The organism is Candidatus Uhrbacteria bacterium CG10_big_fil_rev_8_21_14_0_10_50_16 (assembly GCA_002774875.1).
GTDB lineage: Bacteria > Patescibacteriota > Patescibacteriia > UBA9934 > UBA11717 > UBA11717.
In genome coordinates this window covers 190278-305620 of sequence record PCYM01000001.1, presented here as the reverse complement: position 1 = coordinate 305620, position 115343 = coordinate 190278, and the positions used below count along the sequence as shown (strand labels likewise).

Here is a 115343-nt window from a genome sequence, read left to right as displayed (position 1 = left end):
CCGTTGTTTTGCACACCGATAAGGGAGATGTGACGATTGCGTTGTATGGAGATGAGGCCCCGGCGGCCGTGAGTAACTTTCTTATCCTTGCAAATACAGGGTTTTACGATGGGGTACGATTTCATCGCATTATCAAGGATTTTATGATTCAAACAGGAGATCCACAGTCAAAGGATGTCAACCTGAGCTCGCGATGGGGTATGGGTGGCCCGGGATACCAATTCCCAGATGAACTTGGACGTGGACATAATACGTACCAACCAGGAACACTGGCTATGGCAAACTCCGGATCTAACACCAACGGTAGTCAGTTCTTTATTATGCATGGCAACACGCCGCTTCCAAATCTCTACACGATTTTTGGACAGGTGACGGATGGCATGGATGTGGTAAACATGCTTGCAACGGTGGAGACGAGTGGTCCGCCATCAGACAAGCCGTTAACTCCACCGGTTATTAAGTCGATCGAGATTTTGCCCGTTGAGTAAGGTTGTAAAAAAAATTGAGCCCCGGCCTCCAGTGGAGGTCGGGTGCTTTTATTCGTGGGCCGTTGGCATGGGCGCAGTAGCTACGCGCCGCGTCGGGGTTGACGAGGGGAGCGTCCATCCTGTGAGTGCGGGTCGGACAACAGCCAGGTTGTTGATACTCTGGTAGGTGCGTCGCGCTTGCCACAGGGCTCGCGCCAGCCACCGCATGTTGGGGTAGCGCATCTTCGGGTTGTTCTGCCAGCATCGCCGCAGAATGGGCACCACCTGCGGGCATCGCTGCTCGATGAGGTCGAGGGGCGGCGACTTCTCAGGATTGACAACGTCGTACAGGATATTCTGCGCACAGCCTTCGTAGGCGTAGCGTCCGGCGATGAGCTGGTAGAGCATCGTCGCGAGCCCGTACTGGTCAGTCATATGGGTAATGTCTACTAGCCCAAGCGCTTGTTCTGGAGACATGTAATGGCAGCTGCCGTAGACCTGATTGGGCAGGTCCTGTAACTTCATTCCCGTGAAGTGACAGATTCCGTAGTCAAAGAGCACAACACGACCATCTCGCGTCAGGAATGCGTTGTGCGGCTTGACGTCCCGATGCACAGGGAACACGGGCTTGCCGTCTATCTCCAGCGTGTGCAAGGAGTGTAGTCCTAGCGCCACCTGATAGATAATCTCGAGCGCAAGCGGCGGCATGAGGGGAACGAGGTGCCGTCCGTCGGTAGTGAGTCTGTCCAGTGTCACGCCGTCCAAGAGCTCCATAACCAGGTGTGGACCACGGTCGGTCTCGATCACCTCCTGCACACGCAGAAGATTGGGGTGGTCTACCGCCGTACCGATGGTTGCCTCGTCTCTCAACGATTCCCACGTTGGCTGATTGGGAGATACATTGTCCCTGTAGCGCTTGATGGCCACGTACTTCCTTCCCCACGTACCAGTTTTCAACTGAACGGGCTTCCACGCCTCGTGTACGGTGCACAGCCATCCTTGCCCCAACTCCTCTTCCTCCATGTAATACGAACCAACGCGTGTAAGTGTCACGGTTCCTCCCTCTAGGTTGTGGTTGGTGACAGGGGAATATAGTCGATCGTAGGGCGTTTGTCAATCCCTGGGTGATCTTATAAAAAATGAGCCCCGGCCTGGATGGTCGGGGATTTACGGAGTGTGATTGCCAAGGAGTGGAAGGAGACTCACGGGTCCAATGGGGAGATGCTTGTGCTTTTGCTCCTGTAAGATGAACCCCTCCATGGCAAAAGCTACGGTCATGGCGCTTTTCGGTCGTTTTCCCGGGTCCCTTTCCCAGCAGGATGCAAGAACGCGAGAAAGATCCGGAAGGTGATGATAATGCCTATTTACCTCATTGATCTGCCCTTTGAAGCTGCCGTTTGCGATGTACGTCATTGTCTCGAACGTGTTTGCTCGATCAAACGGTCGCCAATGAAAGAGGAGCTCAAACAGCAGGGTCCCAAGAGTGAAGAGGTCCGACCGGAAGTCGATGGCGCGTGCCAGCGCCAGCTCCGGGGACATGTAGACAGGGGTTCCTTGGGTGGTCTCAGTTTCGATTTGTCGGTTACGGATCAAATGGTCTGCGATGCTGTAGTCAAAGACCCGAATAGTCCCCTCATTGGTGAGAAAGATGTTGTCAGGCTTGACATCACTATGTACGGCTCGGAGCCATGTGCTCCCGTCGCACCTTGTGTGGAACCAATCAAGCCCCAGGGCGACCTGACGGATGATCTCCAGAGCCTCCAGCGTGCGGATGTTGTCCACGAGTGATCCCAAGAGTTGCCCGTGAACAAACTCCATCACCAAGCATGGCGTGTGATCTTCGAGAAGGATGAGATCCTGGATCCACACGAGATGCTGGTAGCGCATGTGCCGCCCGATGGCGTATTCGTGATGGAAGAATTCGGCTAATCGTGGCAAGCGAGAACGGGGCAACTTGATCGCTACGGTTTCCAGGAACACGGCCCCGTCTCCTGTAATTTCCCGTTCAGCTTCGTACACCTCCCCCATGAAGCCAGTACCAACGCGGCAAACAACCCTGTAGGGTCCAATGTAATCCGGAATCTGCATGATCCCCTCCTTCCGTTACGGGCGGAATGTAGAAAAAATACGCGGATCTGTCAAGCGGTTACCTCAAGCATGTTATACTGTGTCTATCATGGAACTTACAGAAAAAACCTTTTTTTACTACGCAAAGTGCCCAAAGTGGGTGCGACGATCCGTTGTACATGGGGCAAATTTAGACGCATTGCAAGCGCGATTGATTGATGATGGGCTGTTGCCGGAAGTTATGGAGAAACTTTTGACCATCCGCGGACAGTACAGCGTGGTGGAGGATGAAGATCAAAATGACGCGTTTAGTCGCACGATGGAATTGATGAAGAGTGGCGTGCAGACTATTTATAGAGGGGTGTTTGTGGACGGGCATTGGGTCGCGCGTCCGGATGTATTGGAGCGTGTGGAGGGCAAAAGTGCACTGGGCGCCTATTATTACGTGGCGGTGGATATAAAACGGATGAGCGATCCACGTTCCATCCGTGACGAGCACAAAATGCAGGGCGCGTTTTATGCGGAGCTCCTTGAGCGTGTGCAAGATGTCAAACCAACGAGCGGATATATTATGTCCTCCTCGGGCGTTATTATGCGCTATGATTTGGAGCGGTTTGAAGCCAATTATCGGCTGACGTTGGATGCGATTGAGCGTATTCTCGCCGGAGAAGATCCGGCACATATCCTTACGAGTGGATGCAAGACCTCTCCGTTTTTCAACGTTTGCATGGATGAGACGGAGGATTGCGATGACCTGTCATTGTTGAATCGTATTCAGGCGAGTGAGGTGGAAGAGCTGCAGGGTGCCGGTGTTACAACGGTTTTGGAACTCGCCGCCGCCGATGTTGCTCCATTGGCAGACAAACTGTTAGACATGAAGGAAGACCGATTACGTTTTTTGCATCGCCAAGCCGTGAGTTTAAAAGAGCGTGTGCATGACGTAGTGGAGGTCATTACATTCCCACAATCCAACATTGAACTCTACTTTGATATTGAGTCAGACCCCGTGCGTGATTTGGATTATTTGTTTGGTGTGCTAACGGTTGTCTCTAAAGAAGACGGCACTACGGAAGAGTCCTACCAGGCATTTTTGGCAAAATCGGAGGAAGAAGAACAACGTGCGTGGGAGGAATTTGCGCAGTTTTTGCACGAGCATAAACACGCGCCGGTGTATCACTATGGTTGGTATGAGATCAGCGTGTGTCATAAAATGATCGATCGCTATGGCGCACCTGACGGGGTGTTGGAGAGTTTGGAAAAGAATTTCATTGATCTCAATGCGCAGCTGCGGTCAGCAGTTATTTTTCCACTTCCATTTTATTCGCTTAAAGATCTTGCTAGATATATTGGGTTTTCTTGGCGTGCGGAAGATGCGAGTGGGGTTAATTCCATCCGTTGGTATCACGAATGGTTGGAGCGAGGAGACAAAAGTTTATTGGAGCGCATCGTGCAATACAACGAAGACGATGTGCGTGCGACGTATCTGCTAAAGACCTGGTTAAAAAAACAACGACCCTCCGTATGAAGAATAACATCATTGTTGCATTGATCATTGTTCTTTTGTTGGGAGGTGGTTATGCGTTGTATCGACAGCGATTTATTGTGTCGCAAACGGTGCAGTCGCTTACGATTCCTAAGGCTGTAGAGTACGATCTCGTGGTTGCGCCAGTTGTCAACGATCAAGATCAACCTGTTGAGTCAGACAAAGGATTAGACGAGACAGAGACACCGCAAGATTTACAGACAGGCACGATTGACCCAACGGAGCCCGTGCCTCCACCACAGAGTATCAACCTGGCGATTCCGTTCACTTCACAAGCACCGCAAACTGATTGGGGGCTGCCGTACCAAGAAGCATGTGAGGAGGCGAGTGTGCTCATGGCGGCCGCATTTTTGAATGCAGAGGTTGATCTATCAACACCCGTACTGGCTGAGCAAGAGATCTTATCGTTTGTCGCGTTGGAGGAAACACAATTGGGGGCCTATTTAGACACAACGGTGGAAGAAACGATACGAGTTGCCAATGCGCGTTTCCCGAGCTTGGTGTTTACGTCCGTCAATAACCCGACGATTGATGAAATAAAGACGCTATTGGCAAACGGTGTCCCGGTGATTGTGCCGGCGGCGGGTCGGAAATTGCAGAATCCCTTTTATTCGGGAGTAGGTCCTTTGTACCACATGCTTGTTTTGCGGGGCTATACATCCACAAGTTTTATTACCAACGATCCCGGAACCCGCCGAGGTGAGCAGTATTTGTACACATTTGATACGATCATGGAGGCGATGGGAGATTGGAATGGCGGAAACCCGGCGCAGGGGGCAAAAATGATTATCGTTGTTCATAAACGCTAACGGTATGATAAATGATATTGCATTGGGAGGTGGAATTGGCGCGCTCTTGGCGCTTGTGTTAAGTATTCCGGCGCTTGTGCATGAGATGCGGCGTCGACACCACGGACATCCGTTGTTGATTGATATTCAAGATTTTGCGGGCAAGAAATTATCTGATCGCGAGTCGTTTGCACTAGGGTTGTTGTTTCATCTCGTGCTGGGACTAGCGTTTGGCGCGCTGTATCCGTTTAATCCTGGTGTGTGGTCGTGGATGGGTGGAGCGTATGGACTTGTGAGTGTCATGACCTATGGTGCGGCCCTGTATTTGATTGCCAATCTGATTGTATTTCCGTTCATGGGACTTGGAGCGTTTGGTACCAAGGAAGACACGTGGGTCTGGTTAGAGACAGCCGTGACAATGATCTTGCTTGTCATTGGCTATGTGTGGGTGGTGCAATGGTTCCAGCCAAGTTGGTTTATGTAAACACATGATAGATCCATTCCAAGATAACCTTTTTGAATCTGCACAGACGCTAGGGAAGCCCGTGGCGCTTTCTGTGTCTGCAGCCGTGGAGCTGATCAATCAACAGCTCTTTTCTATCGCGGGCCCAAATATGCTTATTGAGGGCGAGGTGAGCGAGTTTTCTGTCTCGCAAGGAAAGTGGGTGCGGTTTACGCTCAAGGATTTAGAGGACGGCGCCCTGCTCAAGTGTTTTTTGACGGTGTATCAATTGCAGGTTGAGATTGAGAATGGCGACAAAATTATTGTTGGCGCAACGCCTAAAGTGTATCCACGTTACGGTCAGTTGACGTTGAATGTGAATACCATTGAGATTGTGGGTGCAGGTGCCTTAGCGCAGCAGCTCGAGCGTTTGCGAAAAAAATTGGAGGCAGAAGGGTTATTTGCGGTGGATCGGAAACGTGCGCTTCCGTTGTACCCGGAGAAGATTGGACTTATTGCGAGTCGAGAATCGGCCGCATACTCAGATTTTTTGCGGATTCTGCAGAATCGATGGGGTGGGGTCGAGGTGCAATCGCTGCACGTGGCGGTACAGGGTGAACGTGCGGTGCCCGATATTGTGGGTGCGCTTGGATATGTGAATCAACTACCGGTGGAGGACCGACCAGACGTCCTTGTCCTTACGCGTGGCGGTGGAAGTCTGGAGGACCTCGCGGCGTTTAATGACGAACAGGTGGTACGCTCCGTATTTGCGAGTGTTGTGCCAATTGTGGTGGGAATTGGGCATGAACGAGACGAATCACTTGCCGAATACGCGGCTGACGTGCGTGCCTCAACACCCTCAAATGCCGCCGAGCGCGTCGTGCCAGACAAAGACTCGGTGCTGAATCAAATTGAGATGACAGAACGTCGACTCGTGGATCGTGTGCAAGATGCGGTACAGACTCGGATGTACGGCGTCGAGTCGGCTGTCGCAAAACTGACGCGCGTCATGCAGTCGTTAGCGTTTGAGGTGAATCGTGTGATGACAACCGTGCAGAATGTGGGAGATGTTTTGTTACACGAGCTGACAAGGTATAAAGAACGCGTGGAGGGGATGGGACGTTACTTAAAAGAGATGGATCCAGTACGTGTTTTGAGCCGAGGCTATGCGATTGTGCATGCGGGAGATGCTGTGTTGAAGGATGCATCAAAGGTTGGTCAAGGAGACACAATCCAGGTACAATTGGCCCACGGAACGATTCGCGCAGACGTACAGGAAGCAAATTAATGACTATGCCCACAAAAAAACAACCAACGTTTAAACAAGCGTTTGAGGAATTAGAGAAGATCGCCGAGACGTTTGAACGCGATGATGTGGATTTAGAATCTGGTCTCAAAGACTTTGAGCGTGGCTTGGAGCTTGCGCAGATCTGCAAACAACACATCCAGACGTTGGAAGTCCGTGTTAAAGAAATTCGAGAAAAATTTAACGTGTAATCAACCTATGAAACTTCTCTTTCGTTGGATGGTCAACGCCGCAGCACTTTTGGGGATTGCCTATGTGCTCCCAGGATTTCAATTAGATGGAATCTTATTGGCGATTTTGGCAGCGCTCGTGTTGGGACTTGTCAATGCGCTCGTTCGACCGTTGCTCGTGGTCCTGACATTGCCAATCACGGTCATGACGCTCGGATTGTTTCTGCTTGTGGTCAATGGTCTCGTGATTTGGTTGGCTTCGAGCTTGGTTCCTGGGTTCTCGATCGATTCATTTTTTACGGCGATGCTCGCGGCGATCTTTATGTGGGTCGTTGGGTGGATCACCAGTTGGTTATTGAAAACCGAGTAATCCTCGGTTTTTTTGCTAGCACCTATTTAGATACACCAAACCCATTCTCTTCAAACGTTCTTATGCCTACCTATGTCCTCTCTGTTGGCGGATCGATGATTGTTCCAGGAACCGATATTGATACCAAATTTCTTAAGGGGTTTCGAACGTTGATTGAAAAACGGATTATCCAGGGCGATAAATTTGTGATTATTGCGGGGGGTGGAGGAACATCTCGTGGGTATCAACGCGCGGCCGAGAAGGTGACAACGCTCACGCGGGACGACGTGGACTGGCTCGGGATTCATGCGACACGCTTAAATGCGCACTTATTGCGAACCATCTTTCGAGACGTTGCACGTCCGACGATTCAAAAAAATCCCAACACAATCCATTTGGGAAAGCATAAATTAGTGATTGCCGCCGGCTGGAAACCGGGACGATCTACGGATGATGGTGCCGTGCGGATTGCAAAACAGCTCAACGCAAAAATGGTGATCAATGTTTCTAATATTGATTACGTGTATGACAAAGACCCGCGCACACACAAGGATGCGGTGAAGATCAAGGAAATGCGTTGGGAGGAATTTAGGAAATTGGTAGGAAGCACCTGGGATCCGGGGATGAATGTACCGTTTGATCCCGTGGCGTCTAAGCTCGCGCATGCGTCGAGAATTCCGGTGGTCATTGCAAATGGAGGCAAGCTCAAAAACCTCGAAAAGATTTTTGATGGAAAGCCATTTGTTGGAACGACAATAAACTAGTATACTGCACGTATTCATAAAAGGAGGTATGCCAACAACAAAAAAGAAACCCACAAAGCGCGCAGCAAAATCGCCTGCGCCGTCCATTGCTTCATTAGAAGCTCGTATCGCTGCATTGGAACATCACAATCAAAGTAGCTGGCTCTTGGGAGATCATTTTTGGAAGCGCGCATTCGCCGTGATCGGGCATCATTTTTCTGCAATGTTTGCCCTCTGGGTCGGGATGCTCATGCTTTTACTTGCGTCTGTTGTACTTGCAGGTGTATTGACGTTCCTCGTCTCCTTGTTTAACTAGCAACAGGAATTAAAAAACCCACTCTTTTGAGTGGGTTTTTGTTGGGGCAATTACTTAAGGGTAACGGCACCACCTGCTTCTGTAATCTTCGCTTTGATTGCTTCTGCTTCATCCTTGGCAACACCGGCCTTAAGGATTGCAGGTGCTCCATCTACGAGATCCTTGGCTTCCTTCAAACCAAGTCCGAGGAGTTCTTTTACAACCTTGATCACGTTGATCTTGCTCTCGCCAATTGCGGACAACTCAACATCGAATGAAGTCTTTTCCTCAGCACCACCAGCTTCTCCTCCGGCTGGCATCATGCCACCCATCATCATAGGAGCTGCGGCGCTCACACCAAACTTGTCCTCCAAAACTTTTACTAACTCAGCAAGGTCCAAAACGGACAACTGCTCAATTGTCTCAACAAGAGACGCGAACTTTGCAGGTACAGCAGCTTTTTCTTCTGCTACAACCTCTGTTACTTCATCTGCCATATGTAGGGGCTTAGAATAGTCGAATAAATTGAGGGCGGTAGATAGCCAACCCTGGTTATGCCTTTTGTTCCTGGATCGCGTTCAATGTGTAGAGCAGGCCACGAATGTTGCCTGCCAATACATTGACGAAACCAGAGACGGGGGCATTGATCGAACCAACGAGCTTTGCGTACAACTCCTGCTTTCCAGGAAGCTGTGACAAGGCAATCATTTGGTCGGCGGAAGCATAGGCTCCCTCGAGCACGCCACCGACAATCTGGACACCGGCCTGTCCCTTTGCAAAAGCTGCGACCAACTTTGCTGGAAGTACCTCGTCCTCGTACCCCATAAGGGTGACCACGCTATTTGGCAGTTGAGCCGTATCCACACCGGTCCAACCAGCCTGTTGCGCTGCAATGTTCATGAGGGTCTTTTTGGAGACCGACACAGCAATGTTTTCATTGCGTGCCTGTGTACGGAGACGGTCCATTGCTTGGACGGGAACTCCGGAAAACTCAGCGAACACCACGGATTTGGTCTTTGAGAACGTGTCCGTCAGGTCGGCAATCATTTGCTCTTTCTGAGCACGTGTTTTTGCCATACCATCTGTAGAATTGAGGAATAGGGGAGAAGAACACCGTCCCGGATCCCACTTCTAATTAAAAAAACCTGTGGCCCTAAACCACAGACATCGGAAGAAACGCGTGTAAATCCTAGGATTTTATACGATTCTCTACCTCGACGGCCAATTAAGCCTTTTCAGGCAGCCGTTGTCTACGGTTAAGGTTATGAGGAGTATATAGGGCTTAATGAGGGCTGTCAAGTGGGAGGTAGAATCCGTTCATAACAAAAATGTCGTAGGTACGACAAATCTGTTACGTTCTGTAGGAGCAAAAAAGAAGGGAAAGAGAAAGGATCATGTAAAGAAAAGTGGGGCGTGACGCGTTCTTAATAGGGTGATTGATAAGGTTTCAAAACACCGACGATCGTCGGTGTTTTGAAACCGGGCGTTTTGATAATTAGCACAATCTCTCATATAATCGCTATTATCACAAAATTAACAAGGTGACGATCGTCGGTGTTTTGAAAGAGTGATTGATTGACGGTCACCCACTTTGTTGACACCTTGCCGATAAAGGAGGTGTACCCCAGTTTGTGCAGAACGGCAACAAGCGAGTCTACATGAACTTCACGTACGACGAGGAGGCGGTCTTTACGAGGGATGTGGAACTGCACCAAGATCGAGCGGAAAAGTGCTTGTTTTTGATCGTGTTGGCCATGCAGGCGGAGCTTCGGCGGCAGATCGAGGCTACGGCCGTAGGTGGGCTCGTGTGCACCCAGCGGTTTTTGGAGGTCGGTTTTCTGCCGGAAACAAAAAAACATCGAGTTTCGGCTCTACGCGACGGAAGCCGATGTGCGAGGGCTCAGGCACTATCTCGGGACCAACTGAACACAGTTCAACAACGTCAAACCCGCGGCACACTTGCCGCGGGTGAATATTTTATAAAAGTCTTTTGGGTTTTTGACCACGATTATTCGATCCCCCTCATTACGTCCTCAAGGTCCAGAGTACGTACACCTTGTGCGTTATCCACTCGTGCCTGGTCGAGCGTTTTGCAATAGTCCGGATCCATTTCCGAGAGTCTGACGAGCTGATGATCTACCAACACATCCGGATCAATGTGACGGAATTTTTTGTGTGTTGGTACGGTAAAGGCGAATTGTTCAAAGAGCGAAGGCGTTTTGAGCACGGAGAGAAGATGTTGAATCTGCGCGGAAGAGGCGTACTCTAATTTTGTGAGAACCTGCTCATCTGTTGTCCAAAAATCTTGCTTTGTTATTACGCCTTCCTTCAACCCAATTTTAAACAACAGTCCTGCGAGTTTATAACGGGAGACGCTGTCTGCGCTCCCCCAATGCACACGCTGTCTCTCCGCGTAAGCATGGGCAAGTGTTTGTGCCGCGGCAAGATCAGAAAAAACGATCCGATGCTCGTGGACCATCAGGTATGGAAGACACGCTTGCGTTACGGATGTGTCACATTCTCGCAACGTATAATCCACACGATCCGCACAGAGCGCGGGTGCGTCTTGTTCTAAGAGAGAAAAAAGATGATGATCCGCTATGCGTGTAACGGTCATCCCGTGCGTCTCTAAGATAGTGGGGAGATCGGATGTGCACAAAAAATGTGCATGAATAGAATCTTGACCATCTTCTGTGATAGATTCTTGATAAATCCAGTCTGTGGCGTGAGAAAAGGCGGTGTGGGACACATCGTGCAGAAGCCCGGCAACTTGTTCCTCGAGCGAGGCGCCGAGGTGTGCGAGCAGGAGAAGGACACCAACGGAATGATCAAAACGAGAAAACCCATGCAGGTGACAATAGGCGTCTGGCAAGCCAAATTGTGCAATGTGTTTGAGACGCTGAACAGAAGGCGCGTTTATCACGTCTAAAAGAACAGGTTCCAGAATCTCTGTTGGACCGTAAACCGCATCGTGAATAAGCATACTCCTAAAGGGTATCTGAGAGAGGGAAGGTGTAGACCGTTGTGGGAGCGTAGAGAATAATTGTTTTGTTTGCGATATCTACACGCATGCCAAAGGCGCTCCCGATGGCGTCGTCCACGTATTGGTTCACGAGAGTCTGCGTTTCCTTATTGTAGACAATCACGCGTTTGTTGGCAGGGTCTAAGATAAAGAGAAACGGCGTCTCCGCGTTGGTCCACAAATCACGCACAGCTCCAAGTGGTGGATCGATGGAACTCATGTCTGCTCCAACTTCGCGTCCTTGCTCTAATCGTCGTACAGAACCATTGTCGGCCAGCCAGACATTGCCATCGATCGCAATCGCCTGCACCTGACTCAAATCAACGGGATCTTGGAGCCAGGAAGTGCCGGGGCCGTATTCGCCGTTTTCTACACGTTGATGCCTGTAGAGATTGCTGGACGTGAGAACATAGAGTCGTTCCCCGTAATGGAAAAGATCTACGGCGTCGGTAAATTCACCTTCTACCGAGTTAATTCCAACACGACTCCATGATTGCGTATCAGAGTGATAGGCAAGAAACGTATTGTGTTCATCAAGCCCCACGACCGTGTCGTTATAGGTGGTGACAAGTCTCAAATAGCCCGTTTCCTCGCCCGTACGTTCAGCGGGCTCCAGAGTTGATCCGTTGAGGTTCGCCTGGGATCCGTCACGGAAATAGACCGTTGATTTCTCGCCGGAAGCAATGACCTGGTTTACGACGGGAATCGTTGTAATCGTTGGCTGCAAGAGGTGTCGAATGACATTAAGATCCTCCAGGATACCCGCACGAACTTGTTCAACTTGGTCTTTCTGTGTCTGCTTCTTGGTATCAATTGTGTCGAGTAGCGAGAGTGCCTCTTGGAGTTGTTGTCGTGCAGCGGCTTCGTCTTGATAGAGATTGCTTGCGTGTGCACGATCGCGTTTACTTTGAATCTCATCAAACGTTGCAGTGATCACTTCGCGTTCTGTTTGGGAGGTTGTCTGGAATCGTGTGTAGGCGGTAATACTGGAGAAAAGGACGACAAACACGATACCACTTATGAGCAAAAGCCGGCTTCCCCAGCCCGCATGATGAAATTGTGCCTTAATAGAGTTGATTGTGCGTCCCCAGGTACTCTTCATATTTTTAATCGATCGCTCACGTCTTGACCCTCGCGTTACGATCGCGGAGAGAAGAGAAACAACCGAAACGGCAATACTCGTGAGAATATGAAACGCTTGTGAGCCGAGTATTTTTATCCAATGCAAGAGACGCTCGCCAATACGTCGCAAGGTCTCCTTGCGTTCAATGGCATTGCCGGATCGCACCAGACGAACAAATTGGCTAAATGTTTGTTGCACGTGCGGTTTTTCTAATTCCAACATGGATGTTGTTTTACGCTCTGACTCCAGAAGAGCGTTCATACTCGATTTGCCGGTTGTGTGCTTTCCAAACCCTGTGAGGATGTCCTTTTCCACACGCACCTGAAAGAGCACAATTGAGAGATGTGTTTTAACGGGGAGATATTGCTCAATAGCCTCAAGCGCGCTCGCTGGCGGGAGGGTAGAAAGGAGGGGGTGAATCTCCTCTACCGTGAGAACATTTTGTAATTCGCGTGATGCAAGAAAGAGTACGTCGTCTGCCTGTAGATCTCCATCAAGGACAACACTAAATAATTTTCGTTCCTCAATTTTACCGGCCTCTGATTGTAAATTTTGTGAAAGATCAAAAACACGGAACCGTTGCTTTGCTGTTTTGCGCAAAAAAAGGGCATTAAGTTCTCCTGTGGCCGAAAGAATGAATGCGCCATCACGCAAGACGCCAAGCGCAATATGAAGACTCTCTGTCGGACACACACCCTTTTCTATCAACTCAGAAAGATCTTCATTCACTGATTGCAATACTTGTTCGAATCTATGTTGTAGGTGACTTTCGGCGCTTAACGTACGACCAAGGCGTTCTACGGATTCTCTTAATAGTGCAATCACGTTGGGCGCCACCTTACACGTAGCGTCTAAGTCTAATAAAAGGAACACGTGGCCGTTATTGTGTTCAAGCGGCTGTGTGAATGTTAAAAACGTCCCACGAGGTTTCCCTCGGAGCATTTCTCGACTCGCTGCTTTGATTTCTAACCTACTGGATTCCATATATTGCGGAAAAGAGCTATCTCACGTAGGATACTACCATAGCAAAAAGAGGAGGACGAGCTTATTGATAACCTCTCATATCCTATGAAGAAGGGAAGCGACAACGAACGATTCGGTATTGAACAGCTTTTTGGTTCAAAGACCCGATCTCGACTTTTACAGTTGTTCCTGAAAAATCAGGATACACGTTTTTTTGTGCGTGAATTGACGCGGAAAATCAACGCCCAGTTGAATTCCGTGCGACGCGAGCTCAATAACCTGGTGGAATTAGGCGTTGTTGTAGAGATGGAAGATACGGAGGACGAGGGGAAAAAGGATCGAAAAAAGTACTATCAGGTGAACAAGAATTTTGGTCTCTATGAAGAATTGCAATCGTTGTTTGCAAAAGCCTCGGTATTAATCCAGCAGGACCTGGTTCGTACGCTTGTTGATGAGCAACCCATTCAGGTGTTGATTTTGACGGGGATGTTTACAGGAGGCACGGAGAATGAAACGGATATGTTGATTGTTGGATCTCCAGAACAAAAAAATCTCAAAGAACGTATTGAGGGGTTTGAACAGGAACTTGGCTGTGAGATTAACTACACAGTGATGCCAACGGATGAATATTTGTATCGACGAGATATTTCGGATCGGTTCCTGATGTCAATTCTAGACGGTGAATTCATTGAGATTCATAACACGCTTCCTTAACATGGTTTTGATCACTCGGCTTGTAAAAGCGGGAATCCAGGTAGGCGTTACAGAAAATGTAGCGTCTTTTGACGTTCTATCGGCAACGGCTCAGATGATCCCCTCGGAACACTATTTACGCGAAATAGAGTTAGAGGTTCAAAAAAGTGGTGGTTGGGAAAAAATCACGGTATGGTTTGTTTCGGCACATGTGGAATCTTATACGTCGGTTAGAGGGCTGATCACGCTTGTTAATGCATTGGCACCTCTCCATAGTAAAGAGGTACAGCTATTTGAAGATAACCTTTCTAAGGCAACACTCGCCATAATACCTTTGGAACCAGACTATTTTTCTGAGCCAAATATCTCATTGGCCAAAAAGGTTTCTTGAACACAAATTTATCCACAGATGCCCATGTATCTGTGACCCAGAGTGTTATACTAGAGTCAGATAAACCTTTCATGCGGACGTTGATAGAATCGCGTACAAGGATATCGTTCTCTTATCTTAAACAGCCTTCGGGCCTAACAACTCTCCTATGCAACAAGATGCTATTGGTGTATTGCAGTTGACGTTTCAGTCGCTGCTCGCCCAGATGTTCTCTTTTCTTCCCGAGCTCCTTGGAGCTATTATTATTCTCATTATTGGGTTGATTGTTGCTTGGGCGTTGCGTGTGGTTGTAGAAAAAATCGTGTCCGCAATTAGAGTAGACATGTTGTTGAAGCGCACGGGTGTCACCGACATGGCAAAGAAGGTTGGCTTTAACTTGCATGTGGGAATGTTGTTTGGATGGATCGTAAAATGGTTCGTGATTATTCTCGCATTGATCGCTGCTGCGGACGTTCTCGGTTGGTCACAGATCACACAGTTCTTAAACGATGTGGTTCTCTATATCCCAAGCGCGTTTATTGCAGCCGTGATTTTGTTGATGGGTGTCGTGTTGGGATCGTTCGTCTATGACATCGTGATGACCGCGGTGAAAGCTTCTAAACTTGGTGGTGCACACCTGTTGGCAGGAATTTCTAAGTGGGCCGTGTTTGTATTCGCCTTCATTGCAGCGATGGAACAATTGGGAATCGCTCCAGCATTGTTGCAGACGTTGACCATGGGATTAGTCGGTATGCTCGCGATTGCGGGTGGTCTCGCCTTTGGGCTCGGAGGACAGGAGCACGCAAAAGCATTCCTTAAGAAACTCGGAGAAGATATTGGTCACAAATAAAAAATGGAACACCTCGCGGTCAGATGACGCGGGGTGTTTTTATTTCGTCCTCAGCCACTTGGAATGTCAACAAATAGGCTTGGAAGAAGATAATGCTATACTAGAGCTATGCAATACGGAAAACATCGTGGACTGGAGATGATCCCAGCTTCTCTCGTGTGGGGAACGTTTGTTGTGGCAATTGCGTTGTCGTTTTTTGCCCCTATCCTTGCAATCGAGGTCATTATCGTGTTTGATCTTTATTGGATGTATCGCGTCCTGTATTTTATTGTGTTTGTTATTCACGCCTGGCGACAACATCGGATTGCAGAGGCTACCAATTGGATGGAACGACTGCAAACGGAGGTGGATCACTGGGAAGAGTATTGGCATGTGGTTTTTTTGCCGATGGTGAAGGAGCCGGTGGAGATTGTGGATGAAACCTTACGCACTATTAAGCAGTCGACGTTTCCAAACGAGCGGATTTTGATCGTGCTGGCAGGCGAAGAACGGGCGCACGAGCATTTTGCAAGCGTGTGTTCTCTGATGCAAAAAAAATATGGAAAGGAGTTTGGCGGACTGTTTGTCACAGAACATCCGGCGAATTTGCCGGATGAGATTCCAGGAAAAGGATCCAACCTTAATTGGTCCGGACACCAGGTACAAAAGGAACTTGATCGTCGCGGTATCCCTTATGAGCGAGCCATCGCCTCGTCTTTTGACGTGGATACGGTGGTGCATTTGCAGTATTTTGCTCACCTTACGCATTCTTTTGCCACAACGGCCAAGCCACAGCGCACGAGCTATCAACCCGTGATTGTGTTTAACAATAATATTTGGGAATCACCTGCGCCAATTCGTATCTCGGCATTTGGAACGACGTTTTGGCTGTTTGGAGAACTCGCACGCCCGCACCGTATGTGGACGTTCTCTTCTCACTCCATGCCGTTTAAGATGTTGGTAGATGTGGGATTTTGGGAAAAAGACATGGTGTCGGAGGATTCACGCATTTTTTTGCAGGGCGTGAAGCGATACAAGGGGGACTACCGTGCTGAACCATTATATTTGCCAGTGAGTATGGATGCTGTTGCTGGGACGGGATATGCGAATAGTTTGCGTGCATTGTATAAACAACAACGTCGATGGGCGTGGGGGGTAGAGCATTTTCCTTACATTATTAGACAGATTTGGGAGGACAAGGAAATTCCGTTTACTATACGCTGGCGATTGTTGTGGAACCATTTGGAAGGTATGTTTACATGGGCCACAGCGCCGATTGTGATCTTTATCATGGGTTGGTTACCGCTAGAGCTTGCAAAAAATAGCTCGGATGCGATTGCGCACAACGCACCGTTTACGTTGGAATGGATTATGCGTGTGGCGGCTATGGGAATCCTCTTCTCAGGTGCGCTTTCATTCTCCTTACTTCCTCGCCGCCCAAAACAAGTTAAATCTTGGACATGGCTGATCTTAATTGCACAGTGGGTGCTTTTGCCGGTGACGTTTATCTTGTTTGGTGCTATTCCTGCGATCGACGCACAAACACGCTTTGCCCTTGGTAAATATCTCGGATTCAATGTGACAAAAAAGCGGCGTTAGTATGATCCCACGCGTGAGTGTGCATCTTGTTACGTGTAATAACATGACGACATTGCCAGAAGTGCTTAAGGCGTTGTCTGAGCAAACATTAGAGACATTTAGATTGCGGGTGATTGACAATGCGTCTGTCGATGGACTTGCAGAGATGCTTCGTCATCAATCTCCCTCGACGGTGCTTGTACGTAACCCAAACAATAAAGGCGTGGCAGTGGCGCAAAATCAAGGCGTACGTCTCGCCCTGCAGGCAACGGGTGATCAACCCACGACACAGGCCTATGTGCTTTGCTTGGGGATTGATACTGTTTTAGACGCAGGGTGTTTAGATGCCCTTGTTGACCAACTCGATAAAGATCCAACATTAGCGGCTGTTGGTCCGTTGATCCTAAAACTTTTTGAAGAAAATCGGTCGGACGAGGCATTGCGCGAGCGTGTGGAGTCGGATCATTTGGCTTCGGCAGGTCGCTTTCTGACGCGCGGGCTTGCGGTGGAGGATCGAGGGAAGGACGAAGTTAATCAAAATCAGTATGAGGGGCTTACACACGTGTTTGCTCTGTCTGACGCATGCGTATTGCTTAGACTTTCTGCGCTCGAGAGCATTCAACACACGGGTAAACAATTTTTTGATACAGATTTTAAAACAGAAGAATGTTTTGTCGATCTCGCGTGGCGATTACAACGCGCAGGCTGGGGAATAGCCGTTACGTCGGATGCGCACGCCTATACATTTAGCGGGGTTTATGGGGAACAGGTAGACACGCGCAAACATCGACTTCGGGGACTACGACAGCGTGATCGATTGCTCTGTCTTGCAAAACACGTGTCGTTGGGTCAGGTGCTCAGACGCTCTGCTTCGTTTTTTATTGGAGATGTTCTACCGACGGTTAAGATGGTGGTAGGGGATCGATATGGATTGTCGTATCTACGATCAATCGGAACCACGTTGCCATCCATACGCAAAAAACGTCAAGAAATGAAGATGCAACAGCGTGAACCCGTTTCTGTTATTAACGGGTACATTGTTTAGCGTGCTATACTCTCCCTATATGTCACACACGGACGCATTCTTTCATCGACGTCACCGTCAAAAAAAAGTTGCCTTGTTTGTTGCGATCGCGGCAGGCATTGTTGTGCTTGTTCTTGGCCTGAGTTCGCTGGCCGTTGTGGACGGTTTGCAGCGCGCAAGCGTGATTCGTGAACGTGTTGGTGATGCGCAGACGGCGTTGGTCAATAGAGATATTGCGGGTGCAAGTTTGGCGATTACAGACGCAACCACAGAGCTTGAGACGATTGAGTCGCGAGTACGTTTGTTTGGATTTTTAAGGCCTGTTCCGTATTTGGGGAATCAGGTGTCGTCCTTAATCGAACTTGTGAATGACGGTCGTGTGTCGTTGGAGGTAATTCGAACCTTGTTAGATATTGGTGTTGACATTGAATCTGATTTGCAATCCGTGGGGTTAGTGGAAGGATTGGCGAGCGTGGAGCATTTTACGGAGCTAACGCCTGAAATGCGGAAAGAGCTTGTGTTTGCACTGAGTCGAAAAGTGCCAGATTTGGAGCGCGCGAAGGCACGATTAAATCAACAACGACTTGGACTGGAGACGCTTGATGGAGATGAACTATTTTTTGGTCTTAGGATTGTCCGAACAGAACTCCTCGATCAAATCCGTCGCTTGGACGACACGTTGAACGTACTTATACCGGTGTTGAGCGTTTTACCGGATATGGGTGGCTTTAATGGGGCACAGCATTACCTTCTTTTGCTACAAAACGATGGTGAGTTGCGGCCAACGGGCGGTTTTTGGGGAACCTATGGCGTGCTACGAGTAGAAAATGGAGAGATCGCAGAGATTTTTACAGACGATGTGTATGCGGTTGATTTTCCCTCCGAGGGAGTGATTACCGCAGAGCCCCCTCTTCCCATGAAACGCTATCTTGGAATCGACAAATGGTATTTACGTGACATCAATTGGTCACCAGATGTGCCTGCATCCGCACAGCGCGCGTTGGAGGCCTATGCCAACGAAACGCGTTTACCGGATCAACAATACGTTACCGCTCCGCGTGTCAATTTTCAGGGCGTGATCTTGGTAAATCCGCAGCTTGGTGTGGAGTTGCTCAAGTTGTTTGGAGATGTAGATACGGGGTCTGTAACGTTCACACCGGAGAATTTTTATGACGTATTAGAGTTTGAGGTAGAACAGGCGTTTGTGAATAAGGGAATTGAGACTCTGGATCGTAAAGATGTGATTGGAGAGATGATCAATGCGTTGTTTGCACGGTTAAAGGACGCGAATACGGAGCAGTTGGGAGACTTGGCGCGCATGACGCTGCAATTGCTCGATAACAACGACATTATGCTCTATGGCGTGAAGCCCGAGGTACAACGTATTTTTGAGCGCGAGCATTGGTCGGGGGATCTGCGCATTAATGCCGAGCACGATCATATGATGATTGTGGATACAAATCTAGCGGCGCTCAAGACGGATAAAGCGATTACGCGTGCGTATACCTACTCGGTGCACACAAACCCTGCAGGCGAGTTGATTGCAACCGCGCAGATTAACTACGATCATTTGGGGGGATTTGATTACCGAACCACGCGCTACCGTACTTATACCCGGGTCTATGCGCCGTTGGGAAGCGAGTTGATTCGTGTAGAGGGGTCGTTACTTAATGATCGAACCAAGAATCCTTCGGGTGCTGCAGGTGCGGTGGACGTGGGCCAGGAGTTTGGCGCTACGGTGTTTGGGGCGTTTACCGCGGTGGAGCCGGGTGCAAATGGACAACTTTCATTTACCTATAAATTGCCAGACTACGTTAAGGAGATGGTGGATCGCGGGGAGTATGTGCTGGATATTCAGCGGCAACCTGGTGTGGGAGGCGTGGCGTTGAATCTGGACCTGGATCTAGGGAAGCCAATTATGTCGGCGACTCCGCCAGAGGTTTCCGAGTTCTGGTTTAACGACAGTTACACCTACACCACTCAGGCAGGACCGTTCCAAACCTTCAATATTCAATTAGAAATAAAACCCACCGCCCAATAAGCGGTGGTGGTTTTTGGTTTGTTTGAGAAAAAAATTGCGACCCGCGCACCAGACGATAGGGTCGTGGATGAACGGGTCATGAGGTGCTAGTGGAGCGTCGGGCTGCGCTGCTTGGCGTGTTCTGCTTGGGCGGCCTCGTGGAGGGCGTCCAGGAGCAGAGCGAGTGCCGTCCCGGTGGTCTCGGGCGCCTGATCAACCACGCGTTGAACAGCGTTGTCGCCGTAGGTCGCAGCCAGAACGATGCGTCCGTCCATGTCGTGATGAGCGAAGTTCCATTGCACCGAGTGATTCCCTGGTTGCCCAGTGAACCACTTGAGACCGATGTTGATCGCCGTTGGGCTTGTGGCCGTCTCACTCACCTCGACACTCACCTCGTGCTCGGCAATGCGGAGCGTGGCGATAGAGCCTCTTGCATAGCTGCCGCGATTGAACCGCTCCAGACGGCATGCGTACCCATGTTCTTGCGCGAATGCCTGCATTTCGCATACGAGCTTCAGAACGATACCCCGAACTTTGTGATTCTCCAGCAAGTCGTTAAACGGGTCGTGCATGGTGTCTCCGGGTGGGTGTGTCGCCTAAGCGACGGGGGTGTTCTTGTGCTTGTCCATGAGCGCGAGCAAAGAGCGGAGTTTGCAGTTCAGCGACCTCTTCTCTATGCCTTCGCACGCAATCAACACGGGGTCGTAGCAGCCGATCACACCAGTGGTGTAGGCCTCGCCATTCAACCCTCTGCACCAGGCGATCGACGGACGTTCCTGGTTGCCAAGCAGCAACGCGACCTCGACCTCGGGCCTGCCAGTGTCCTGACCTTCTTGCCGGTAGGTGACGCGCGCGTGGCGTCCACCCACCGTGACCGTCATGGAGAGATCCTGGTCAGTCCTGCCCTGGTTGGATTGCGGTTGTCCTTCGTCGCCATCGACAGAAGTAGTGAGTTCTGCCAGAAGTTCGTTGAGGAGCAAAGCCTGCTCGCTGAGTCGTTCTGCAAAAATACTGATGCTCATGGGACCTCCAGGATCCAAGGTTAGGAGAACTGCCTCTTGTTTACGTGGATTTGTTGATTTTGTCAATGGTTTCCTGGCAGCAAAGGACCCGTAAACCTGTCAACGGGGGATCGGTGTGTATAAGTTTAAAAAAGTGGACTCCGAGCAAGGCTCGGAGCGTGTAGGGAGAGCGTTGTGGCCTCAGGCGAGATTGGCCGGCGCTGGCTGCCGGGAGCGAACCTCGTGACGTCGCGTGAGCTCTGCCAGCAGGCGATTCCAGCACGTCCTCCATGGGGGAACCGGATTCGCCAATGATCTGTTGCACACCATTGTCCATGGATGAAGTGTGACATATGCCGAACCAATCGATCTCGAAGATTGATCCGGGAACTTCCTCGAGCTCACCAAAAGACAAGGTACATCTACCGTTATGGTTGTTGAGCACCATCCGGATGGTGTAGCTCAAGACATTCACCACGCAGATATATTGGTGGCTTGCTGACGCCGGAATTACGTAAAAGGTAAAACTCAGGTTCAAACTCTTCGCAAAGTCCAGAAGCTTCCCCATCATGTGTGCATGCTCGACGATCCTCTCGTGCAGTCTCAATAGATCGTCTATCTGGTGTTCTCCGTACCGCTCACCGAACAAAGCACAATTTGTCATAGCCATCTACCTCCATTCCCCAGCATGGGGATGTGGTGTTAATAAGCCCCTATGTCAACGAAGATCCCCTTAGAATAATATTCGGGGCCCCATAACGCCATCCTTTCCCTTTACCTAGGGCTTTGATAAGATAGGGCCACTTAGAACCCCTCTCTACATGGCCGTTTTTCAGAAAAAAATTGGGATTGATTTGGGAACGACCACCGTATTGGTGTACGTGCCAAAACGCGGAATTATTATCAACGAGCCCTCCGTGGTTGCGGTTTCTACGATTGATGGAAAGGTTCTGGCCGTCGGAAAAGAGGCAAAAGACATGCTGGGCCGAACCCCGGACACCATTGTGGCGCGTCGACCGCTCAAAGACGGCGTGATCGCAGATTATCGGACCACAGAGGCCATGTTGCGCTATTTTATTAACAAGGCGTTAGGCGGTGTGCGTTTTATTCGTCCAGAAGTGATGGTGGCGGTGCCAGGCGGAATCACGTCTACAGAACGACGTGCGGTGATCGATGCAACACTTGCGGCAGGTGCTAAGGCAGCCTACATTATTACGGAGCCGATTGTTGCAGCTATTGGCGCCAATATTCCCATTGGAAGTCCGTCGGGTCACATGATTATTGATATTGGCGGGGGAACGTCCGAGATGGCGGTCATATCGCTTGGTGGCATTGTGGCAAGTACGAGTGTGCGAATAGGCGGCGTGCGGTTTGATGCGGCAATTCAAGATCATGTGCGGCGCGTGTATGGATTGGCGATTGGTGAACGTACGGCCGAGGCGATCAAGATTGAGATTGGGTCGGCTATGTATTTGGAAGATAAATTAGAGATGGAGGTCAAGGGTCGCGATCTCATTACGGGCATGCCAAAATTGATTAAAGTCAACAGCGATGACGTAACGGATGCTATTACCAACGAGATGCAGGGGATTGTGGATGCGGTCAAAGACGTATTGCAAAAAACGCCGCCGGAGTTGTCTGCAGACGTTATGGATAAGGGGATTGTGATGTCGGGAGGGTCGAGTCAGCTACGCAACATCAATAAGTTGATTGCGGAGTCGACCGGTGTGCCTACGTACATTGCCGACGACACCCAGTTGTGCGTGGCACGTGGCACGGGTATAGCGTTGGAGAACCTGGAGGCTTACAAGCGAAGTGTGTTTACGAGTTAAGGGTTGTTAAGATAAAAGGAATTCGTGAGCAACATCGAGAGTTCTCTCTGCGTGTCCCCACGAGTACGCCGTTATGACCTTGGCATAAACGAAGCCCTTCTGTTTTGGCGAAACAAAAAGGAGAGAGAAAGAATAAATAGATTGCTTCGTAAAACTCGCAATGACGATCGATACTACTCTATACGGTATACTAAACGAGCACACGGCATAAATAATCCTATGATCGCAATCGACGGTGTACCGGCGGCAAAACCTATCAAAACGGGCGTTGAGTGGTACGTGTACCATCTGATTAAAGCCATGAATAAACTCCAACCAGAATTGGAGGTGTGCGTGTATACGCATCGTCCGTTGGATTTTGCGTTGGCGGGAAATTGGAAGAACGTGGTCATTATGTGGCCGTTCCCGGGGTGGAAATGGATGTGGAGCCTGTATCTTTGGTTAGAAAAACCAGAAGTCACGTTTTCACCTGGCGATGCTCTGCCGCCCTACATTCCACAAAAGAGTGTACAGACGCTTCATGACATTGCGTTTCATTGGAATCCAGAACTTTTTTCTGCAAAGCGTGTCAAACAATTAGAAAAGGATCACCTGCGTTGCGCACGTGTGGCAACAAAGTTGTTGATGGTGGCCGATCAAACCAGGCAGGATGTGGCGCGTGCCTATGGGGTGGACACACAGCGCATGACGGTTACGCCGCTTGGGATTGATCACACGTTGTACAACATGCAGGCGATTGATCGTATTCAAGAAGTGCGTGCGCAGTATCAATTACCGCAGACCTATTTTGTGTGCGTGGGGCGATTAGATCAACGGAAGGGCCAGGCAGACCTATTGCGTATGTTCGCGACGTGGCGTGAGCAACATGCAGACGTGGACCTCGTGCTTGTGGGCACCCCTGGAGAGGATGGCTATACAGAGATTCAAACGCTTGCGCAACATCTAGGCGTGCACGTACTTGGCTGGGTAGACGGGAGAGATGCGGCGGCGATTGTGGCCGGCGCAAAGGCCTTTGTGTTTCCAACAAAAAAAGAAGGGTTTGGCATACCTATTTTAGAAGCAATGGCGGTGGGCGTGCCGGTGATTTGTTCCAATCTCCCTGCGTTGCACGAAGTGGGGGGAGAGGTTCCGTTATTTGTTGATCGAGAGGATGCGGGGCAATGGATGGCGGCATTTGACCGTGTGTGTGGTGAATTGATGGAGGAGAAAATCGCACAAGGATTGGAGCGAGTCGCGATGTTTACCTGGGAGGCGACCGCACAAAAAACACTGCAAGTTCTATGCAGCATATTGTCGAACAACTCCAACTAGCCGGCTTGTCGGACCGCGAGGCGCGTGTGTATTTAACCACGCTGTCGTTGGGATCGGCCAGTGTGCAGGAGATTGCGCATGCGTCGCAGATTACGCGTACCACGGTTTACAATGTGATTGAATCCTTGATCGAGACGGGTCTCATGACAAGCCTGGAGCAAAAAGGCAAGAACACGTATGCCGCCGAGCCGCCAGAAGTGATTGTGCGTATGCTCAAATCAAAGGCGGATGAGTTGTTGCGTCGCATGGAAGCTGTGGAGGAGTTGTTGCCGGAGCTCATGGCGCTTGAAAAAACCATTCAACATCGCCCGCGTATGTTTATGTATGAGGGGAGGGAGGGGATTAGGCAGCTTTCCCGCCGATACGAGGAATGCTCTGCAGATTTTTTTGAAATTGTTCCCTACGATGCGCTGCATACGTTTATTGAGGCGCATGAATACGCAGATCATCGTGAGACGCTTACGCATAATTGTATCCACGGGCGCGTGCTGGTTGTGGCCGATGTTCCACCGGTAGAATCTATGCGTGAGATGCACGAGCGTCACGGATGGCATGTGCGGTATCTGCCAAGTGACGACGCGCCGCTAACGGGTCAAATAAGTGTCAAAGGTAACGAAGTATATGGGGTCGCGTTTGAAGGAATCCCTGTGGGTGTGGTGATTGAGAATCCGCCGTTGGCGCAAGCCCTGCGTCGCGTGTTTAATCTTGCCTGGGACGCGGCACCAACGGACATTGCGTTTCCATCGAGTTAATTGTGCTACACGTCACTCGATGCATTTAACATGGATTTTAAAATTTGTGACACGGGTGTACGGGTGAATCTGGCGATGTTGAATGGTGACTGGTTGGTGTTTACCAATGCATGTGGTACAGGCTTTGATGATGGACCGGGCCGAGCGCATGGATGTCAGGAGGTAAAAGACGCGATTGAACCGACACTCTCACTTAAATAGGTATACAAAACAGGGCCGCAATGGCTCTGTTTTTGCTAGCAAAATAAGAAAAGCCGCACAAGGCATAAAACACCCTGGCGGCCTCTCGGGGAGAGAAATGTACTTTGCGTCTCGGGAGTGCGATCCCGGAAGAGACACAAAGTGTCCTCATTAAGCCTCACGATTGCTCGTGGGGCTAGTTGGAGGGAGATAACCCACACGTGGTGGACTATCTCGATTCCTCTTGCAATATCAGCCTCGGTTGGCACGGTGAGAATGGGAGCCACCTTTCGGTATTTGGCAGAACATTCTTAGGCGCAGCTGCGCAACCCGCGAATGCGGTTGGCCTTGGAGACTGCCATCTCCTCGCACGGAGATAGAGGGTCGTGGCGACCACCTGCAAGCTCAATCAAATTGATCTCGCGGGTGGTCGGGCCGACGTCCAGGAGGACGCCGGTCGTGAGCAGATGGAACCGCTACTGGTGTAGACGTCCACGTACACCAACCTGGGGAACAATGATAGCCGTCATCCGCGCAAAGCTTGGATTGACTATCGATGGTATCGGGTGTGTGCGAAGAGTGAGTCAAGACCCAGTCTAAGCACTTGATACCAGCAGCGGAGCCTCGAGCTGTTGCTCTACACTCACGCCGTTTTCTCTCCCCCAGATTGGTATACGCGAATCGCACACGCATGTGTGTACCTTTGGGAACCGTCCCTTATAACATGTTTTTGTGATTTTGTCAAGAGGTACCCTTATAATCTCCACTAACGTTAGCTGTATTCAAGACTTTGCTATAATAGAGTTATGCCTCAAACAACGCCACAACCTTGGAATGTCATTGGTCACCAGACGGTGTTGGAATTTTTGGATCGTGTGTTGGATCGCCAATGTGTGAGCCATGCATACTTGCTTGTGGGCCCGCAATCTGTTGGAAAAATGACCGTTGCATGGCGTTTTGCGGCGCGATTGCTTAAAACACATCCCGGGACACTCAAGACGCATCCGGATCTGGTGGTCGTGCAACGTGGATTAAATAAAAAAACCAATAGATTGCGTGAGCAGATTACCGTGGAGCAAATTCAAGAGGCGCGTAAACGGTTTCAACAGTCGGCGCTACATGGTGGATACAAGGTGTTGATTGTGCAAGACGCACATCTCCTCTCCACTACGGCCGCAAATGCCTTACTCAAAACTCTTGAGGAACCGCGCGGGAATGCGTGCATCTTGTTGACGGTGACAGACGATACATTGCTTTTACCAACGATTACCTCTCGCGTTCAGCCGTTGCGGTTAAGTCTTGTGGCACGAGAGATGATTTGTGCGGGGTTGGAGGAACGTGCCTCGTCGCGTGAAGAAGCACACGTGTTAGCTGGCCTCTCGGCCGGATCTCCGGGTGTGGCTATCTCACTCGCCGAGGATCCACAATTGCGGGAATTGATTGATCAACGAAATGCACTCACGTTGGCATGTTTGGACGCTTCTGTACAAAAACGTATTTTGGCGAGTCGCGGTGTGCTACCGGCCTACGAGGAAGACCATGTCAAAACACGCACAGAATTGTTGCAACGCGTAAGTGCGCTTGAGATGCAAACACGCGACGCACTCCTTGTGCAATTGCAGTGCTCAGATCTTGCCGCCCAACAAATCCAAAGCAACATGGAGGTCAAACAACTCACAGGGTTATTACACGCTTTGCCGGTGCTTAGGGTACAATTGCAACAACATCTCAATCCAAAACTTGCTCTCATTCAACTCATGCAGTGCATATGAATCGATCTCTCGTTCAACTCTCCGCGCTCTGCGGAATTCTCATCCTTACCGGTGCTGGCTGTATTTTTGGTGGTAACAGTGAAGCGGACCAATTTAGCGCGTGGAAATCTGTGGACGGTGGCGCTAACTGGGAAAAACAAGCAGCTCTTCCAACCCCAACAGGTGTGGGGGACATTACAAGCGTAGAAGTGAACGAGCTCGTGTTTGATCCGTCGGATCATTTTGCGCTGTACATGGGGACGCTCGCAAACGGACTCCTTTATAGTTATGACGGCGGTGCGGGGTGGAATCGTGTGCGAGAACCCTTACTACGAGATGGACGCGTGCGTGCGATCTCTGTAGACCCAAACAACAAATGTACGGTGTATGTGTCACGCGGTCAGCGATTGCTCAAAACCGATGATTGCGGGCGTACATTTAACACAGAAATGTATGTGGACCCACGAGCAGATGTGGTAATTACCGATATCGAGGTTGATTGGTTTAATCCAAATGTGGTGTATCTCACCAACACAGCCGGAGAAGTCTTGAAATCAACAGACGCGGGCGTCAACTGGATGACAGCGTATAACAAGGGTGGATTTAATCGAGATTTAGAAATTGATAACCGGGATAGTCGCATCTTGCTTTTGTCCACCGCCCAAAGTGGGCTACGACGATCCATTGATGGCGGTGCTACGTGGGTGAATCTGTTTGCAGACGATCAATATAAAGATTTGGATGGCGTAAAAAATGTGCGTGACATTGTGCAAACAGCCGCGGGTGATACCTACTGGGTGTCAACCGATTACGGTTTGTTGACGTCCACGGATCGCGGAGAAACGTGGAGCCCGGTTCCCTTACTTGCGGCAGGGTCGGATATCTCGGCACTTGCCGTGGATCCACGTGACGGAAACCATGTGATATATGTTGCGGGATCAACAATTTACACGTCGGTTAATGGCGGATCACGTTGGGACCCAGAAAAAATGCCAGCAAATTCACGTGGGTATCAGCTATTAATTGATCCAGAGAACGGTTCTACGGCCTATTTGGGGCTGCGCGCGTTTGAGGAACAAAGCGGACTCGTGTTCTAGGAGATTCTGGGTTTGTTTGCTAAGGTTCCTACAATTCAGATGAATCCTTATCTGACGGTTCCCGTAATTCTTGACCAGTCGTGTATGCATCAATTTCTCACAGAACGAAAATCAGACGTAGAAAAAGCCATCGAATTTTTAGAAGGAGAACTCGCCGGGATTCAAACGGGCCGGGCAAGTACCGGACTCGTAGACGGGGTGTTGGTGACCACGTATGGATCAGCACAAGTGCTCAAAAACCTCGCGGCCATCTCTACGCCAGACGCGCATACGGTGCAAATTGAACCGTGGGATGCGAGTGTCGTTAAGGATATTGAGAAGGCGCTCACCGAGGCTAATCTTGGGATCATGCCAAACGTGAGTGGTAAGATTATTCGTATGGTGGTGCAACCGCTTACGGAGGATCGACGTAAAGAGCTAGCAAAGATGGTTGGCAAAAAAGTGGAGGAGGCACGGATTCGTGTGCGCACGGGGCGTGATGAAATAAAAAAAGATATTGAGCGCGCCGAGAAGGAAAATGAAATTCGCGAGGACGAACGCTATCGATTGCAGGAGGAGTTGGATGCGTTTGTCAAAGAGGTTAATGATGCGCTTGAGCGTTTGGGGGACGCCAAGGAGGATCAGATTATGAAAGTCTAGTGAGTCTATGCCCAAACAAGAACAACCCGAGGATCTCATGAATAAAATCGTGTCGCTGTGCAAGCGGCGCGGGTTTGTGTTTCCTGGTTCGGAGATTTACGGGGGGCTTGCCAATACCTGGGATTATGGTCCATTGGGGTCTCAGCTTAAGAAAAATATTAAGGATAGTTGGTGGAAAACATTTGTGGAACGCCGACAAGATATTGTGGGAATCGATAGTTCGATTTTGATGAATCCGCGTGTGTGGGAGGCGTCGGGTCACGTAGAGACGTTTAATGACCCGTTAGTAGAAGATAAAATAACCCATAAACGGTTTCGAGCCGATCATTTGATCCAGGAGATGACAGGAGAGAATGTCGATGGAAAGTCGCTTGAGGAACTTGCGGCGATTATCGAGGCGAAGAGCCTCAAGAGCCCAGATGGAAATGCGCTGACGCCGCCGCGACAGTTTAGCGGGATGTTTGAAACCACCGCAGGTGCGGCCGGAGAAGGGGATCAAGTGATTTACCTTCGGCCAGAAACAGCGCAAGCTATTTTCGTGAACTTTAAAAACGTGTTAGATACAACACGCATACGATTGCCATTTGGGATTGCGCAAATCGGAAAAGCATTTAGGAATGAGATTACGCCGGGAAACTTTACATTTAGAACGCTTGAGTTTGAGCAAATGGAGATTGAGTATTTTTTGGAAGAGCAGGATTGGCAGGCACAGTTTGAGACATGGGCAGACACCATAGAAAACTGGGGCAAACAAATTGGAATCGACATAGCACACGTACATCGATTGGAAGTTGCAAAGGACGCGTTGGCGCATTATTCCAAGCGTACGGTGGATTTTGAGTTTGACTTTCCATTTGGCACAAAAGAACTTTGGGGTCTCGCGTATCGAACAGATTTTGATTTGACCAATCATCAAAATCACTCCAAACAAAAATTGGAATATACCGATCCAGACGAACAGTCAAAGAAAGTGGTTCCGCATGTGATCGAACCGTCACTTGGCGTGGACCGAACGCTACTTGCGTTGCTTACAAGCGCCTATACGGAAGAGGAGGTCCCTGATTCTAAAGGCGGAACAGATACACGTGTTGTGATGAAATTTGTGCCTGCGTTAGCGCCTTATCAGGTAGCAGTCCTGCCGCTTTCTAAGAAAGACCAACTTATTGAGCCGGCACAGAAATTGGTCGATCAACTCCTTCCAATGGCACGCGTGGAGTTTGACGCCTCGGGATCCATTGGAAAACGCTATCGCCGGCAGGACGAGATTGGAACACCGTTTTGTGTAACGGTGGACTTTGAGACATTGGAAGACAAGGCTGTGACCGTGCGTGATCGCGATACCATGCAACAAACGCGTGTGCCGATTGTAGAGCTTACGGCGTACCTGGCGCAGCGTCTTGCGGCGTAGTCGCCTGTATTGGTAGCGATTGATCTTTATTCCCGACGTGAATCTATGAAACAAATTGAATTGACCAACGGCATGCGCGCCTTTCTTGTACCGGTTGAAGGCACCCAAGCCACGACAGTTTTGGTGATGGCAAAGGTTGGATCTCGCTATGAGACACCGGAGTTAAGTGGTGCCTCACATTTTATTGAGCACATGATGTTTAAGGGCTCTACAGCACTGCCCACTCCCGCGCATGTGTCGCGCGCGTTGGACGCCATTGGGGCCGAGTTTAATGCCTACACGAGTAAGGAATATACGGGGTACTATATTAAGTCGGATTCCACGCATGCGCAGTTCGCCATTCAAACGTTATATGACATGAACTTTGATTCGCTCTACAACGAGGAGGAGATGGACCGCGAGCGACGCGTGATTATTGAGGAGATCAACATGTATGAGGATAGCCCTACACGTCACATCGACGAGTTGTTGGAGCGTGTGATGTTTAGAGGTAACTCTTTGGAACGAGACATTGCCGGGACGCCTGCTACCATGCGTGCCATGGATCGTAAGGCTGTGATGGCATTTAGAGATCAACATTACACACCAGATCGCATGACGATCGCCGTTGCAGGAAACGTAACACCGGAGGTTGAGACGTGGCTTAATGCGACGTTTGGAACAGTTGAGAGCTTATTAGCGTCGGACGGGTACGGTGCGTTTAATGGGTTTGCGTCCCAAGATGTTCCGCCGATCGAGATGCAGCAAAAGGCCACCGAGCAAGTGCACATTGGACTCGGATTTCCGGGGTTGTCACACAATGATGAGCGAGGGGACACCATGCGCTTGTTGAGTACGATGTTGGGTGGCAATATGAGTTCTCGTTTGTTTATGAATGTGCGAGAAAAAGGGGGATTAGCGTATAGAATCAACTGTTACCACAGTGCGTACGAGGATGCCGGTATCACATCTATTTTGGCAGGGTTGGACAAGACACGGCTGTCGGAGGCCATGGATCGCATTTTTGAAGAGATCAACGATCTTGTGACCAATGGACCGACGGACGAGGAAATGGACCGTACCAAAGCTTTTCTGCGTGGACGAATATTGTTGGGTATTGAGGATTCGTCCGAGCGTGCCGAGTGGTATGCCAAGCAAGCGTTATTTCAAGAGGTGGTTCCATCACCTGAGGACCGTATTGCCGCGTTGCAGAAAATCACTAAGCAAGACGTGCAGACGCTCGCAAAAGAGCTGTTTGATCGCTCTAAGATGACCATGTCCTACATTGGACCCGAGACAGACCCAGATGTAATCCGTGCAACACTTCCTCCTCGATAATCCGCGAGATCTCACCCAAGACGTAGTTTGCAAACCCGTAACTCATCCTTATGAAAACCATCATTGCCAATTGGAAAATGGAACTAGGCGTGCGTGAGTCCGTGGCTCTTGCACGGGGTGTTTTGCGTGGGCTTCGGGGCATGCAAGATATTCCAAATATTCTTGTGGCGCCAACGTTCCCGGCGTTGTTTGAGGTGTCCAAAGTCCTAGGGCGGTCCCGTGTGCAAATGGCCGCGCAGAACATGCATACGGAGGAGGTTGGTGCCTATACAGGGAGTGTATCCGTACGGGTTCTTAAGGAAGTGGGAGCGCAGGCGGTGATTTTGGGACATTCGGAATGCCGACGGCAAGGCGAGACGGACGCGGACGTGCGCGAGAAGGTGGCGTTGGCCCTGCAACATGGATTGGACGTAATCGTGGCGGTGGGAGAGCCGATGGCCACGCGTGAGGCGGGAGAGACCGCAGGGTACATCCACGATCAAATTAGCACGATTTTTATGGGGATTCATCCAACAAAACGGCATACCATCTATGTGGCGTATGAGCCGTTATGGGCCATTGGCAGCGGTAAAGTTCCCTCCATTCAAGACGTTTCCGTGGTGCACACACAGATCAAGGAACAGCTTGCGCAACTTGACATTCCGGACGTTTTGGTGCTTTATGGGGGAAGTGTGACACCGGAAAACGCGTACGAGTTCTTAAATCACTCGTCAGTGGATGGCGCGCTTGTAGGAGGTGCAGGCGTTCGTATTAAATCGTTGATTGAGTTGATTCAACTCGCCTCCGAATTATCGTAAATATGCTTTGGTGGTTATTACCGTTACTGTTGCTGGTTGTGTCTTTAGCCGTTATTGTTTGGTTTGTGGTGCGTTATTACAGCAAGTTGATTGTGTTGGATGTGTCCTCGGACCCGGAACGCGAGAAACGTCGCAAAAAGCGTGCGTTGTTTGTGCAACGGTTGGAGCGCATTGGCGGTGAGCGTGCGCAGAAGGCTGGAAAGGCAGCGTCGAGTGTTACGCGTGAGGGGAAAGGGTTGATCAAAAAATTGTATCACCACGCACAGGCCATGGAGCGTCATTACAAGCGATTGCAAAAGGAGTCGTCTGGCGATGTGGCGGGAACGTTGGAGATGCGCAATCACCTTAAAGAAGAGGCGGAGGAGTTGATTGAGAAGGAATCCTACGCGGCGGCTGAGCAGCGATTGATTGAGTTGTTGAGTTTGGATGCCAAGAATGCGGAAGTGTATGAGTTGTTGGGGAAAGTGTATGTGGATATGAAACAGTTTGACCAAGCACGGCAGACATTTGAGTATGCGTCGGCGTTGGCGCCGGAGGATGCGAGTATTTTGACGTCGCTTGGAGAGTTGGCTATGCGGGCGAGCGAGACGCAAAAAGCTGTGGAGTATTTTGAGGCGGCGGTGGATTTACGTTCCAATAACCCCAAGTACCTTGATTTTCTGATCGATGCGAGTATACTTGCCGGCGATCGCAAACGCGCTCAAAAAGGGTTGAAATTGCTCAAACAGGTGAATCCTGAGAATAATAAGATCGAGGAGTTCCAGGATCGCATTTATAGTCTGCCGTTGTAGGCGAGGCTCGTGCCGCGATAGCTCAGTCGGTAGAGCGCATCCATGGTAATAAAGAGGTCTATAGTTAAGAAGAGTATTATCCCTAAGACTACAGCCGTTTCGGCTGTTGTGTGAGAGATAGATACCACTTCCTTTACTAAAGTAGTCCCCGAAGGGGACACCTCTGTATTACAATGATGGTGCTTTCACCATATACCAAGAAAACAATTAAGCCGCGATAGCTCAGTCGGTAGAGCGCATCCATGGTCACTTTCATACGAGAAAGTAGCCCACCCCACTGGAAACGGTAGAGTGAATCCCGAATAACGGTTAAAGCCCTGTCACAAGGGTAAGACCGTGGCGTCAATCGAAGAAACGCCCGAACGACTGACAAGGGGGGCTAAGTTCCTTAGGGAATATGCCTAATATACAGTCTAGTCCCTATATACGTGACGAAATAAATTAGGGTGTAAGCGAAGGATGAGGTCTCGGGTTCGAATCCCGATCGTGGCTCCACGAAAGGTTCTGATGTTCACCATCAGGATTTTTTGTTTATGTACATACAAACAGCGTTGCGACAATTTTGTGACCACTCTTCGTTTATTCGTGGGTACAGACCAACGACTATTCAGCGATATAAGAACGCCGTGGGATTCTTTATACGTACAGAAGGCATAGAAACGCTTCAGCAGGTCACTAAGCCTTGTTTTGAGCGCTACATGCTCTATGGTAGGACAACGCGCAAATGGTCGGCTAACAGCTTCATCACGTACCACAAGAGCTTTGTCGTCTTTTTCAGGTGGTGTGTGGAACAGGGGTATATGCAAGAGAACCCTGCGGATGGAATGGAGATGCCAAAACTTGAACGGCGTTTGCCTCCTAAGCTCACCAAACAAGAGGCGATGCGGATATTGGAAACGGCTATGAACTTCCCTTATCCTTACAAGTACCTTAAGTATCGCAATCATGCGATTTTTGCTACATTCTTATATGCAGGACTGCGAAAACAGGAATTGCTTAACCTGCAGTACAACGATATAGATGTAGAGAACCGCTCTATCTTTATTCGACAGGGCAAAGGGTCAAAGGATCGCGTAGTGCCGATTTGCTCAGCATTACAGGAGAGTCTAGATCGTTATCTTGTAGAACGTAAACGGCTACACAAAACCTGCCCAGAGTTCTTTGCCTCCCTTAACCGTAACGTTGGATTCACGGGGACAGGTATGAAGAGGTTGGTTGAGAAGATGAAGGAAGCGTCAGGAATAAAATTCAGCGTGCACAAGCTACGTCACAGCTTCGCTACGATGATGCTAGAGGGCGGATGTGACATTTACTCTCTCTCAAAAATGCTAGGTCATGCCGACCTAAAAACGACAAGCATTTACCTCGCCGCTTCAGCAGAACACCTGCGCACACAGATTAACAAACATCCATTGGATGATAGCTCGACTTATAATGCGTTATAAGTCCGAGAAATGTGGTAATATCTACACAAATTTCTATTGTATGCCAAATTTATCCCAAAATCTTGAACTGGATCGATGTCCACATTGCACCACAGACACCCCAAGTTTGGTACTGGAGCATGGGGTTGGCTCAGCCGATCACAAAGGTGACAATCGACGTTATTGGGGTCTGTATGTTTGCAAGCGTTGTGGTGGTGTGGTTGTGTGTTCAAGTAGACATCCCGGGGGCGCTGTTTTGGAAATCTATCCAAATGTCATGAGTGTAGATGAAGTGATACCAGAGAAGCCTAGGGCCTACCTCTTGCAGGCATTAGAATGTCTCCATGCGCCTTCTGGTGCTATCATGCTTGCCGCAAGTTCGGTTGATGCGATGTTGAAAGAAAAAGGTTACGTAGACGGTTCATTATACAGCCGAATAGATGAGGCGGCAGGTAAGCATCTTATAACCCAAGATATGTCCACTTGGGCGCATCAAGTACGATTAGAGGCCAATGAAGAACGACATGCTGACGATGATGCAATGATGCCTAGCTACCAAGATGCAAAGTTGACTGTCAACTTTGCTCAAGCTCTTGCAGAGTTTCTGTTCGTTCTGCCGTCCATGGTGACTAAGGGGCTAGAAGAGACATCCCCAGAGGAGGAAGGTAAAGATGTCTAATTACCATAACCTAATATTGCTGACTGGGGCGGGGTTTACTAAAAACTTTGGTGGTTTTTTGGCTTCAGAGATGTGGTCTCAAATATACAATCACCCAGATGTTCAATCATCAGAGAAATTAAGGAGTTTACTGTGTGATGACTTTGACTACGAATCCGTGTACAGCCGTGTGAATGATGACAAGTCCGTATCTTGTGAGGATAAAGAGAGAATACAGAGTGCCGTTAGAGAGGCTTATAAGAATCTAGACATAGCCACTAAGGACTGGGTTTTCCGAGACGATTCAGCACATCCTGTATGTTGGTATACATTAAATAGATTACTCAGCTTATTCAATAGTGGCAGAGAAAAAATTAGCGTATTCTTCACACTGAATCAAGACCTGTTCATGGAACGCAGGAGCGGAAGTGTATGCCCAGGGGTGCCTGGATTTCATGCACAAAAGGGCGGGCTGAGCACGACATCATTGGAGGAGTCTGATTTCTTAGTATTACCAACGGAAGATAAAGTTAACAATCTTGTCGAAACCGCCATCAGAGGTCATGCTGGACCAGTTTATATTAAGCTTCATGGTTCCTATGGTTGGGTTGCTTCTGACGGGTCCACAAGGATGGTTATTGGGAAGAATAAAGTACACACGATTACATCTGAACCTTTACTAAAAGCGTATTTCGATCTATTTTCCTCAGCTGTTCAAGAAGACAGTAAAAAAATGCTTATTATAGGCTATGGTTTCGGGGATGAACACATAAACGCCGTTCTTGCAGACGGTGTAATAAACCATGGATTACGTATCTATGTCATTAGTTCGACACAGCCCAAAGATTGGAAAAAACGTGTTGAAGAAGATGTGAAATATGGCGCGACTATTATCAGTGGGCTTGCTGGATATTATCCGTACACCTTGTTGGAGATGTTCCCGAAGGACCAAAGTGAGACTATTCACTTTAAAAATCTAAGAAGAGCATTGGTATCGTAGTCTTCCGAAAGAATCGGAAGGTTATCCACAGAAAAACCACGCAAAGTAGATAAAGTACGATTTTTATTTATCTCTAATCTTAGTATTTATTCGGCATAGGTCGATCGAATAAACGTCGAAAACGTCTACCCCTGGTAGGGGGGGTAGAAACGGTCAAGCACGTAGACTTATAACGCATTATAAGTTTGGTGCCCAGCGTTTAATCAACAGAAAGCTTTTCGAAGACCTCTTTTACACCTGTTTCAGAAACACGATCCAACCAAATAAGGTCGACGTTATTGCAGTCCTTAAGGTGTGGGTATTGTTTCTTGATGTTTTTAATGGTTTCGACAAGGAACTCTATGTAGTCTTCATATCCCGCCTCAATAGTTTGCTCCGCAAAATTAAAATCATTATGGGCAAGGTATTTGTCTCGCCATGTTTTCATATGTTTGGTGTAACTGCTGTGTGTCTTTGCAGATAAACGGATCTGGTTGATCAGGACATCGTTATCAAGATGTTCAATAATGTAATCCAAGGAAAGGTTTGGCTTGGTCTTATCGTTTTGAAAGAAAGCAGGATCCATTAATCTACAAACAGATATCATCCAAGCATGTTGTAGCGACGGTAAGGTAACCTCCCAAAAGTTTTGAAATGTACGGTTGTTTTGCATGAATTCTTCCACGGACGTTGCCCAGTGCTGTACTAGCTTTTCCTCAAAGTTATCACAATGTTCTGCGTATTGGTTGTTGCAGTATTTCCAAACAGAAAACTGTTGGTAAGCATGATCGACTTCTTTTACGAAGGAACTAAGAGTGTTCTTATCTATCATAGATATATAGGATGGAGGCATTGATTTATTAATGGGTATTTAATACAATACTACTACAATTTAGCCTAAACCTTGGTTTCCAGGGCATGGCATCAAATCCGCAATAGTATTCTGAGCTCGTCATCAGAGCACTATTGCGGTTGTCATCCGAAAGGGTGGCAGGTATCCCCTCGGGGGTATCGCTGGTGGCGGGCTTTTAGTATACCGCCCCATAAAACCGCAATATTATGAAAAAATGTCCTTATTGTGCCGAAGAGGTGCAAGACGAGGCGGTGAAGTGCAAGCACTGCTAAAAAACCATGACAAACGTTAAAACAAAGGCTGATGATTCAGGCTCGACGCCAAACAAGACACAGCAACGTTCGTTGGGAGCGAAAGTTGGAAACGTGATCGGAATCCTGTTGTTTTTTGGTGGGCTAACTCTGCTATCAGAACCTACGTCTGAGAACGCTCAAAATGCGTTTATAATGGCTTTGTTTGCACTTTCCTTAACAGACTACTACTTGCCACTTATTCGGCATCGTGTCTCGGAAAAAACGCTTCATCGCGTACGTGTATTTCTTCCATTCGTGATTTTCTTTGGTGGACCAACGCTCGTCGCAATTATTAACGTGTTGAAGTCGTAGTATGACGAAAAAGAAATGCCCACTGTGCGCGGAAGAAATTATTGCAGAAGCTATTTACTGCAAGCATTGCAAATCAGACATCGGCACACCTAGCCAGACAACGGTCAAGAAAGGCGGATTTAACATGAAAGGCACTTTCGTCTTCTTTGGTATTTTGTTCTTTATTATGATTGTTGCTGTTGCGGTGAGCGAACCCGGAGATTACTCGGGAGAGAGCACGGCGAGCAGCAGCACGACCACGTCAGTGGATCGTGAGCCAACAGCTTGTGATATTCACGCGTTTGTAGCAGGGGCTGTTATTGAAGGTTATACAAAATACCCAGACGAAGCACGTAAGCCAAGCTGTACAGAGGCTAGATTGGTTAGTACAGGGGGCGATACGTATCAGATGAGTGGATACGTCATCGCATCAAATGCCTTAGGTACAGAAGGGCGTTTGTACTATACGGTTGACTTGCGATACAAAGGAGGCTCGCCCATGATGGTGAGCAATTGGGAGGTTTTGTCAGAGCCCACGATTACAGAAAGGAATTGATGAAACGAACATTATCTGAGACCATGTAGATATATGGCATATGGATTCCGAAAATCAATTAGACTAGGCAAGGGTGTTAAGTTGAACTTGAGCAAAAGCGGTCTCGGTGTTAGCGCTGGTGTTAAAGGCTTACGTGTTGGAATGAATTCGAAAGGTAGCTACGTTCATGGCAGTATTCCTGGAACGGGTATCTATTCGCGTCAGCAGATATCTGGTGGTAACTCATCAACTGGTGCGCAAGATTTTACACGTGGTCTTGTTGGCTGCGGTACCTTTGTGGGCGTGGTTATATTGCTTATTCTGACGGTAATAGCCCCTCCAGTTGGATTGTTGGGTTGGGCCGTTATTGGCTATTTCTATTGGAAACACACAAAAACGGCACCCTATAAGAATAAGAGGGCGAAAAATGCAATAGACAAGCATGATATTGACTCGGCACGATTAATCCTAAATGAAATCCAAAAACCAAATAGAGAGACACATTTCCTGATCTGTTTGTTGGATTATGCAGACAAGAACTATGCGGAGGCTGTAAAAGGTTTCCAAGCATTGCGAGAGGAGGAAGAACCTCCAATGGGGGCGATCTATCCTTTAGCGGATAGCCTCGTTGAGTTGCAACGTTATTCGGAGGCGACCTCCTTATTGCAAAAGCTTTGTGAGGGGGATGAAAAAGAGACGCGTTATCTTAACCTGCTGGCACGGTGTTTTTCTCAGCAAGGAAAGCATGAGCTAGCCATTGAGACACTAAAAAAGGCTCCAACACGAAAGCGTAACTTGGATCAGGATTTGTTAGAAACGCTCTATCAACTCGGAGTAAGTAGTGAGGCACTCGGCAAACCAAAAGATGCAAAACGGTATTACGAACGTGTATGTGCGGAAGATGCGAGCTATCAAGACGTGAATGAACGACTAGAAGGCATCGGTAGCTGAATGTAGTTATCCACACAAGAGGTCAACACAAAAATCGGACAGGGATCCGATTTTTTGTTTTTTGGATTATTGGTTATTTGCTAGATCTAGCAGACAAAAGTTTACAAAGTGTAAAAGCTCATAAAGTTGCAAAGTAAATAAACCTCACAAAGTTAGCTAGTATACGTTGACAAAGAGACTTTTTCGCATAGAATGTATCACGTAGTACATTTCAATTTGGGTTGAGCAACAAATGTGGAGCAACAAGTTGACGTCGTAAGACGCTGACCGCTCGTCGGGGTTATCTGTACATGGATCCCGAAGCGTAAACATGTACACCGTGCCACAAAATAAGTGCAACCGCCTAAAAATCGAATGTCCATTTTGGATGTTGGGTCTTTAGGCGGTTTTTATTTATCAAAATAATTATATGCAACAGAATGAATTACAGGTCTTGTTCGACGATTTTTTGCGCGAACAACAATATACAGCAGGTGCTCGCCCAGATACGTTAGAGGGGTATCGTGCCGCTCTCTCGTTACTTTTTAAGCTCGCTCCTGATGCTGATTTAAAATCTGTGCAAGAACGTAGTTTTTGGATCGGACTTTTTGAGACGCTCCAAACGCGAACACGAACCCTCAACAACGGAAAACAACATAAGGGTGTAAAAAACTCCACGCTTCTAACATACAGGAGTAAGTGGGGGAAGTTCATGCGATGGTTGGTAGACACACGACAAATTAAGGAGAATCCCTTGCCAACAATCAGCAAACCGCATGTAGAGTATGTGGATAGACGTTACCTTACAGAAACAGAGATACATAAATTGTTGCAGTTTTGTCAGTACGATTATGAGTGGGCAACGGAATTTCTTCGCTGTAGAAATTACACTATACTAAAACTACTCATTCTAACGGGTATACGACGTAATGAACTTCTCGGATTTACATTGGAGAGCGTAAATATGGAACAACGGACACTTACTGTGGAAGGCAAGACGTCTAAATCCAAATTGACACGGACTATTCCCTTGCAGAGGGAACTTATGGTCGAGCTTCAGCGGTATCTACGAGCAAGAGAGGATCATCCTATTGCGTACACGACGAATGCACTGTTTGTGTCTTCAAAAAGAAACCGTCCGCTTGGTAAGCATGGGTTAAAACACTTGGCCGACCTGATCAAACAAAAGAGCGGAGTGAATTTCTTTGTGCACCGCTGTAGGCACACGTACGCTGCGAACCTCTACGCACAAGGTGTTTCGCTTTCTCACGTACAACAACTCATGGGACACGTAGACCCGCGTATGACGCTAAAATACGGCCGTCAGGTCACTACAGAGGCCCTACGTGATAGCGTGGAGAAGCTTGGGAATGGGAAGTATGTTGGGTGACTTATCCATACCTCACGTTTACTGGCTCTCAGTGTTCGTGTAAACTTTGTTTATATGCCAGAATTATCAAACCGCCAAAAATTAATCGCTCAACTAATTCAAAGACACGAGCGACCCACGGTAACGGTTTTGATGAAGTTAGCGTACCTTCTGGATCTCATTGCTAGAAAAAAAGAACAGGATGTTTATTTTGGCTATGTGTATCGACGCTATACCTATGGTCCATTTGACGAAGCGATATATCATGATTTGAAGGCTTTGATAGACGACGGTGTCGCCATTGCGACGACGGAATATACTTCTGACGGGAAGGAATACATTGTATATAATTTTAACGAAGAACCTACTGATACCGATTTTTCTATTACGGAAGTCCAGGAAGCTATGTTCAACGAAATCATGGAGTCACTAAAGGGTTACGGTGCAAAGGCTCTAACAGACATTGCGTACAAGACTGCACCTATGCAAGCTTTGGGTGCAACTCTTGGTGGTAATGAACACATCAACGAGGTTCTTAATCTTGAAGCGTAGATAGCATGCAACTCTCCATACTCATGGCCAATATTGTTGAGCGTGGCTGGGTATATCGTGATGAGTTCTCAAGGGAAGAAAGCACGGGTGATGTGAAGGTAAAATACAAACTAGCCAATACGGTGATAGCTGATGAGTTAGCTATCTTCCCGTTTATTGTACTTACCTCACGGGGAAGCTCCTGCAAAAGGTGGACGACGAAAATTGTTGAACCAAAAGAATGGTGTGATGTACAGACACGACATTTTCCGAAAACGACAACGTATATAGATGTAAAGCGTGTCGAAATTTTAAGTGTCGAAGATATACAGAAAAAGCGACGAGGTGGCCGCGAAAGTTTTGCAAAAATGGCACGTTTACCAGAAAATGGAATGAGAGAATTAGACCAGCTTAAAGTACGAGCACGAAGATCTACAGATACTCCAGATGATACAAAGACCATACTGGGAATAACGCTTGGGGAAGAAATAACCGATTCATTTTTACATAAATATAATTTGTAAAAAGCTTGAGTAATACAATTTTTTACTATATAATACCTATACAATTTACCAAAATTAACACATTATTACGAACATCAGAACCTTTCAACAGAGCTATTGTTGCAGGTAATAAAGTGGTCTACATAGAAGACAGGTACTAGAGATAAAAATCGTGGTTTTACTCCGTAAACAGTGTCTCTTCTCCATTATCTTCTATGGGAACTTCATGGTAAGGATGAGGTCTCGGGTTCGATTCCCGATCGTGGCTCCATGAGAAAAACAAGCTGAAAGGCTTGTTTTTTTGTTGTGCTGCGAAAGCAGAAATACATGTGTGGATACGTGTGCCTGTCCCCTTTATCCACCTCCTCTCATTTTGCACCTTTGGAAAGACATCCAGGTTACCACCTGCTTAATTTATTCAAATAAGAGCAGAAAGTAATAAATTGACGTTAATAATGCAATGCACAGTGGTCGAAGAAGAATAAAAACGTTAATTTTGTTATAATGGGATCAATAATTAATGTAAGAAGTATGTCAACGTCAAACTCAGAGAGTGGATTTGGCTTAGAGGAGGTCTCTCAAGAGGAACAGGGAATAAAGGAGAATGCGGAGTTATTGAGCCAATCTCCAGAGATGGAGTCACTCACAAGCGCCGATGAGAAACTCAAGGATATCTATGAGACGGCAACGGAGGCACTTAGTCCTAGTGAACTTGCAGAACGATATCCAGAACTAGCAAATCTCGATCGAGAAGGTGTCCAGAAGGCCGGGCTTGAGCTTAATGAACTCGTAGATCCAAACGGTAGAAGTGTTGAGATGTTGGGGGCTGAGCTGGAAATTATTTCCGACGTATTACGTGAGCTAAACCCGTCATTATTTGATTCGCTTGCATCTCAAATTAAAGACCGTGATGGCATTGACGAACTCCCATCTTTAAACCGTATGATTCGAGATCAGCTTGGTTATGCAAAAAAGGGATGGGCAAAGGATAAAAATGGTGGGTCCTTACCTAAATTTGACGTCACTGACGCAATTACAAACATGCCAGGAGAACAGGCGTTAAAATTAGTCGACCGGCTTTCGAATCAGCTCGATGTCTTTTTATCGGAAAAGAAGAGGGGGGAAGAGCTTGTACAGAAGTTTCAGGTATTGGATGGACAAGTTTCCTATAGGGAAAAGCCGGATATTCTTAAGAATGAAGGTGTGGATGGTCTGGCTGCGCGGGCTGTTTCTCAAGGGGAACAAGGAAACAGACTGATCAGTGAGATGCTGATCCCGTTGCAAGAGAAGTTAAAAAATTACAAAGAGGTTGTGACCGCAAAGGAAGAGGCACAGACGTCTGCGGCGCAGAATGAGGCCGCTGCATAGGTTGTCAGTCTCCGCCTCCATTTTATTATCGAAAAAGAGCCCACGGGGCCGGGGTGTTTGTGCACATCGACGGATTGGCCGGCCGTCAAAAAGTTTACAATGCAGAACTTGCAGTGAGCCGTTCCAGGTCTGATCGGCTGGAGATACGCGTGGACGTGTTAGAGAAAAATATTGCTGCATAAAAACCACCCAGATGGGTGGTTTATTGTCCAAACCTCCTCTGCCGATGATCATAATCGGCCAGACAATCGTCCAGGTCTGCTTCGGTAAAATCTGGCCAGTTTTTTTCTATGAATTTGAGCTCGCTATACACGCCACTCCATGTAAGAAATCCAGACAGCCGTTGCTCACCGCTGGTGCGTACAATTATGTCTGGTTCTGGGACTCCTTGCATCCAAATGGTCGTGTTGATTGTCTCCTCGGTGACCTCTTGGCCTGCCGCAAAGAGTTGATTCACCGCATCCACAATCTCTGCACGCCCACCGTAGTTAATACAGAGATTGATTTGCCCTCGCGTTCCACCTGCCGTTGCTGCCTCTGTCTCTTGTATTGCCTGAATAATTTTATTGTTCAACCCTTCTCGACGTCCAATAACGCGGACTCGTGCGCCTTGATTAATAAAAAATTGACGATCCGCTGTGAGCACACGCAACAAAAGGTCCATCAAATAGCCCACTTCTTCTTCTGAGCGCTTCCAGTTCTCTGTGGAGAACGCATAGATGGTGAGGTGTTCAATACCTCTCTCCAAGGCCGCCTGGCCGATGATTTTGACGTTTTCATATCCGCGTCGGTGTCCCTCCAACGTTGGCAGACCGCGTTCGCGTGCCCATCGGCGGTTGCCGTCAATGATGATTGCAAAGTGTTTCATGAAACACTTTGTACCATGGGAAGAAATACGTGACAATGACTCGAGTGCACGTCAGCGTTTTGATCAAATAGTTGCCAATGAATGAAATGACAGTCGGTTAATTAAACACGAAGCCGCCTACTTGCGGGATCTGTGCTACTATTGCCTGAATGAACACGCACGTAAAAAACAATAGATCCCTTGTTCTTCCGCTGTTAATTGTAGCGGGGCTTGCGGCATTTCTGCTCATAGGTTATGCGGATTTTGTGGTTAATAAAGCCGCAGAAGGTCATGCTTATACAAGCATTGCGGAGATGCCTCATACGAAAACCGCGCTGTTGCTTGGCACGAGTAAGTATGTCCCAGACGGTCGCGATAACCTGTTTTACACGTATCGTATGAACGCCGCCGTGGAACTATTTGAGGCGGGGAAGGTCGACTACATCCTCATTAGCGGAGACAACGGAACTCTGCAATACTCAGAGCCAAAGATGATGCAGACAGATCTGCTGGATCGAGGAATCCCCTCCGATCGCATCTACTTGGACTACGCCGGATTTAGAACCTGGGACTCCGTCGTGCGGGCCAACAAGGTGTTTTTAGAAAATAATTTTGTGATTGTCTCGCAGGCATTTCAAAATCAACGCGCACTCTATATTGCGCAGACCAACGGGATTGAGGCGATTGCCTATAACGTACAGGATGTTTCTGTGGCACGGAGCCCCCGTATTTGGTTACGTGAGCGTTTGGCGCGCGTTAAGGTTCTTTTGGATGTCCTGTTGCACACACAGCCCAAGTTTTTGGGTGATACGATTGAGATCGGCGGCGAAGTGGAATAGTTGGTCTGTATATTGACGTTAATAGAATCGAGGAGTAGTTTCTTTTTATCTGGCGCGGGTGCTAGATGTTGAGGAGGCGCGGAAATGAAGCGGTCCTGGAGGGGCATGGTTTGGCTGTTGGCTCTTCTGTTGCTGATGCTGTGTGCGATTGCTTCCGGACGAGAAAGCTGGGAACAGCACGCCCGAGCGAAGGAATTTGATCGACTGGTCCGCGAGCGAAGGGAGCTCAAGGAGAAGTTGGAACCGAATCCACAGGAGCGAGGTGTCGAGCGACCTATTGACGTAACGGAAAAAGAGGATTATAACGCTTGTGATGGGAGGCAGAATGCCACAAATTCGAGATGATTTGCGTGAGAGGCTGTGTGAAGTAAGGAGCTACTCGAGGGGCTGGTACGTGGTGGAGATCACGGACGTATGTCCACGAGCGAGAGACACCACCAAGTTTCTGGTGTACGACCGCACTGCCAACGGAACGCTCTGCGTGGGATTCGTTACGGGACCATTCGCGCCTGAGGCGGGGCTGATGCTCCATAGGGTCATGGACTGGGATGGCATCGACACACGTTCCCGGCGGGTGGAAGGTGTGACGGACGAGTTTCCCGTTTGGCTGGAGGCCACCGGGCTCACCTCAATTGAACTCGCGGATCTCATCTTCTCGTGCCCCAAGTTGGCTGCCAACGCAGCCTAGGATCAACAACGCTTCTACGCCCGCCACCTGCGGGCGTTTACATTTGCTATACTGTAGGCACTATGCAGCTCTATCGTCATTATCACGCGCTCACAAAACACCGTGCGCTCCACTCGGACTTTCACTTGTTTGAACTTTCCGTTTGGATCCATGTGTTTGGTCGCGCTCTGATCTCCGTCTTTATTCCCATCTTTTTGTTGCAGTTGGGTTATGGTGTGGAGCGGGTGATGTTGTACTACTTTATCTACTGTGCATTTGATATCCCACTCAACTTTATTGCGCGTTGGAGCACACGACGTTGGGGGGCGCGGCTGACAATAGCTATAAGCACGTTGTCGTCAATCCTCTTTTTTGGTGTATTGTTTGCGTTAGGGGTTGGGGACTGGCCGCTACTCATTTTGTTGGCCTTCTTTTCCGCAGTCTACGATGCGCTCTACTGGGTGGCTCACATCTTTTTGTTTATGGAGAGCAGCAAAAAGCGTGGTAAAACCTCTAAAGATACGAGCTCGCTGAGTGTGGTACGACAATTTGGTGGTCTTTTGGCGCCAGCGTTTGGAGCCGGGATTCTCATATTCTTCCATCAACAAGCGTTGATTATTACAAGTACCGTTTTCTTAGCCCTCTCCGTCTTACCGCTCTTGCGTGCAAAAGACTTGCCAGACAAGCCGTCTACGCCGCAGCCTACGTTTAAGCAATTTTTTGAAAGGAGACATGGGCTAAGAGACTATGTGACCATGAGTCTCTATGGGGTGCATGGTGCTGCTGAGGAGATTATTTGGCCGATGTTTATTTTTACGTTGTTTGCCTCGGTGGAGTCTGTGGCAATCATTCCGATCATCGCCTCCATTACCACGATTATCTTTACGTTTTTCGCCGGGAGAATCAAAGAGCAACATCGTTTGCGGGCAGTCACGGTCGGCGGCGTGATGATTGCACTTGTTTGGTTGTTACGACTCGTGCTCGCCTCATCATTCTTCTATTATGGAAGCATTTTCCTTGTAGGTCTCTTTGCGGTGATGATCCTCATCCCAACGGACAGCAATATCTACGAGCGTGGGGAGAAAGTGGATTCGCTCTCGGCGTCCATGTATCGCAACCTGTTTAATATGGGGTCCCAAGCTGTGCTCTTTGGCCTGTTGGCGCTGCTCACGAATGTGTTTCATGTGAGTTTTGTGCTTGCGGGGACGAGTACAATTGTGATCGCCTTATTGGCTCTTATGGTTGGTAAAACGCGGATAAAAACGCGGGTATAGCCTCTTGTTTACGGGATGTGATAGAATCTTGTTATGCAGAAACATCTCAAAAGGGTGTCTAGTCGCTGGGTGCTCCTGTGGATTGGGACACTCGTTTTGGGTTTGCTTCCCGTGTCGCATGCGGCGATGGCCATGGATGTGGACATGGATCAGCACCTGGCCGTGCAGACAAGCGATCAATCTGTCTGCAACGACTCCTGTGCAAATCCAGAGCCTTGTTTGGAGCATTGTTTACAACAAACAATTCATCATAAAGTGGAGGCAATATCGACGTCGTTTGAATCAACGTACGTATCGTTATTACCTGTTACTGCGTACGCAAGATTTGACCGCAGACAGACACTTTATAGAAAAATATTTTTACGTAGTCATCATGTGTGGAGATCTAAACATCTCTCCACGCAAGCAAGGGAATAAAACATCTCATCGTGCGTGATGAAGACGTCTTATTCTTTTTTATTTTTCTATGGCGAAACAACAATTTTACGTAAAGGGAACACACTGTAAAAGCTGCGAAGTGGTGATTGAGCGCGAGTTAATTCAACAAGCGGAGATCCTTACAGTGGACGTGTCGCACAACAAACAGACACTCACGATTGAGACGGAGGGAGACAAGGAATTCTCGCATGGAGAGCTCAACACGCTTTTGCAAAAGCATGATTATACCGTTGGAGGGAAACAGAAAGGCGGGTTGCAAAAACCAAAAATCAAATGGCAGCGCGTGGGTGCGGGTGTGGTGTTGGCAATTGCGCTGTATCTTGTTTTGAATGCAACAGGATTGTTGCGGATTAGTCCGTCATCGGCGCAGCCTTCAAGTTTGCTTGGGATTTTGGTGATTGGGTTGATTGCGTCTGTGTCTTCTTGCACGGCGGTGGTAGGTGGCCTTGTGGCAGCCGTGTCGAGCGCGGTGGCAAAAACGCAGGAGCGTCTCACTACATTTGAACGCATGCGGCCACATATTCTGTTTAACATTGGGCGTATTGGCGGGTTCTTTGTGTTGGGTGCTCTTATTGGACTTGTAGGATCAGCACTACAACTCAACATTACGTTAAACGCAGTGTTCTTGATTGTGGTTGCGGTGATGATGATGGTGATTGGCATCAACTTGATGGAAATATTTCCAACGCCCGTGGTGGGCATGCCTAAGTGGCTCTCGCACAAAATTCATGATCTCGCTGAGTCAAAAGACGCCAAGGCTCCGCTCGTATTGGGTGCGGCAACGTTTTTCTTGCCTTGTGGATTTACACAGTCTATGCAGCTATTGGCACTTTCTCTGCAGGATCCATTGATGTCTGGTGTGGTGATGGCACTGTTTGCACTTGGAACTGCACCGGTGTTACTCGGGATTGGGAGCCTGACCGCCTACGCAAAGGGCACGACGCTCAAGCGTGCCGTGCAAGTAGCGGGGTTGGTGGTGCTCGTGCTTGGAATGAGCAACATTACAAACGGAATGACGTTGCTTGGCATTAACACGGATCAATATTTGTCAGTTGGGCCTGTTGAGGCAGGGCAAGCGGCGGTGCAAAATGGTGCGCGACAAGAAGTCACAATGGAGGTGACGTCGCGTGGATCATATGAGCCAAATATCCTTACGGTCAAGAAGGGAGTTCCTGTTGATTGGAAGATTACGGGTGCCGACTTCCTTGGATGTGCCGATACACTTGTGTTACCAGCGTTTAACGTGAACACGCGGATTAAAACGGGTCAAAACCTGGTACAATTTACACCAACAAAGACAGGGTCGTTTACGTTTAGCTGTTCCATGGGAATGATCCGTGGAACCATGATTGTGACACCATAACCTAAACTATGACAAAACATACGCTCAAGATAGAAGGAATGCATTGTGCGAGTTGCGCGGTCAATATTGAAGGGGCGTTTAAGGCGTTGCCAGAGGTAACGAACGCCAACGTCAACTATGCAACGGAAGAGGCAGTGGTTGAGACGGATTTGGATCGTGCTGCTCTAGAGGAGATTGTAAAAAAAGAGGGATATACGGTACGTAACGAGAAGATGGAGGGAATGGAAGGACATGAGCATATGCATGAGACGGGTGCTGCGGCAAAGAAGAAGGCACTGACGGCCGTGATATTGGCGCTTCCAGTGTTTGTGTTGGCGATGTTTAAGATTTCGTTGCCAGGTGCGGTGTTTGGGATTCCGTCGAGTCTGGCGATTCAGGCGGTGCTTACGCTGGTGGTGATTTTCTGGCCGGGGCTCGGGTTTCATGTGACCGCGTGGAATCAACTCAAAAAAGGCCGTGCCAACATGGACACACTTATTTCCATGGGGACATTAGTGGCGACCGTATTCAGTGTGTGGTCCATTACACAAAGTGGAGAAGCCTACTTTGAAACGGCGGCGGTGATTGCGGCGTTGATTTTGATTGGTCGGTATTTTGAAGCGTTGAGTAAGGGGCGTGCAGGCGAGGCGATTCAAAAGCTACTCGAACTCGGGGCAAAACAGGCGCATCTTGTGTTGAAGGACGGGTCGTTTAGAGATGTGGATGTAGAGACACTGGCGATTGGCGATGTGGTATTAGTACGACCAGGTGAGAAGATTCCGTTGGACGGAGAAGTGACGGAAGGGACATCAACCATAGATGAGTCCATGCTGACAGGAGAGAGTGTGCCTATTAAGAAAACGATCGGTGCACAGGTGTATGGTGCAACGGTGAATCAAAAAGGACCGCTCCACGTGAAGATGACTAAGCTGGCGGGGGAATCGGTGTTGTCGCAAATCGTACAACTCGTCAAAGATGCACAAGCGCAAAAGGCCCCTATGCAGAAGCTGGCAGACCAGATTTCGGGTGTGTTTGTGCCTATTGTGATTGGCATTGCGCTTGTGACGTTTGTTGTGTGGTACTTGATCAGCGGTGATCTGCAAACAGCGTTGATTCCGGCGGTTGCGGTTCTGGTGATCGCCTGTCCGTGCGCGCTTGGGTTAGCGACGCCGACGGCGATTTTAGTAGGGACGGGTCGTGCGGCAAAGAGCGGTATCTTTATTAAGTCGGGTGAGGCGTTGGAGCGAGGAAAGGTGGTGGACGTGGTGATGTTGGATAAAACGGGAACCATTACTATGGGAAAACCTGCCGTTACAGACGTGGTTGCTCTAAAAGGATCAGACGTTGAGCTTATTTTGTTGGCGGCGGCTGTGGAGAAACTATCGGAGCATCCGTTGGCAGATGCAATCGTGCGACACGCGGGGACGGCTGGGTTGCCACCGGTTCAAAATGTCCAAACGGAAACAGGAAAGGGAATCCAAGGTGAAATCAACGGAGAAACCGTGCGTGTTGGCCGTGCGACGTATGTGGTTGAGGCGATCGATTCAATAGTCACAAAACAGGTAGAGGTGCTGCAGCATGAGGCAAAGACCGTCGTGTTTGTCTCTAAAGCGGGTGTATTGATGGGATTTGTAGCAATTGCAGATCCTGTAAAGGCAGGGGCAGAACAGGCAATCAAAAAATTGCAGGCCATGGGCGCACGCACCGTTATGCTCACGGGAGACAATACACAAACGGCACGCGCAATTGCAAACGCCGTTGGAATTGATGACGTGCACGCAGAGGTAATGCCGGAGGATAAACTACGACTCGTAAAAGAGGAGCAGGCTAAAGGCAACCGTGTGGCATTTGTGGGTGATGGAATCAATGATGCACCAGCTCTTACCCAGGCGGACCTTGGCATTGCGATGGGAACCGGCACGGATATTGCCATTGAGTCTGGTCAAATTGTGCTGGTGGGTGGCGAGCCAACTAAGATTCCTGAGGCTATTTATATCTCGCGCAAGACGTTCAACGCCATAAAACAGAATCTATTTTGGGCGTTCCTGTATAATGTGTTAGGTATCCCGTTGGCGGCGCTAGGATTGTTGAATCCAATGATCGCAGCAGGTGCTATGGCGTTTTCCTCTATCTCGGTACTTCTCAATTCATTGCGATTAAAACGGTTGTAGTATGTTGTCAAAAAAATCAGGTGCGTCTGGTTCTATGTGGAAATTCTTAATTGGCATGCCGTCCAAAACAAGCTTTGTATTTGGGTTTGTGTGCGGCATCGGCGCGACGTTGCTTGTGATGATCATGTTTTAGGGGAAGATGAGGAACGAGGAATAGTAGATGGGGGATGGTTGATGGGAAATGGGGTATGGAAGAAAAAAGAGCCTTCGGGCTCTTTTTTGTGATCCTTTTCGTGTATCAAGAATGTCGTAGGTACGACAAAAGTGATATCTGAAATGGGGATAAATTATAATGTGTTAGAGGGGATCGAAGGGCAAGGAGATACAAAAACAAAAACCCACCAGTAAGTGGTGGGTAGATGCATCGGTACGTGATCAATTATTGTATCTCCCAAACGGTGCTACCCACGGTTACGGAGTCACCGGGGCGTTTGCCCAACAATGCTGCGCCAAGCGGCGAGACGTGCGAGATGCGACCCTTGCTTAGGTCTACCTCCTGCGCGCCGACAATCCTAAAGGTTCGCTCACCCTGTGTATTTTTTAAAACAACGGTGGAGCCGATGCCAACCGTGCCGTCTGTGGGTCCGTCGTTGATCACAACCGCCTGGGAAATCCGTTCCTGCAACCTGAGCATGCGAGAATTCATGCCACGCAGACGCCGTTTTGCATCTTGGTACCCAGCGTTCTCAGAAAAGTCACCTTCCTCCGCCGTTCGTTGCATCTCTTCCTTGGCCTCCGGATGCTCGCGCTGCAAACGCGCAAGTTCCGCTTTGAGCCGCTCTAACTTACCGGCCGTCATGTGATGATCTACAATCTGGTTCTCGAGCCGCTCTTGCTCTGCTTTTCTGATTGGGAGCCTCATACAGGTTTTGCGTTGGTGAGTCGATCTAAGTACTTCATCATCATATCTACCTCTATATTGACTGCCGCCCCGACCGTCAGACGCCCGAGTGTCGTGACCTTCATAGTGTGATCAATAAGCGACACGTCAAAATCATGTTCGCGTTGATCGGCAACTGTGAGACTCACGCCGTCGATGGCCACGGATCCCTGCGGTGCCAAGTAGCGCATCAAGTGCTCTGGCGGTTGAATGGTCATCACAACCGAGTCGCCCTTTTGCTGAATCTGTGTCACATGCGCCACACCATCCACGTGTCCATACACAAAGTGCCCGCCCATTTCATCTCCAACACGCAGAGACGTCTCAATATTGAGTTGATCGCCAACGTTTTTATTGGCAAGCGAGGTGAGCTTTACGGTTTGCGTCATGACGTCAAAAGAAAGCCGCGAGTTGCTTGTTTCTACCACCGTTAAACACACACCGCTGTTGGAGACGCTGGCGCCGATGTCTACCTCTGGCACAGGGTGTATCTCTACGCAGAGTCGCATATCATCGCCGTGACGATCCATGGAAGTAATTGTTCCAAGCTGCTTAATAATACCGGTAAACATACTAGGGGTTGTGAAAAAAGCGGACATCGCGCATATCCTTGTGGATCTTTTTTTGCATTTGTTGCCTGCTTTCAAAGGGGTCTATGGGGCTTACGTGGGAGAGGAGGTCTACGGTCATTTCTGCACCGTATAAATTCATTTCTACGTCAAAGAGATGCACTTCGCACATCCAGGCTCCGTGGCGCTTGCTTATGTAGGCGGCCGCGGGATAGGTGGAACCAAAAACCGTTGCGTGCGCCGCATACGTGCCCGGCTCCTTATTGTATGAGTCCAGATGGATATTGGCGGTTGGATAGCCAAAATCTCGCGCGCGTTGTTGCCCTTTTTGGACGATTCCAGAGATCTTCATGCGTGGATGGTAGGTGATTTTGCGCCAGACAGCAAGTGTAGGTGGGCGGATGGGTGAGGAGAGGGTATAGTGGGGTCACAAGAAAACAAATTCTGTCTATGACATGGTTTATTCTATTGGTTGGAGGTGTTGTGGGTGCAGCACTTGCAAGTGCTATCTCGTGCGCCGTTATGCGGCGAGGAACGGGGCATTCTTGGACAACTGGACGTTCTATCTGTGATGTTTGTGCAGAGGTGTTGCCGTGGTATGTGTTGATTCCTATCGTGAGTTACGTATTGTCTCGCGGGAGGACTGCCTGTTGCAAGAAGATCTATTCTGGGTGGTATCTCACGACGGAACTGATCGGGTTTGTGGGCGGCGCCTATGTTGCGAGTTTGCTATTTACAGATCTGAGAGCGGCGTTGCTTGGAGCAGTTTTGGTGATCTACGCGCTGTACGCGATTCGATTAGACGCAGAGAAACAACTTGTTGCTGTCCCGGAAACATGGATTGCGACCATAGGGATTCTTGGAATTTCTTGGCCATTGACAATAGATCATGCCGGTATGGGGATGATTGTTGGTGGGGGTGTATTTTTGCTTCAATATCTGGTGACCCAAGGCAGGGCGATCGGTTTTGGGGATGTCTGGATTGGTGTGCTCTTGGGCGCGGCGTTTGGATGGCCGATGGTGTTGATTGCCATTGGATTGGGATATGTTATTGGGGCTACGCACGCTCTTTGGCTGATTGGGCACGGGCGGGCTAAAAAGCAGATGCATCTTCCACTGGGAGCATACCTCATGATGGCTGCTGTGCTATTTTTGTGGTTAGAGCCGTGGTTTTTGCGCCTGTATACGTAGGAGCGACTGAGCGTTGACAGGTGGATTTTTGTTGGGTACAATGCCACTGCTTATTTGAGAGAGGCCACCTTAGCTCAGTTGGTAGAGCAACGGTTTTGTAAACCGTAGGTCATCGGTTCGAGTCCGATAGGTGGCTCCAGTGAATTTTGGATAAGCAACAATCTATGGGTCGGTACTCAAGCGGTCAACGAGGGCAGGCTGTAAACCTGCTGGCATTGCCTACGAAGGTTCGAGTCCTTCCCGGCCCACCAGCAAAAAAACGTGATTTATCACGTTTTTTTAGTGATCCGTAAACGCCGCCCGTGCTGCTGGCCTGGATGCCCACATCGTTAGTGCCTCTTTGAGTTGAGCCTGCCCGTGCAGGTTTTTTATAGATACTCTTTACGTTGTATATTTTGCTATACTTAGATCCTATGCAAATACTCGCCATTGCGGACAGACCGCCGGATCAACCTATCAAGACGATCCTCTTAAAACACGCGATCGACGTAATCGTGACACTTGGAGATTTGGAACAACAACAAATTTACGAGCTGGAGCAGATCACCGATATCCCAAAACTAGGCGTCTATGGCAATCATTGCTCAGGAATGTACATGACGGAACTGGGAATTGAGAATATGCATCTGCGAACGTTGGAGATTGATGGGGTTACGTTTGGGGGATTTGAAGGATGCGTACGTTACAAAAACACGTCTGCCAAAATGTACACGCAGGAGGAATCGATCGAATTACTACGTGATTTTTCACGTGTAGATGTTATGCTCTGTCATGCTCCTCCGTTTGGGGTAAATGATGAACCAGATGATTCTGTTCATGCAGGATACAAGGGATTACGAGAATACGTTGAGCAAAAAGCGCCCGGGTATCTTTTGCACGGTCACACGTATCCAAAGGAAGATGCGCTTGTCACGCAGCTAGGATCAACACAGATTGTGTACGTGTTTGGATCAAAAGTTATTACAATAAGCAAATAAATTATTTAGGTACAACCGCACATGACCAGTGATGTGTATCAACACGCGTAAAAATACTTGAATCTTCTATGCCACACACCTATAAAAATATCGATAGCGCAGCTAATCGTGGGGATGTCTGTTGACCACGAATCGATCTGTTAAAGTATACATGGCCCACGTAAAAATATCCTTATGATCAGATCTCCTTGGAATGCATGTGCGCGGTGTACGACGATCCCCGACAGGGTATCGATCGATTTTTTGGATAAAGAGAGTGAGGGAATACCCGCGACGGTAAGAGCGCTCCCGGGAATGGCAGGCGTGGATCTCTCTATGGGCTATCAAATATGGGAGATGACTTGTGATGTTTGTGGGACACGGTACCAGGCCGAGGTAGACGTGGAGCCGATGGTGTGGGATTTTAAGCTCACCCGGTTACAAGGAGACGCAAAATAACCTTGAAAACTCAAAACACCCCGTGAGGGGTGTTTTGGATATCTCTTGCGAGAATTACTCTCCCTTTGGGCGAGCAACGTTCACATTGATGGTGCGTCCGCCAAGTTCTGATCCATCCATTGCATCGACGGCAGCTTGCGCTTGCTCGTCTGTTGCAAATTCGACGAATCCGAATCCGCGGCTCTTCCCTGTGAACTTGTCTGTGACAACGCGAGCTGAGGTCACTTCACCGTGTGGGGCAAAGATCTCTTCGAGCTGAGCGTCATCAACGGCCCATGGTAGGCCGCCAACAAATAGCTTGTTCTGCATGTAAGAGCGAACTGAGTGAATAAACGAACTCTCTTATTACGTGTTACAGGAACAAGAAAGCCCCAAGACTATGCCACAAATACGTATTGTTGTCAAGCACAATCACGTTTGTGGATAATTATGCCTGGTTAGAGAGGGTTTCTCCAAACCGTTGATAGAGCAATGGAACCACGTAAAGCGTGAGAACGGTGGCAAATAACAGGCCAAAAATAATGGCAAATCCAAGCGGTGCCCAGGACGGTTGCGTGAGTGCAAGAGGTAAAAGTCCGGCAATGGTCGTAATGGTGGTCAAAAGGATCGGTCGCAAGCGTGCGCCGGCGGCTTCTCGAATGGCGTCACTTTTTTGTAGGTGATTGTATTGATTTTCATTGATCCGGTCTACGAGGATAATACCGTTATTTACCACAATACCGGCGAGTGCCACGATTCCAATCATGCCAGGGAAACTCAATGGCTGACCAATAAGACTGAGTCCTGGCAAAACACCAATTAACGAAAGGGGAATACTCGACAAGATAAACAGGGGTTGTCGGTACGAGTTGAACTGCAGGACGAGGAGTGCACCAATCAAGAAGATTCCAATGATCATCGCCTTGTAGAGGTCGGCAAACGACTGTTGTGTGCTCTCGTCCTGTCCACCAAGCGTCACGGTGTAGCCGTCTGGAATCTCAATGTGCTCCATACGCGCACGGATCTCATTAAAGATACTTGTGGCGGTGACGTCCTTGGCCGTGGAACTCGTGACACGAACCACACGATCGCCATCTGTGTGCGAAATGGATGCGCGACTTTGCGTGAGGTGCGTGGACAAGAAGCGGCTCAACGGAATATCTCCGCCTGGCGTTTGAATGGTGATGGAGGCGAGTTGATCAATGGTGATGCGATTTTTGGTTCCTTGATCGTCGTTTCCGTTAAAGCGATATTTAACCACAACATCCAGGTCATCTGTAACGGTTGCGATGGTGGTCGCCTTGGACCCAAACGCTGCCGTACGGAGCTCGGAGGCAACGTCAAACGCAGAGAGTCCATACTGAGCAATCGCTGCGCGGTCGAGTTCAAACACAAACTCTCCGGCGGTTTCTTGGATACTGGTCGACACGTTGCGAGCGCCGGGAATAGTTTTGAGCTCTGATTCAAACGTGCGCGCAAGTTCTTCGAGCGTTTCCAACTCGGGTCCCTTTAGAAGAATCTCAATGGGTAGTGCCGAGTCTGGACCATTAGAAAGTTGTGAGACCGTGACGGTGGCAAGGGGAATAAGTGGTTTAAGATTCCCCTCAAGCTCCTGTACGAGATCGCGACTATCTGGACGTTTTGATCGGTCCACGAGATTTAGCACCATTGACCCAACATGCCCGCCAGACCCACCACGAAGTGGAGAACCGGCACCGGAACTCATGAGGTAGGAGGTTATCCGATCGTCTTCTGACAAGACAGACTCAATACGGTCCATGGATTCCATGGTAATCTCCAAGGGTGTCCCAATTGGGAAGGTGACATCAACATAGAGACGATCAAGATCCGTGGCTGGAAACATATCCACCTGCAAAATGCCTGTCACTGGGAGTGCGATGCTTATGATAAATCCAACGACAAGAAGGCGCGTGAGCCGTTTGCGACGCTTTGGTTGATTCATAAAACGTGAGAGGGATGCAACGTACCAATCCTGCATATACTTCACCATCTGCTCGCGTTGTTGCTGCGCGCGGGCAAAAAAGTGTTGTACACGATTGTATCCAAACGCGACTGCCCATCGTCGGAATCCCTGAAAATGCTTTGATGGTGCCATACGATCAGACAGAAGCTGCATGCCAAATGTTGGAATGAGCGCAAGCGCAACAAAGAGGGACGCAAACAACACGATACTGACCGTTACCGGTATGCTCTTAATGAACTCGCCAATCAAACCGGAGGAGAGCAGCATGGGAACAAAAGCAAAGACCGTTGTGAGTGTCCCGGCAATCAACGGTGCGCTAAATTCCCTAACGGTTTTTAGTGCCGCTTGCTTAGGTGTAATACTGGACTGCATGTGCGCGTGTAACCCTTCCGTCATCACGATGGATCCGTCTACAAGGATTCCAAGCGACAAAATCAAGGAAAAGAGCGTGAGGAAATTGAGGGTGTAACCGAGGAATTGGAGACAGGCAAACGTAATGAGGAACGTGACGGGAATCGTTAAGCTCGCCAAGATCGACTCCCGCCATCCAAGAAACACAAGGATAAGCAGGAAGACAATAAAACTTGTCTGTAGTCCACTGACTCCCAGATTGCGCAGATCATCTTTAATAAATTGGGCGTCATCATCCACCACCTCAATGTTGACATCACGTGGGAGATCATTCTCTCGCGCACGTGCAAAGACGATGTCTGCAGCGCTTACAATATCCAAAATGTTGCCTTCATCCGATTTAACAATCTGAAGCGTTACGGAAGGTGCAGCGGGTTGTCCGTCGAGACTGAGTTGCGAGGCACTGTTACGCGTGGTGTATCCGTCAATAACCGTTGCCACATCGCTTACGGTAATAATTGCACCACCCCGAGAGGTAATAGGAAGCGCATTGAGCTGTGTTGGATCCGTGAGTCGACCTTCAAAACGAACGCTGTATTCCTGGTTGGCTGTCTCAATGGTTCCAACGGGAATATTAGAGTTGGCGCGCGAGATGGCCATGGTGACCTGGGACAAGCTCAGGTCAAACTGGTCTAATCGTTGCGGACTTACAAGAACACGCACCTCTCGGTCGGCACCTCCAACAATAGGTGCTCTAGAGACGCCAGGGATGCGTTCTAAATCTGCTTGCAGGTCCTTTGCAAACTCGTTGAGTTGCTCTAACGGATAAGGACCGCCCAGCGCATAGACCTTAATAGGCCGATCATCAAAACTGACGCGTGCGATGTTCGGGTCGTTTGCGTCCGTTGGAAGTTTGTAAGAAATCGCGTCCACAACCTCTTGCACACTGTCGCGTTTTTCTTTCGCGTCAACGCCGATGGTAAAACTCACCACCACGGACGACATTCCAAGAGACGAGGAAGAAGTAACTTCATCGATATCGGCGAGTCCGAGCACTGCGTCTTCAATCGGTTTCGTGACAAACGATTCAACGTCTACGGCGTTGGCACCGGGGAAGGGAGTTGAGATAACCACGATCGGAATTGCAATGTCCGGGTTGGATTCTTTTGGAATTTGGATGGTCGAGACAAAACCAAGTAACACCACGGCAATCGTAATGATGGTTGTGAACTGTCTATGTGTGACAAAAAATGCCCACATACTAGTCAATGGTTACCTGATCTCCGACGGAGAGACCTCGGACGGAAGCGAGGATGGAATCATTGACAGACAGTCCTGAGAGAATCTCAACGCGCGCTCCAAACACGACACCTGTTTCTACCTGCTGTTCTTGAATAGTTCCTTGATCGTCGACAATGAGGACAAAGGATCCTGCTGGTCGAATGCGTACGGATGGTAGGGGGAGGCGATACGATTCAGCATCGGTTGTGGAGATGGTTTGCTCAATCACGACCGGAACCGTTTGACCTATAGTGAGTGTGGCGCTGGGATCAAGGACCGTAATACGGAGTTCGATTTTACCGATTGCGGGGTTGATACTTGGCGCTACGAAACTCACGATGCCTTGGTGTGTGTCGCGAATGGTGACGGATGCGCCAGCCTGCACAAGGGCTCGATCTTGATCGCTTATGTAGGCCACGATCTCCAGAAGATCAGGATTGATGAGAGAAATCACGGTTTGACCGGCGCCAATGATCTCTCCCATACGTGCAGGGAGCGACGCCACGACACCGTTAAAGGGAGCTGTAATAAGGTAGCGTCGATATTGTGACGAGAGCGCGTCTCGTGCGGCCTCGGCCGATCGGACGCTTGCATAGAGAGACGCAAGATCTACGTCGCGTGGTCCGTTTTCTAAAATAGCAAGCGTTTGTCGCGCAGATGCAAGAACAGTTTGTGCAATTTCTATACTGGCGTTTGTGGCGCGCCGGCTTGCCTCTGCACGTGCGCGTTCATCGGCGAGCGATTTTGCGTCTCCTCCCACAAATCCATTTCCCTGAACGGAATGTAACGTTTGGATTTGTGTTTGGAGGGTTGTAATAGCCGCATCGACCGCTGCACGCTTTGTTTCAACGGTTGTCTTGTCCGTTGACGTGGCTGCGAATGCCACTGGCAATTCAAATCCCTCACGTGTGAGTATGAGTGCGGTTCGCGTGTCCTGCAGCCCGGCGAGTAAGTCTGTTAGCACACCATCGAGTTCGATTGGATCTGGATGTGAGCTTTCTGCAAGCTGTTGCACACGTGCAATTAACCCACCTCGTTGCGCTAAGACTGTTTCCGCATTCCATTGCCCACCGTTGTTGACCGCAAAAATTTCTCGCATTGCATCGTGTTTCGCAAGCTCAATTTTATGACACACGGATTGGGATGTGCAATTAAAATAGGTTTGTTGATACGTTGCAACGGTTACCAATCCATCGGTTGTGGTGGAGAGTACTTGTTGCGCCGTTCGGATGCTGTTGTTAGTCGCGTTGGTTAACGAGGCGGTAAGTGTGCTCATAGCGGCCTCGTTTGCAATTCGTGTTTGATCTTGTGCGGCGATCACCTGGTAGAGTGATTGTTCTGCTTGGGTAACAGCGAGGTGTGCACGTGTAAGGTCTTCTGCCCGCGCGCCGGCGAGCTGCACATTGAGAAGGGCGCGAGCTTGATCAACTCCAGCATTTGCTTGTGCAAGCTGTGCATCCACATCGCCATGTTCAAACTCTACGAGTGGTTGACCTGCGTAAACGGTTTGCCCGATGGACACAAAAACGGAACGTACAGGCACGTTTACCTCGCTCTTAATGGTGACTTGATCCACAGATGTCACCTCACCGGATGCCTGTACCACGCCTGTATTGGCACGGTAATCTTTGACGGCGATCATCTGTACGGCAGGCGTAACGGATGTCTCGGTCATTTGGGCCTTATTTGTAATATAACGGTATCCAAAGAGGGCCATTACGATTACCACGACGAGGCTAACAATTGTTGTTGTGGTGGAGGGTTTGTGAAAGCGAATCGATCGTCCACGAAGTTCTGCGAGTTTATAACGAAGCGTTGACATACTAGGAGTAAATATGCCCGGGATTTACCATAATTCGCTCATTTCGTCAACGAACGGTAGAATGTTGGGGCGTATCTATTTCAAAATACTCTATGTATAAATTTACAATCATTCACGTTGGAAAATTAAAAAACGGTCCACATCAGGAGCTTGTGGACGGGTATCTGAAGCGGTTATCTCCATTCGCGCAGGTGGAATTATTGGAAGTGAAGGAGGAAAAATTTGGTACAGCCAAGGAGCGTGAATACGTTTTGTCGGTGGAGGCCGAGAAAATCGCGTCGATACTCCCTAGTGACGCACGTCCAATTGTGATGGACGCCGATGGCCGAGAACCCAATTCAACGGAGCTTGCTGAGTGGATCGACACATTGGCCGAACAGCAAACGCAGCACTTGGCGTTTATTGTGGGTGGGCCGTTGGGATTAGCAGATGTGGTTAAACGATCTGCCGATAAAACGTTTGCATTGTCTAAACAAACTTACCCGCACGATCTTGCGCTGGTTATGCTCACGGAGCAACTCTACCGAGCCATGACGATTTTAGCCGGCAAGACGTATCATTATTAGTGCGTGTGTGCGGACTTCTTGGCGGTTGTGTAATGGTGTGCAGATTCTCCGTGCACCAAGGTTGCCATCCACGTGGAGATAGGAACGAGTAAGATGAGCGCCATAGTGCCCGCAAGCGTGCGAATCATCTCCTCAGCCACAAGCTCCTCGTTAATGAACCGCCAAATGCTCATATCTTCACGAAGGTAAAATAGGAGAAAAATTGGAAGGGCAACACCCGCGTAAGCAAGAACCAACGTGTTGACCACGGAGGCAATGTGGTGCCGTCCAATGTTCATGGCTTTAAGAAAGAGATCCTTCTGCGAAAGCGTGGGGTCTGTTTGTTTTAATTCCTCAACAGTTTCTGTTTGTGTTACGGCGATGTCATCCAACACGCCCGTGGCACCTAAAATAATGCCAGCGAGCAGGAGCCCTGTTGGGAGAGCGATTTGATCGGTTGTGAGGAAGAGCAGAGAAACTTCCTCAGAGGCGAGACCGGAAAGTTGCGCAAACCACACAAAGACCTCGGCGAATCCCCACACAAACAAGAGGCCGATAACGGTACTTAAAAATCCATACCAGGTGCGTTTATTCCAACCATGGGTGAGGTGCATGTTGACGGCGAGAATGACGATCGAGCCAAGGATGGTGACGAGGACGGGATTATGGCCTGCGAGAATTTGCGGCAAGATATAGCCAAAAAGAATGGCAACTGTAATGCCTAGCCCCAATAGCGCAAACCCACCGCGCGCGTAGCCTACGACGATCGTGAGCAGGGCAAAGAGGAGACCGATGAGCACGAGTGCATTAAAACGGACGACGTCTACAAGGAAAACGGTGCTGGGTGACCCGTCGCCAAAATCCACTAGTTGCAATAAGACGTCTTGTCCGGGGCGAATGTTGTATTTAATTCCCTGCAGATAGGAATCGCCGCTATCAACGGTAAATTGATCACCTGCCTTGTCTGTTGCGCTAAACACGACGTGTCTAACCCCGTTAACGGTTTCATCGAGGGTAATGGTGTCGACGGTGGCGCGGATCTCTTGTGAGGATTGTGCGTATACGGGGCGCGCAAACAGGATGAATACGGGGAGGCAGAGGAGAAGGAGGAGTTTTTGCATAGACATTTTTGGACAGTATACCCTAAAAACGAAGAGCCACCCTGAGAAGAGGGCTCTTCTCAGGGCGACACGTTGTCGCTGTTCAGGTTGTTCACGCCGTCGCCGTCCTCCGCCGGGGGAGGGGGCACTGATTGTCCATCGTGCTCTTACGCGGGATGAATCCCGCGGCGCCGATCGCGTGGATGTTGTCGCGTCCGGTGGCGGCACGCAGCATGAGTTGCGCGACGCCCATGATGGCCGCATGGGCCTGATCGGCCGTTAGGCCGATCTCCATGTACAGCTCCTGCAGATCCTTGTAGGTCATGTCCCACCTCCGCATTGCAACCACAACCATTGTGGCTACGTACCTATCATTCATATCAAAAAATGCCAGTGTTGTCAACTATGGAAGAGACATGTTTGAGTTTCGAAGAAGAGACCGTCTTTTGCGGGTTTGACGGCGGCAATGCTATGATGGGGCTAATTCCACACATGAAAGCAGCTAAACCGTTAAAATGGATTGCGATTCTCATGGCTGCCACAACGCTCTTTGTTGTGGTGTTTGTTGTCCCTGTCTGCTCTTCACAGTCGTGCGATGAGGGGTCTACTTGGAGCCTTTCCTCGCAAATCGCGGGTTTATTGGGTGTTGACACAGATATCGAGACGCCCGAAAAAGTGACCGTGTTAGTGGTGGGGGTGGATTCTCGCAAGGGGGCAAAGGAGGTTCACTGCGACGCAATTCATTCAATCACGATTGACACCGCTAAAGACACCGTGGAGTTTGTGAATGTCCCACGCGGAACGTATAGCTATATCCCACGACAAGAACACTGGACGCCGCAAACGGAATTATTGGACGCCGTCGATGTGGATCTCAAACGTGTGGAAGAAGAGCGGCAGGCAGAAGAAGCGGCTTGGTTTACAAACCAAGAAGTCTCCGAGAGTGAGGCGCCGACGTTGTTGCCGCAAGAATCCACCTTGGTTCCAGAGGAAGAGCCAGACGTCGTGTCGCTCGCTTGGGCAAAGGAACAATACATCTCCAACGTGTGTGAATATTTGGGCGTCGATGAGTTTGTGTCGCGCGTGGAGAAGATCACGGGTCAACCAGTGGACTATCGCGTATTGGTGGGATTCTCTCAGGCACAAGGGGTATTACGTGCGCTTTCCTATGATCCAACCACCACCCTGCAATATTTGCGTCATAGAAAGAGTTACGCTCTTGGGGATGTGCAACGCAGCTACAATCAGTCATTATTTTTGGAGGATTTGCTCGTGCATCGGATCGACATGGTGGACGCCTTACCCAAAACGGCACAGTTTGCGCTCTATCACCTAATTGATACAGATATGCCCTATAACGTGGCGCGCGGATTAATCGCGTGGGCTCAGACAAGCAAGGCACGAGAAGACACAAAACGGATTACACACAGAACAGCACCAGCCACTACGCCACATGCCCAGGATATTCATTACAATGAAGACGCGGCGGCAGAACAAGTTGCCACGCTTTATGCGCGATTGCGAGCCTATGATCGGTCGTTCACCGTGACCGATGTACAGCCCACATTGCTTGCCTACATTCAACGGCAGGAAACATATGCGTATAACGCGCTTGTTAATGGCGACAAGGATCGTGCGCGAGATGCCCTGCAACCATTAATAGATCAACAGATTTGGCAGCAAATCGAAGAGGCAACGGAGCGACAAACAATAATGGAAACGATCGCGATTCTTGAAAGCACGATTTCTTGGTTTGAGACGTTCAATGAAGAACAAACCATTGAGATCGCAACGTCCATGATTTGGAGTCTGGAGTTAGAAGACGGATCAGAATTTGCGATCGATCGTATTCAGCAACATTTGTCGGCGTTATTGTCTGATCGCGCTAAAAATTAATTTTGTTGACAGCTTTTTTGGAGCGTGTATGGCAAATGTGGATAAACCCTAGCGTTTTTGAGCGTTTGGTGTACACTCCCTCTAAGAAGCATTCTTAACCGCTAGATTATGGCATCAGGACTAACCAAGTCACAGTTTACAGCAGCTCTTTCAGAAGCATGGGGACTCTCCAAAAAGGAGGCCGCAGAAGGTTACGAGAAGTTTGTTGACCTCGTATACGGTGAGGTTCGTGGGAAAGGTGAGTTGACGCTCCCAGGATTGGGAAAGCTCGTTAAGCAGAACCGTGCCGCACGCATGGGACGCAACCCAGCAACAGGTGAGGCAATCAGCATCCCTGCAAAGACGGTCGTAAAATTCCGTTTGAGCAAGGCCGCAAAAGAGGCAATCTTGTAAACAGCAAAAACCCCGGCATGTCTGGGGTTTTGGTATACTAGAGAAATGAAGATTCACTTTGCACAACCGTTGCCGGGAACACCCGAACGCTTATTGCGTGCGGCTCGGTATTCTCCACACTACGACCGTAAAATGGGGAAGTTGAGTTATACGCGGAAAATCGGTGGAGAGTTTTATCCGCGATTCCATGTGTATGTAAAGGAGACCGACAAAGTCGTAACGTTTGATCTGCACCTTGATCAAAAAAAGGCCAGCTATGCAGGCTCTAATATGCATAGCGGGGAATACGATGGACCAACGGTGGAACGCGAGATTTTACGCATGAAACAGGAGTTTCAACGCTTTGTCCGCGAGAGGCTTGACTAAACCCGTCTCTTGGCCTATACTCTGGCGTATTAGCAGATTCTGTCTCGTAGATCTACGGGGTGGAACGATCACTACTCACATACATCTATGTCTCGCAAAGGAAAAAGTGCCTCAACGGGCGTAAAATTGCCAAAGTTGAAGCGTGTCGCAAAAAAGACGGCAGCAAAGAGTCTTCGCAGCAACAAGCACCGTGTCTAAAAAAACATCCGCCTCGCGCGGGTGTTTTTTATTTCTTAAATCCTTCGCCGACGAAGTCTGAAACAGATTAGATCGTGAGCAAACCATCCGTCATCCCGAGCCCGCCTAGGGACCTTAACCGCATTATTCATCACGCTTAAATCCTTCGCCGAACTCGCTCATCTTCGGACATGCGTGTTTTGATAATTCTCCGCATAGGCTTCGTCTTTCAAAACGCACATATCCTCGGGGGCGAAGGGCTGGATTGATCAGAGCTGATCTGATCGTGAGCAAAATCGCGAGTTCCCTCAGCGTGTCCCCACGAGTACGCCGTACAGACACGATGCTTTTTGCCTCCTTTTTGGCGAAACAAAAAGGAGAGAGAAAGAATAAATAGATTGCTTCGTGAAACGCGCAATGACGATCAAACGAGGGTGATAGCATCTAAGACAACTTTCGAACACAATCCACAAACTGTTGCCCCTGATCTTTGTAATTCTTAAACTGATCGTAACTTGGTGCGGCGGTAGACAAGAGTGCCACAGACCCTGCGGGTGTGCACTGCGCCATGGTAGAAACGACCTCCTGCATGGATTCCACAAGAATCACGCTACCAGCAAACTGAGCGCGTGTAAGAGCGTGTTGAAATTTCTCACGGGCGCCGGGGAAGAGGAGGACGTTTGGCACGTGACGTTCTGTGAGTAGCTGCGCAAGTGCCACATAATCATATCCGCGATCCATACCGCCCAAGACAATGGATCCGACCGTATCGAACGCCTTTACAGCCGCGATTGTTGATTCTGGTGTGGTGGAAATAGCATCGTCCACGTAGGTTACTTGGTTGATTGTTGCCACAACCTCTAATCGATGTGGCAAACCTTTGAAGCTGGTGAACGCACGCTGGGCACGGTCAAAGGGAATGTCCAACTGTTTAACGACAGCGAGAACGAGCAGTGCATCGTCTAACCAATGCTCTCCGGGGAGCGGGAGCGCGTTTGTAGAAAAAAGTTGCTGTGTTCCATCAAAAAAGAAACCGTTTTGCCAATGAAGACCGCTTACAATCTGCACGGGGATGGTTGTGGCGTCTGTCTGTTTTGCAATGGAGAGAGCCTCCGCGTTTTTAGCAGGAAAGATCAACATGTTTTCGCTTGTTTGACGAGCCGTAATGCGAGATTTAGCCTCGGTGTATGCGGCAAATGATCCATGCCAGTCCATATGATCCGGGTATAAGGGGAGCAGGAGGGCAATGTCTGGCCAGTTGTTAAAATCTTCCAACATGTAGCTGGACATCTCGTACACGACAATTGTGTCGTCGTTAATCTCGTGTAGGTGATCCCATTCCTGAATATCCATGTTGCCAATGAGCGTCACAGCTTTACCCGCCTCACGCAAAACATGTGCCAACAGGGTGGCAGTGGTTGATTTTCCCTTGGTCCCGGTGACACCAATCATCGTTGCCGTGGTCGTTGATCGTACCTCGTCAAAGAAGAGATTGAGACTTGTGGTGACATGCGATTGCACCGCTTGCAACTGTGGCCAATAGCGCACGCCAGGTGATCGAATAATGACGTCGAACGTTTGTAGATGGTCTAGGTATGTTTCGCCGAGTGTGTGCGTAACAAACGGGTCCTCTGGCAGCGTGACGGTGGTGCGAAGATCGCGAATCTCTACCCAGAGGTTGGGGCAGACGGAGCGAAGTGCATAAAATAGGGAACGGTTGGTCGCCTCAAATCCAATCAAAGCAACACGTTTGTTGGCAAGGTCTTTAAGCCGCATAATCCACGCGTGCAACGATGTCAGATGGAACCGCATGATCCGTGCTTGGCGTGAGCAAGTCTTGGATTACGGCATCATGATCCTCAACGGTGTCTCGTACTTCACCCGCATAGAGTTGCATGACAGGTGCGTCGTTTGCATCGGCGCGACGGTAGGCAAGTTCCATAGCGGCAACCACCTCTTTAGCCTCACCGACACACTCAAATGGCTTGTTTCCCTGAATCCCTAGGAGCTCGCGGTAGAGATCAAGTAAGTTGTCATTGGCAAACATGTCTTCGCCGAAGATGTTTACCACCTGTGTGTGCGGCAAAAACGCATTGAGTTGCGAGAAAATAAACGCACATTTTGGGCACTGATTGCACCAAAACGTCGGCGCGTGATTGGCAATGGCCTCCTGCGTGTAGTTGCGATTACAGCTCGAGAAAGAATCAAAATACTGCGGATAGCGCGTAAAGAGCTGCACGATATGAAATTCACTCAATGGTCGTACAAGGCTATAGATGCGTGTGCGTTTGGTAATGAATGTATCTACGTAGGCTTGGAGTGAGCGTTCAAATGCCAACGACTTGCTCCACTGATGGTTGATCTCCATGCCGAGATACTCCAAGTTTCCCTCCGATGCAGACCGCTCCCAGGAGTACACGATATCTGTAGCACCATGGAGGATTGCGGTCACAACGGTGATCATGGACCAGATAGCACTAATGGGTACGTGACCGTTAAACGCCTGTGGGTCTGTGCGCACGGCAGAGGTGGGATCAACGATGTTTGGATCCAGTGCTCTGTCGACAATCACGTGTGGGGCGTCAAAAACACGGGCGGCGTCTTGGATTGGTGCCGCGTCTTGAATGGAGAAAAGGGTCACAGTAAATCCGAGCTTGCGCATGAGCTCGGCCGTCACCACGGAGTCCTTTCCGCCACCAAAGGGGACCAATACATGCTCCTTACGCTCGTTGCTGCCCTGTGGAACGAGTGCCTCCAAGTCTTTATTGTAGGGAAAATGTACTTGATCGCGAAAGTCGATGTCGTTTTTGTAATACAATTCACCAAGCCCGTTGGTGTAGACGGTGTTCCAAAAATGCGCCTGTGTGCGGGTGAGTTGGCCGCTTTGAATGACGATGTTTTTTGGGCAGTACGTTTTCCAATAGCCGATTCCAACCATGAGGTGCAGAGAGAAAAGTGCGCGATCAAGATCTTCCTGGGGGACGCAGTCCATATTGATATCGCTCATTGGCACAGTGATGCGCTCCTTGTAGGTATCGCCGTTCAAATCATACAAAAGGGTAATGACACCGGTTGTTGTTTCAAATGCGTAGGAGACAAAGGTGAATGTTTTGTTGGAAAATGTTTGCATAACAGGAGATTAGCAGGATTGGAAGATCTGTCTATGCCATGATATCATGTGGGCAAACGATAAACTATGCAGCGTTGCGTCTCACTGGGCTTATTGAGTTTTGGATTAATGCTAGCTTCCTCTCTATTTGTGCATGCAAGTTTGGCTATTGCTCCACAATCGCTTGTTAAAACGGAGCAGGCATCCGCTGTGTACTACGTTGATACACAGGGAAACCGGCACGCGTTCCCAGACGAACAAGTATTTTTCTCTTGGTATCAAGATTTTTCTGCTGTTACCATTATCTCTCAATCTCAGATGGCTGCATTGCCATTAAGAGCGAATATTGTTTATCGACCCGGAACGTACTGGATTAAAATTCAATCATTGCCAAAAGTATATGCGGTTGGGCAGGGTGGCGAGATTCGATGGATTGAGAGTGAGCAGGTGGCGCAACAACTTTCGGGCACGTACCAGTGGCAATCGCGCGTACGAGATGTCCCTGACACGTTTTTTTTGAATTACCACGTAGGTGAGGCAATTACTACGGAGAATGTATCCCAAGGGTATAACGGATTGGTCTACACAAACGGTGGTGATCCGTGGATGGTGTGGAATGGGGAGAAACATTTGTTGACGGCAGCGGCGATCACGGCAAATGCTTTGCGTTCGGATTTGAGAATTTGGACGGATACTATTACACCTACACGGGCTATTGGACAGGTAATGACGGGACATGTTGATGAGGTTGTAGATGCAGCACAATTATTTGCGCCTGTTGTGGATCATGCGCCCGTTGCCGGCGAGCAGATCCCGCTTGAACAAGGAGAGATATCGCTCATTTCTTCTTTGATTCCAGAAGGATACGGCTCATTTGTTTTTCAGGACCCTTCAATAAATCCTACAATTCCAATGACCGTTTACACGTATCGCCCTGCGGGATTACCACAGGATGCTCCGATCTTGTTTGTTATTCATGGGGCAAGTCGAGCTGTTGAGGGGTATAGGTCTAGTTGGGTCCCCTATGCTGAACAATACGGTTTTGTGTTATTGCTTCCTCATTTCCCAGCCGATGTGTATACCTCGGGGTATCAATACCCTTACGGAAACATTTATACGAGCAGCCGTATGGCTCTCCCAGAGAATTATTGGTATGCAACGATGTTTGATGCGATTTTCGATCAGGTTATTGCCACATCGAACAGTACGGAGCAACTCTATGATTTATTTGGGTTTTCTGGTGGTGGACAACTCGTTCATCGTGCTATTTTTGCCAAGCCTTACGCAAAGGTCAGACGCGTGATTGCAGCGAGCTCGGGTTGGTATCTGTGGCCAGACTATGGTCAGACCTATCCTGCGGGATTTGGAGAAGCGTTTTTTGATCACGATCGTTTGGCACAATCGTTTTCCGTCCCAATGCAAGTCATTGTTGGATCGGAGGACACGGACCCAAATGCGGAAAACTTATCAAAATCAGCTGCCGCCAAGTTACAGGGATCTCAACGCGTTGAACGTGCGACAAACTTTTATAACGCTGCGAGACAATTTGCAATGGATAATGGGTTGTTGTTTAACTGGACGTTTCAGGTGGTCCCAGGTGTAGCTCATTCTAATTATCAAATGGCGCCTGCCGCCGCTCAATTACTTTATGGTGAATAAACCTCTGTTGCAGATAGGGATGCTTGGTATGCTTACACTCGTGCTGGGCGCGGGGTGCGTGTCGGGTGGTTTGGTGAGTAATAAAACGGTGGATACCACGCAGGACAGCGCGTTTGTGGGAATCGATGGGTCGCTGACGCAGACGGTGTTTGATCAAGTGGCCGATGGGTTTATGACGTGGGTCTTTGAACACGAGTACGATACGGATGCTTCGGTGAGCCTGACGCAGCGTTTTGTGGAGTGGCAGACGCTCACGGGGGACGCGTATCCAACCACGGATACGTTTACGCAGTCCATTCACCTTGTGACACCCGAGACGGATGCAACCATGATTCAATTGGTTTCCGCGGGGAAGGATGGGGTAGAGGGAACCGAGGATGATTTTAGAAAAGCCTACCCCTATCGCGCACGTTAAACAGAGGAACGGTTGAAAAATGTTTGAGCCCGACACCAGTGGTGCGGGCTCTTGTTGTAGGGGCTGCTAGACGAGGAGGAGGTCCTCAATGCTCGAAAGTGGCGAATAGATCTTCAGGCCGTGCGCGTTGAGCAAGTTCTGATATCTGGTCTCTGTCGCCTCAGAAAGGCTCAGGGACCTCGGTCCACCGCCCACCACTACGTGGTGAAGACGCGTCAGATGGCGACTAGCCAGGCTCACAATTTCTTGGACGACGAAGATCTGGGGGAGCTCACTAACCGGGGTGTTGAGGAGGTTCACTTGTTCTTGCGTGAATCCGGTGTTGGCGAGGTCGACGGGTTGAGTGCCCACCTCGGGTTCCGCGACCTCCGTCTGCCGCGGGTCAGGCAGGTACTGCAGTAGACCCAGCTGGGTCGCCACCTGATTATTCGGGTCCACCGTGAACTCGAGCGATGCGGCTATGTCGTAACCCTGCTCCATGAGCCGTTGCAACCGCCTGTTGGTGCTGTGCACATGCTCCAGCTCCACCGTCTTGTCTCCCACGTGAATGATCACGCTCTCAAAATAGAAATCCTTACCATCTTCCATACCTGTTCTCCACTGATATCTTTGATCAGTACAGAGGTTGTACCTATTTTTTGTGAGACTGTCAACCGTGCAAGAAGAACATTGTGATACAATGGCGCGCACATAACCCTTTTGTATGTCTCGATTACAAGAAACCTATAACGACCTTTTAGACGTAAAAATGGAACGCCGCGATTTGAGCAAAACCATTAAGGATGAGCTCTCACATAACGCGGAATACAATAAAGTCACAGAAGAAATGAAGATTCTTCGTGAAAAAAAGAAGAGCATTGAGAACGAAGTTAAATCGCACGCGCTCAAAGATGCACAACGCTTGGACGATCTCAAGCTGGAGATCATGAGTTTGCAAGAACTCCTCTCAGATTTGTCGCTTAACATGTACCTCGCCAAGGAACAGGTGGAGGTTGTGGATAAAGCCGATCAACGCTGGGTCCCCTCATTTTCCGTTAAATTCCGTAAGGACGGCTAGTTGTCCACAGAGATCCCCGGTTGACGGATCGCAGGATATGTGGTTAGGTCCTCCCACTATGCTAAGCAATGCCCAAGAAAAAATTGTTCGGTCGCTGCAGACCAAAAAAGGACGTGCAAAACACGGTCTCTGTTTAGTGGAGGGGGAAAAGGTGATCGCCCTAGCGGGAGACGCCGTGGTCACGCGTTTTACACGAGGTGACGTGTTGGAGTTTGATGGGTTGGTGACGACCGATACTCCTCAAGATCATGCCGCGATGGCGCGAATCCCCGAGTGGAGTTTGGAGGACGTTAAAAACGCTTCAACGATCCTTGTACTAGATGGCGTACAAGATCCTGGGAATGTGGGAGCGATTTTGCGACTTTGCTTGGGATTTGACGGTGCTGTGCTGTTGATTGATTCCGTGGATGTCACCAATCCAAAGGTGGTGCGATCGTCTGTCGGTGCCTTGTTCCAGGTCCCTTGGGTGGTTGTGTCACGGCCAGAAGCACTCACGGTGATCGAGCAGCTTGGACGACCGGTGTATCGATTAGAAAAAGGCGGAACGTCGTTAAACGGCCTCAACGAGCAAAAGGAGATTGTCTTGGTGGTGGGAAGTGAAGGGAACGGATTACAACTACCGGTTGAGGGAACGTCGGTGTCGATTAGCCACAAGGAGGCACTTGAATCACTGAATGTGGGTCACGCTGTAGCGATTGCCCTCCACACACGATTTACAAACAACTGAACAAAGGGCATGGAGACATGCCTTTTTGTATACAACCAATAATAAGAGGGAACGAAAGGAGACGGAGATATCCGCAGTCTTTTGCTCGCCATGTTATACTATCCTCACTATGGAACATGTAAAGCACCTCATATCGGCGATTCACTCCACGCAGGAGTGGCCGGAAGATGGAGAAAAAATAACGGTGAGTAAAACAAGTCGCACGGCCGGATCTGCCTACGAGAAGGTACGGCGCGCGGTGGAGTACGAGGAAGAACATTTGGTGCGACGTAATGCGATTCGTCGTATTTTGCAACGTCGGATTCAGGGAATCGATCAACACGGCATCTCACGCGGAGAATTGGTGTTGCGTGAGTTGATTTGGGCCAAGTATCTTCCCAACAAGCAGGTGCCGATTGAGATGATCGACACGGTGGAAAAGGTGATTCAAAAATACGATCGCCTATTTGCCGTCATTCCACAGAACAGTGACGAGCAAAACGACATGGAGGAGTGGCTGTTTGACGTCATCTCTACAGAAATTGAATATTTGTTACACCCACCAAAGGGGAATGAGGCGCTGGCAAACTTTATGTTTGATCGCGTCAGGCGCGAGTTGGTGTGGGAGGCTGGGAAGATCGATGATAAGCAAAAGGATTTGCTCATTTATATCGCAATCCACCGTTCGTTATTGAAGTCTAATCTTGGATCGCTCCGCTACCGAGTTATGTTGTTGTACTTCCCGCATTGGGGAAAAGCCACGCAGGCGGAAATTGACGACGTCGCCCACAAGTTGCCTAAAATCATGAAGGCAATTGATGGACAGATTCAGCATCCATTAGCCGATCAACTGTTCCGCTACATGCGGCGGTTTACGTTTGTGTTTTGGACCTTGCATGACCTCATTGAGAAACATAAAGACTTTGCAGAAGTGGCACGGGACGATGATCGTCTTGCGACGGCCGTCCGCAATGTAGCCTACGCGCGTTACGATCGATTTAAGAAACGCCGCACGCGTACGGTGGCTCGTGCCGTGCTGTTCTTGTTTATTACAAAAATGTTGTTGGCGTTGATTATTGAGGTTCCGTATGAATTCTTTGCGCTGCAGCACATCAACCAGACATCGTTAGCGATCAATATCCTATTCCATCCGTTTTTCTTGGCGCTCATTGGCACAACGCTTACCATTCCTGCAAAGCGCAACACGGCGCAACTGCTCACGTTTGTAAAGGCGGTGTTGAGTGGAAAAGATCAAGCATTGGGCGTGGTGTTTAAGATTCGCAAGCCCTGGACGCAGGGTGCACTTGGACGGTTCTTTACGACGCTGTACTTGTTGACCTACGTGGTGAGTTACGGATTCCTTGCCTGGTTCTTGGCAGTGGTCCTCTCCTTTAATGTGGTGTCCGTGATGTTGTTCTTACTCTTCTTCTCGTTGGTGACGTTCTTTGGATTGCGGATTCGTCAGAGCACATTGGAATTATTGGTTGTGGAACGGCAAGGAAGTGTGTTTGGAACACTGTTTGATTTCTTTCTGTTGCCGATTACTCGCGCCGGCCGTTGGATGACGTTGCGTGCAAGTAAGTTGAATGTGTTTGCCTTTTTCTTGGATTACGTTGCCGAGGCACCAATCAAACTTGCTATTGAGCTTGTGGAAGGGTGGATCGCGTTTGTGAAGGCCCAAAAAGAAGAAATTGAATAGTAGGTTATCTTGACTGGAGGAATGCACACAAACACAAAAAAACGGTTCACAAGAATCATTCTCGGGATCGGCGTTGCGTTGATCCTTGTTCTTGCTGGCGGACCGTTTGTGCTTCCTCGACGTGTTGAGACAGATAAGATTCGCTACGGCGCCACGTGGTCGGCACAGTACGCGGAATATATTGGCGTGGACCCGGTGGATGGACTGCGGGAATCTATGGAGGATCTTGGTATTTCTCTGCTTCGTATCCCTGTGTATTGGGATCGCGTTGAGGCACAACAGAACAGCTATGATTGGAGTGAGATGGACGCGCTTATGCAACTTGCCGAAGAACATGGGGCAGATGTTGTGTTGGTGGTCGGTCGCCGTGTTCCGCGATGGCCCGAGTGCTTTGTGCCCGCATGGATTAATGCGTTGTCGACCGAGGATCAAATACATGCACAATTGACATTTGTTGAGCAGACCGTGACACGCTACAAAAACAGTTCATCGCTCTTGCGTTGGCAAGTGGAAAACGAACCATTTTTTAGAGCCTTCGGGGAGTGTGGGGACGGGGAAACGCTTGCAACGTTATCAGACGAGGTTGCGTTGGTGCGTCGTATTGATCCAAGCCATCCGGTGCAGCTTACGGCAAGCGGTGAGTTGGAACTGTGGAATCGCGTGGCCAAGCTGTCTGATACAATTGGCGTGTCCGTGTATCGTACGACGTTTACAAAGGGGATTGGTTACACGACATACCCAATTCCTCCGTGGATGTACCGAGCCAAGGCATGGCTTGTGCGCCCGGCGCATGTGGTGATATCAGAACTTCAGATGGAGCCGTGGTTTGAGCGGTCCATTCAAACGTACTCGCCTCAAGAACAAGTTGATATTTTTTCTGCGGACGATTTACGGAAAAATGTCGACTATGCAAATCAGGTTGGAATGGACGAGGTGATGGTCTGGGGTGTGGAATGGTGGTTGGCATTAAGACAAGTGGGGCACCCTGAGTTGTGGGAGGCTGCACGTACAATTCGCTGGTAGTATGGGACTCATGAGTGAGCGCACAAAGGATCTCCATTACGAACCCCGTCAATTCCCGGAGGGGTTTTTGTGGGGCACGGGAACGAGCTCGTATCAAATTGAAGGCGGAAATAAAAACGCCGACTGGTGGAAGTGGGAGCAAGAAGGCGGACACATTGCCGACGGTACAACGTCTGGGAGTGCGGTGGATCATTGGAATCACTACAAGGAAGATTTTGCGCTTGCAAAAGATCATCTGCACAACAACGCCTATCGGATGAGTGTGGAATGGTCACGTTTGGAGCCGAGCGAGGGAACATGGGACGGGGAGGCGTTTGCGCACTATCGTGATCTGCTTTCAGAGGCCAAAAACCAGGGTTTGCAAATTATGTTGACGTTGCATCACTTTACCAACCCGCAATGGTTGATGGACGAGGGAGGTTGGGAGACACATAAAGTGGTTAAATACTACACACGATTTGTAGAAAAGGTGTGTGAGGAGCTCGGGGAGTTTGTCGACCTATGGTGCACAATCAACGAGCCGATGGTCTATGTGCTGCAGGGGTATGTTTTTTTGGAGTGGCCTCCGCAACGACGGAGCTATTACAAGGCGGCCAAGGTGGTGTGGTGGCAGACACGGTGTCACAGAGCAGCGTACAAACTGATTCATGCGTGGGCGCGTGCACGCAATAGAACAACACAGGTCGGGATTGCCAACAATGTCTCCTCCATGACCATTTACCGCAAGCATAGTTTTGTGGATCATGTGGCAGCAGCGGCGATCGATCGCGGCATGAATCACGTGTTCTACTATGTCAGTGGCATGCGCACGCACGACTTTTTGGGGCTCAACTATTATTTTCACTTTAGACTCAAAAGTGCGTGGGATTTTTTAAAGCGTAAAGGGCCGGTGGAGAATTCACAAAGTGCGCAGTTTGAATCGTCTGACATTGGCTGGGAATTATTTCCCCATGGAATATTTGATGTCTGTATGGACATGGCGAGTTACAAAAAACCGATCTATATTACGGAGAATGGGTTAGCGACGACCAACGACGACAAGCGTATCCGGGTGATTGTGGGATTTTTGATGCAGCTGTACTACGCCGTACAGGAAGGTGCCGACGTGCGCGGGTACTTTCACTGGTCTTTGTTGGATAACTTTGAATGGGCAAAAGGATTTGCGCCTACGTTTGGACTTATCGAGGTTGATCGCACGACCATGAAGCGAACACCTCGCACGAGTGCCATGGTCTACGGTATGATTGCAGAAAAGAATGCCATTGAGCACGACTTCCTTCGGTTCTTGGGGCATGGAACCACCGACATTCTCAACGAGTGGAAAAAGAATCATCAACGTGGTTGATGAACGATTATTTGTGACAGACATCTCAACCCATCTATGAAATACGACTACGACTTATTAGTGATTGGATCCGGTTCTGCAGGATTCTCCGCGGCGCATGCAGCAAAAGGGCAGGGTCGTAAGATTGGCATTGTGGAGGCGGATCGTCTTGGAGGTGAGTGTCCAAACTGGGCGTGCGTGCCAACGAAAGCTCTCTTAAAAAGCGCCAAAGTCTACAGAGATTTATTGCAGACGCAGATGTATGGCGTGACGAGCAAGGATGTGACGGCAGATTTTGTGGAGATTATGAAGCGGCGTGGTCAGATTGTTGGTGCCCTCGGTGGATCGCGTATCGAAAAAATCGCCGATAAACTTGGCATAGATGTGTTACATGGGTTTGCAACATTTTTGGACGCGCATACGGTACAGATCGATGACAAGCAGGTGACGTCGGACAAGTTTGTAATCGCGACTGGATCCTCCACGTTTGTTCCCGAGATCCCGGGGATTGATCAGGTGGCGTGGATTGGATTTAAAGAGGCGGTGACGTTTGATGCGCTGCCCGAGTCTATGACCATTATCGGGGGCGGGCCTGTTGGGTGCGAGTTGGCATTGATTTATGCGAGTTTTGGCACGCGGGTCACGATTATTCAACATGCGGGCGCGCTGTTAAATCGAGAAGAACCAGAAATCTCAGAGCTTGTTGCAAATCAATTTGCCGTTTTGAATATCCATGTTGAATTAAACGCGGAGGTGATTCGTGTCGAGAAAGCAGAAAAAGGGACACAGACAAAAGTGCGCGTGGGAAAGGAGATGAAAATAATCAAATCACAAGTGCTTGTGTTGGCAACGGGTAAGAAGGCAAATACCGCAGGCCTTGGTTGTCAGGCTGCGGGTGTGCAATTGGATGCGCGGGGAAATGTTCTCACTAACTCAGAGCTCGTAACGAGCGCGCAAAACATCTGGGCGGCGGGGGATGTGGACGGTGGGATGTTGTTTACGCACACGGCACACTATGAAGGGTCACTTGCAGGTGCGAATGCGTTTGCTAAAACTCCACGACAGGTGGACGAACGCGTGGTGCCGCGGGTGACGTTTGTAGACCCAGAGGTGGCGAGTGTGGGAATGACGGAGGCAGAAGTGCGAGAAAAATACGGCACCGTGCTGGTGGGAACATTTTATATGCGAGGTCTTGGTCGTGCCTATATTGATGGCAACACAAAGGGATTTGTAAAGCTTGTTGCGGATCCAAAAACGCGCAAACTGCTTGGCGGCCACATAGTAAGCGAGCGAGCCGGGGAGCTGATTCATGAAGTGGCGCTTGCGATTCATCTGAAGGCGCGCATGGATGATCTGGCGGAAATGATACACGCCTATCCAACGTATTCAGAAGCGGTCGCAGGTGCGGCGACGATGGCAGAGGTTGTGTAATATGGAACTAGCAACGATTATTTTGTTGATTGTGTTGATTTGTTTGTGCATTTTTTCGGTGTTTATGGTGGCGGTGACGTTGACGATTTTCTCGGGCGCGCCGTGGGTCCCAACAAATAAGGCGATCACGCGCGCGATGTGTGGTCTTGGCGGGATTAAACCAGGTGATCGTGTCGTGGATCTGGGGTGTGGAGATGCGAGTATGTTGCTGGTTGCGGCGCGCGAATATGGCGCCGTGTGTATAGGCATCGAACTCAATCCCGTATTGGTGTGGTTGGCACGATGGCGCGCGTATCGCAACGGTGTATCGGATATGGTTACGATTATTCGAGGGAACATCTTTAAGGTTGATCTGCCGGATACGGATGTGGTGGTTCTGTACCTTCTTCCAAAAGCCATGCAGAAAATCGAACAGCGACTTAGAGACCGATACACGCATGTCAAAGTCCTCTCTCACGACTTTACGCTTTCCGGTGGGGCGACGATAAAAAAAGAACAACCGGTCGGTCGTGCTACGGCTCGGTTGTACGAATGGTAAAAACAGGAAGCCCGCCCAAGTAGTGTCCCGGGCGGGCTTCGTTCGTGTTCAGGACCGTCAGGCGGTCACGTGCGGCAGAACCTCGGGCGGCTTGCCTCCGTTGTTCCTGATGGCGATGGCGAGAGCCCATCCGGCGACCTCGCGGCCAACTCCGGTGTCGATGAGATCCTGTACGACCTCGTGCTGGACCCTTCCGTTGCGCAGGCGGACGTCGACCCACCCAGCGAGCTTCCGGCCCTCCTCCTCGTTCTTCCTCCAGTCTCGTTCTTCCCCAGTCTCCACGGTATTGGCGCTGCGCATGTCGGCTCCTTGCGTCGTGGAATTTGACGCATGTCCATTCAACCTGTCTTTGCAGATTTTGTCAAGGGTTCTCTCAGATTAGAGATAAAATCAATATGTTATAATCGTGTCCTAGCTCGACCTCCTCTTTTATCTATGTCCAAAGAAATTGTTCTCGATATTGAAACTCAAAACACCTTTGAAGACGTTGGCGGATGGCATCATGACAAGCTCCGCATATCGCTCGTTGGGGTGTATTTTTTTGAAACAGACAGTTACGAATATTTTTTGGAGCCGGACCTGCCAAAACTTTGGCCGCGGCTTGAGCAAGCGGATCGTATTATCGGCTACAACCAAAAAGGGTTCGATAACCCGGTTATGAATAATTACTACGCGGGTGATTTGAATCAAATTCCACAACTCGACCTGTTGGAAAAAATTCACCAGACGCTCGGCTATCGCGTCAAGTTAGATGACGTGGCAAAGTCCACGCTTGGTATGGGAAAGTCTGGTCACGGATTACAGGCAGTAGAGTTTTGGAAGGAAGGAAAAATTCAGGAACTCGCCGACTATTGTTTGCAAGATGTCCGTGTCACGAAAGAGATTTATGAATTTGCACGCGAGCATGGGCATGTGTTGTTTGAGGACCGGATGGGGCAGGTGCATGAGATTGCCTTTTCTGTGGCGCCGGAGGTAGAGCTTGCCGCCTCCATCAACCTCTCAATGCCGCTTTAAGTGGTGAGCATCTTGAGTCAAAACGTGCTAAGATTGGGCGCGTGTTGGAAGGGAAAAAAGGTTATCCCCAAACGTAGCGTTGTGCGACACTATAATGGAGGGATGGGACACCGTATCTTGTGGTAGAATCCACATTGGAGCACAAGATGTGGGATTGTCGTCGAACCTGTCCCTGGTGACACGGCTCACACGTTCGCTCTTTGCAGGCTTGTCTTTTACAGTGTGTTGGATGAACTTCGCTAATCCTTTGTCCGCGGGAATAAAGGTTTGATGAGGTTCCAATATCTCCTTGATTGGGATGTTGTTTTTGTCCGCACCAAGAGAATAAGCTACAAGGCTTTAAGAAACAAACATCGGACCCATTATGTCTTCAACCAATAAACTGCAGCAAACAGTCGCAGGCTCTGCCGACGCTGTTTGGACGTTTCTCACCTCCGTCAAACTGGTAAAAAAAATGGACGGGCGCGAGGAGACGTTCTCACAAGAGAAGCTTTACAAATCAATCGATGCAGCGGTGCGTACCGCTGGGTTGAAGCAAGATAAGGCGCTGCGTTATGCCGAGCGCATGACGGGTCATGTGATTACGCGTTTGAATAAAGTGTATGACGGCGTATTAGTGCCAACAACGGGTGACATTCGCGAGATGGTCTCGCTTACGTGTATCGACAACAACCTTGCGTTTGTGGCGCGCGCGTACATGGGTCAAAAACAAAACCTCATTCCCACACACCGTTCCGAACCAAAATATGGAAACGGCATTACGGTAGCACGGCATTTTACAACTCCCGGTGTACACCCATTTGATCAAATCACGTGGGAGACGCGTGTTGCAGCGATCAAAGATGAGAAAGGGAATGTTATTTTTGAGCAGAAAGACGTAGAAGTCCCAGCAACCTGGTCGCAAACAGCTACCAATATTGTTGTCTCAAAGTATTTTAAAGGAAAGATTGGTGAACCGGAGCGTGAAACAAGTGCTCGTCAGTTGATTGGACGCGTAGCAACGACAATGGCAAATTGGGGCCGCAACGACGGCTATTTTCAGACGGCGGAGGACGCAGATATATTTGAGGCGGAGTTGGCGCATATTCTCATTAACCAGAAGGCGGCGTTTAATAGCCCCGTTTGGTTTAATGTCGGTGTGAGCCAACATCCACAATGTTCGGCCTGTTTTATTAACTCGGTGCAGGACGACATGCGATCCATTATGAACCTGGCTACCACGGAGACCATGCTGTTTAAGTATGGATCGGGTACGGGTTCCAACTTGTCGAATCTTCGTGGGTCGTGTGAGTACTTGGCAAAGTCCAATGGCAAGAGCTCAGGCGTTGTGAGTTTTATGAAGGGCTGGGATTCGTTCGCCGGGATCGTGCGGTCTGGCGGAAAAACGCGACGGGCAGCGAAGATGGTGATTTTAAACATCGATCATCCAGATGTAGAGGAGTTTATCGAGTGTAAAGTAAAAGAGGAGAAGAAGGCATGGGCGCTGATTGATGCGGGTTATGATGGGTCCTTTACGGGAGATGCATACAGTTCCATTTTCTTTCAAAACGCCAACAACTCGGTGCGCGTAACGGATCAGTTTATGCGTGCTGTGGAGACCGATGGCGACTTTTCTACGATCGAGCGCACAACGGGGAATGTGGCACAAACGTACAAGGCGCGCGAGTTGATGCGTAAAATGTCAGAGAGCGCGTGGTGGTGCGGAGATCCGGGTGTGCAATATCATGACACCATTAACGCATGGCACACGTGTAAAGTGACAGATCAAATTAACGGATCCAATCCTTGTTCGGAGTACATGTTTTTGGACGACACGGCGTGTAATTTGTCGAGTCTTAACCTCATGTTGTTCCGACGCGAGGACAAGAGTTTTAACGTTGAGGAATACAACCATGCGTTGGAAGTGATGATTACGGCTATGGAGATTGCTGTTGGAAACTCGGATTATCCAACTCCCTCTATTGAACAAAACAGTTTCGATTACCGACCTCTGGGCATTGGTTATGCCAACCTTGGCGCGTTGTTGATGAGCCGCGGATTACCGTATGACTCGGACGAAGGTCGTAACTTGTCGGCGGCACTTACGTCTATCATGTCGGGCCAGACGTACTATCAAAGCGCCAAAATTGCCGAGAAGCTTGGTCCGTTTGCTGGGTACGAGCGGAATCGCGAGTCTATGTTGGGCGTGATTCGCATGCATCGTGAAGCGGCGTATCGCATTCCAGAGGCAGGTGTGCCGGCAGAAGTGTTGGCAGCTGCGCGATCGAGTTGGGACAGGGCGTTGGAGTATGGAACAAAACATGGATTCCGCAATGCGCAAATTAGCGTATTGGCACCGACGGGAACCATCTCATTCCTTATGGATTGTGCCACAACAGGTGTGGAGCCAGATATCGCTCTCGTTAAGTACAAATGGATGGTAGACGGCGGCATGGAGAAGTTGGTCAATGGAACGGTGCCGGAGGCGCTCGAGTTCCTTAACTACAACCCAGAACAATGCGCGTCGATTATTGACTACATTAAAGAGAAGGATACGATCGAGGGGGCACCTGGATTTAAAGACGAGCATTTGCCTGTGTTTGATTGTGCCTTTAAAGCCGCACAGGGAACACGCACCATTCATTACATGGGACACGTGCGCATGATGGCGGCGGTGCAACCGTTTTTGTCGGGTGCTATCTCCAAGACCGTCAATATGCCAGAAACGGCAACGGTAGAGGATGTGGAGGAAGTGTATCGCGAAGGGTGGAAGATGGGACTTAAGGCCATTGCAATTTACCGTGATGGATCTAAGCGTCAACAGCCGCTCACCACGTCACTCAAACAGAAGGACGACGGAGCAAAAGGAGATTCCGCGGAAGAGACGTCCGCGCCTGTGCAAGAAGCCCCACAGCCCGTGGTGATTACACGTGAGGTTTCTACCCCACGCCGACGACGGTTGCCAGACGAGCGCCGATCCGTTACGCATAAGTTCTCGATTGCCGGTCACAAAGGATATTTGACGGTTGGGTTGTACGACGATGGAACACCGGGAGAAGTGTTTATCATGATGAGCAAGGAAGGATCAGTGATTTCTGGGCTCATGAACGCGCTCGCGTCTGCCGTCTCTATCGCCCTGCAGTATGGCGTACCGTTGGAGGCGCTTGTAAATCGATTTGCACACATGCGCTTTGAACCGTCCGGATTTACCAATAACGCCAATATCCGCATTGCAAAGTCCGTAGTGGATTACATCTTCCGATGGATGGCGTACAAGTTCTTGGATGTTAATAAGCAGATCGAATTGGGAATTCAGGTGGATAAGCAGGGAATGGATGATCATTTGAGCAGACCACATGCAGAGGAACCTGAGGTAAAAGACCCGTTGGATCAAGTGAGCTTGTTCGACGCAAAGGCAGAAGGGGAAACCTACGGATACAAGGCAGCGTCACTTACGCAGACGTTTGACAATCAGTCGGACGCGCCGGCGTGTGATACCTGTGGATCCATTATGGTGCGCAATGCGGCTTGTTATAAGTGTCTCAATTGTGGGTCTACAAGTGGATGTAGTTAAGAATGAGCATTTGACGATTCTTTTGTCGGCAGAACATCGGGAGGCAGTATGGGTCACTGGTGAAGAAGCGTTGCAGATGAAGTTGACAAAGGCAACGCAAACCGCAATGCTGGAATATACACGTCAGGAAACCGTTTACGGCCTGCAAGGCATTGATTTGATTCACGGGGAGGATTCGTGTTGTGCGTGAATTACCCGTCTGTACAGAAACGCACCCCCTTACCTCGATTAATAGTGATGTAATTGATGCCCATAATGCGCTGCAAAAAGAAGATGTTGCGGAAATTTGATATACTGTCTTTATGAAACAAGCAACAGGAGAAAGGACGCTTGCACGCGAAATGCGACGTCTCAATGCCAATCTTGATCGTATCCAAAAAATCGACGGATTCTCATTTGCGGGTAACAAGAGAACGTTTGTTGGGTTGCAATTTGGGGCGGGGGTGATACGAGGTGTCGGCTCGGCGATTGGAGCCACGGTCGTTGTTGCCATTGTGCTTACGATCTTGCGACTGTTTCCGTTTACAAAAAAATTAATAGATGTAATTCAGCACTTATGAAAAAACTCATTCTCTCGCTCATGGCCTTCTCACTCGTGGGAGCTGGATGTGCTTCCAAACCCTCCGATTCAATTCCTGTTGAACCATTAGCAGTGCCTGCGCAGGAGATCCCTAAGACAGCGGCTCCCGTGGATAGTGCCGCAAAGACCCAAGCGCTTAACCTTATGCTCGACGTGGGACAGTTGCTCGTGGATGCAAGTACCGCGGGTGTGGATGCAACACAATTGAGTGTGTGGGAGGAAGAAGGATATGTGGGATCGCGTGCAATCCGTGATGAAGATTATGCAACGGCCGTCACGGCACTTACGGGTCTTAAAGCAAAACTTGTTGCAGCGATTGCTGCGGCGCAATAAAAAAAGAGATAAAAGGAAAAGGGGCTCACGCAGATTGCGGAGCCCCTCTTTTTTCGCGTCCCTCCATGTGCAGGAGGGGGTTAGCTCGTGGGGGCGAGCTCTTCACCCGGCGCCTTCGACTCCCGCAGGGGGAGGAGGGCGGTCTGGTGGATGACGATCTGGCTGCGGAGCTCGCTCAAGATGAGCTGCAGCTCGGCGGCCATGTCCTCGGCGCCGGCGAGGCGGTGGCGGAGCGCCCGCAGGGCGCTGTCCCGTGCCCGGAGGCTGAGGCGGCCCTGCTGGCTGCCGAACACTCCGAGAGACCGCCAGGCGCAGAAGACGGTGTAGACCACCAGTTGGGCGGCCAGGATCTCCTGCTTGGCGTCCAGCTCCGTACCGGGCGAATCCCGGCGGTGGAGGCTCTTGGCCATCACCTGGACGGCCTTTCCGTCTCCGTTGAGGTGTAGGAACCACACGTGGTCCTGCACCTTGTCGGGCGCCTCGAGGGTATCGAGGTCCTCCGGCAACGGATTGCCCTGGCGCCGGAGTTCCATGACTCGGAGCCAGGACGTGATGTGACGGAAGAATCCGTCCGTCCAGTCGGTACCGAAGTACCGCTGGTCGGCGCCCAGGTAGGCGCTTCCGAACGGCGTACCGTCCGGCAGCTTCTCGCAGGTGACCAGGATCAGCGGGAAGCGCTTCACCTGGCGACCACCCACCTGGCCTTTGCCCAAGATCCGGCGGGCCTCCGCCGGGGTCTCGGGGTTGATGCCATCGGAGTGGAGCAGTCCCGGCTGCTCCACACCTTTCACCTGCCAGTCGACCGCGATGGCCGGCGTGCAGGTGGGGTCCGCCTGTGCCTCCTGGATCTGACGGGAGGCGGCCTCCGCCAGGAGCATCTTTCCCCACAGCGCGTCCAGCGCCATGAAGAGGTACTCCTCGGCCACGGCCTGACCCTCGGGGAAGGCCAGGCCGTCCGTGCGGCGGGAACGCCGCAGGAGCAGGACCGTGGTCGCCACCACCCCGTAGGGGGAGGCGGCGGTCCGCTCATCCATCCGCTCATCTCCCGCCATCAGCTGGCGGGTCTGCTCTTCATCCTCCACGCGCAGCTGCAACTCCTGCAGCTGCCGGATCCAGCCCTCCAGCTTCTCCTGCTGGCGGGGTGTGTCCGCCCGCGCGCTCTCCTTGAGAGCTTCCGCGCGGGCGGCGAGGTTGGCGATCACCTCCTGGATGGTCGTGGTGTTACCCACGTTCATCCCGAGGTGGACCTTCTTGCCCCCCATCCATTGGTGGAGCATCCATGCCTCCACCGATGCCCAGTTGCTGGGGTTGCGCAAGTCACTCACCAGAGCGGTGAGGCTCCGCAAACGGCGGAGCAGCGTGGAGGGCGGGCTGAATGCCCGGTTGGCCTTCTTGGCCTCCAGCGCCTTGCGGCGCACCTCCGTCCGGATCATGGCCGTCAGCTCCGCCATCGTGCGTGGAGCGGTGTCCGGCTTCCATGCCGGGCTCACGTCCTCACGCTGGAGGTACCAGTGAACCATCTCCTGGTCCACGGCGGCCAGATCGGAGGTCTCAATCTGCAGGTTGCTCGTCATGTAGGTGACGAGCAGTCGGTAGATCCAACGGAGGTCACGGAGGACCTCCTGGGAGGAGTAGGACTCCTCCCGGATCTTCCCACCTTCTCCGATCTGGAAGCAGCACACCCGGTTCAGCTGCTTGAGGAGCCAGCTGATTCCGCCGCGCATGGCGACGGGAAAGTTGTCCTTCATGGTGGTGTAGGCCACCATGTGGTGGAGCTTTTCCACCGACTCCGCGACCTGCGCCTCCGAGGCGCGGATGCCCCATCCCCGGAAGAGGGTCTGGAGCCGCCGGCCAATGGCCTTGTCGTCCCCGGCCAGGTGGAGCATGAGCTCCGTGGCCGAGTCCGCGGGGTTGCCACTCCCGTGCTCGTCGTAGGGCGACCACCACTGGTCGCCCTCGGAGACGGGGGAGGTCCCACCGTTGGGGGTCGTGCCGATCCACGCGGCGTACAACTGCACGCCGTCGGCGTCCCGCCCCGTCTCGCTCATCTGGCGCGCCAGGGCATTGGAGATGCCGCTCGCGTCCAGGATAAGGTTTACGGAACTCTTCGGGTCCATGAACTCGACCTCAAAGAGGCCAAGCACGCATCCAATCACGGCTGCCAACAAGTCGTCCAAATGCGGACGACCCGAGTGGAAGCCCATCCAACCAATCTTCTTCACGTTCACGCTCATCGCATCCTCCTCTCGCGCACGTAGGCGCAGATCAAATGTGTTGCACAGCCTCAAACAGGCATGTTTCTGGTGAATTTTGCACAAACCTCAGACGGAATGTGACGGTCTAACCTATCAGAAAATGGCGATTTTGTCAAGGTGGTATACTGTGTGCTAGATGACACAAAAATCCCCAAAAACACGGGCGTATTACGGGAATCGCTCTGCATCCGTCTCCACGCCTTCTCGTGTGCGTCTTTTGCAGGCCGCGTTTTTTCTGGTTGCCGCCATGCTTATTGTCCGTTTGGGGTATTTACAGATCCTCAAGCACGGGGTGTATGAGGCCTTGGCGAGCGGGCAACGGGAGCTCTATAAAGACCTGTATCCACAGCGCGGGTCCATTCTTGTAGAAGATCGAGATGGCACAGAGGTGGCGATTGCCACGAATCAATTTTTAAATCTTGTGTGGGCAGAACCTCGTAAAGTCGACGACCCTGTGCGTACCGCAGATGTATTGTCTGACATTTTAGGATTGTCTCGTGAGGGAGAGGAATCTGTGAATGATCAAGGAGAAACCATTACGTTACCTTCGGAATACGATCACGTCCTTGCGCAATTACAAAAAGCCGACGACCCCTACGAGCCGATTAAACGTCGAGTAAGCGAGGAATTGGGAGACGAGATTACGCGCGCAAATCTCACGGGGATTCATTTATTGCGTGAGCAATTTCGCTTTTATCCTGAGGAGGAAACGACGGCACATGTGACGGGCTTTGTGAGTGAGGACCCCAATGGAACCGTAAGTGGAAAATATGGATTGGAGGGTTACTTTAATGACACGCTCGCAGGGCAGCCGGGATTTTTATTCTCAGAGCTGGATGCAAAAGGCAATTGGATTGGGATCGGCGCACGTAATCTTCACGATGCACAAAATGGTGCGGATCTTGTATTGACACTTGATCGCACCATTCAGCATGTGGCCTGTACAAAATTGCAAGAGAACGTAGATCGCTTTGAGGCCGATAGTGGATCTTTGATTATTTTGGATTCAAAAACGGGTGCTGTTTGGGCTATGTGCGGTGTGCCTACCTATAACCCCAACGTATACAACGAGGTAGAATCAATTTCTGTCTATAATAATCAGGCAATCTTTTCTGCATATGAACCAGGTTCCGTGTTTAAACCGCTCGTGATGGCGGCGGGATTGGATGCGGGCGCTGTTACACCGAGCATGACGTATAACGACACGGGAGAAGAGAAGATTGATCGCTATACTATCCGCAACTCAGACCATAAGGCCAACGGTATCCAAACCATGACGGAAGTGCTGGAGAAGTCGCTCAATACGGGGATGATTTTTGTGATGCGTAAAATGGGAGGTGATGTTCTGGCGCGCTATGTGCATGATTTTGGATTTGGCGAGACTATTGGGATCTCGCTTAACAGTGAGGTACAAGGGGAGATTAGTGCTGTGGATAAAGGGCATGAGATTTATTCTGCGACGAGTTCCTACGGTCAGGGATTGACGGTGACACCGCTGCAAATGGCACGCGCTTATACGGCACTTGCCAACGGGGGAGCGATGATGCAACCCTACCTTGTAAAGGAAGTTCGACATCAAGATGGTACCGTTGAGAAGACGGATCCTGTGCAACTTCGCCAAGTTGTCTCCCCAAAAACCGCCCAACTTACTACCGCGATGCTCGTATCCACAGTTGAGAATGGACATGCAGGGCTTGCAAAGGTCGATGGATATTACATTGCCGGAAAGACAGGAACGGCGCAGGTGGCCAACGATAGTGGTACGGGATATCAAACGGGCAATACGATTGCAACGTTTGTGGGCTACGGTCCAGCGCGTGATCCACGGTTTGTGATGTTGATTCGAATAGATCACCCACGTGCGTCAGAATGGGCTGCCGGAACCGCCGCTCCCTTGTTTGGGGAGATCGCGGATTTTCTGCTACACTATAAGCAAATTTCCCCCGAACGATAACCTATAGAGCCGCATTCCTGCCTGTATGAAACAACTCCTCCAGCGCGTTCTTGCGCGCCTTGCCAAAAAAACGTTACGTGCGTATAAACCAAAAGTTATTGCAATTACCGGGTCGGTCGGTAAGACGTCCACACGCCATGCGATTGTTGCTGCCATTGGTTCTTCACGACGCGTGCGCGCGACAGTAGAAAACTATAATAATGAGATTGGTGTGCCGTTGACTATCCTCAACGAGACGTCACCTGGCCGCTCATTCTTTGGTTGGGTGGGTGTGTTGTGGCGCGGATGGCGATGCTCTCAGGGTGGCGCGCATGATTATCCAGAAATTCTTGTGCTGGAATTTGGAGCGGACGCACGAGGAGACATTCAATACCTTTGTCAGATGGCGCGTCCCTATATAGCAGTTGTAACAGCTGTTGGTGTGGCGCACGCAGAATATTTTGGAACGATCGAGGATGTAAAAGAGGAAAAAAGCGCATTAATTCGCGGATTGGCAGCGGATGGAATCGCGATTTTAAATGCAGACGATGCAAATGTGTCAGGCATGAGTCATCTCGCCAAGGGGTCTGTGGTGACGTATGGATTAGGTATGGCGGATATTACGGCGGAGGATATTCGCGTTGATATGCGTCAAAATGGTGAGACGCTTGTTGGTGACACAATGTCTCAGTTAATGTTTACGCTCAGAATGGGACGAGACTCCGTGCCCGTTACAATGAAAAACGTGATTGGAGACGCGCACGTACGATCTGTATTGGCAGGCGCAGCCGTAGCTCTGCAGCTTGGACTGTCTCCTTCAACGATCGCAAAAAATGTCCAGTCCTACATCCCTATGCCGGGTCGATTGCGGTTGTTGCCAGGTATTAAACATACGTTGTTAATTGATGATACCTATAATGCGTCACCGGAGGCGGTGCATGCGGCGCTGGAAGTGTTGTGTGGTGTGCCTATTAATGCGGGTGCACAACGTATTGCGGTTGTGGGAGATATGTTGGAGTTGGGACGCTACTCGGAACAGGCGCACAAAGATGTTGGTAAACATGTCGCAACATTGCCGATTGATTTGTTTGTGACGGTGGGAGAACATGCACGCGATGCCGCACGTGCGGCGTTGGAGCAGGGAATGGCACAGACGCAGGTCTACACGTATGCAAATTCGGTGGACGCGGGGCGATTTTTACAGGAGCGGATGAAACGTGGAGACGCGATTCTTGTTAAAGGATCGCAGGGTATTCGTACAGAGAAGATTGTCAAAGAACTCATGGCAGAACCGTTGAGAGCACCAGAGCTTCTTGTGCGTCAGTACGGAAAATGGCTTGCAAATTAATATGGACTTTGGAGGACATTATGTTGGATGGGATGAGGAACGCAATGCGCGGCGCCAACAACGGCGAGCAGAGTTAGAATCGTCCATTGATGTTACCCGTCCAATGGAGGAGGCGGCGTTAGAAGAAGACGAGATTGATCGTGCAAAACATCCTGCGGAGGGCGGAGGTGTTGCGTTAGAGGCAATTCCTATTTTAAACGTGGACAATGTGAGTATGTTTACAAGGGAGGCGCAGCAGGCGCTCGCAGATACGTTTGGCCCATGGAAGATTGAGAAGAGGGAGGGTGCGGGTGTATTTGGCGAGGTGTTTCGTGTTCGAAAAATGCCAGAAAAAGGCTGGGAACGTGCCATGATGGGGAGTCAGGGGCGACTGGGTGTAATCAAAACGATGTATGAACCCTCTGCGGGCAACGCGCGTTTTTATGCGGAAGAGGTGGCAAAGTACCATCCTGACGAGGGATTCGATACAAATGCGGATAAAATTGGCTCGGCGCGTGATCGTATGGAGCACGAAATTGCTGCAACACTCGAAATGGGCGCGCTCCAAGATGTGCGACGTGTGGAGGATAAGCGTGGGGAGAGAAAACTTGCTCTCCTTATGGGGTATGTTCCAGGGCAGGACATGAAAACCATTTGGGAGGCAATTGAGGCGGGTGAGTCCGTCATGGAGATTCATGACGCGCGTGCGATGGGGGCGTTAGCGTTTGAATCGGTTGCGCGGCAGTTGATCGATATGCGTAAGCTTGGCTGGGCGCATCACGATATAAAACCTGCAAACATTCGCGTGGATACAGCATTACCACACAGGGCACGTGCGGTGGATTTTGGCATTTCAGAACGGACAGGTGTTCCAAGGCCTACGGGACGTTATTCAGGAACGCCTTTCTTTGCAGCTCCGGAACAATACATCGACGTTCCGATGGAGAAGTCGTTGGAAGACATGTACTCCTTGGCCATGTGTCTTGCGAGAGGGTTTAAATTGATTATCCGAGATCCAAAGAAGGTAGAATTGGATATTCAGAACAAGATTATCGAAATCATGAATGGTACGTTTCATCTCTCTGCAGAGAATCGAGAATCAATTCAAGAATTTATCACGCAGCAAACGGGTGAGCCTTTGAGTCCTGCGGAGCTGAAGCTAGCCGAGTTAGCGTGGGATGTGGTGTTGCCATATGCAAATGCGCTGAAGAATGAGCGCGTGAATGCATGGAAATCGTATGCAGATGGGCGAGGAATGGATCTCACGATGTTTGCCGAAGGTCTTTCGGATTGTTTGGAGGATTTATTCGCAGAAGGGGGATGCGCCTATGTGAGCCGAGAAGAGGAAGAATCCTGGCGGGAGGAGATCGAACAACAGACAAAACAAGAGGCAACAAATCTCGTCTTACGTGCACAAGAGCTGTGGCGACGGTATGAGGGAGAGAGGATGGTTGATTTCTCCGCACGCATAGAGACGCTCAACAAGAACCTGCGTACCATGGATACACGCGAGGATGCAGAGTTTGTGTGCGTTTTGGCGCAGCACGCGTTGCGTCAGTTAGGGGAGGAAACGGGGCTGGAGGTGTCCAAGGAGATCGAAGGAGAAGAACGTGCAGAGATGGATCATCTCGTGGAAGAATCCCGTGCGTTGCGCGAGCCAGACGAACAACCGTTAACGGCTCAAGAACAAGAAGACCTTGCGCAACTCTTGGCGGAGATAAAATCAACGACGAATAAAGAAGCGGACGCACCCGAAGAGTCACAACGAGCTGCCTAGTATGGACCTATTGCTACAAAATATTTTCTTGCAAATTGCCTTCGTGATTGTAACGGCGAGTAGTTTGGCATTACTTGCATTTAAAATCAAACAGCCATTATTGATTGCCTACATGGTGGCAGGGTTGATTATTGGCCCAGGTGTTCTTGGGTTTGTGCATCAAACGGAAACCATGCGGGCCTTCTCGGAGGTTGGTATTGCGTTTTTGTTGTTTTTGGTCGGTCTAAATTTAGATTGGCGAAAGATTAAGGACATTGGTTCCGCGGCGATCGTTGTTGGTCTTGGTCAAACGGTGTTGACGACGGGATTGGGTTACGGTGTGGGAATGTTGCTTGGATTCAATGCGACAACGAGCCTCTTTTTGGGTACTGCATTTGCGTTTTCTAGTACGATCGTGGTGGTAAAAATGCTCGCAGACAAAGAGGAATTAGAACGGTTACACGGACGATTAAGCATTGGAATTTTGATTGTGCAGGATTTACTTGCTATGGGTTTACTGCTTGTACTGGGTGCCTTGCGAGATCACGGAAATGTAACGGAGTTAATTACTATTTCTTTGGTAAAGGCGGTTGTTGTGTTAGTGAGTTTGTGGGTGGTGGCGCGTTTTGTATTGCCGGCCGTGTTTCGTTATGCCGCGCGCTTGCAGGAACTCTTGTTTTTGACGGCCGTTGGTTGGTGTTTTGCCGTCACAAGCGTGTTGTTCTTTCTAGGATTTGGCATTGAGATTGGCGCGTTGCTCGCAGGAATCTCGCTGGCTGGCACCGGGTTTCATCGAGAGATCGAATCTAAAATCAAGCCGTTGCGCGATTTTTTCCTTATCATTTTCTTTATCGTTCTAGGGACAAACCTTTCTTTGGAGGCGTTGCAAACCATGTGGGTGCCAGCACTTGTGTTTAGCACCGTTGTGTTGTTAGGGAAGCCTTTAATTATCGTTCCTTTGTTGCGTGTGTTTGGCTATCACCCACGTGCAGGATTTATGACGGGTGCGACGGTGGCCCAGGTGAGCGAATTTTCTTTTATTGTTCTTGCCGCAGGAATTGCCGCTGGCTTAATTGCGGAGGAGATTCTCCCGATGGCCACCATGGTTGGGATGATCACTATTGCCGTCTCCTCCTACCTGATTCTTTACGGAGAGTCGGTTTACAAATTATTTGCATGGATGTTTGAATGGATGGCACCGGGATACGCACCACTGGAGAGTGTCCGGTCTCGTGCATCCGCCATTTTATTATTTGGGTATCAGGACATGGGTGCGGCAATTTTGCCATCGCTCTTGTGCGTGCATAAGGATGTGTTGGTAGTGGATTATGATCCACAACAAATTGAAGCGCTTCAGGATAGGCCTGTTCAGGCGGTTTATGGGGATGTCTCTAACGAGGAACTTTTGGTGGGACTGCAAGCGCACAAAGCAAAACTCCTTGTGTCTACCATTCCGGATAGGGAAGTGAACGAAGAGATTTTGTCCTACATGAAACGTCAACGGGGTACGACGATTGTAATTGTAACCGCACGCAATACACTGGATGCGGAATATCTCTACAAGCACGGTGCAACATTTGTGATTGTGCCAAGCGTAATGGGAGGAGAATTTTTTGCAGAGTTACTCAAAAAGAAAAAAACGCTTAAGCGGTCCTGGCATGCAGAAGCAAAACGGTTTTTGTCTGTGTGATGGGTGGAATTAACGACCTCGCGTATGTGGGGTCGTTTTTGATTGACGCATGACGGAAACTGAAAATTACGTATTAAGATGTCAGGTTTCTCTCTAACGCCTGGAGGTATAGATGAATGATTTCTCGTTGGAAGATGTTGAGAAAAATGTATGCGCACGTCTGAGGCAGACCGGCCTGGATCTAAATCTTCTGCAGTGGAATACGTTGGTGGCTTTGTTGAGGCGCCGTATGGGAACAAGACGGATGAAGACGCTGTTGTTGACGCTTGGCACTGTGGAGGAGACGGTCACGTTTCTCCTGTGGTGGTCGACGACGGTTTAGCCCCGGCCTATTGACACGGAGTCTTTTTTTGACTATAAAGAAGTTGATCCGCCGAATAGATGGCGAGACGGGAGAGATGATGGAGAAGCAATTGAAGTTCGTGGGGTTTTGCATGTTGGTGGTGTTGGTGCTCTTGTTGGCACCGGGGTCCTGCACGAATGCGTGGGCCACCGGGTCCGTGTCGGATCAGTCTGTTCGAGACGAGGCCAAGGTTCAGGCACGGGAGAGTCGGGAAGAACGCGTGGAGAACGCAAAGGTGCTGACCTGCGGACTACAGCAGATCGCCGAGATGTTCCAAGCCTCCCAGGGTGCGTGGAGCTCGTATCGGGAGGTGGCGGACCTCATGATCGCGGGCGGGCAGGGTCGCCTGGGGAGTGATTCGACCGGCCGTCTGCTCGTCTACGTGATGCAGAACACGATTGCCGTGGATGGCATCAGTGGCAGACTCGACAAGGGGCAGGACGGCCGTCTGTCTGCGGTTCTCGCCAAGTACGAGCTGTTGACCTGGCAGGAGATCAGCGACGTGTGCACCTGGTTCATACAGGCCATGGCAATCGGTCTCAACAACACTCGCAACCGCATGGAACAAGAACTGCGGAATCTGCAGGATCTCGGAGTCTCTTGGCAGTTCTCCGATTTGCCCAAGGTCTGTCCGAACATCAAGTGAACGTACGCCCGCCCGGGATCCTCCTGGGCGGGCGCCACTATTTTTATAGACCCGACCAGTGATATGTTGACAACATGGCTGTGAGGCACGTAGAGTAAGCGTCTCGGACATGCCGTTCGAGACGATTGATTGAGGTGCTTATGTCTGCCGCCCTTTGTTTGGTCGAGTCTCAGATTCGACTCCCCGACTACAACCTCGACTCATCCATTCGTGACCGCGTGATAGCTCGCATGGTCAAGAATATGAGTATCGACGAGGATGTGGCCCGTCGAGCCTTTGATGGCGCCATCCAGTTCCTGCGCGCTTGCGCAGTTCCGGAAGGTCGTCGTCTTGCTCCGTCACATCTAGCCGATGAGGCGTGGCACACGTTCCTGCTCTACAGCAAGCCGTACACCGACTTCTGTCAGTCCATGGGCGTGGATTACCTTCACCACGACCCGTGCGATCTGCCGGGATCGATGGAGCCGGGAACCTACGCGCGCACCCGTGAGTACCTGTGCGGCCTGTACGCCGATCTCGACACCGAGATCTGGCCCGAGGATGGTGAACGCGACTGGGGTCACGCGCAGGGTTGCTGCAACAGCGATCACGGTCAGCGTAGCTCGTGTCGGTGCGGCGGCGGCTGAACGCACCCACTCCTGATAGCGGTGGGGTCTCCGGACCCCACCGTGTTGTTAATTTAGAATAAGATATGAGTGTATGCGTGGTGTCGATCGCATTTTAAACCTCATAATAGGGGCACTGGGAAGGGAGAATTTCTCCCTTCCCAGTGCCCCTTGTCCAATTTCCGCGGGAGGTACCAACAAAAAACCCGAGACGAGCTCGGATTTTTTGTTGGTGACCCCACCGGGAATCGAACCCGGATTTGCAGGATGAGAACCTGCTGTCCTAACCGTTAGACGATGGGGCCGTGAATTGAAACGCAACGAGAGGATACAAGAAAAGAGACAGGACGTCAATAGAGGGTAGATAAAGTGAGAGGGGGCGTCCGCAGGATTGCGGACGCCCCCTTGTGGGTGCTAGGCGCTGGGCTACTTGATCCAGGTGATCTCGCTCACCAGGACAACGACTCTGTCGATCCTGGTGGACAAGAACCACCTCCCGTCAGGCAGCATAACGCTTTCCAGCGCAATCTCTCTGCTGTAGGCAGATCGGATCTCTTCCGGCGTTGCGTGCCGGTATTTCTGAGTCGACGGACGGATCAGGGGGACCGTGATGGTCATCACCTGGCTCGGCCGAGCCGACCCGATGATTTGCAGCTTGTGGTACTGAACCTTCTGTCGCGAGGACATGTAGACCGTGTGACCAGCGGTGTCCTTACGGCCGAGCTGGAGTTGCTCCAACTCACCCGTCTGGCTGATGCCCTTGGAGAGCAAGCTCATCAGCTCCATGGTCAGGATCCGCCGGGCACTCTGGTTGTACAAGTGGCGAACATCCACAAGTCGCCAGCACGGCTGGTTGAAGCTGGAGAGCATGGAGTCGTCGTAGCTCCCCTTGTACTGGACTCCCTGCGAGCGAATCATGGTCGCGACGGACAGTCCCGGATCCAGGAAGAGCCGGAGATACTCCTTCTCGCCAGGGCCGTGGCTCGCCATGATACGGCCCAACAGGTCGTCCGGCACATCGCCCAGTTCCCGGATCATGCTGTCCGAGATCAGGACTCCGAACGCCTTGCGGGCCTCGGCGACTCCCAGGAAATGGTCCCACAGACGCACGCGAGCCTCGTCCGCGTTTGGCGGATACTCCTGTCCGAGCTCCACCAGAAGGTCTCGCAGCATGCCGCGGAGCCTCCTGCTGCCCAGGACTCCTTGAAGCTGCTCTCGACTTAGGTTGAGGGCGGAAGCCTCCAACTCGACGGCCTCCCGGAACATGTCCAACTGCGGGGGTGTGAAATTCTTCATCACCGTCTCCCTAGAATCGATCCGTCTTCGGACGGTCACGGCCATCTCGTGCATGAGACAAGCGCCTTGTTTACCAATGATCGATAAACACAGCGCTTATCTCACAGACTCAATAAACCTTTCCAATAAAATGAACATATCTCTAAATTCGGATCCTGTCAATAGAAGAACCTCCGTTTGCGCGAGTTTGTTATCCACACAAAAGGAGAGAGAAAAGGATCCTTTATTGATACAATGTCATCATGAATACGATTACAAACCAGTTTGTAAAACGTATCTTCCTGATCTTTGTGGTGCTCGCGGCGCTCTTGGTAGGAGGTACGATCATTTTTCAGCGGCTTGAGAATTGGACATGGATCCAGGCGTTTTATTTTTCCGTGGCAACGGTGACGACAGTCGGCTATGGAGATCTTGCACCCTCATCGGACACCTCTCGCTTGGTAACAAGTGTCTACGCACTCCTCTCTATTCCATTGTTGCTCTTTGGAATTGGAATCGTCGGCGAGCTAGTTTTTGCACGCTATCACGATCAAATGAGTATTCGTGGGCGTATCACAAAAAAACGAAGAAAAAAATAACGATTCATTGCTTAAAAGAGCCTCGGGCTCTTTTTTGTTTAGGCGGCTCCGTTGACAAATTTCAAAAATCTGATAAGTTCGCAGAGTCGTTATGACGCTGACGTACTTGGAGAGGAGAAAGACATGGAAACGTGTGAACCCCTTGTAACGTTGGACGCGATTCGTGAGACGTTGGTCGTCCTCAAGAGTCTGCCGTGGCCGCTTGCCTTGATGGCGTGTCTGAGCTTGGTGGGCGTGCTTGCCGGGTGGACGGCAACCTTCATCTTGTTGATTCGAGGAAGCATCAAGAACAAGGTCAACAACATTCCGTTGCTGGGTCTGGCAATGATGTGGAGCTTTGAGTACACGTTCACTCTTGTGTGGCCGCCTACGGATCCAGTCGAGCTGCCGCTGCGCATCATCGAGTGGCCATGGCTGGCCATGGATACTGTGCTGGTGGTGTGCTGGGTACTGTTTGCCGACAAGGGCACTAGCCGCATGCTCAAGGCTCTGACCGCGGGCGCCGTGCTCACTTTGACGACGGTGCTGTACCAGAGTTTCGCGCAACAGTTTAACGTGCAGGATCCCATCTCCGGCGCGGTGATCATCGGCGCTTACATCTCCGTGGCCTACGTGCCGTTTGTGATGCAAGCGCAGGAACCGCAGCAGCTCTCGATGTGGGCGCAACGTGCACGGTTCTTGGCAGATGCTGCAACCACCGGTGTAGTACTCCTGCTCTTTGTGGAGAACGTCCCGGGCTCGCTCAACGTGCCGGTGATTCGGCTATGCATCGCGGTAACCTTGGCGGCCGATGTCCTCACGCTGGTACTGCTCAAGGAGCGTCGCATCGAATGACCCACAACTTCCAAACGGGCGGCGGGGAACTCTCCCTGCCGCCCGTCGATTGTTTCTATTAAAGGTCGCAAACAGCGGCCTCTTCAGTTATCTTGACACCCAAAAACTAGCAGTGTAGAATGACGAGTGCTAATACCCCATGACACAGAGACAAGAACAAATTTTGAAGCTGCTCGTGGAGAGTTACATACAATCTGCCGAGCCGGTGAGCTCTTCGTGGTTGGCGCAGTTGCCAGACATTGGTGTCTCAAGCGCAACCATTCGGAACGATCTCGCGGAGTTGGAGGAAGAAGGATACCTTGTTTCTCCACACACCTCTGCCGGCCGCATTCCAACGGACACGGGGTATCGGTATTACATTGAGACATTCCTTGAGCAAAAGCGACGCCTGGAACGTGAGTATAAACAACTCGTGGATCAATCGCGGGTGCGCAATATGGAGGTGCGACTGCGTCAACTCTGCGTGCAACTCGCCGCACTCACCGGAAACGCCGTCGTGTTTACCCTGGGTCCGCGTCATTCCTATACCACGGGCATCTCTCGGCTGTTTGAACTTCCTGAGTTTGCCAGTGCAGACCAAATGCGCCGGTTTAGTCAACTCATGGATGTCATGGACGCAACTATGGCCCAACTCATGCGCAGACGGTTTGACGATGTGTGTATTCTCATCGGAAACGAGAACCCGTTTGGCGAGCAGCTTTCCTCTCTGTTTATCTCATTCGATGATCCGTCGGGCGTGCATGGCGTGGTGAGCATTATTGGCCCCACGCGCATGAATTACGGTTATAATCGCGCGTTGTTGCGTGAAGTGCGAAGACTCCTTACCAATTAACGTATGGCAAAAAAAGAACCAGTAAAAAAGATTTCGGCCACAGAAATGGAGGAAGAAATTGTAGACGTGCCTGTTGAGAAAACTCCTGATCAACTCGCATCAGACTATTTAGCCGGATGGCAGCGCGCACTTGCGGACTATGAGAACCTCAAACGTAATGCGTCACAAGAACGCACAGAATTTGCCAAATACGCCACGGCGGCACTCATTCAAGACCTACTGCCAACGATCGACTACTTTGACGCGGCGATGCGTCAACCTCCAAATACGGAGCGCTGTGACGAGGCCACACAAAAGGAGATCCAGAATTGGCTCATTGGAATCGGGCATGTGCAAAAGCTCTTGTTGGACAAGTTGACGGAGCAAGGGCTCACTGTGCTGGAACCTGTAGGAATGTTTAATCCTAATGAGCAGGAATCGGCGGAGGAGCGGGAAAGCGATCAACCGGAGGGAACTATCTTGCAGGTGTTACAACGTGGATTTAAACTGTTCGACAAGCTTATTCGCCCCGCACGCGTAGTGGTGGCAAAAGCAAAGAACACGATCAACTAACATCAATCAGAATCAAATCATATGGCAAAAATACTCGGAATCGACCTTGGGACAACCAACTCCGCTATCGCGGTGATTGAAGGAGGAAAACCTCTTATTTTAGAAAATGCAGAAGGACATCGCACAACCCCGTCTGTGGTTGGAGAATCAAAAACGGGAGAGCGCTTGGTGGGAATCGCAGCAAAACGGCAGGCAGTTACAAACCCAGGGAATACGTTGTTCTCATTAAAGCGTCTGATTGGTCGTCGATGGGATGACCCAGAAGTTAAGCGCGACGCGGAACTGTTTCCATTTAAGCTCGTACAGTCTGGCGAAGGGATTAAGGTTGCGTTGGGTGACAAGGAATACACGCCTCAAGAAATCTCTGCCATGATTTTGGGTAAACTTAAAGCGGACGCAGAAGCTAAAATTGGCGAGAAGATTGAAGAGGCGGTGATTACGGTACCAGCGTATTTTGACGACGCACAACGACAGGCCACAAAAGACGCAGGAGAGATTGCGGGTCTTAAAGTACGACGTATTATCAACGAACCAACGGCTGCAGCATTGGCATATGGGTTCGATAAAAAGGTTGGTCAGCAAATCGCCGTGTACGACCTTGGTGGTGGAACGTTTGATGTGTCCATTTTGGATATCTCCGACGACACGGTGGAGGTAAAGTCAACCAACGGAGACACACATCTTGGTGGAGACGATTTTGACCAGGTGATTATTAAGTGGATCATTGCAGAATTTAAGAATCAAGAAGGGATTGACTTGGGTGCAGATCCTCTAGCACTTCAACGTATAAAAGAGGCAGCAGAAAAAGCGAAGATCGAATTGTCCACGTCACAACAGTCCGAGATCAATCAGCCGTTTATTACACAGGGCGCCGATGGTCCAAAGCACTTGGTGATGACCATGACACGTGCAAAATTGGAGGAGTTGGTGTATGACCTTGCGATCAAGACGCTCGAGCCTTGTAAAAAGGCCTTGGAGGATGCCGGTATGAAGGCATCGGATATTGATGAGGTGATTATGGTGGGTGGAATGACGCGCATGCCACTCGTCTTAAAGACCGTGGAAGAATTCTTTGGCAAAAAACCAAACGTTACAGTTAACCCAGACGAGGTGGTTGCCATGGGTGCGGCTGTGCAGGCAGGTGTGTTACAGGGAGACGTGAAGGACGTGCTTTTGCTGGACGTTACGCCGTTATCTCTTGGGTTGGAGACGTTGGGTGGTGTGTCGACCAAATTGATCGAACGCAATACCACAATTCCGGCGTCCAAGTCACAAATCTTCTCAACCGCGGCTGACAATCAAAACTCGGTGGAGATTCACGTGTTGCAGGGTGAACGAGAAATGGCACAAGACAACAAGACGCTTGGTCGGTTTATCCTCTCAGGTATTCCACCGGCACCGCGTGGTGTTCCACAAGTTGAGGTGAGTTTTGACATCGACGCAAACGGTATCCTTAATGTAAAGGCGGTCGATAAGGGAACTGGCACGGAGCAGAAGATTACCATCACATCGTCCACCGGTTTGAGTAAGGAAGAAGTGGAGAAGATGAAGAAGGACGCGGAGGCAAACGCGGAGGCAGACAAAAAGAAGCGCGAAGAAATTGAGACCAAGAACCTTGCCGATACACTTGTGTACACCACGGAGAAAATGCTCAAGGAGGGTGGAGGCAAGGTAAGCGAGGCAGATAAAAAAGAGGTTGAGGAAAAATTAGAGGCATTGAGGGCCGTTAAAGACGGAACAGACATGGAGGCTATCAAAAAGGCCGCAGACGAACTCACAACATCGGCGCAAAAAGTTGGTGCGGCTATGTATCAGGCAGAACAAGAAGCTAAGAGTGCAGAATCAACGGAAGGCGAAAAGAAGGAAGACATCAAAGAGGCAGAGGTCGAGGATGTAAAGGAAGGCGGTGAGAAAACAAAGGCGGAATAATATGGCCACTAAAAAAACCACAACAAAGAAGACAATAAAAGCAACACCGCGCGTAGAGACACCTACGCGCGGTGCAAAGGAGAAGGAGAGTTCCTTGGTGTTTTGGATGGCGTTGTTTATTGTGTCTATTGCGATTGTGGGTGGAGGTATTCTTACCACCATGCCGCGTGAGGAAAAGGACTCCGTGGAGGACTCGGCAAACGTGGAGGAGGGTGATGGAGACATGATGGATGAGATGATGGAGAATGAAGTAGATGCCGTAACGGTTCGCTCTATTTATGATCAGTATGTGCTGGAAGGGTATCCAGCTGCGGGAAATGCGTCTGTGGATCTCCAAGAGATGCTTCGTGAGGCGTTGCAGACCGGACTTCTTGTAGAGGTGGATCGTCTGCACATCGCCGCTCTGGATGATATTCGCATTATGTCTGTTCCAGACAAGGATGTGAACCAGGAATATTGCGGAATATATGGGCAGAGTCTCTGCGTTGTGATGCGTCAAAAGAATGTGAATAACGTAGAAATCCTAGGATTTTTCTCAACGTTGTCCACCACACAAGGGTTTCCAGAAGGGGAGACGGGAACCGTGGGAGAGATGCAGATGGTTGGCGACAAGCTACTCATTAGTATGGGTATGGGTGATGCAGGCGTGAGTATGGAAGACGCCTTTACGATCGATCTGAATACAAAATATCGCGCGTTGATCGGGTCGGCAACGTCGACACAGGATGAGCGAGGATGGGCGATCACCACAATCAAACGAGGAGATTTGGAGGTGACGATTGATACAAACGGAACGAATCCTTCGTATCTACTCTCGTCTGCGTCTGATTCAACGTCGGTACTCAAAGGACAAGTGGATGAATTTGGTGTGGACTGGGTGGCGATGTTGGACCGCCCAGAGGAGATTCACTTTGCCATTGGCAGTCATTCTTACGTCTTTAATCGTGGAGGTTTAGGAACGTTTCAGATCAAGTAATTCTTTCTCATTGCATGCCAGATCCATATAAAATTTTAGGAGTTGAGCGGGGAGCGACGCAGGAGGAGATCAAAAAGGCGTTTAGAAAACTGGCGCACAAATATCACCCGGATAAGGAGGGGGGAGATGAGGCTAAGTTTAAAGAGATCAACTCCGCATACCAAGTCTTGGGAGACGAGTCAAAACGCCAGCAGTACGATCAGTTTGGAGAGGCGGCGTTTGGTGGCGGCGGAGGTGCACCTGGCGCGGGCTTTGGTGGATTTGGCGCACAAGGCGTGAATTTTGATTTTGGAGATTTGGGAGACCTGGGAGATATCTTTGGCGGCATGTTTGGAGGTGGTGGCCGTGGTCGACGTCGCTCGCAAGGCCAGGATATTCAAACCGACATGCAGCTCACGTTTGAGGAGGTGGTGCGTGGTGCAGAGAAGGAGATTACGTTACGCAAGACAGACACGTGCGACAACTGTGCGGGGACAGGCGCAAAAGATGGCAAAACTAAGACGTGTACAAGCTGCAGTGGCCAAGGAGTAAAGCGCGTGGCACGCAACACGCCGTTTGGACAAATTGCACAAACCGTTGCCTGCGACGTGTGCCATGGACAAGGCAAGGAAGCTGAGCACGCTTGCGGGGAGTGCTCCGGCACCGGAACCGTCAAAAAACAATCTACGATTAAGATTACGTTGCCACCTGGTATGAGCGACGGAGAATCTGTGCGTGTGCGCGGTAAAGGAGAGGCGGCACCCTTTGGTGGTGAGCCGGGCGACTTGTTTATCCGTGTGTTTATTAAGGATGATGCGCGTTTTGAGCGCGATGGGTTTGACCTGCGATCTTCGGTGACGGTGGGATTCACGCAAGCCGCACTTGGAGATTCCGTGGAAGTGGAGACGATTGATGGAAAGGTGAAGATGAAGGTGCCACCCGGTACGCAATCTGGCGACGTGTTGAGTATTAAAGGAAAGGGAATTGAGACAGGGCGCGGTCGAGCAAATCAACTTGTGACGATCTTTGTTGTCACACCAACAAAGCTTAACAAGAAGCAGAAACAACTTTTGCAAGAACTCGATTTGCGAGAGGAATAGAGCAGGCATTGAGCCTGTTCTTTTTATCCACGTCGTACAAGCGGCGCGAGTTTGATAGACTAGTCTTTATGGATCAACTTGCACAATGGTCAGCCACGGCACTTGCCTGGGGCTTGTCGATTTTTGGAGAGCACCCTTCTTGGGATGTTTTGTTAACGGCCTTACTTGTAGGCCTCGCATTTTTTGTTGGGATGTGGGGGAGAGGGAAGACGCTCGCGTTTGTGATCGCAGGTTATGTGGTTGTAGGAATCGTGAGCGTAAGTGCAGCACTTGCGTGGATACACGGCACGTTTGGGATTCCAACGAGTATTCCGGGACGCATTGGCGTGATTGCCGGGCTTGCGGGAATCGTGTTTGCAATTGTTCAGTACGGAATTGGCGATACATTAGAGGAGGAGCGAGGCTCGCGCGCGGCATCCGTTTTTGTGTCTGCGTCTGCACTCGGAATGTTGACAGTCATCCTCTTTCAACAGTTTAATGCAGAAACAGTGAGTGGATTCTCGGTATTTATGCAGTCTCTTTTTATGAGTCCGCTTGGAACGATCTTGTGGATTGTGGCACCAATATTTTGCATCGGTGTAACACGAGATTAACGAACCTGTCTCATAAAAGGATAGGAGAGGCAGGGGCTTGACCTCTTTTTTTGTTTGTGGTAGTTTGCTCCTTGCCCGGCACGGTCGTCATGGTCCAACCGCCATGATTTCCCCGTGCCGCCTGTGCCCACGCTCGCGCGTGCGCCTGTGCAGTTGCATTGTCCTCGGGCGATCAGGCACGACATACCAGCAATCCCACCTACGTACGGTGGGACTCTCTTCCCCCACCAAACGACTCATGGTGGGGTTGTTGTATCCAGGGGTTGACAGGGCTCTTGGATTGTGATAATTTTTTGCCATACGTGACTGGCATAGGGAGCGTTCGACCCAACGATCCTTATGTCACGCGTAGGTCCTGTTATGACGGTTCTCCTACGGGGAAATCGCGTTGTGGCTCACGCTGCAGCACCTGTTCGACCAGGTTCATAACGGATCGTAGCCGCCAGACGCTACAGTTGAGACAGCACGCCGCCCCGTGCTGTCCCCTAGCCATTGCAGGAATTCCCCCTCGCCTGCGTGGAAATTCTGGCCTGTGTGTGTTGATTAAGCGTTTGTGACAGTGCCTAATTACGCTTCAACCACACAGTAGAACGGTTCCATCGAGAAACATTCGGTGGCGCCACCTCTCCCTCCCGGCCCCCACCGAATGTCTCGGTGGGGCTGTTCTTTTATACAGGTTTTGTGTTTGCAACAGATCTGGTAAACTAGCCTCACTATGGACATTCAGCTTTACAACTCGCTTACAAAGAAAAAGGAAGTTTTTGAACCGCTTTATCGAGACCTGGTCGGTGTTTACACGTGTGGGCCTACGGTGTACAACACGCAGCACATTGGAAACTTTCGCGCGTTTATTTTTGCCGATATTTTGGTACGCACCCTTCGTTTTAACGGATTGGAGGTTAAATGGGTGATGAATATTACCGACGTAGGTCACCTGACAGACGACGCGGACCAGGGTGAGGACAAGATGGAAAAAGGGTCGCGAGAGCAGGGGATGACCGCATGGGAAGTTGCAAAGCACCACACAGATCAGTTCTATCTGGACATGGATCGATTCCATATTTCGCGACCAGATGCACTTCCTAAGGCTACAGATCACATTGCAGAACAGATTGCCATCGTACAGGAGCTCGAAGCAAACGGACACACCTACACAACCTCCGACGGTGTGTATTTTGATACGTCCACGCTTGCCGACTACGGCGTGTTGCGTGGTATGGGGGAATCAGAAAACGAGGAGGCACGAATAGAAGAGAACACAGAAAAGAAACACTCAGCAGATTTTGCGCTTTGGAAGTTCTCTTCACCCGAGGAACATCGTCAAATGGAATGGGAATCTCCCTGGGGTATTGGATTTCCCGGTTGGCATGTGGAATGTACAGCTATGTCCATTAAGGAGCTCGGCGAGCTCTACGATATTCACACGGGCGGGATTGATCACAAAATGATTCATCATCCCAACGAGATGGCGCAAGCGCAGGGTAGCAAAGGGACTACGGAGGCACGCGTGTGGATGCATAACGAATTTCTGCTCGTAGACGGCGGTAAGATGAGTAAGTCGATTGGAAACGTGTATACGGCAGATCAGTTGATCGAGAAGAGATTTGATCCGGTGATTTTCCGCTACCTCACGCTGACCGCGCACTACCGGCAGCAACTTAACTTTACTTGGGACTCGCTTGCGGCGGCACAAAGCGCCCTCAAACGTCTTCGTCAAATGGTGCGAGAATGGGAGATGCCCTCAGTTGGATCGGCTGACTTTGATATTCGATTTTTAGAGGCGGTAAATAACGATTTAGATACACCACGTGCGATTGCCTTGGTGTGGGAGCTGGTAAATGATTCTCAACTCGCAAGCTCATCTAAGGCACAAACACTCAAAAAATGGGACGCGGTGCTTGGGCTTGGGCTGATTGATTACATTGCACGACCGCTCGTGGTTTCCGAAGAGGTCCAGGAGCTGGTTGATCAACGACAAGTGGCGCGTGAAACACAAGACTGGGAGGAAGGAGACCGCTTGAGGTCATTGATTGCAGACATGGGCTATCACGTGGATGACACAGCAGACGGTCAAAAAATTACGGAATTGTAGAAAAAAACGGGCTCCTCTGAGCCCGTTTTGGGTTCTAACGTTTGCGACGCAGAAACAGCCACAGAAAGGTTCCGCTGAGAACCATGATGGCAATAATAATCGAAAAGTCTTTTTCTGTTCCCAGAATCCATGGATGCACCGTATTCATCCCAAAAATCCCAGCAAGCAACGTGGCAGGCATTACGATAATTGTCACAGATGTCAAAATGTAAATCAACCTGTTGGTACGCGAGTTGAGGTAGGTCTCATGCGCACGGTGCAGGGTAACAATCGTTTGATATTCCGTGTTGAGACTATTTTGAAGCTCGTCTGTCTGACGATGAAGCTCTGCGTAGGTTGCTGTACGTGCGGATCCGGTTCGTTTTGGCAATGCGGCCAGCAAGCGATCGATAATCGTTGTACGTGATTCAAGCGTTTTTTGCACATCAATAAGGTTGGTTTGGATGCTAAGCAGCTCTTGCAATAGACTGCGACGATTATGAAACAATTGCTCTTCTACGACGTCGATTTGTTTTGCAAGGATTTCTAAGATGTCACGCACGTCTTCAATGAGGAGAGATAGAACATCGGCAAAAATGAGCGCGGGATCACCGAGCGCTGTTTGCGACTTTGTTGCCTGTAATGTCGAAAATAGGCTAGATACCTGATTAAAAGGACTGTGGTGAATAGTGGCGATTGCGTGGGGAGTAAGCAATAGGTCAATTTCCTGTATCACGACATCATCTCGTACGCGATCGTAAACGGGATGCGTTAAAAACACCATGAGATAATCAGGTCGTACGAATAACCGTGATCTATGACTGGCATCCAAAATCAAACGAATATCTTCGTCGGAAAGATGGAAGGGTTTTACAAGAGATTGTACGTCTAGGGAGCGTGCATGTTCCACGTTGAACCATTCCGTGTTTCCACGCTTAAGACGTTGCACCGTTGACCTCCTTGTCATGTACCAAAAGTATAACATAGCCAGCGTGCCTTCGCAGACTGCGTGCACAGCCATATGGGGATAGAACGGAAAAACATCGTTTACGCATGCGTGTGCCGTGGTATAATTTGATGACTATGGAAGGAAGCGTAAAGAAAACATTGGATGTGCAACCGTTGCCGGCGGCCGAGGTACTTACGGATATTGAATCGACACATGAGCAAACGTCGGAGGTTGTGGAGCAAACTCCTGTTGTCGAGGCACCTGTACAGCAGCAACCCGTTACGCCCGTTACGCCTGTTGCGGCACCCGTTGTAGAAAAAGATCCTGAACTTGTACAGGTAGAGGATATTTTGTCCGAAGGGCTACAAGATTTCTATAAGGAATTGCCGCAAGATCTCAAACCAGCCTTTAAGGCAAAAGGAGAAGAAGTTGCGAGGACAATTTTAGTTTGGAGGCAAGAAGCAAAACTTGTGGCGTCACGCGTGTTGAGATTGATCCGCGAATGGTTAGGCATGGCACCAAAACTCAATAAGCACTATCTCGAACAAGAGTCTAAAATTAAAACAGATCATATTTTGGCTCTCGCCGAATCTGATCATTTACTCGGTTAATCGCATGTTTGCCATCACCCTCAACACGAGTGCCTCAACACTCTCATCCACGCCTTCGATGATCGAGAGCCTTGTTCCTGTTGTCATTGGGCTGCTGGTGATAGGAATTCTCGTAGCGGCGCTCTTTGTGTTCCGTGGGTTTCATCTACGCGCGCACCGTAAAGCGGGAGGTAATTTGCACATGCGTGTATTACGTGTTCGGATCCCGCGATTTGTATCGAGCGAGCGTGAGGAAGCATTAGAACTGCGACAAGTGCAGGAAGACATTGCTGTGGCAGAGACGTTTTTTTCGGCGCTCGGTGGACTACCATATCAGAAAGGATTTAATGCATGGTTGCACGGCAGGACAGATCACATTGCATTTGAGATGGTCGTAAAAGCGGGGGTTATTTATTTTTATGTGGCAACGCCTGCGGCTATGAAGGAGCTTATGGTACAGCAGTTGCATGCGCAGTTTCCGGATGCAGAGGTAGAGGAGGCGGAAGATTACAATATGTTTACGCCAACGGGTGTTGTGCTTGGAAGCTATGTCACGTTAAAGCGCGAGGACTTGTTTCCTATTAAAACGTACAAACAGCTTGAATCTGATCCTCTTTATGCCTTGTTGAATGCATTGGCAAAAGTCCCAGAAACAGACGGAGCAGCAATCCAGGTTGTCGCGCGTTCTGCAAAAGGTTCCTGGCGAGAAAGAGGCTTGAACGTTGTCAAATTAATGCAGGAGGGGGCAACAATCAAGCAGGCGTTAAAAGGGAAGAGTCCAAAGGAAGGAGGTTCCGGAATGAAACTTGGGAGTTTGATCTCTGGAAAAAGCGATAAAAATGGTTCTGGGTCGCAGGAGCCGCAGCGTCAGATGAGTGATCGCGAGCGTGAGATGCTTAAAGGGATCGAAGACAAGGCCTCACGTGCAGGGCTTGATGTGAATATTCGTATACTCGTGAGTGCAGAAAACGTTGGATCTGCACAAGCGTCGCTCAATAATATTCTTAATAGTTTTTCGCAATACAACATTTACCAATTCGGGAATAGTTTTGAAAAGAGTGTGCCACGTAATATCTCACGCATGGTGCAAGATTTTATTTATCGCAATTACGTCGATTCTGAAGGATTGGTATTAAACACGGAAGAGCTTGCCAGTTTGTGGCATCCTCCCATGTCGGGCACGCCTGTGTCGAACATTGATTGGCTTGGCGCACGCACAGCACCGGCGCCTGCCGATATGCCAAAGGAAGGAATTTTGCTTGGTCACAATAAATACAGAGGTGCCAAGACGCCGATTCGCATTTCTGCATCGGATCGTCAGCGCCACATGTATTTTATCGGTAAGTCTGGTTCCGGAAAAACCACAGAAATTGTTGCCATGGCGGTGGCCGATATTGTTGCTGGTCACGGTGTTTGCTACGTGGATCCCCATGGAGACGCTATTACGACGATTCTTGGGGCGATTCCACCGGACCGTATTGAGGATGTGGTGGTGTTTGCGCCATATGACACAGACATGCCGGTTGGACTCAACATGTTGGAGGCACCAACGCCTGCGTTGATCGACCTTACGGTGCAGGACATGATTTCCATTTTCTATAAGTTGTTTCCGCCAGACATGATCGGGCCAACGTTTGAGCATCATATGCGCAACGTGATGCTTACGCTTATGTCAGATTTTGAGAACCCGGGGACGATTGCCGAGATCCCTCGCATGTTTAGCGACGAAGACTTTCAGAAGCAATGGGTTGCAAAGGTTAAGGATCCTGTTGTGCGTGCGTATTGGGAACAAGAGATGGCAAAGGTGAGTGACTTCCATAAGTCCGAGATGTTAGGTTACCTCATCTCCAAGGTTGGTCGTTTTGTGGAGGACGCCATGATGCGCAATATTATTGGTCAAACGCATTCCGGATTTAGTTTCCGCGAGGTGATGGACAAGGAAAAAATCTTGTTGATCGATCTTTCCAAAGGAAAAACAGGAGAGGTAAACGCGCAGCTTTTGGGATTGGTGATTGTGTCGAAACTTCAAATGGCGGCTATGGCACGCGCCGACATGGCAGAGGAGCTGCGAAAAGACTTCTACCTTTATATCGACGAGTTTCAAAACTTTGTGACGCCAAGTATTGCAACAATTCTTTCCGAGGCGCGTAAATATCGACTCGATCTCATTTTGGCTCACCAATACATGAGCCAAGTGGTGCAACGCGGGGACACGGAAATTCGCGACGCGATTTTGGGAAACGTGGGATCGATGTTTGTGAGTCGCATTGGACCGGAGGACACGGACACCTTTATTAAAGTCTTCGCACCAGAGTTTAATGCCAACGACCTCATTAACTCCGATCCGTTTACGTGGTACACAAAGATGATAAAAAATAATACGCAGTTGCCGCCGTTTACTATGACGAGTTTACCGCCCGTCAAATCAAATCCAGAACTTGCAGAAAAAATCCGTCAGCTTGCACGACTTACCTACGGAAAACCGCGTGCACAGGTAGAACGCGACATCGCGCGACGTTCTGGATACGGATCGCCAACACCGCCACCGCCCGTTGCGCCAACACTCCCTGCATCGTTGTAGACTTTTCCACAGGCAACACGTGATCTTGTTCTACTCCAACGCGCGTACAGATGTTATACTGAGGCTACTAAGGAGGCGCCCACAAAAACGTTCTGGGCAAAAAGAAAAATAAAATGCCGTTTCTCCCAACATTCGATGACGCCAACGACCAGTTTGCTCTAGAGCCAAACATGCACGGCCAGAGCGAAGAGGTACGATCACCCGACCAGCGGGTGCGTGTTGCGATTCGTGCTCTGCGACAAATGCGTCAGCAAATGGACAATGTGTTAGACATGCTCGAACGTGGAGAAGGAGACCTGGAACTCGACACGGCGCTCTATAAAACACAAGTGGCTCCTCGTGATGAGGAAGGGGAGGATCGTACTGTAGAAGGTGTGTTTGATGGGGAGCGTATGATGGGGACCGATGGGGTTAAATATAATATTCCTCCCAACTACGCTTCTAAATCCAAACTGGTGGAAGGGGACATTATGAAGCTCGTTATTAAGGAAGATGGATCGTTTATCTTTAAGCAAATCGGACCGGTGGAGCGGGATCGTGTGGTTGGAACGTTGGCCATTGACGATTACGGCAACTATGCGCTCATCGACGAAGACGGAACCTCTTACCACGTTCTCACGGCAAGCGTCACGTATTTTCGAGGGGAGGCAGGCGACGAGATTGTGGGGCTTTTGCCGCAAGGACAGACCGCATCTTGGGCCGCCGTTGAGAATATTATCAAGAAATAGGCCGCCTCAGGGCGGTCTTTTGATTGTGGTATACTGCCTCCACTATGAGCCTTTATCGCACCTATCGACCACAAACATTCAAGGAGGTTACAGGGCAACATCATGTTGTGACGCCAATTCGGCATCAATTAGAAACCGACACCGTGGCACATGCCTACCTGTTTTCTGGACCTCGCGGGATTGGAAAAACAACTATTGCACGATTACTTGCCAAGGCCGTTAACTGTGCAGACCGTAAGGGTGCAGAGCCGTGTGAGGTGTGTCCAGCGTGTAGGTCTATCACAGAAGGTTCCGCAATGGATGTGATTGAGATTGATGCAGCGTCTCACACCGGTGTCGACAATGTGCGCGAGAATGTGATTGAGAACGTGCGTTTTGCGCCCACGCAACTTGCCAAGAAAGTGTTTATTGTAGACGAGGTACACATGCTCTCCAAGGGCGCGTTTAATGCATTACTTAAAACACTCGAAGAACCACCGTCGTACGCGATGTTTATTTTGGCGACCACGGAGTTGCACAAAATTCCAGACACCATTGTGAGTCGGTGTCAGCGGTACGATTTTACCAATGTGCCTGCAGAATTGTTGACGGACCGATTAGACGTAATCGCAAAAAGGGAAGGTGTGCACGTGGACACGTTGGTGTTAGAGGAGATCGCGCGCCGGTCTGGCGGACATGTGCGTGATGCCATTAGTTTACTCGAACAAGTGTTGACGTTGGACGCAAAGTCCATTACAGCCGAGCGGGCACGAGTTGTAATGCCGATCGTGGATGTGGAACAGACCATGCGCTTGTTAACATTGTTAGTGAGTCAAACCGTCGATCAAGCACTCCATTGCGTACATGAGCTTATTGATACGGGCGCAGAACCTGCAAGACTCGTGGGGGAGATTGTGCAGCTTATGCGATTGGCACTTTTGCAACGTATTGGGGGTGGAGAAGATAAAGGATATACACAGGAGCAACAAGCGGATCTCCGTGCGTGTTTTACGGACGTAAGTATTTCTCGTATTAAGCAGTTGCTGGATCTTTTTTTGTCGGCCCAGACACAGTACAAGGAGTACTCGTATCATCTTCCACAATTAGGCATTGAACTTGCAATTATCGATGCTTGTGATGGCGTACAAATAGCAACCTTACCCCTGTCTCCTATCGTTGAGGCACGACCGGCAGTAATAGAAGCTCCTCAAGAGGTTACGCCGGTGGTGATTGAAAAAAAATCCGTCGTAGTACCCACTGTTGAGGCTGTTCGGATTGATGCGGATCCAAAGGCGGAGACGGTACCAGGTGAAAAGGTGACGTTTGAGATAATTAAACGGTATTGGAGCACGTTTCAAAAAACCGTGCGGGAACGGCATGCATCACTTCCTCTCGCGCTTGAGTTAGCAGAGCCGATACGTGTGGATGGCGGCCGTGCCATTATCAAAGTAAAATTTGAGTTCTACGCGGAGACGGTTAATCAGCCAAAGAATAATCACCTCCTTGCAGGAATCCTCACCGAGGTGGTTGGAGAAAATGTGGGGATACAGGCCATCTTCTCCAATGTGGAGCAGGACCCGCAGGTAACAAGTGTTTTGGAGGCGTTTGGTGGCACGGTGGTAAGCTAAAAACACCTCTCTTGCGGGGTGTTTTTTTTATTGTTGATACAACGTCATGAATAGCATACGTCAAGAGGGATGTAGACCAGCATCATTGGAGAGGGGAAACGTCATGCATAATCTTGCTCGAGGTTGGAGACGGGAACTGCGGGGGATCCTCCGTGCACAGCTCGAACGGGATTCATCCAGTACAGCTGCTCGAATGGTGCTTCCACTAAGATAGACACATCATTTACATATTTCTAAGAGAGTCACTCCTATCTCCTTATGTTCAATATCGAGTCAGGATCGGAATCGTGTGTGAGGCGTGCGGGTCACCAAGTTTTACTGGTCACACAAACGATTGTCACCTAGGAGCTGCCAAGTCGGAGGTCGAAACCGCTCCTGTAACGTCGAAAGACGAGGTGGTTGTGGATAGGGAAACAGGAGAAGAACCGTCGCCTTTTGCAAGAGAAGCTTATCTTGTTATTTCTTCCGTACGAGAGGCTTTGCAGCCTCGTGACAGTCTTCCTCTGTTTAAGCACGTTGCTTCTCAACTAAGTGCTTTAGGGAGTGAACTTGAACGGACAAGACAGGCGAGCACAGGAATGTACAGGACGCTATCAGAAGGATACGCAAGCTGCAAGCAGGTTGTACGCGTTATAAAAGAATAGTCGCTTCAGTAAGAACTCACATTCCTCTCACAAAGAAAAATCACGGCAGCGCCCGTGATTTTTCCTGTGGAAGGGGACAGGGGCTCGCCCTCACCTCTCATGTTCTTCCGAAAATTCGGGTTCGGGTCCGGGCCTCGCCGTTGCGCTTCTCGCCAATATCAGCGCAACATGGCTCCGGCCGTTCTCACCCGTCAAACATGCCTCAATGGCATGTTCTCTCCACCCCATCACACAAAGAAAAATCACGGCGCGCTGCCGTGGTTTTTCTTTGGTTCGGGGACAGGGGCTCGAACCCCGATTCCCAGGACCAGAACCTGGTGTCCTACCATTAGACGATCCCCGAATCTCCATGCCTCAATTAAGGCAACACGAGTGTATCGTATTCACAGGCACCTGTCAACGCGGTATACTTTTAGCATGACCTTCAAAGATCACTACCGATTTTTCCTTATCGTTATACTTCTTATCGCGTTTTTTGGCGCATTGATTGCCGTTAAGATACAGCCGTCACCTCTGGAGCCCCTACATCTGCCAATCGCCGGAGAACGTTAATCTCACACATTGAATCAAATAAAAACTCCTCGAATTGCTCGAGGAGTTTTTACCTACTTGGAAGACTTCTTAACGGTTTGAATATCGATCATTTGCTCTAACCGGCGGATGTCTGCAAGGAGTTCCGAACGTTCCTTGTTAAACATGATGATGTTAAATACGCTCGTTCCACCATTTTTTGCAAACTTACATGGATCTCCGGGAACCTTATTAACCGTCACCTCGTAAAACGATTTAAGCTTTTCGGCCTTTTTGAGCCCTTTGATCTTTACCAGTTTTCCTTCTTGTTTGGCAAAAAATTTCATGGCAGCGGTCGTGCCTTTTATGCGTCGAGATACGCTCACTTTCTCGGGGATGCGAATTAATACGTCGTTGAGAATATGGTCGATTCCGTAGGAGAGTTTATAAAGCTCGACTCGGAACCCACCTGGTCGTGCACCAACCTCCACGATCCTCCACGTGTTATCGTCGCGAATCATCTCAATGTGTGCCGTTGTACTACGTAGACCAAGGGCACGGATTGACGCGGTCGCCGTTTTCTCAGCTGCCGCGACGCTCTCTTTGGTGAGGCGTGTTGGCGTCATTTGCTGATAACCAAAGAAGTCGTCAAATCCAATCGCGCGACCTGTTTTAATCCACACCATCGGGCAGAACGTAATGCGTCCGCGTGTATCAACGTAAGCGTCCACGGAATACATTTCTCCTTCAATGAATTGTTCCACAAGTACAGTTGCTTCCTCCTTACTGTCACGTTCTCGGTAAATACGATTCACCGTTCTAAACGTGCGACGCAAAGCCGCCTCTAATTCTTCTTCATGAAAACAGAGTGTCACCAAAATGCTTTGTGCTAATCCGGTTGGCTTAACAACGAGCGGAAAACCAATTTTTTTCTTAATCTTTTTAATGCTCTCTTTACCTCCATCGTGAACAACCGTGTAGGCAGGCGTAATGGCTTTATCCCAAGCGGCAAAACGGCGTCGCATGGCGAGCTTGTTTGTGGACCAGGAAAGCGAATCCATCGTGGGTGTTCGCAAATAAGGAACGTGCGGAATAATTTGTCGGAACTTCATCATGTTGGCTTCGGACCGGCAGGTGATGGCTAGGAGTCGATCGAGATAGGGCTGCAAAGCCTTGGTAATAAATTTATGATCCGAAAAATCACAGGGAATCAGAACATCAAACATGGATTTATGTTTGAGGATGTAGGTTTTGGAAAGGGAACTGCGAGAGTCATAAATCACACCCACCTTTAGGTTGCGTCCATGGGTGCGGCCGTGTGCCTTTATGATTTTTTCCGCACCAACGGGCATGCGTTCTACAAATAAAACGAGATCCTTACCGGCGTGCCACGATCGTGTTGTCTTTTTGGTTGTTGACATAGATGAGATCCCAGAGGGATTAGTCGTAAGACTCTGGCTGAAGAGACGCCAGTCGTTGAAGCTCCATTGGACGATTATCTTGCAAGAATGGTTGCAAGAGATTGGTTAATTCTTCAAACGTGTGAATGCGTACCAGGGAAGATCGAACTTCTTTTGCACCCTGCATTCCTTTTGTGTACCAGCTCAAATGTTTTCTAAACGTTACAAGACCTTGCTCTCCGTATTGTTCTACGTGTCGTTTGGCATGGCGCAGAACAAGTTCAAAATGTTCACGCACGGTTGGACGGGTTGCAATCGTACCCGTGGTGAGCTGCTCGACGATCTGCGGAAAAATCCACGGATTCCCAAGTGCACCGCGCGCCACCAAGACTCCGTCGGCACCTGTTACGGCAAGCGCACGCTGTGCGTCGTCTGCAGAAAAGATATCACCGTTGGCAAGCACCGGAATCGACACTGCCTCTTTTACGCGCTTTATAATACCCCAGTCCGAGTAACCGGCATAGGCTTGCGCCTTTGTGCGGCCGTGAATCGTAATGAGGTCCGCACCGGCTGCCTCAACAACTTTTGCAAACGCAATACATTCCTCGGGGTCATCCCAGCCCGCACGAATTTTTACAGAGAGAGGACAGGTAATCGCCACTTTCACTTTTTGGATAATCTGTGTGGCAAGCTCAGGGTTTTTCATGAGTGCGGCGCCATTAAAGCTCGACGTCAACTTGTAGACGGGGCATCCCATGTTGATATCAATTCCCTCTGGGTGTGCCGTTTGTTCCACAATCTGTGCAGCCTTGGCCATGGTGTCCGGGTCCGATCCAAAAATCTGTTGAATGATTGGTCGTTCTGCCTCTACAAACTCTACCATCTCCATGGTTTTTTCGTTTGCACGTACTAACGCTTCAGCACTCACCATCTCACGAAACAAAATAGGGGAACCAACTTCTTTGACGGTTTGGCAAAACGCGGAGTCCGTCATGTCTGCCATGGGAGAGAGAGCAATGATTGGCCGCGGAAGATTGTTCCAGTCAAACGCCATAATGACGCAAGACTAGCATAAATACTTGTTTTTGTCGAGAGTCCATGGGGCATCTAGTATCCCGTGTCGTCATTGCGAGTTTCACGAAGCAATCAATTTATTCTTTCTCCCTCCTTTTTGTTTCGCTAAATTGACATCACCCACGATCGGATTGGGCCTGTGCTACGAGAATCGGCGAAGGGGGAGAAATCCTGTATACTGCACTTAATATGCAAATAGGATTTTTCGGTGCCACACGTCAGGTCCCGGGTTCTTGTTACCTCATTAAAACAGGGGACAAACAGATTTTAATTGACTGCGGATACTACCAAGGCGGTGGTATTTGTGATATGCGTAATTACGACGAATTTGGGTTTGATCCAAAACAAGTCGATGTTCTTTTGGTCACGCATGCGCACCTGGATCACGTTGGTCGTATTCCGCGATTGTTCAATCAAGGTGGAAAACCGCAGATTTATTCTACGGGTCCTACAAAGGAGCTTGGGCAGATCAACTTAGAGGACGCGCATCACATTATGCTCATCCATGCGGAGGAATGTCACTTGGACGAACTCTACGGCGAAAAGGATTTGGAAGCGGCGTACAAACGTTGGCAGACCGTTACGTATCGTTCCTCGTTTGAAATCGTGGAGGGTGTGACGGCCACGTTCTATGATACAGGGCACATTCTGGGTTCAAGTTTTGTGGTTTTGGAGTTAGAGGGAAAGCGGATCGCGTTTAGTGGCGACGTAGGTTCTACAATCACACCACTCCTCCATGACACGGAGGCGCTACCAACAAATCTAGATGTTCTCGTTTGCGAATCAACGTATGGAGACCGGCTGCATCCGGAGCGCGAGGAACGCAAGGAACAATTACGTGCAGAGATTCTTCGCAACCACAAACAAAATGGCGTGCTTATGATTCCGGCGTTTTCTATTGAGCGTACACAGGAAATTCTGTTTGAAATGAATGAGCTTATCGAACATGACGGACTCAACCCGGGCCAAGTGTTTTTGGATAGCCCTCTTGCCATTACGGCCATTGCCGTCTTCCAAAAGTACAGTCAGGACACAGAGATGATGCAGTTTGACGTACCGGACGGTTTTACAGATAACAACTTTTTTGCGTTCAAGGAACTTCATGTTACGGACACGGTGGACGCGTCTAAGCAAATCAACCAAGTTCCAAATCCAAAAGTGATTATTGCGGGTTCCGGTATGATGAACGCGGGACGTATTCAACACCATCTTGTTCGCTACTTGGACGACGCCAATAATACGCTTCTTGTTACGGGATATCAGGCACCAGGAACGCTCGGAAATGATATTGCGGAAGGAAAATCACCCGTGCATATTTTTGACTACACCGTGCCTGTACGCGCACGTGTAATAAAGATCGAAAGCTATAGCGGTCATGCGGATTACAATAAACTCGGAAACTGGGTATCGGCCGCGCAACCAAAAAACGTGCAGCTTGTACACGGGGACGTTAAGGCGCAAAAGGCTTTTAAAGCGTATCTTGCTACTAAAGGAGTTGAGAATGTGGAGATGCCAGAATTTGGCACCTGGCTTACGGTGTAAATGTCTGCACGTCGTGCGTGAGTTCGTCGATGGTGAGTTTGTCGCCTGCGTGC

113 protein-coding genes and 4 tRNA genes (2 of these 117 cut by a window edge) are annotated in these 115343 nt (G+C 49.8%); 86 read left to right on the top strand and 31 right to left on the bottom strand.

Annotated features, from left to right (window positions below):
- Positions 1-488: the 3' portion of a hypothetical protein gene (locus COV06_01635; GenBank protein ID PIR48105.1), read on the top strand. It extends 190 nt beyond the left edge of the window; the window shows 488 of its 678 coding nt (coding positions 191-678); its start codon lies beyond the left edge, outside the window; the stop codon is at positions 486-488.
- A 48-nt stretch (positions 489-536) separates the two neighbouring features.
- Here COV06_01635 and COV06_01630 read toward each other — a convergent pair whose 3' ends face one another.
- Both COV06_01630 and COV06_01625 read right to left on the bottom strand, forming a co-directional pair.
- A complete protein-coding gene (locus COV06_01630) occupies positions 537-1490 on the bottom strand; it encodes a hypothetical protein (GenBank protein PIR48080.1) in 954 nt (317 codons plus the stop codon).
- Between the two features lie 144 nt (positions 1491-1634).
- Positions 1635-2555, bottom strand: coding sequence for a hypothetical protein (locus tag COV06_01625; GenBank protein PIR48079.1), 921 nt, complete (start codon positions 2553-2555; stop codon positions 1635-1637).
- Between COV06_01625 and COV06_01620 the strand changes: the two genes are divergently transcribed.
- The 8 genes from COV06_01620 (at position 2554) to COV06_01585 (ending at position 8191) form a co-directional block, all read left to right on the top strand.
- On the top strand, positions 2554-4059 hold the full coding sequence (locus tag COV06_01620; protein PIR48078.1) for a hypothetical protein: 1506 nt from the start codon (positions 2554-2556) through the stop codon (positions 4057-4059). The two genes, COV06_01625 and COV06_01620, sit on opposite strands and share 2 nt — an antisense overlap.
- Positions 3942-4886, top strand: coding sequence for a hypothetical protein (locus COV06_01615; GenBank protein ID PIR48077.1), 945 nt, complete (start codon positions 3942-3944; stop codon positions 4884-4886). Before COV06_01620 ends, COV06_01615 begins: the two co-directional genes overlap by 118 nt.
- 4 nt (positions 4887-4890) lie before the next feature.
- Positions 4891-5349: a hypothetical protein gene (locus COV06_01610; protein PIR48076.1), complete on the top strand. Its 459-nt coding sequence runs from the start codon at positions 4891-4893 to the stop codon at positions 5347-5349.
- Positions 5306-6595 (top strand): exodeoxyribonuclease VII large subunit, encoded by a 1290-nt coding sequence (xseA, locus tag COV06_01605; protein PIR48075.1) that lies wholly within the window; start codon positions 5306-5308, stop codon positions 6593-6595. The genes COV06_01610 and xseA overlap by 44 nt, the downstream gene beginning before the upstream one ends.
- A complete protein-coding gene (gene xseB, locus COV06_01600) occupies positions 6595-6804 on the top strand; it encodes an exodeoxyribonuclease VII small subunit (GenBank protein ID PIR48074.1) in 210 nt (69 codons plus the stop codon). The genes xseA and xseB overlap by 1 nt, the downstream gene beginning before the upstream one ends.
- A 7-nt stretch (positions 6805-6811) precedes the next feature.
- Positions 6812-7153, top strand: coding sequence for a hypothetical protein (locus COV06_01595; protein PIR48073.1), 342 nt, complete (start codon positions 6812-6814; stop codon positions 7151-7153).
- A 62-nt stretch (positions 7154-7215) separates the two neighbouring features.
- Positions 7216-7896: a UMP kinase gene (locus COV06_01590; GenBank protein ID PIR48072.1), complete on the top strand. Its 681-nt coding sequence runs from the start codon at positions 7216-7218 to the stop codon at positions 7894-7896.
- Between the two features lie 28 nt (positions 7897-7924).
- Positions 7925-8191 carry a hypothetical protein gene (locus COV06_01585; protein PIR48071.1) on the top strand — a complete coding sequence of 89 codons (267 nt, stop codon included), beginning with the start codon at positions 7925-7927 and terminating at the stop codon, positions 8189-8191.
- Between the two features lie 50 nt (positions 8192-8241).
- Here COV06_01585 and COV06_01580 read toward each other — a convergent pair whose 3' ends face one another.
- The 5 genes from COV06_01580 to COV06_01560 form a co-directional block, all read right to left on the bottom strand.
- Positions 8242-8667 carry a 50S ribosomal protein L7/L12 gene (locus COV06_01580; GenBank protein ID PIR48070.1) on the bottom strand — a complete coding sequence of 142 codons (426 nt, stop codon included), beginning with the start codon at positions 8665-8667 and terminating at the stop codon, positions 8242-8244.
- A 55-nt stretch (positions 8668-8722) separates the two neighbouring features.
- Entirely contained in the window at positions 8723-9247 is a 525-nt protein-coding gene (gene rplJ / locus COV06_01575; protein ID PIR48069.1) for a 50S ribosomal protein L10, read from the bottom strand.
- A 431-nt stretch (positions 9248-9678) separates the two neighbouring features.
- A complete protein-coding gene (locus COV06_01570; GenBank protein PIR48068.1) occupies positions 9679-10029 on the bottom strand; it encodes a hypothetical protein in 351 nt (116 codons plus the stop codon).
- A 149-nt stretch (positions 10030-10178) separates the two neighbouring features.
- A complete protein-coding gene (locus COV06_01565) occupies positions 10179-11153 on the bottom strand; it encodes a hypothetical protein (protein PIR48067.1) in 975 nt (324 codons plus the stop codon).
- Positions 11154-11157: 4 nt separating this feature from the next.
- The gene (locus COV06_01560) at positions 11158-13257 is read right to left on the bottom strand and encodes a hypothetical protein (protein PIR48066.1); all 2100 of its coding nucleotides are present in this window, start codon (positions 13255-13257) and stop codon (positions 11158-11160) included.
- A 126-nt stretch (positions 13258-13383) separates the two neighbouring features.
- Between COV06_01560 and COV06_01555 the strand changes: the two genes are divergently transcribed.
- The 6 genes from COV06_01555 (at position 13384) to COV06_01530 (ending at position 19813) form a co-directional block, all read left to right on the top strand.
- Complete coding sequence (locus tag COV06_01555) at positions 13384-13992, top strand: hypothetical protein (GenBank protein PIR48065.1); 609 nt, start codon at positions 13384-13386, stop codon at positions 13990-13992.
- A gap of 1 nt (position 13993) precedes the next feature.
- A complete protein-coding gene (locus COV06_01550; GenBank protein ID PIR48064.1) occupies positions 13994-14362 on the top strand; it encodes a hypothetical protein in 369 nt (122 codons plus the stop codon).
- A gap of 148 nt (positions 14363-14510) precedes the next feature.
- Positions 14511-15191: a hypothetical protein gene (locus COV06_01545; GenBank protein PIR48063.1), complete on the top strand. Its 681-nt coding sequence runs from the start codon at positions 14511-14513 to the stop codon at positions 15189-15191.
- A gap of 108 nt (positions 15192-15299) precedes the next feature.
- Positions 15300-16769: a hypothetical protein gene (locus tag COV06_01540; GenBank protein ID PIR48062.1), complete on the top strand. Its 1470-nt coding sequence runs from the start codon at positions 15300-15302 to the stop codon at positions 16767-16769.
- 1 nt (position 16770) lies between these two features.
- Positions 16771-17793, top strand: a complete 1023-nt coding sequence (locus COV06_01535; protein PIR48061.1) for a hypothetical protein — start codon at positions 16771-16773, stop codon at positions 17791-17793.
- Between the two features lie 19 nt (positions 17794-17812).
- Positions 17813-19813, top strand: coding sequence for a hypothetical protein (locus COV06_01530; GenBank protein PIR48060.1), 2001 nt, complete (start codon positions 17813-17815; stop codon positions 19811-19813).
- Between the two features lie 86 nt (positions 19814-19899).
- Here COV06_01530 and COV06_01525 read toward each other — a convergent pair whose 3' ends face one another.
- From COV06_01525 to COV06_01515, 3 genes are read right to left on the bottom strand one after another with little or no spacing between them, the layout of a single operon-like run.
- Positions 19900-20364, bottom strand: coding sequence for a hypothetical protein (locus COV06_01525; GenBank protein ID PIR48059.1), 465 nt, complete (start codon positions 20362-20364; stop codon positions 19900-19902).
- Positions 20365-20388: 24 nt separating this feature from the next.
- The gene (locus COV06_01520) at positions 20389-20814 is read right to left on the bottom strand and encodes a hypothetical protein (protein ID PIR48058.1); all 426 of its coding nucleotides are present in this window, start codon (positions 20812-20814) and stop codon (positions 20389-20391) included.
- Between the two features lie 40 nt (positions 20815-20854).
- Positions 20855-21457, bottom strand: a complete 603-nt coding sequence (locus COV06_01515) for a hypothetical protein (protein ID PIR48057.1) — start codon at positions 21455-21457, stop codon at positions 20855-20857.
- 157 nt (positions 21458-21614) lie between these two features.
- On the opposite strand from COV06_01515, the gene COV06_01510 reads away from it, so the two are divergent.
- From COV06_01510 to COV06_01450, 13 genes are all read left to right on the top strand, one after another.
- Positions 21615-22625 (top strand): rod shape-determining protein, encoded by a 1011-nt coding sequence (locus tag COV06_01510; protein ID PIR48056.1) that lies wholly within the window; start codon positions 21615-21617, stop codon positions 22623-22625.
- A gap of 219 nt (positions 22626-22844) precedes the next feature.
- Complete coding sequence (locus tag COV06_01505) at positions 22845-23936, top strand: hypothetical protein (protein ID PIR48055.1); 1092 nt, start codon at positions 22845-22847, stop codon at positions 23934-23936.
- Positions 23906-24688, top strand: coding sequence for a hypothetical protein (locus tag COV06_01500; protein PIR48054.1), 783 nt, complete (start codon positions 23906-23908; stop codon positions 24686-24688). Before COV06_01505 ends, COV06_01500 begins: the two co-directional genes overlap by 31 nt.
- Positions 24689-25674: 986 nt before the next feature.
- Entirely contained in the window at positions 25675-26640 is a 966-nt protein-coding gene (locus COV06_01495; GenBank protein PIR48053.1) for a hypothetical protein, read from the top strand.
- Positions 26637-27716: a hypothetical protein gene (locus COV06_01490; protein ID PIR48052.1), complete on the top strand. Its 1080-nt coding sequence runs from the start codon at positions 26637-26639 to the stop codon at positions 27714-27716. Before COV06_01495 ends, COV06_01490 begins: the two co-directional genes overlap by 4 nt.
- Positions 27717-27755: 39 nt before the next feature.
- Positions 27756-28355, top strand: a complete 600-nt coding sequence (locus COV06_01485; protein PIR48051.1) for a ribosome recycling factor — start codon at positions 27756-27758, stop codon at positions 28353-28355.
- A 37-nt stretch (positions 28356-28392) separates the two neighbouring features.
- On the top strand, positions 28393-29763 hold the full coding sequence (locus COV06_01480) for a glycine--tRNA ligase (GenBank protein ID PIR48104.1): 1371 nt from the start codon (positions 28393-28395) through the stop codon (positions 29761-29763).
- A 45-nt stretch (positions 29764-29808) separates the two neighbouring features.
- Positions 29809-31080, top strand: a complete 1272-nt coding sequence (locus COV06_01475) for a hypothetical protein (protein ID PIR48050.1) — start codon at positions 29809-29811, stop codon at positions 31078-31080.
- 50 nt (positions 31081-31130) lie between these two features.
- Positions 31131-31877, top strand: coding sequence for a triose-phosphate isomerase (gene tpiA / locus COV06_01470; protein PIR48049.1), 747 nt, complete (start codon positions 31131-31133; stop codon positions 31875-31877).
- A gap of 2 nt (positions 31878-31879) precedes the next feature.
- Positions 31880-32668, top strand: a complete 789-nt coding sequence (locus COV06_01465) for a hypothetical protein (protein PIR48048.1) — start codon at positions 31880-31882, stop codon at positions 32666-32668.
- Between the two features lie 533 nt (positions 32669-33201).
- Positions 33202-34113, top strand: a complete 912-nt coding sequence (locus COV06_01460; protein PIR48047.1) for a hypothetical protein — start codon at positions 33202-33204, stop codon at positions 34111-34113.
- Between the two features lie 40 nt (positions 34114-34153).
- Positions 34154-34771 carry a hypothetical protein gene (locus COV06_01455; protein ID PIR48103.1) on the top strand — a complete coding sequence of 206 codons (618 nt, stop codon included), beginning with the start codon at positions 34154-34156 and terminating at the stop codon, positions 34769-34771.
- Entirely contained in the window at positions 34764-35750 is a 987-nt protein-coding gene (locus tag COV06_01450; GenBank protein PIR48046.1) for a hypothetical protein, read from the top strand. The genes COV06_01455 and COV06_01450 overlap by 8 nt, the downstream gene beginning before the upstream one ends.
- Positions 35751-35949: 199 nt before the next feature.
- On the opposite strand, the gene COV06_01445 is transcribed toward COV06_01450, so the two are convergent.
- Positions 35950-36315: a hypothetical protein gene (locus COV06_01445; GenBank protein PIR48045.1), complete on the bottom strand. Its 366-nt coding sequence runs from the start codon at positions 36313-36315 to the stop codon at positions 35950-35952.
- A gap of 545 nt (positions 36316-36860) precedes the next feature.
- On the opposite strand from COV06_01445, the gene COV06_01440 reads away from it, so the two are divergent.
- The 7 genes from COV06_01440 to COV06_01410 all read left to right on the top strand — a co-directional run bounded on the left by COV06_01440 (position 36861) and on the right by COV06_01410 (position 42402).
- Positions 36861-37187 (top strand): hypothetical protein, encoded by a 327-nt coding sequence (locus tag COV06_01440; GenBank protein ID PIR48044.1) that lies wholly within the window; start codon positions 36861-36863, stop codon positions 37185-37187.
- Position 37188: 1 nt separating this feature from the next.
- Complete coding sequence (locus tag COV06_01435; protein ID PIR48043.1) at positions 37189-37722, top strand: hypothetical protein; 534 nt, start codon at positions 37189-37191, stop codon at positions 37720-37722.
- A gap of 33 nt (positions 37723-37755) precedes the next feature.
- A complete protein-coding gene (locus COV06_01430; GenBank protein ID PIR48042.1) occupies positions 37756-38652 on the top strand; it encodes a hypothetical protein in 897 nt (298 codons plus the stop codon).
- A gap of 409 nt (positions 38653-39061) precedes the next feature.
- Positions 39062-40021: a hypothetical protein gene (locus tag COV06_01425; GenBank protein PIR48041.1), complete on the top strand. Its 960-nt coding sequence runs from the start codon at positions 39062-39064 to the stop codon at positions 40019-40021.
- A gap of 54 nt (positions 40022-40075) precedes the next feature.
- Positions 40076-40552, top strand: coding sequence for a hypothetical protein (locus tag COV06_01420; GenBank protein ID PIR48040.1), 477 nt, complete (start codon positions 40076-40078; stop codon positions 40550-40552).
- 5 nt (positions 40553-40557) lie between these two features.
- Positions 40558-41055 (top strand): hypothetical protein, encoded by a 498-nt coding sequence (locus COV06_01415; protein ID PIR48039.1) that lies wholly within the window; start codon positions 40558-40560, stop codon positions 41053-41055.
- A 510-nt stretch (positions 41056-41565) separates the two neighbouring features.
- A complete protein-coding gene (locus COV06_01410) occupies positions 41566-42402 on the top strand; it encodes a hypothetical protein (GenBank protein ID PIR48038.1) in 837 nt (278 codons plus the stop codon).
- A 202-nt stretch (positions 42403-42604) separates the two neighbouring features.
- Here the strand turns inward: COV06_01410 and uppS are convergent, their stop codons facing one another.
- The gene (gene uppS, locus COV06_01405; GenBank protein ID PIR48037.1) at positions 42605-43270 is read right to left on the bottom strand and encodes a di-trans,poly-cis-decaprenylcistransferase; all 666 of its coding nucleotides are present in this window, start codon (positions 43268-43270) and stop codon (positions 42605-42607) included.
- A 149-nt stretch (positions 43271-43419) separates the two neighbouring features.
- Here uppS and COV06_01400 point away from each other — a divergent pair, with 149 nt between their 5' ends.
- The 7 genes from COV06_01400 (at position 43420) to COV06_01370 (ending at position 49980) form a co-directional block, all read left to right on the top strand.
- Complete coding sequence (locus COV06_01400; GenBank protein PIR48036.1) at positions 43420-44088, top strand: protein SanA; 669 nt, start codon at positions 43420-43422, stop codon at positions 44086-44088.
- Positions 44089-44172: 84 nt separating this feature from the next.
- Positions 44173-44433 carry a hypothetical protein gene (locus tag COV06_01395; GenBank protein ID PIR48035.1) on the top strand — a complete coding sequence of 87 codons (261 nt, stop codon included), beginning with the start codon at positions 44173-44175 and terminating at the stop codon, positions 44431-44433.
- The gene (locus tag COV06_01390) at positions 44414-44776 is read left to right on the top strand and encodes a hypothetical protein (protein ID PIR48034.1); all 363 of its coding nucleotides are present in this window, start codon (positions 44414-44416) and stop codon (positions 44774-44776) included. Before COV06_01395 ends, COV06_01390 begins: the two co-directional genes overlap by 20 nt.
- A 62-nt stretch (positions 44777-44838) precedes the next feature.
- Positions 44839-46029 carry a hypothetical protein gene (locus COV06_01385; protein PIR48033.1) on the top strand — a complete coding sequence of 397 codons (1191 nt, stop codon included), beginning with the start codon at positions 44839-44841 and terminating at the stop codon, positions 46027-46029.
- Positions 46030-46062: 33 nt separating this feature from the next.
- On the top strand, positions 46063-46446 hold the full coding sequence (locus COV06_01380; GenBank protein ID PIR48032.1) for a hypothetical protein: 384 nt from the start codon (positions 46063-46065) through the stop codon (positions 46444-46446).
- 49 nt (positions 46447-46495) lie between these two features.
- Complete coding sequence (locus COV06_01375) at positions 46496-47830, top strand: hypothetical protein (protein PIR48031.1); 1335 nt, start codon at positions 46496-46498, stop codon at positions 47828-47830.
- A gap of 8 nt (positions 47831-47838) precedes the next feature.
- Positions 47839-49980 carry a copper-translocating P-type ATPase gene (locus COV06_01370; GenBank protein ID PIR48030.1) on the top strand — a complete coding sequence of 714 codons (2142 nt, stop codon included), beginning with the start codon at positions 47839-47841 and terminating at the stop codon, positions 49978-49980.
- Positions 49981-50359: 379 nt separating this feature from the next.
- Here COV06_01370 and COV06_01365 read toward each other — a convergent pair whose 3' ends face one another.
- The 3 genes from COV06_01365 to COV06_01355 are packed head-to-tail and all read right to left on the bottom strand — an operon-like array spanning position 50360 to position 51781.
- The gene (locus COV06_01365; protein ID PIR48029.1) at positions 50360-50842 is read right to left on the bottom strand and encodes a transcription elongation factor GreA; all 483 of its coding nucleotides are present in this window, start codon (positions 50840-50842) and stop codon (positions 50360-50362) included.
- Positions 50839-51459, bottom strand: coding sequence for a riboflavin synthase (locus COV06_01360; protein PIR48028.1), 621 nt, complete (start codon positions 51457-51459; stop codon positions 50839-50841). The genes COV06_01365 and COV06_01360 overlap by 4 nt, the downstream gene beginning before the upstream one ends.
- A complete protein-coding gene (locus tag COV06_01355; GenBank protein ID PIR48027.1) occupies positions 51434-51781 on the bottom strand; it encodes a hypothetical protein in 348 nt (115 codons plus the stop codon). The genes COV06_01360 and COV06_01355 overlap by 26 nt, the downstream gene beginning before the upstream one ends.
- Before the next feature lie 98 nt (positions 51782-51879).
- Here COV06_01355 and COV06_01350 point away from each other — a divergent pair, with 98 nt between their 5' ends.
- From COV06_01350 to COV06_01330, 5 genes are all read left to right on the top strand, one after another.
- Positions 51880-52620, top strand: a complete 741-nt coding sequence (locus COV06_01350; GenBank protein PIR48026.1) for a hypothetical protein — start codon at positions 51880-51882, stop codon at positions 52618-52620.
- A 63-nt stretch (positions 52621-52683) separates the two neighbouring features.
- Positions 52684-52759, top strand: a tRNA-Thr gene (locus COV06_01345).
- Positions 52760-52786: 27 nt separating this feature from the next.
- A tRNA-Tyr gene (locus COV06_01340) sits at positions 52787-52871 on the top strand.
- A gap of 162 nt (positions 52872-53033) precedes the next feature.
- The gene (locus COV06_01335) at positions 53034-53597 is read left to right on the top strand and encodes a metallophosphoesterase (GenBank protein PIR48025.1); all 564 of its coding nucleotides are present in this window, start codon (positions 53034-53036) and stop codon (positions 53595-53597) included.
- A 174-nt stretch (positions 53598-53771) separates the two neighbouring features.
- Positions 53772-54035 carry a hypothetical protein gene (locus COV06_01330; protein PIR48024.1) on the top strand — a complete coding sequence of 88 codons (264 nt, stop codon included), beginning with the start codon at positions 53772-53774 and terminating at the stop codon, positions 54033-54035.
- 54 nt (positions 54036-54089) lie between these two features.
- Here the strand turns inward: COV06_01330 and COV06_01325 are convergent, their stop codons facing one another.
- From COV06_01325 to COV06_01315, 3 genes are all read right to left on the bottom strand, one after another.
- Positions 54090-54344: an RNA-binding protein gene (locus COV06_01325; GenBank protein PIR48023.1), complete on the bottom strand. Its 255-nt coding sequence runs from the start codon at positions 54342-54344 to the stop codon at positions 54090-54092.
- Positions 54345-54462: 118 nt separating this feature from the next.
- Positions 54463-57609 (bottom strand): hypothetical protein, encoded by a 3147-nt coding sequence (locus tag COV06_01320; GenBank protein ID PIR48022.1) that lies wholly within the window; start codon positions 57607-57609, stop codon positions 54463-54465.
- Position 57610: 1 nt separating this feature from the next.
- The gene (locus tag COV06_01315; protein PIR48021.1) at positions 57611-59452 is read right to left on the bottom strand and encodes a hypothetical protein; all 1842 of its coding nucleotides are present in this window, start codon (positions 59450-59452) and stop codon (positions 57611-57613) included.
- Positions 59453-59544: 92 nt separating this feature from the next.
- Here COV06_01315 and COV06_01310 point away from each other — a divergent pair, with 92 nt between their 5' ends.
- The gene (locus tag COV06_01310; GenBank protein PIR48020.1) at positions 59545-60018 is read left to right on the top strand and encodes a 23S rRNA (pseudouridine(1915)-N(3))-methyltransferase RlmH; all 474 of its coding nucleotides are present in this window, start codon (positions 59545-59547) and stop codon (positions 60016-60018) included.
- On the opposite strand, the gene COV06_01305 is transcribed toward COV06_01310, so the two are convergent.
- Complete coding sequence (locus tag COV06_01305) at positions 60015-61361, bottom strand: hypothetical protein (GenBank protein ID PIR48019.1); 1347 nt, start codon at positions 61359-61361, stop codon at positions 60015-60017. The two genes, COV06_01310 and COV06_01305, sit on opposite strands and share 4 nt — an antisense overlap.
- A gap of 123 nt (positions 61362-61484) precedes the next feature.
- On the opposite strand from COV06_01305, the gene COV06_01300 reads away from it, so the two are divergent.
- The 3 genes from COV06_01300 to COV06_01290 all read left to right on the top strand — a co-directional run bounded on the left by COV06_01300 (position 61485) and on the right by COV06_01290 (position 63752).
- Positions 61485-62993, top strand: a complete 1509-nt coding sequence (locus COV06_01300; protein ID PIR48018.1) for a hypothetical protein — start codon at positions 61485-61487, stop codon at positions 62991-62993.
- Positions 62994-63101: 108 nt separating this feature from the next.
- The gene (locus COV06_01295; protein PIR48017.1) at positions 63102-63386 is read left to right on the top strand and encodes a DNA-binding protein; all 285 of its coding nucleotides are present in this window, start codon (positions 63102-63104) and stop codon (positions 63384-63386) included.
- A 45-nt stretch (positions 63387-63431) separates the two neighbouring features.
- Entirely contained in the window at positions 63432-63752 is a 321-nt protein-coding gene (locus tag COV06_01290) for a hypothetical protein (GenBank protein PIR48016.1), read from the top strand.
- Between the two features lie 621 nt (positions 63753-64373).
- Here the strand turns inward: COV06_01290 and murD are convergent.
- The gene (murD, locus tag COV06_01285; protein ID PIR48015.1) at positions 64374-65741 is read right to left on the bottom strand and encodes a UDP-N-acetylmuramoyl-L-alanine--D-glutamate ligase; all 1368 of its coding nucleotides are present in this window, start codon (positions 65739-65741) and stop codon (positions 64374-64376) included.
- Complete coding sequence (locus COV06_01280; protein PIR48014.1) at positions 65695-67059, bottom strand: hypothetical protein; 1365 nt, start codon at positions 67057-67059, stop codon at positions 65695-65697. Before COV06_01280 ends, murD begins: the two co-directional genes overlap by 47 nt.
- Before the next feature lie 66 nt (positions 67060-67125).
- On the opposite strand from COV06_01280, the gene COV06_01275 reads away from it, so the two are divergent.
- The gene (locus COV06_01275) at positions 67126-68697 is read left to right on the top strand and encodes a hypothetical protein (protein ID PIR48013.1); all 1572 of its coding nucleotides are present in this window, start codon (positions 67126-67128) and stop codon (positions 68695-68697) included.
- 28 nt (positions 68698-68725) lie between these two features.
- Positions 68726-69112, top strand: coding sequence for a hypothetical protein (locus tag COV06_01270; protein PIR48012.1), 387 nt, complete (start codon positions 68726-68728; stop codon positions 69110-69112).
- A gap of 66 nt (positions 69113-69178) precedes the next feature.
- Here COV06_01270 and COV06_01265 read toward each other — a convergent pair whose 3' ends face one another.
- On the bottom strand, positions 69179-69700 hold the full coding sequence (locus COV06_01265) for a hypothetical protein (protein PIR48011.1): 522 nt from the start codon (positions 69698-69700) through the stop codon (positions 69179-69181).
- A 115-nt stretch (positions 69701-69815) separates the two neighbouring features.
- On the opposite strand from COV06_01265, the gene COV06_01260 reads away from it, so the two are divergent.
- From COV06_01260 to COV06_01230, 7 genes are all read left to right on the top strand, one after another.
- The gene (locus COV06_01260) at positions 69816-70169 is read left to right on the top strand and encodes a hypothetical protein (GenBank protein ID PIR48010.1); all 354 of its coding nucleotides are present in this window, start codon (positions 69816-69818) and stop codon (positions 70167-70169) included.
- Positions 70170-70206: 37 nt separating this feature from the next.
- Entirely contained in the window at positions 70207-70896 is a 690-nt protein-coding gene (locus COV06_01255; GenBank protein PIR48009.1) for a hypothetical protein, read from the top strand.
- Between the two features lie 109 nt (positions 70897-71005).
- The gene (locus COV06_01250) at positions 71006-72574 is read left to right on the top strand and encodes a hypothetical protein (GenBank protein ID PIR48008.1); all 1569 of its coding nucleotides are present in this window, start codon (positions 71006-71008) and stop codon (positions 72572-72574) included.
- 21 nt (positions 72575-72595) lie between these two features.
- Positions 72596-73597: a hypothetical protein gene (locus COV06_01245; protein ID PIR48007.1), complete on the top strand. Its 1002-nt coding sequence runs from the start codon at positions 72596-72598 to the stop codon at positions 73595-73597.
- A 1-nt stretch (position 73598) separates the two neighbouring features.
- The gene (locus tag COV06_01240) at positions 73599-74942 is read left to right on the top strand and encodes a beta-glucosidase (protein PIR48006.1); all 1344 of its coding nucleotides are present in this window, start codon (positions 73599-73601) and stop codon (positions 74940-74942) included.
- A 36-nt stretch (positions 74943-74978) separates the two neighbouring features.
- Complete coding sequence (locus tag COV06_01235; GenBank protein ID PIR48005.1) at positions 74979-76352, top strand: hypothetical protein; 1374 nt, start codon at positions 74979-74981, stop codon at positions 76350-76352.
- Position 76353: 1 nt separating this feature from the next.
- Positions 76354-76890 carry a hypothetical protein gene (locus COV06_01230; GenBank protein ID PIR48004.1) on the top strand — a complete coding sequence of 179 codons (537 nt, stop codon included), beginning with the start codon at positions 76354-76356 and terminating at the stop codon, positions 76888-76890.
- Between the two features lie 57 nt (positions 76891-76947).
- On the opposite strand, the gene COV06_01225 is transcribed toward COV06_01230, so the two are convergent.
- On the bottom strand, positions 76948-77190 hold the full coding sequence (locus COV06_01225) for a hypothetical protein (protein PIR48003.1): 243 nt from the start codon (positions 77188-77190) through the stop codon (positions 76948-76950).
- Positions 77191-77220: 30 nt separating this feature from the next.
- Between COV06_01225 and COV06_01220 the strand changes: the two genes are divergently transcribed.
- The 5 genes from COV06_01220 to COV06_01200 all read left to right on the top strand — a co-directional run bounded on the left by COV06_01220 (position 77221) and on the right by COV06_01200 (position 82370).
- Positions 77221-77904 carry a helicase gene (locus tag COV06_01220; GenBank protein ID PIR48002.1) on the top strand — a complete coding sequence of 228 codons (684 nt, stop codon included), beginning with the start codon at positions 77221-77223 and terminating at the stop codon, positions 77902-77904.
- 697 nt (positions 77905-78601) lie between these two features.
- The gene (locus tag COV06_01215) at positions 78602-81457 is read left to right on the top strand and encodes a ribonucleoside-diphosphate reductase, adenosylcobalamin-dependent (GenBank protein ID PIR48102.1); all 2856 of its coding nucleotides are present in this window, start codon (positions 78602-78604) and stop codon (positions 81455-81457) included.
- Complete coding sequence (locus COV06_01210) at positions 81444-81647, top strand: hypothetical protein (protein PIR48001.1); 204 nt, start codon at positions 81444-81446, stop codon at positions 81645-81647. The genes COV06_01215 and COV06_01210 overlap by 14 nt, the downstream gene beginning before the upstream one ends.
- A gap of 112 nt (positions 81648-81759) precedes the next feature.
- Entirely contained in the window at positions 81760-82017 is a 258-nt protein-coding gene (locus COV06_01205; GenBank protein PIR48000.1) for a hypothetical protein, read from the top strand.
- Positions 82014-82370 carry a hypothetical protein gene (locus tag COV06_01200; GenBank protein PIR47999.1) on the top strand — a complete coding sequence of 119 codons (357 nt, stop codon included), beginning with the start codon at positions 82014-82016 and terminating at the stop codon, positions 82368-82370. Before COV06_01205 ends, COV06_01200 begins: the two co-directional genes overlap by 4 nt.
- A gap of 80 nt (positions 82371-82450) precedes the next feature.
- On the opposite strand, the gene COV06_01195 is transcribed toward COV06_01200, so the two are convergent.
- Positions 82451-84604, bottom strand: coding sequence for a hypothetical protein (locus tag COV06_01195; GenBank protein PIR47998.1), 2154 nt, complete (start codon positions 84602-84604; stop codon positions 82451-82453).
- Between the two features lie 157 nt (positions 84605-84761).
- On the opposite strand from COV06_01195, the gene COV06_01190 reads away from it, so the two are divergent.
- From COV06_01190 to COV06_01160, 7 genes are all read left to right on the top strand, one after another.
- Positions 84762-86579 (top strand): hypothetical protein, encoded by a 1818-nt coding sequence (locus COV06_01190; GenBank protein ID PIR47997.1) that lies wholly within the window; start codon positions 84762-84764, stop codon positions 86577-86579.
- 25 nt (positions 86580-86604) lie between these two features.
- Positions 86605-87906 (top strand): hypothetical protein, encoded by a 1302-nt coding sequence (locus COV06_01185; protein ID PIR47996.1) that lies wholly within the window; start codon positions 86605-86607, stop codon positions 87904-87906.
- A gap of 1 nt (position 87907) precedes the next feature.
- Positions 87908-89662, top strand: a complete 1755-nt coding sequence (locus tag COV06_01180; GenBank protein PIR47995.1) for a hypothetical protein — start codon at positions 87908-87910, stop codon at positions 89660-89662.
- A 1-nt stretch (position 89663) separates the two neighbouring features.
- Complete coding sequence (locus tag COV06_01175) at positions 89664-91331, top strand: hypothetical protein (protein ID PIR47994.1); 1668 nt, start codon at positions 89664-89666, stop codon at positions 91329-91331.
- A 150-nt stretch (positions 91332-91481) separates the two neighbouring features.
- Entirely contained in the window at positions 91482-91667 is a 186-nt protein-coding gene (locus COV06_01170; protein ID PIR47993.1) for a hypothetical protein, read from the top strand.
- Between the two features lie 62 nt (positions 91668-91729).
- Positions 91730-92320, top strand: a complete 591-nt coding sequence (locus COV06_01165; protein PIR47992.1) for a hypothetical protein — start codon at positions 91730-91732, stop codon at positions 92318-92320.
- A gap of 140 nt (positions 92321-92460) precedes the next feature.
- The gene (locus tag COV06_01160; protein ID PIR47991.1) at positions 92461-92946 is read left to right on the top strand and encodes a hypothetical protein; all 486 of its coding nucleotides are present in this window, start codon (positions 92461-92463) and stop codon (positions 92944-92946) included.
- A gap of 209 nt (positions 92947-93155) precedes the next feature.
- Here the strand turns inward: COV06_01160 and COV06_01155 are convergent.
- A tRNA-Glu gene (locus tag COV06_01155) sits at positions 93156-93230 on the bottom strand.
- A gap of 121 nt (positions 93231-93351) precedes the next feature.
- The gene (locus COV06_01150) at positions 93352-94275 is read right to left on the bottom strand and encodes a hypothetical protein (protein PIR47990.1); all 924 of its coding nucleotides are present in this window, start codon (positions 94273-94275) and stop codon (positions 93352-93354) included.
- A gap of 188 nt (positions 94276-94463) precedes the next feature.
- Between COV06_01150 and COV06_01145 the strand changes: the two genes are divergently transcribed.
- The 9 genes from COV06_01145 to COV06_01105 all read left to right on the top strand — a co-directional run bounded on the left by COV06_01145 (position 94464) and on the right by COV06_01105 (position 103686).
- Positions 94464-94799 carry a hypothetical protein gene (locus COV06_01145; GenBank protein PIR47989.1) on the top strand — a complete coding sequence of 112 codons (336 nt, stop codon included), beginning with the start codon at positions 94464-94466 and terminating at the stop codon, positions 94797-94799.
- A 123-nt stretch (positions 94800-94922) separates the two neighbouring features.
- Positions 94923-95633 carry a hypothetical protein gene (locus COV06_01140; GenBank protein PIR47988.1) on the top strand — a complete coding sequence of 237 codons (711 nt, stop codon included), beginning with the start codon at positions 94923-94925 and terminating at the stop codon, positions 95631-95633.
- A gap of 139 nt (positions 95634-95772) precedes the next feature.
- Positions 95773-96465 (top strand): hypothetical protein, encoded by a 693-nt coding sequence (locus COV06_01135; protein PIR47987.1) that lies wholly within the window; start codon positions 95773-95775, stop codon positions 96463-96465.
- 3 nt (positions 96466-96468) lie between these two features.
- Positions 96469-97017: a nucleotide exchange factor GrpE gene (grpE, locus tag COV06_01130; GenBank protein PIR47986.1), complete on the top strand. Its 549-nt coding sequence runs from the start codon at positions 96469-96471 to the stop codon at positions 97015-97017.
- A 21-nt stretch (positions 97018-97038) separates the two neighbouring features.
- Entirely contained in the window at positions 97039-98946 is a 1908-nt protein-coding gene (locus COV06_01125; GenBank protein ID PIR47985.1) for a molecular chaperone DnaK, read from the top strand.
- Position 98947: 1 nt separating this feature from the next.
- Entirely contained in the window at positions 98948-99922 is a 975-nt protein-coding gene (locus tag COV06_01120) for a hypothetical protein (protein PIR47984.1), read from the top strand.
- Positions 99923-99936: 14 nt separating this feature from the next.
- Positions 99937-101001 (top strand): molecular chaperone DnaJ, encoded by a 1065-nt coding sequence (gene dnaJ, locus COV06_01115; GenBank protein ID PIR47983.1) that lies wholly within the window; start codon positions 99937-99939, stop codon positions 100999-101001.
- Positions 101002-101069: 68 nt separating this feature from the next.
- Entirely contained in the window at positions 101070-101594 is a 525-nt protein-coding gene (locus COV06_01110; GenBank protein PIR47982.1) for a hypothetical protein, read from the top strand.
- A 715-nt stretch (positions 101595-102309) separates the two neighbouring features.
- Complete coding sequence (locus tag COV06_01105) at positions 102310-103686, top strand: cysteine--tRNA ligase (GenBank protein ID PIR47981.1); 1377 nt, start codon at positions 102310-102312, stop codon at positions 103684-103686.
- Between the two features lie 34 nt (positions 103687-103720).
- Here the strand turns inward: COV06_01105 and COV06_01100 are convergent, their stop codons facing one another.
- The gene (locus COV06_01100; GenBank protein PIR47980.1) at positions 103721-104686 is read right to left on the bottom strand and encodes a hypothetical protein; all 966 of its coding nucleotides are present in this window, start codon (positions 104684-104686) and stop codon (positions 103721-103723) included.
- A gap of 62 nt (positions 104687-104748) precedes the next feature.
- On the opposite strand from COV06_01100, the gene COV06_01095 reads away from it, so the two are divergent.
- The 4 genes from COV06_01095 to COV06_01080 all read left to right on the top strand — a co-directional run bounded on the left by COV06_01095 (position 104749) and on the right by COV06_01080 (position 110120).
- On the top strand, positions 104749-105225 hold the full coding sequence (locus tag COV06_01095) for a hypothetical protein (GenBank protein ID PIR47979.1): 477 nt from the start codon (positions 104749-104751) through the stop codon (positions 105223-105225).
- Between the two features lie 4 nt (positions 105226-105229).
- Positions 105230-107785 carry a hypothetical protein gene (locus COV06_01090; GenBank protein PIR47978.1) on the top strand — a complete coding sequence of 852 codons (2556 nt, stop codon included), beginning with the start codon at positions 105230-105232 and terminating at the stop codon, positions 107783-107785.
- A gap of 113 nt (positions 107786-107898) precedes the next feature.
- The gene (locus tag COV06_01085) at positions 107899-108513 is read left to right on the top strand and encodes a hypothetical protein (GenBank protein PIR47977.1); all 615 of its coding nucleotides are present in this window, start codon (positions 107899-107901) and stop codon (positions 108511-108513) included.
- A 44-nt stretch (positions 108514-108557) separates the two neighbouring features.
- Entirely contained in the window at positions 108558-110120 is a 1563-nt protein-coding gene (locus COV06_01080; GenBank protein PIR47976.1) for a hypothetical protein, read from the top strand.
- A gap of 913 nt (positions 110121-111033) precedes the next feature.
- Here the strand turns inward: COV06_01080 and COV06_01075 are convergent.
- From COV06_01075 to COV06_01065, 3 genes are all read right to left on the bottom strand, one after another.
- Positions 111034-111107 (bottom strand) — tRNA-Gln (locus COV06_01075).
- A gap of 262 nt (positions 111108-111369) precedes the next feature.
- A complete protein-coding gene (locus COV06_01070) occupies positions 111370-112695 on the bottom strand; it encodes a hypothetical protein (GenBank protein PIR47975.1) in 1326 nt (441 codons plus the stop codon).
- 19 nt (positions 112696-112714) lie between these two features.
- The gene (locus COV06_01065) at positions 112715-113728 is read right to left on the bottom strand and encodes a tRNA dihydrouridine synthase DusB (protein PIR47974.1); all 1014 of its coding nucleotides are present in this window, start codon (positions 113726-113728) and stop codon (positions 112715-112717) included.
- Positions 113729-113937: 209 nt separating this feature from the next.
- Between COV06_01065 and COV06_01060 the strand changes: the two genes are divergently transcribed.
- Positions 113938-115290 (top strand): hypothetical protein, encoded by a 1353-nt coding sequence (locus COV06_01060; GenBank protein ID PIR47973.1) that lies wholly within the window; start codon positions 113938-113940, stop codon positions 115288-115290.
- On the opposite strand, the gene COV06_01055 is transcribed toward COV06_01060, so the two are convergent.
- Positions 115280-115343 carry the final stretch of a hypothetical protein gene (locus COV06_01055; GenBank protein PIR47972.1) on the bottom strand. The gene runs 479 nt beyond the window's last position, so only the last 64 of its 543 coding nucleotides appear in the window; the start codon falls outside the window, past its right edge; its stop codon occupies positions 115280-115282. The two genes, COV06_01060 and COV06_01055, sit on opposite strands and share 11 nt — an antisense overlap.

Excerpts from the sequence above, each read along its gene's own strand:
- COV06_01325 (PIR48023.1), bottom strand. The coding sequence starts at position 54,344 with ATGCAGAACAAGCTATTTGTTGGCGGCCTACCATGGGCCGTTGATGAC.
- COV06_01170 (PIR47993.1), top strand. The coding sequence starts at position 91,482 with ATGCGCACGTCTGAGGCAGACCGGCCTGGATCTAAATCTTCTGCAGTG.
- COV06_01195 (PIR47998.1), bottom strand. The coding sequence starts at position 84,604 with ATGAGCGTGAACGTGAAGAAGATTGGTTGGATGGGCTTCCACTCGGGT.
- COV06_01430 (PIR48042.1), top strand. The coding sequence starts at position 37,756 with ATGGCATATGGATTCCGAAAATCAATTAGACTAGGCAAGGGTGTTAAG.
- COV06_01390 (PIR48034.1), top strand. The coding sequence starts at position 44,414 with ATGCCACAAATTCGAGATGATTTGCGTGAGAGGCTGTGTGAAGTAAGG.
- xseA (PIR48075.1), top strand. The coding sequence starts at position 5,306 with ATGTGTGGGTGGTGCAATGGTTCCAGCCAAGTTGGTTTATGTAAACAC.
- COV06_01175 (PIR47994.1), top strand. The coding sequence starts at position 89,664 with ATGGACCTATTGCTACAAAATATTTTCTTGCAAATTGCCTTCGTGATT.
- COV06_01065 (PIR47974.1), bottom strand. The coding sequence starts at position 113,728 with ATGGCGTTTGACTGGAACAATCTTCCGCGGCCAATCATTGCTCTCTCT.
- COV06_01420 (PIR48040.1), top strand. The coding sequence starts at position 40,076 with ATGCCAGAATTATCAAACCGCCAAAAATTAATCGCTCAACTAATTCAA.
- COV06_01365 (PIR48029.1), bottom strand. The coding sequence starts at position 50,842 with ATGAGGCTCCCAATCAGAAAAGCAGAGCAAGAGCGGCTCGAGAACCAG.
- COV06_01260 (PIR48010.1), top strand. The coding sequence starts at position 69,816 with ATGTCTCGATTACAAGAAACCTATAACGACCTTTTAGACGTAAAAATG.
- COV06_01535 (PIR48061.1), top strand. The coding sequence starts at position 16,771 with ATGATCCCACGCGTGAGTGTGCATCTTGTTACGTGTAATAACATGACG.
- COV06_01135 (PIR47987.1), top strand. The coding sequence starts at position 95,773 with ATGACACAGAGACAAGAACAAATTTTGAAGCTGCTCGTGGAGAGTTAC.
- COV06_01500 (PIR48054.1), top strand. The coding sequence starts at position 23,906 with ATGCAGCATATTGTCGAACAACTCCAACTAGCCGGCTTGTCGGACCGC.
- COV06_01185 (PIR47996.1), top strand. The coding sequence starts at position 86,605 with ATGAAACAACTCCTCCAGCGCGTTCTTGCGCGCCTTGCCAAAAAAACG.
- COV06_01070 (PIR47975.1), bottom strand. The coding sequence starts at position 112,695 with ATGTCAACAACCAAAAAGACAACACGATCGTGGCACGCCGGTAAGGAT.
- COV06_01205 (PIR48000.1), top strand. The coding sequence starts at position 81,760 with ATGAAACAAGCAACAGGAGAAAGGACGCTTGCACGCGAAATGCGACGT.
- grpE (PIR47986.1), top strand. The coding sequence starts at position 96,469 with ATGGCAAAAAAAGAACCAGTAAAAAAGATTTCGGCCACAGAAATGGAG.
- COV06_01560 (PIR48066.1), bottom strand. The coding sequence starts at position 13,257 with ATGCTCCGAGGGAAACCTCGTGGGACGTTTTTAACATTCACACAGCCG.
- COV06_01550 (PIR48064.1), top strand. The coding sequence starts at position 13,994 with ATGGTTTTGATCACTCGGCTTGTAAAAGCGGGAATCCAGGTAGGCGTT.
- COV06_01250 (PIR48008.1), top strand. The coding sequence starts at position 71,006 with ATGGAACATGTAAAGCACCTCATATCGGCGATTCACTCCACGCAGGAG.
- COV06_01335 (PIR48025.1), top strand. The coding sequence starts at position 53,034 with ATGCAAATACTCGCCATTGCGGACAGACCGCCGGATCAACCTATCAAG.
- dnaJ (PIR47983.1), top strand. The coding sequence starts at position 99,937 with ATGCCAGATCCATATAAAATTTTAGGAGTTGAGCGGGGAGCGACGCAG.
- COV06_01625 (PIR48079.1), bottom strand. The coding sequence starts at position 2,555 with ATGCAGATTCCGGATTACATTGGACCCTACAGGGTTGTTTGCCGCGTT.
- murD (PIR48015.1), bottom strand. The coding sequence starts at position 65,741 with ATGCGGTTCCATCTGACATCGTTGCACGCGTGGATTATGCGGCTTAAA.
- COV06_01465 (PIR48048.1), top strand. The coding sequence starts at position 31,880 with ATGCTTTGGTGGTTATTACCGTTACTGTTGCTGGTTGTGTCTTTAGCC.
- COV06_01540 (PIR48062.1), top strand. The coding sequence starts at position 15,300 with ATGCAATACGGAAAACATCGTGGACTGGAGATGATCCCAGCTTCTCTC.
- COV06_01225 (PIR48003.1), bottom strand. The coding sequence starts at position 77,190 with ATGCGCAGCGCCAATACCGTGGAGACTGGGGAAGAACGAGACTGGAGG.
- COV06_01235 (PIR48005.1), top strand. The coding sequence starts at position 74,979 with ATGAAATACGACTACGACTTATTAGTGATTGGATCCGGTTCTGCAGGA.
- COV06_01375 (PIR48031.1), top strand. The coding sequence starts at position 46,496 with ATGGCGAAACAACAATTTTACGTAAAGGGAACACACTGTAAAAGCTGC.
- COV06_01110 (PIR47982.1), top strand. The coding sequence starts at position 101,070 with ATGGATCAACTTGCACAATGGTCAGCCACGGCACTTGCCTGGGGCTTG.
- COV06_01245 (PIR48007.1), top strand. The coding sequence starts at position 72,596 with ATGCACACAAACACAAAAAAACGGTTCACAAGAATCATTCTCGGGATC.
- COV06_01215 (PIR48102.1), top strand. The coding sequence starts at position 78,602 with ATGGGTCAAAAACAAAACCTCATTCCCACACACCGTTCCGAACCAAAA.
- COV06_01410 (PIR48038.1), top strand. The coding sequence starts at position 41,566 with ATGTCAACGTCAAACTCAGAGAGTGGATTTGGCTTAGAGGAGGTCTCT.
- COV06_01450 (PIR48046.1), top strand. The coding sequence starts at position 34,764 with ATGTCTAATTACCATAACCTAATATTGCTGACTGGGGCGGGGTTTACT.
- COV06_01415 (PIR48039.1), top strand. The coding sequence starts at position 40,558 with ATGCAACTCTCCATACTCATGGCCAATATTGTTGAGCGTGGCTGGGTA.
- COV06_01265 (PIR48011.1), bottom strand. The coding sequence starts at position 69,700 with ATGGAAGATGGTAAGGATTTCTATTTTGAGAGCGTGATCATTCACGTG.
- COV06_01125 (PIR47985.1), top strand. The coding sequence starts at position 97,039 with ATGGCAAAAATACTCGGAATCGACCTTGGGACAACCAACTCCGCTATC.
- COV06_01105 (PIR47981.1), top strand. The coding sequence starts at position 102,310 with ATGGACATTCAGCTTTACAACTCGCTTACAAAGAAAAAGGAAGTTTTT.
- COV06_01495 (PIR48053.1), top strand. The coding sequence starts at position 25,675 with ATGCCTCAAACAACGCCACAACCTTGGAATGTCATTGGTCACCAGACG.
- COV06_01570 (PIR48068.1), bottom strand. The coding sequence starts at position 10,029 with ATGTTTTTTTGTTTCCGGCAGAAAACCGACCTCCAAAAACCGCTGGGT.
- COV06_01320 (PIR48022.1), bottom strand. The coding sequence starts at position 57,609 with ATGTGGGCATTTTTTGTCACACATAGACAGTTCACAACCATCATTACG.
- COV06_01270 (PIR48012.1), top strand. The coding sequence starts at position 68,726 with ATGCTTACACTCGTGCTGGGCGCGGGGTGCGTGTCGGGTGGTTTGGTG.
- COV06_01230 (PIR48004.1), top strand. The coding sequence starts at position 76,354 with ATGGAACTAGCAACGATTATTTTGTTGATTGTGTTGATTTGTTTGTGC.
- COV06_01100 (PIR47980.1), bottom strand. The coding sequence starts at position 104,686 with ATGGCTGTGCACGCAGTCTGCGAAGGCACGCTGGCTATGTTATACTTT.
- COV06_01360 (PIR48028.1), bottom strand. The coding sequence starts at position 51,459 with ATGTCCGCTTTTTTCACAACCCCTAGTATGTTTACCGGTATTATTAAG.
- COV06_01310 (PIR48020.1), top strand. The coding sequence starts at position 59,545 with ATGTATAAATTTACAATCATTCACGTTGGAAAATTAAAAAACGGTCCA.
- COV06_01510 (PIR48056.1), top strand. The coding sequence starts at position 21,615 with ATGGCCGTTTTTCAGAAAAAAATTGGGATTGATTTGGGAACGACCACC.
- COV06_01565 (PIR48067.1), bottom strand. The coding sequence starts at position 11,153 with ATGCTTATTCACGATGCGGTTTACGGTCCAACAGAGATTCTGGAACCT.
- COV06_01620 (PIR48078.1), top strand. The coding sequence starts at position 2,554 with ATGATCCCCTCCTTCCGTTACGGGCGGAATGTAGAAAAAATACGCGGA.
- COV06_01290 (PIR48016.1), top strand. The coding sequence starts at position 63,432 with ATGAAGATTCACTTTGCACAACCGTTGCCGGGAACACCCGAACGCTTA.
- COV06_01580 (PIR48070.1), bottom strand. The coding sequence starts at position 8,667 with ATGGCAGATGAAGTAACAGAGGTTGTAGCAGAAGAAAAAGCTGCTGTA.
- COV06_01400 (PIR48036.1), top strand. The coding sequence starts at position 43,420 with ATGAACACGCACGTAAAAAACAATAGATCCCTTGTTCTTCCGCTGTTA.
- COV06_01525 (PIR48059.1), bottom strand. The coding sequence starts at position 20,364 with ATGCACGACCCGTTTAACGACTTGCTGGAGAATCACAAAGTTCGGGGT.
- COV06_01355 (PIR48027.1), bottom strand. The coding sequence starts at position 51,781 with ATGAAGATCTCTGGAATCGTCCAAAAAGGGCAACAACGCGCGCGAGAT.
- COV06_01555 (PIR48065.1), top strand. The coding sequence starts at position 13,384 with ATGAAGAAGGGAAGCGACAACGAACGATTCGGTATTGAACAGCTTTTT.
- COV06_01515 (PIR48057.1), bottom strand. The coding sequence starts at position 21,457 with ATGACAAATTGTGCTTTGTTCGGTGAGCGGTACGGAGAACACCAGATA.
- COV06_01240 (PIR48006.1), top strand. The coding sequence starts at position 73,599 with ATGGGACTCATGAGTGAGCGCACAAAGGATCTCCATTACGAACCCCGT.
- COV06_01485 (PIR48051.1), top strand. The coding sequence starts at position 27,756 with ATGAATCCTTATCTGACGGTTCCCGTAATTCTTGACCAGTCGTGTATG.
- COV06_01460 (PIR48047.1), top strand. The coding sequence starts at position 33,202 with ATGTACATACAAACAGCGTTGCGACAATTTTGTGACCACTCTTCGTTT.
- COV06_01120 (PIR47984.1), top strand. The coding sequence starts at position 98,948 with ATGGCCACTAAAAAAACCACAACAAAGAAGACAATAAAAGCAACACCG.
- COV06_01520 (PIR48058.1), bottom strand. The coding sequence starts at position 20,814 with ATGAGCATCAGTATTTTTGCAGAACGACTCAGCGAGCAGGCTTTGCTC.
- COV06_01425 (PIR48041.1), top strand. The coding sequence starts at position 39,062 with ATGCAACAGAATGAATTACAGGTCTTGTTCGACGATTTTTTGCGCGAA.
- COV06_01630 (PIR48080.1), bottom strand. The coding sequence starts at position 1,490 with ATGGAGGAAGAGGAGTTGGGGCAAGGATGGCTGTGCACCGTACACGAG.
- rplJ (PIR48069.1), bottom strand. The coding sequence starts at position 9,247 with ATGGCAAAAACACGTGCTCAGAAAGAGCAAATGATTGCCGACCTGACG.
- COV06_01300 (PIR48018.1), top strand. The coding sequence starts at position 61,485 with ATGCCAGTGTTGTCAACTATGGAAGAGACATGTTTGAGTTTCGAAGAA.
- COV06_01140 (PIR47988.1), top strand. The coding sequence starts at position 94,923 with ATGGAAACGTGTGAACCCCTTGTAACGTTGGACGCGATTCGTGAGACG.
- COV06_01530 (PIR48060.1), top strand. The coding sequence starts at position 17,813 with ATGTCACACACGGACGCATTCTTTCATCGACGTCACCGTCAAAAAAAA.
- COV06_01585 (PIR48071.1), top strand. The coding sequence starts at position 7,925 with ATGCCAACAACAAAAAAGAAACCCACAAAGCGCGCAGCAAAATCGCCT.
- COV06_01060 (PIR47973.1), top strand. The coding sequence starts at position 113,938 with ATGCAAATAGGATTTTTCGGTGCCACACGTCAGGTCCCGGGTTCTTGT.
- COV06_01080 (PIR47976.1), top strand. The coding sequence starts at position 108,558 with ATGAGCCTTTATCGCACCTATCGACCACAAACATTCAAGGAGGTTACA.
- COV06_01490 (PIR48052.1), top strand. The coding sequence starts at position 26,637 with ATGAATCGATCTCTCGTTCAACTCTCCGCGCTCTGCGGAATTCTCATC.
- COV06_01305 (PIR48019.1), bottom strand. The coding sequence starts at position 61,361 with ATGCGGCCATCATGGGCGTCGCGCAACTCATGCTGCGTGCCGCCACCG.
- COV06_01090 (PIR47978.1), top strand. The coding sequence starts at position 105,230 with ATGTTTGCCATCACCCTCAACACGAGTGCCTCAACACTCTCATCCACG.
- xseB (PIR48074.1), top strand. The coding sequence starts at position 6,595 with ATGACTATGCCCACAAAAAAACAACCAACGTTTAAACAAGCGTTTGAG.
- COV06_01435 (PIR48043.1), top strand. The coding sequence starts at position 37,189 with ATGACGAAAAAGAAATGCCCACTGTGCGCGGAAGAAATTATTGCAGAA.
- COV06_01505 (PIR48055.1), top strand. The coding sequence starts at position 22,845 with ATGATCGCAATCGACGGTGTACCGGCGGCAAAACCTATCAAAACGGGC.
- COV06_01145 (PIR47989.1), top strand. The coding sequence starts at position 94,464 with ATGAATACGATTACAAACCAGTTTGTAAAACGTATCTTCCTGATCTTT.
- COV06_01350 (PIR48026.1), top strand. The coding sequence starts at position 51,880 with ATGACATGGTTTATTCTATTGGTTGGAGGTGTTGTGGGTGCAGCACTT.
- COV06_01255 (PIR48009.1), top strand. The coding sequence starts at position 70,207 with ATGTGGTTAGGTCCTCCCACTATGCTAAGCAATGCCCAAGAAAAAATT.
- COV06_01370 (PIR48030.1), top strand. The coding sequence starts at position 47,839 with ATGACAAAACATACGCTCAAGATAGAAGGAATGCATTGTGCGAGTTGC.
- tpiA (PIR48049.1), top strand. The coding sequence starts at position 31,131 with ATGAAAACCATCATTGCCAATTGGAAAATGGAACTAGGCGTGCGTGAG.
- COV06_01610 (PIR48076.1), top strand. The coding sequence starts at position 4,891 with ATGATAAATGATATTGCATTGGGAGGTGGAATTGGCGCGCTCTTGGCG.
- COV06_01275 (PIR48013.1), top strand. The coding sequence starts at position 67,126 with ATGCAGCGTTGCGTCTCACTGGGCTTATTGAGTTTTGGATTAATGCTA.
- COV06_01085 (PIR47977.1), top strand. The coding sequence starts at position 107,899 with ATGCCGTTTCTCCCAACATTCGATGACGCCAACGACCAGTTTGCTCTA.
- COV06_01180 (PIR47995.1), top strand. The coding sequence starts at position 87,908 with ATGGACTTTGGAGGACATTATGTTGGATGGGATGAGGAACGCAATGCG.
- COV06_01455 (PIR48103.1), top strand. The coding sequence starts at position 34,154 with ATGCCAAATTTATCCCAAAATCTTGAACTGGATCGATGTCCACATTGC.
- COV06_01595 (PIR48073.1), top strand. The coding sequence starts at position 6,812 with ATGAAACTTCTCTTTCGTTGGATGGTCAACGCCGCAGCACTTTTGGGG.
- COV06_01315 (PIR48021.1), bottom strand. The coding sequence starts at position 59,452 with ATGTCAACGCTTCGTTATAAACTCGCAGAACTTCGTGGACGATCGATT.
- COV06_01445 (PIR48045.1), bottom strand. The coding sequence starts at position 36,315 with ATGGATCCTGCTTTCTTTCAAAACGATAAGACCAAGCCAAACCTTTCC.
- uppS (PIR48037.1), bottom strand. The coding sequence starts at position 43,270 with ATGAAACACTTTGCAATCATCATTGACGGCAACCGCCGATGGGCACGC.
- COV06_01200 (PIR47999.1), top strand. The coding sequence starts at position 82,014 with ATGAAAAAACTCATTCTCTCGCTCATGGCCTTCTCACTCGTGGGAGCT.
- COV06_01475 (PIR48050.1), top strand. The coding sequence starts at position 29,809 with ATGAAACAAATTGAATTGACCAACGGCATGCGCGCCTTTCTTGTACCG.
- COV06_01220 (PIR48002.1), top strand. The coding sequence starts at position 77,221 with ATGTCCATTCAACCTGTCTTTGCAGATTTTGTCAAGGGTTCTCTCAGA.
- COV06_01165 (PIR47992.1), top strand. The coding sequence starts at position 91,730 with ATGATGGAGAAGCAATTGAAGTTCGTGGGGTTTTGCATGTTGGTGGTG.
- COV06_01095 (PIR47979.1), top strand. The coding sequence starts at position 104,749 with ATGGAAGGAAGCGTAAAGAAAACATTGGATGTGCAACCGTTGCCGGCG.
- COV06_01480 (PIR48104.1), top strand. The coding sequence starts at position 28,393 with ATGAATAAAATCGTGTCGCTGTGCAAGCGGCGCGGGTTTGTGTTTCCT.
- COV06_01150 (PIR47990.1), bottom strand. The coding sequence starts at position 94,275 with ATGCACGAGATGGCCGTGACCGTCCGAAGACGGATCGATTCTAGGGAG.
- COV06_01295 (PIR48017.1), top strand. The coding sequence starts at position 63,102 with ATGGCATCAGGACTAACCAAGTCACAGTTTACAGCAGCTCTTTCAGAA.
- COV06_01380 (PIR48032.1), top strand. The coding sequence starts at position 46,063 with ATGCAGAAACATCTCAAAAGGGTGTCTAGTCGCTGGGTGCTCCTGTGG.
- COV06_01280 (PIR48014.1), bottom strand. The coding sequence starts at position 67,059 with ATGCAAACATTTTCCAACAAAACATTCACCTTTGTCTCCTACGCATTT.
- COV06_01615 (PIR48077.1), top strand. The coding sequence starts at position 3,942 with ATGGTTGGAGCGAGGAGACAAAAGTTTATTGGAGCGCATCGTGCAATA.
- COV06_01440 (PIR48044.1), top strand. The coding sequence starts at position 36,861 with ATGACAAACGTTAAAACAAAGGCTGATGATTCAGGCTCGACGCCAAAC.
- COV06_01330 (PIR48024.1), top strand. The coding sequence starts at position 53,772 with ATGATCAGATCTCCTTGGAATGCATGTGCGCGGTGTACGACGATCCCC.
- COV06_01545 (PIR48063.1), top strand. The coding sequence starts at position 14,511 with ATGCAACAAGATGCTATTGGTGTATTGCAGTTGACGTTTCAGTCGCTG.
- COV06_01190 (PIR47997.1), top strand. The coding sequence starts at position 84,762 with ATGACACAAAAATCCCCAAAAACACGGGCGTATTACGGGAATCGCTCT.
- COV06_01590 (PIR48072.1), top strand. The coding sequence starts at position 7,216 with ATGCCTACCTATGTCCTCTCTGTTGGCGGATCGATGATTGTTCCAGGA.
- COV06_01160 (PIR47991.1), top strand. The coding sequence starts at position 92,461 with ATGTCTGCCGCCCTTTGTTTGGTCGAGTCTCAGATTCGACTCCCCGAC.
- COV06_01385 (PIR48033.1), top strand. The coding sequence starts at position 44,839 with ATGCAGCTCTATCGTCATTATCACGCGCTCACAAAACACCGTGCGCTC.
- COV06_01395 (PIR48035.1), top strand. The coding sequence starts at position 44,173 with ATGAAGCGGTCCTGGAGGGGCATGGTTTGGCTGTTGGCTCTTCTGTTG.